General features: G+C 68.9%; 103 protein-coding genes (2 of these 103 running past the window's edge). 50 read left to right on the forward strand and 53 right to left on the reverse strand.

The window, feature by feature from the left end; genetic code table 11:
* The 3 genes from SB751_RS12180 to SB751_RS12190 all read right to left on the reverse strand — a co-directional run.
* On the reverse strand, positions 1-491 hold the 5' portion of the coding sequence (locus SB751_RS12180; RefSeq protein ID WP_211943569.1) for a ferritin-like domain-containing protein. It extends 418 nt beyond the left edge of the window; 491 of the gene's 909 nt are visible here — the first part of the coding sequence; the start codon lies at positions 489-491; its stop codon lies off the left edge, out of view.
* Between the two features lie 256 nt (positions 492-747).
* Complete coding sequence (locus tag SB751_RS12185) at positions 748-1,014, reverse strand: hypothetical protein (protein WP_144196949.1); 267 nt, start codon at positions 1,012-1,014, stop codon at positions 748-750.
* A gap of 175 nt (positions 1,015-1,189) precedes the next feature.
* Entirely contained in the window at positions 1,190-1,459 is a 270-nt protein-coding gene (locus SB751_RS12190; RefSeq protein ID WP_144196950.1) for a hypothetical protein, read from the reverse strand.
* Between the two features lie 198 nt (positions 1,460-1,657).
* Here SB751_RS12190 and SB751_RS12195 point away from each other — a divergent pair, with 198 nt between their 5' ends.
* Positions 1,658-2,770: an AGE family epimerase/isomerase gene (locus SB751_RS12195; RefSeq protein ID WP_144196951.1), complete on the forward strand. Its 1,113-nt coding sequence runs from the start codon at positions 1,658-1,660 to the stop codon at positions 2,768-2,770.
* Between the two features lie 18 nt (positions 2,771-2,788).
* Here SB751_RS12195 and SB751_RS12200 read toward each other — a convergent pair whose 3' ends face one another.
* Positions 2,789-3,646: a LysR family transcriptional regulator gene (locus SB751_RS12200; RefSeq protein ID WP_144196952.1), complete on the reverse strand. Its 858-nt coding sequence runs from the start codon at positions 3,644-3,646 to the stop codon at positions 2,789-2,791.
* 129 nt (positions 3,647-3,775) lie between these two features.
* Here SB751_RS12200 and mdtD point away from each other — a divergent pair, with 129 nt between their 5' ends.
* Positions 3,776-5,182 (forward strand): multidrug transporter subunit MdtD, encoded by a 1,407-nt coding sequence (gene mdtD, locus SB751_RS12205; protein ID WP_244844852.1) that lies wholly within the window; start codon positions 3,776-3,778, stop codon positions 5,180-5,182.
* Between the two features lie 10 nt (positions 5,183-5,192).
* Here the strand turns inward: mdtD and SB751_RS12210 are convergent, their stop codons facing one another.
* The 3 genes from SB751_RS12210 to SB751_RS12220 all read right to left on the reverse strand — a co-directional run bounded on the left by SB751_RS12210 (position 5,193) and on the right by SB751_RS12220 (position 6,662).
* Positions 5,193-5,564 carry a hypothetical protein gene (locus SB751_RS12210; protein ID WP_186296803.1) on the reverse strand — a complete coding sequence of 124 codons (372 nt, stop codon included), beginning with the start codon at positions 5,562-5,564 and terminating at the stop codon, positions 5,193-5,195.
* On the reverse strand, positions 5,561-6,232 hold the full coding sequence (locus SB751_RS12215; protein ID WP_211943555.1) for an alpha/beta hydrolase: 672 nt from the start codon (positions 6,230-6,232) through the stop codon (positions 5,561-5,563). The genes SB751_RS12210 and SB751_RS12215 overlap by 4 nt, the downstream gene beginning before the upstream one ends.
* Before the next feature lie 118 nt (positions 6,233-6,350).
* Positions 6,351-6,662 (reverse strand): hypothetical protein, encoded by a 312-nt coding sequence (locus tag SB751_RS12220; RefSeq protein ID WP_144196954.1) that lies wholly within the window; start codon positions 6,660-6,662, stop codon positions 6,351-6,353.
* Positions 6,663-7,125: 463 nt separating this feature from the next.
* On the opposite strand from SB751_RS12220, the gene SB751_RS12225 reads away from it, so the two are divergent.
* The 6 genes from SB751_RS12225 to SB751_RS12250 all read left to right on the forward strand — a co-directional run bounded on the left by SB751_RS12225 (position 7,126) and on the right by SB751_RS12250 (position 19,242).
* Positions 7,126-11,211: a cobaltochelatase subunit CobN gene (locus SB751_RS12225; RefSeq protein ID WP_410748088.1), complete on the forward strand. Its 4,086-nt coding sequence runs from the start codon at positions 7,126-7,128 to the stop codon at positions 11,209-11,211.
* 44 nt (positions 11,212-11,255) lie between these two features.
* Entirely contained in the window at positions 11,256-12,335 is a 1,080-nt protein-coding gene (gene cobW, locus SB751_RS12230; RefSeq protein ID WP_211942788.1) for a cobalamin biosynthesis protein CobW, read from the forward strand.
* Positions 12,336-12,339: 4 nt separating this feature from the next.
* A complete protein-coding gene (gene cobN / locus SB751_RS12235; protein ID WP_144196958.1) occupies positions 12,340-16,143 on the forward strand; it encodes a cobaltochelatase subunit CobN in 3,804 nt (1,267 codons plus the stop codon).
* 5 nt (positions 16,144-16,148) lie between these two features.
* Positions 16,149-17,186 carry an ATP-binding protein gene (locus tag SB751_RS12240; RefSeq protein WP_410748089.1) on the forward strand — a complete coding sequence of 346 codons (1,038 nt, stop codon included), beginning with the start codon at positions 16,149-16,151 and terminating at the stop codon, positions 17,184-17,186.
* A 74-nt stretch (positions 17,187-17,260) separates the two neighbouring features.
* Complete coding sequence (locus SB751_RS12245) at positions 17,261-17,872, forward strand: vWA domain-containing protein (protein WP_144196960.1); 612 nt, start codon at positions 17,261-17,263, stop codon at positions 17,870-17,872.
* A 137-nt stretch (positions 17,873-18,009) separates the two neighbouring features.
* Positions 18,010-19,242, forward strand: a complete 1,233-nt coding sequence (locus SB751_RS12250; RefSeq protein ID WP_377731563.1) for a methyl-accepting chemotaxis protein — start codon at positions 18,010-18,012, stop codon at positions 19,240-19,242.
* A 7-nt stretch (positions 19,243-19,249) separates the two neighbouring features.
* On the opposite strand, the gene SB751_RS12255 is transcribed toward SB751_RS12250, so the two are convergent.
* The gene (locus SB751_RS12255; RefSeq protein WP_144196961.1) at positions 19,250-20,170 is read right to left on the reverse strand and encodes an alpha/beta hydrolase; all 921 of its coding nucleotides are present in this window, start codon (positions 20,168-20,170) and stop codon (positions 19,250-19,252) included.
* 293 nt (positions 20,171-20,463) lie between these two features.
* Between SB751_RS12255 and SB751_RS12260 the strand changes: the two genes are divergently transcribed.
* From SB751_RS12260 to SB751_RS12275, 4 genes are all read left to right on the forward strand, one after another.
* Positions 20,464-20,814 (forward strand): copper resistance protein CopQ, encoded by a 351-nt coding sequence (locus SB751_RS12260; RefSeq protein WP_250025879.1) that lies wholly within the window; start codon positions 20,464-20,466, stop codon positions 20,812-20,814.
* Between the two features lie 138 nt (positions 20,815-20,952).
* Entirely contained in the window at positions 20,953-21,555 is a 603-nt protein-coding gene (locus SB751_RS12265; protein WP_144196963.1) for a TetR/AcrR family transcriptional regulator, read from the forward strand.
* A gap of 207 nt (positions 21,556-21,762) precedes the next feature.
* Positions 21,763-22,101, forward strand: coding sequence for a type II toxin-antitoxin system RelE/ParE family toxin (locus SB751_RS12270; protein ID WP_144196964.1), 339 nt, complete (start codon positions 21,763-21,765; stop codon positions 22,099-22,101).
* A 2-nt stretch (positions 22,102-22,103) separates the two neighbouring features.
* The gene (locus tag SB751_RS12275; protein ID WP_144196965.1) at positions 22,104-22,436 is read left to right on the forward strand and encodes a helix-turn-helix domain-containing protein; all 333 of its coding nucleotides are present in this window, start codon (positions 22,104-22,106) and stop codon (positions 22,434-22,436) included.
* On the opposite strand, the gene SB751_RS12280 is transcribed toward SB751_RS12275, so the two are convergent.
* From SB751_RS12280 to SB751_RS12300, 5 genes are all read right to left on the reverse strand, one after another.
* A complete protein-coding gene (locus SB751_RS12280; RefSeq protein WP_410748090.1) occupies positions 22,433-23,197 on the reverse strand; it encodes an alpha/beta fold hydrolase in 765 nt (254 codons plus the stop codon). The genes SB751_RS12275 and SB751_RS12280 overlap by 4 nt on opposite strands.
* The gene (locus SB751_RS12285; protein ID WP_144196967.1) at positions 23,194-24,225 is read right to left on the reverse strand and encodes a M14 family zinc carboxypeptidase; all 1,032 of its coding nucleotides are present in this window, start codon (positions 24,223-24,225) and stop codon (positions 23,194-23,196) included. The genes SB751_RS12280 and SB751_RS12285 overlap by 4 nt, the downstream gene beginning before the upstream one ends.
* 54 nt (positions 24,226-24,279) lie before the next feature.
* Positions 24,280-25,194, reverse strand: a complete 915-nt coding sequence (locus tag SB751_RS12290) for a LysR substrate-binding domain-containing protein (protein ID WP_144196968.1) — start codon at positions 25,192-25,194, stop codon at positions 24,280-24,282.
* A 117-nt stretch (positions 25,195-25,311) separates the two neighbouring features.
* Positions 25,312-27,462: a phosphocholine-specific phospholipase C gene (locus SB751_RS12295; RefSeq protein ID WP_144196969.1), complete on the reverse strand. Its 2,151-nt coding sequence runs from the start codon at positions 27,460-27,462 to the stop codon at positions 25,312-25,314.
* A gap of 53 nt (positions 27,463-27,515) precedes the next feature.
* On the reverse strand, positions 27,516-27,728 hold the full coding sequence (locus SB751_RS12300; RefSeq protein WP_144196970.1) for a hypothetical protein: 213 nt from the start codon (positions 27,726-27,728) through the stop codon (positions 27,516-27,518).
* A gap of 451 nt (positions 27,729-28,179) precedes the next feature.
* Here SB751_RS12300 and SB751_RS12305 point away from each other — a divergent pair, with 451 nt between their 5' ends.
* A complete protein-coding gene (locus SB751_RS12305) occupies positions 28,180-28,665 on the forward strand; it encodes a hypothetical protein (RefSeq protein ID WP_144196971.1) in 486 nt (161 codons plus the stop codon).
* A gap of 9 nt (positions 28,666-28,674) precedes the next feature.
* Here the strand turns inward: SB751_RS12305 and SB751_RS12310 are convergent, their stop codons facing one another.
* On the reverse strand, positions 28,675-29,823 hold the full coding sequence (locus SB751_RS12310; protein ID WP_144196972.1) for a DSD1 family PLP-dependent enzyme: 1,149 nt from the start codon (positions 29,821-29,823) through the stop codon (positions 28,675-28,677).
* A 107-nt stretch (positions 29,824-29,930) separates the two neighbouring features.
* Here SB751_RS12310 and SB751_RS12315 point away from each other — a divergent pair, with 107 nt between their 5' ends.
* The 4 genes from SB751_RS12315 to SB751_RS12330 all read left to right on the forward strand — a co-directional run bounded on the left by SB751_RS12315 (position 29,931) and on the right by SB751_RS12330 (position 33,889).
* On the forward strand, positions 29,931-31,283 hold the full coding sequence (locus SB751_RS12315; RefSeq protein ID WP_211942790.1) for a tetratricopeptide repeat protein: 1,353 nt from the start codon (positions 29,931-29,933) through the stop codon (positions 31,281-31,283).
* 43 nt (positions 31,284-31,326) lie between these two features.
* On the forward strand, positions 31,327-31,698 hold the full coding sequence (locus SB751_RS12320) for a DUF6152 family protein (protein ID WP_144196974.1): 372 nt from the start codon (positions 31,327-31,329) through the stop codon (positions 31,696-31,698).
* A gap of 6 nt (positions 31,699-31,704) precedes the next feature.
* Complete coding sequence (locus SB751_RS12325; protein ID WP_144196975.1) at positions 31,705-32,211, forward strand: hypothetical protein; 507 nt, start codon at positions 31,705-31,707, stop codon at positions 32,209-32,211.
* Positions 32,212-32,341: 130 nt separating this feature from the next.
* Positions 32,342-33,889 (forward strand): methyl-accepting chemotaxis protein, encoded by a 1,548-nt coding sequence (locus SB751_RS12330; protein ID WP_144196976.1) that lies wholly within the window; start codon positions 32,342-32,344, stop codon positions 33,887-33,889.
* 22 nt (positions 33,890-33,911) lie between these two features.
* On the opposite strand, the gene SB751_RS12335 is transcribed toward SB751_RS12330, so the two are convergent.
* Both SB751_RS12335 and SB751_RS12340 read right to left on the reverse strand, forming a co-directional pair.
* A complete protein-coding gene (locus SB751_RS12335; RefSeq protein ID WP_144196977.1) occupies positions 33,912-34,505 on the reverse strand; it encodes a 2-hydroxychromene-2-carboxylate isomerase in 594 nt (197 codons plus the stop codon).
* A 56-nt stretch (positions 34,506-34,561) separates the two neighbouring features.
* On the reverse strand, positions 34,562-35,290 hold the full coding sequence (locus SB751_RS12340; protein WP_144196978.1) for an SDR family oxidoreductase: 729 nt from the start codon (positions 35,288-35,290) through the stop codon (positions 34,562-34,564).
* Positions 35,291-35,424: 134 nt separating this feature from the next.
* Between SB751_RS12340 and SB751_RS12345 the strand changes: the two genes are divergently transcribed.
* The 4 genes from SB751_RS12345 (at position 35,425) to alaC (ending at position 38,762) form a co-directional block, all read left to right on the forward strand.
* Positions 35,425-36,114: a PadR family transcriptional regulator gene (locus tag SB751_RS12345; RefSeq protein WP_144196979.1), complete on the forward strand. Its 690-nt coding sequence runs from the start codon at positions 35,425-35,427 to the stop codon at positions 36,112-36,114.
* 20 nt (positions 36,115-36,134) lie between these two features.
* A complete protein-coding gene (locus SB751_RS12350) occupies positions 36,135-36,962 on the forward strand; it encodes a siderophore-interacting protein (RefSeq protein ID WP_144196980.1) in 828 nt (275 codons plus the stop codon).
* Positions 36,963-37,031: 69 nt separating this feature from the next.
* The gene (locus SB751_RS12355; RefSeq protein WP_144196981.1) at positions 37,032-37,421 is read left to right on the forward strand and encodes a hypothetical protein; all 390 of its coding nucleotides are present in this window, start codon (positions 37,032-37,034) and stop codon (positions 37,419-37,421) included.
* 126 nt (positions 37,422-37,547) lie between these two features.
* Positions 37,548-38,762, forward strand: coding sequence for an alanine transaminase (gene alaC / locus SB751_RS12360; protein WP_144196982.1), 1,215 nt, complete (start codon positions 37,548-37,550; stop codon positions 38,760-38,762).
* A 15-nt stretch (positions 38,763-38,777) separates the two neighbouring features.
* On the opposite strand, the gene SB751_RS12365 is transcribed toward alaC, so the two are convergent.
* Positions 38,778-39,746 (reverse strand): Bug family tripartite tricarboxylate transporter substrate binding protein, encoded by a 969-nt coding sequence (locus tag SB751_RS12365; protein WP_144196983.1) that lies wholly within the window; start codon positions 39,744-39,746, stop codon positions 38,778-38,780.
* Between the two features lie 133 nt (positions 39,747-39,879).
* Entirely contained in the window at positions 39,880-40,791 is a 912-nt protein-coding gene (locus SB751_RS12370; RefSeq protein ID WP_144197165.1) for a LysR family transcriptional regulator, read from the reverse strand.
* Positions 40,792-41,046: 255 nt separating this feature from the next.
* Here SB751_RS12370 and SB751_RS12375 point away from each other — a divergent pair, with 255 nt between their 5' ends.
* Genes SB751_RS12375 through SB751_RS12385 form a run of 3 tightly spaced genes read left to right on the forward strand, consistent with a single transcriptional unit; the run spans position 41,047 to position 45,762 of the window.
* Positions 41,047-42,402 carry an MmgE/PrpD family protein gene (locus tag SB751_RS12375; RefSeq protein ID WP_410748091.1) on the forward strand — a complete coding sequence of 452 codons (1,356 nt, stop codon included), beginning with the start codon at positions 41,047-41,049 and terminating at the stop codon, positions 42,400-42,402.
* Between the two features lie 27 nt (positions 42,403-42,429).
* Entirely contained in the window at positions 42,430-44,568 is a 2,139-nt protein-coding gene (locus SB751_RS12380) for an acetate--CoA ligase family protein (RefSeq protein ID WP_211942792.1), read from the forward strand.
* Positions 44,569-44,601: 33 nt separating this feature from the next.
* On the forward strand, positions 44,602-45,762 hold the full coding sequence (locus SB751_RS12385; RefSeq protein ID WP_410748092.1) for an acyl-CoA dehydrogenase family protein: 1,161 nt from the start codon (positions 44,602-44,604) through the stop codon (positions 45,760-45,762).
* A gap of 22 nt (positions 45,763-45,784) precedes the next feature.
* On the opposite strand, the gene SB751_RS12390 is transcribed toward SB751_RS12385, so the two are convergent.
* A complete protein-coding gene (locus tag SB751_RS12390) occupies positions 45,785-46,687 on the reverse strand; it encodes a LysR family transcriptional regulator (RefSeq protein ID WP_144196987.1) in 903 nt (300 codons plus the stop codon).
* 98 nt (positions 46,688-46,785) lie between these two features.
* Between SB751_RS12390 and SB751_RS12395 the strand changes: the two genes are divergently transcribed.
* From SB751_RS12395 to SB751_RS12410, 4 genes are all read left to right on the forward strand, one after another.
* A complete protein-coding gene (locus SB751_RS12395; RefSeq protein WP_144196988.1) occupies positions 46,786-47,805 on the forward strand; it encodes a Bug family tripartite tricarboxylate transporter substrate binding protein in 1,020 nt (339 codons plus the stop codon).
* Positions 47,806-47,829: 24 nt separating this feature from the next.
* Positions 47,830-48,579, forward strand: coding sequence for a PIG-L deacetylase family protein (locus SB751_RS12400; RefSeq protein WP_144196989.1), 750 nt, complete (start codon positions 47,830-47,832; stop codon positions 48,577-48,579).
* Positions 48,576-49,289: a 4-carboxy-4-hydroxy-2-oxoadipate aldolase/oxaloacetate decarboxylase gene (locus SB751_RS12405; protein WP_144196990.1), complete on the forward strand. Its 714-nt coding sequence runs from the start codon at positions 48,576-48,578 to the stop codon at positions 49,287-49,289. Before SB751_RS12400 ends, SB751_RS12405 begins: the two co-directional genes overlap by 4 nt.
* A 114-nt stretch (positions 49,290-49,403) precedes the next feature.
* The gene (locus SB751_RS12410; protein ID WP_144196991.1) at positions 49,404-50,345 is read left to right on the forward strand and encodes a LysR substrate-binding domain-containing protein; all 942 of its coding nucleotides are present in this window, start codon (positions 49,404-49,406) and stop codon (positions 50,343-50,345) included.
* An 8-nt stretch (positions 50,346-50,353) separates the two neighbouring features.
* Here SB751_RS12410 and SB751_RS12415 read toward each other — a convergent pair whose 3' ends face one another.
* Complete coding sequence (locus SB751_RS12415) at positions 50,354-50,752, reverse strand: PIN domain-containing protein (protein ID WP_144196992.1); 399 nt, start codon at positions 50,750-50,752, stop codon at positions 50,354-50,356.
* Complete coding sequence (locus SB751_RS12420; protein WP_092297239.1) at positions 50,749-50,982, reverse strand: hypothetical protein; 234 nt, start codon at positions 50,980-50,982, stop codon at positions 50,749-50,751. The genes SB751_RS12415 and SB751_RS12420 overlap by 4 nt, the downstream gene beginning before the upstream one ends.
* A gap of 274 nt (positions 50,983-51,256) precedes the next feature.
* Here SB751_RS12420 and tcuA point away from each other — a divergent pair, with 274 nt between their 5' ends.
* The 8 genes from tcuA to SB751_RS12460 all read left to right on the forward strand — a co-directional run bounded on the left by tcuA (position 51,257) and on the right by SB751_RS12460 (position 59,353).
* Positions 51,257-52,693 (forward strand): FAD-dependent tricarballylate dehydrogenase TcuA, encoded by a 1,437-nt coding sequence (gene tcuA, locus SB751_RS12425; protein ID WP_144196993.1) that lies wholly within the window; start codon positions 51,257-51,259, stop codon positions 52,691-52,693.
* Positions 52,680-53,852 (forward strand): tricarballylate utilization 4Fe-4S protein TcuB, encoded by a 1,173-nt coding sequence (gene tcuB / locus SB751_RS12430; RefSeq protein WP_410748093.1) that lies wholly within the window; start codon positions 52,680-52,682, stop codon positions 53,850-53,852. The genes tcuA and tcuB overlap by 14 nt, the downstream gene beginning before the upstream one ends.
* A gap of 42 nt (positions 53,853-53,894) precedes the next feature.
* Entirely contained in the window at positions 53,895-54,683 is a 789-nt protein-coding gene (locus tag SB751_RS12435) for a class II aldolase/adducin family protein (protein WP_144196995.1), read from the forward strand.
* Positions 54,684-54,797: 114 nt separating this feature from the next.
* Entirely contained in the window at positions 54,798-55,775 is a 978-nt protein-coding gene (locus SB751_RS12440) for a Bug family tripartite tricarboxylate transporter substrate binding protein (protein WP_144197166.1), read from the forward strand.
* 31 nt (positions 55,776-55,806) lie between these two features.
* The gene (locus tag SB751_RS12445; protein WP_313816238.1) at positions 55,807-56,697 is read left to right on the forward strand and encodes an amidohydrolase family protein; all 891 of its coding nucleotides are present in this window, start codon (positions 55,807-55,809) and stop codon (positions 56,695-56,697) included.
* A 71-nt stretch (positions 56,698-56,768) separates the two neighbouring features.
* Complete coding sequence (locus SB751_RS12450; protein ID WP_410748094.1) at positions 56,769-57,782, forward strand: Bug family tripartite tricarboxylate transporter substrate binding protein; 1,014 nt, start codon at positions 56,769-56,771, stop codon at positions 57,780-57,782.
* Between the two features lie 4 nt (positions 57,783-57,786).
* Positions 57,787-58,827, forward strand: a complete 1,041-nt coding sequence (locus SB751_RS12455) for a D-2-hydroxyacid dehydrogenase (RefSeq protein WP_144196998.1) — start codon at positions 57,787-57,789, stop codon at positions 58,825-58,827.
* Positions 58,828-58,915: 88 nt separating this feature from the next.
* On the forward strand, positions 58,916-59,353 hold the full coding sequence (locus SB751_RS12460; RefSeq protein WP_211942795.1) for a response regulator: 438 nt from the start codon (positions 58,916-58,918) through the stop codon (positions 59,351-59,353).
* A 27-nt stretch (positions 59,354-59,380) separates the two neighbouring features.
* On the opposite strand, the gene SB751_RS12465 is transcribed toward SB751_RS12460, so the two are convergent.
* The gene (locus tag SB751_RS12465) at positions 59,381-60,022 is read right to left on the reverse strand and encodes an HD domain-containing protein (protein ID WP_144197000.1); all 642 of its coding nucleotides are present in this window, start codon (positions 60,020-60,022) and stop codon (positions 59,381-59,383) included.
* Between the two features lie 134 nt (positions 60,023-60,156).
* On the opposite strand from SB751_RS12465, the gene SB751_RS12470 reads away from it, so the two are divergent.
* Positions 60,157-61,143 (forward strand): GlxA family transcriptional regulator, encoded by a 987-nt coding sequence (locus SB751_RS12470; RefSeq protein ID WP_144197001.1) that lies wholly within the window; start codon positions 60,157-60,159, stop codon positions 61,141-61,143.
* A 9-nt stretch (positions 61,144-61,152) separates the two neighbouring features.
* Here SB751_RS12470 and lpdA read toward each other — a convergent pair whose 3' ends face one another.
* The 5 genes from lpdA to SB751_RS12495 all read right to left on the reverse strand — a co-directional run bounded on the left by lpdA (position 61,153) and on the right by SB751_RS12495 (position 66,691).
* Complete coding sequence (gene lpdA, locus SB751_RS12475; protein ID WP_409558900.1) at positions 61,153-62,973, reverse strand: dihydrolipoyl dehydrogenase; 1,821 nt, start codon at positions 62,971-62,973, stop codon at positions 61,153-61,155.
* 103 nt (positions 62,974-63,076) lie between these two features.
* Positions 63,077-63,988: a LysR family transcriptional regulator gene (locus tag SB751_RS12480; RefSeq protein ID WP_144197003.1), complete on the reverse strand. Its 912-nt coding sequence runs from the start codon at positions 63,986-63,988 to the stop codon at positions 63,077-63,079.
* An 18-nt stretch (positions 63,989-64,006) separates the two neighbouring features.
* Positions 64,007-64,873: an alpha/beta fold hydrolase gene (locus tag SB751_RS12485; RefSeq protein WP_144197004.1), complete on the reverse strand. Its 867-nt coding sequence runs from the start codon at positions 64,871-64,873 to the stop codon at positions 64,007-64,009.
* Between the two features lie 138 nt (positions 64,874-65,011).
* Positions 65,012-65,662, reverse strand: a complete 651-nt coding sequence (locus SB751_RS12490; RefSeq protein ID WP_410748095.1) for a CGNR zinc finger domain-containing protein — start codon at positions 65,660-65,662, stop codon at positions 65,012-65,014.
* A 57-nt stretch (positions 65,663-65,719) separates the two neighbouring features.
* A complete protein-coding gene (locus tag SB751_RS12495; RefSeq protein ID WP_250025889.1) occupies positions 65,720-66,691 on the reverse strand; it encodes a LysR substrate-binding domain-containing protein in 972 nt (323 codons plus the stop codon).
* A gap of 91 nt (positions 66,692-66,782) precedes the next feature.
* Here SB751_RS12495 and SB751_RS12500 point away from each other — a divergent pair, with 91 nt between their 5' ends.
* Complete coding sequence (locus SB751_RS12500) at positions 66,783-68,138, forward strand: D-serine ammonia-lyase (protein ID WP_144197007.1); 1,356 nt, start codon at positions 66,783-66,785, stop codon at positions 68,136-68,138.
* Here SB751_RS12500 and SB751_RS12505 read toward each other — a convergent pair.
* The 5 genes from SB751_RS12505 to SB751_RS12525 all read right to left on the reverse strand — a co-directional run bounded on the left by SB751_RS12505 (position 68,110) and on the right by SB751_RS12525 (position 73,980).
* Positions 68,110-69,093 (reverse strand): Bug family tripartite tricarboxylate transporter substrate binding protein, encoded by a 984-nt coding sequence (locus tag SB751_RS12505; RefSeq protein WP_144197008.1) that lies wholly within the window; start codon positions 69,091-69,093, stop codon positions 68,110-68,112. The genes SB751_RS12500 and SB751_RS12505 overlap by 29 nt on opposite strands.
* A 120-nt stretch (positions 69,094-69,213) precedes the next feature.
* Positions 69,214-71,535, reverse strand: a complete 2,322-nt coding sequence (locus SB751_RS12510) for a caspase family protein (protein ID WP_410748096.1) — start codon at positions 71,533-71,535, stop codon at positions 69,214-69,216.
* A gap of 17 nt (positions 71,536-71,552) precedes the next feature.
* Positions 71,553-72,227, reverse strand: coding sequence for a matrixin family metalloprotease (locus SB751_RS12515; protein ID WP_211942800.1), 675 nt, complete (start codon positions 72,225-72,227; stop codon positions 71,553-71,555).
* Between the two features lie 28 nt (positions 72,228-72,255).
* Positions 72,256-73,023, reverse strand: a complete 768-nt coding sequence (locus SB751_RS12520; protein ID WP_410748097.1) for a hypothetical protein — start codon at positions 73,021-73,023, stop codon at positions 72,256-72,258.
* Between the two features lie 12 nt (positions 73,024-73,035).
* Positions 73,036-73,980: a hypothetical protein gene (locus tag SB751_RS12525; RefSeq protein ID WP_410748098.1), complete on the reverse strand. Its 945-nt coding sequence runs from the start codon at positions 73,978-73,980 to the stop codon at positions 73,036-73,038.
* A gap of 234 nt (positions 73,981-74,214) precedes the next feature.
* Here SB751_RS12525 and SB751_RS12530 point away from each other — a divergent pair, with 234 nt between their 5' ends.
* Positions 74,215-74,679 (forward strand): RidA family protein, encoded by a 465-nt coding sequence (locus tag SB751_RS12530; RefSeq protein WP_144197011.1) that lies wholly within the window; start codon positions 74,215-74,217, stop codon positions 74,677-74,679.
* 23 nt (positions 74,680-74,702) lie between these two features.
* Here SB751_RS12530 and SB751_RS12535 read toward each other — a convergent pair whose 3' ends face one another.
* The 5 genes from SB751_RS12535 to SB751_RS12555 all read right to left on the reverse strand — a co-directional run bounded on the left by SB751_RS12535 (position 74,703) and on the right by SB751_RS12555 (position 80,837).
* On the reverse strand, positions 74,703-75,998 hold the full coding sequence (locus SB751_RS12535; RefSeq protein ID WP_250025892.1) for a CaiB/BaiF CoA transferase family protein: 1,296 nt from the start codon (positions 75,996-75,998) through the stop codon (positions 74,703-74,705).
* Positions 75,999-76,003: 5 nt separating this feature from the next.
* The gene (locus tag SB751_RS12540) at positions 76,004-77,161 is read right to left on the reverse strand and encodes an acyl-CoA dehydrogenase family protein (RefSeq protein ID WP_144197013.1); all 1,158 of its coding nucleotides are present in this window, start codon (positions 77,159-77,161) and stop codon (positions 76,004-76,006) included.
* 27 nt (positions 77,162-77,188) lie between these two features.
* On the reverse strand, positions 77,189-78,175 hold the full coding sequence (locus SB751_RS12545; protein ID WP_409558901.1) for a Bug family tripartite tricarboxylate transporter substrate binding protein: 987 nt from the start codon (positions 78,173-78,175) through the stop codon (positions 77,189-77,191).
* A gap of 26 nt (positions 78,176-78,201) precedes the next feature.
* Positions 78,202-79,410, reverse strand: coding sequence for an acetyl-CoA C-acetyltransferase (locus tag SB751_RS12550; RefSeq protein WP_211942802.1), 1,209 nt, complete (start codon positions 79,408-79,410; stop codon positions 78,202-78,204).
* A gap of 95 nt (positions 79,411-79,505) precedes the next feature.
* Entirely contained in the window at positions 79,506-80,837 is a 1,332-nt protein-coding gene (locus SB751_RS12555; RefSeq protein ID WP_144197016.1) for an acetyl-CoA hydrolase/transferase family protein, read from the reverse strand.
* Positions 80,838-81,073: 236 nt separating this feature from the next.
* Here SB751_RS12555 and SB751_RS12560 point away from each other — a divergent pair, with 236 nt between their 5' ends.
* Both SB751_RS12560 and SB751_RS12565 read left to right on the forward strand, forming a co-directional pair.
* Positions 81,074-82,240 (forward strand): acyl-CoA dehydrogenase family protein, encoded by a 1,167-nt coding sequence (locus SB751_RS12560; RefSeq protein WP_144197017.1) that lies wholly within the window; start codon positions 81,074-81,076, stop codon positions 82,238-82,240.
* Positions 82,241-82,339: 99 nt separating this feature from the next.
* The gene (locus tag SB751_RS12565; RefSeq protein WP_410748099.1) at positions 82,340-83,872 is read left to right on the forward strand and encodes a class I adenylate-forming enzyme family protein; all 1,533 of its coding nucleotides are present in this window, start codon (positions 82,340-82,342) and stop codon (positions 83,870-83,872) included.
* 9 nt (positions 83,873-83,881) lie between these two features.
* On the opposite strand, the gene SB751_RS12570 is transcribed toward SB751_RS12565, so the two are convergent.
* Positions 83,882-84,784 (reverse strand): LysR substrate-binding domain-containing protein, encoded by a 903-nt coding sequence (locus SB751_RS12570; protein WP_092297325.1) that lies wholly within the window; start codon positions 84,782-84,784, stop codon positions 83,882-83,884.
* A gap of 396 nt (positions 84,785-85,180) precedes the next feature.
* Here SB751_RS12570 and SB751_RS12575 point away from each other — a divergent pair, with 396 nt between their 5' ends.
* Both SB751_RS12575 and SB751_RS12580 read left to right on the forward strand, forming a co-directional pair.
* Positions 85,181-85,951: an alpha/beta fold hydrolase gene (locus SB751_RS12575; RefSeq protein ID WP_144197019.1), complete on the forward strand. Its 771-nt coding sequence runs from the start codon at positions 85,181-85,183 to the stop codon at positions 85,949-85,951.
* A 58-nt stretch (positions 85,952-86,009) separates the two neighbouring features.
* Entirely contained in the window at positions 86,010-86,912 is a 903-nt protein-coding gene (locus SB751_RS12580) for a ketopantoate reductase family protein (RefSeq protein WP_410748100.1), read from the forward strand.
* 39 nt (positions 86,913-86,951) lie between these two features.
* On the opposite strand, the gene SB751_RS12585 is transcribed toward SB751_RS12580, so the two are convergent.
* The 3 genes from SB751_RS12585 to SB751_RS12595 all read right to left on the reverse strand — a co-directional run bounded on the left by SB751_RS12585 (position 86,952) and on the right by SB751_RS12595 (position 90,167).
* Positions 86,952-88,454 carry a tripartite tricarboxylate transporter permease gene (locus SB751_RS12585; RefSeq protein ID WP_410748101.1) on the reverse strand — a complete coding sequence of 501 codons (1,503 nt, stop codon included), beginning with the start codon at positions 88,452-88,454 and terminating at the stop codon, positions 86,952-86,954.
* Positions 88,455-88,464: 10 nt separating this feature from the next.
* A complete protein-coding gene (locus SB751_RS12590; protein WP_144197168.1) occupies positions 88,465-88,926 on the reverse strand; it encodes a tripartite tricarboxylate transporter TctB family protein in 462 nt (153 codons plus the stop codon).
* A gap of 281 nt (positions 88,927-89,207) precedes the next feature.
* Positions 89,208-90,167, reverse strand: a complete 960-nt coding sequence (locus tag SB751_RS12595; RefSeq protein ID WP_410748102.1) for a Bug family tripartite tricarboxylate transporter substrate binding protein — start codon at positions 90,165-90,167, stop codon at positions 89,208-89,210.
* A gap of 171 nt (positions 90,168-90,338) precedes the next feature.
* Here SB751_RS12595 and yddG point away from each other — a divergent pair, with 171 nt between their 5' ends.
* Positions 90,339-91,259 carry an aromatic amino acid DMT transporter YddG gene (gene yddG / locus SB751_RS12600; protein ID WP_144197023.1) on the forward strand — a complete coding sequence of 307 codons (921 nt, stop codon included), beginning with the start codon at positions 90,339-90,341 and terminating at the stop codon, positions 91,257-91,259.
* Between the two features lie 3 nt (positions 91,260-91,262).
* Here yddG and SB751_RS12605 read toward each other — a convergent pair whose 3' ends face one another.
* The 10 genes from SB751_RS12605 to SB751_RS12650 all read right to left on the reverse strand — a co-directional run bounded on the left by SB751_RS12605 (position 91,263) and on the right by SB751_RS12650 (position 103,762).
* The gene (locus SB751_RS12605) at positions 91,263-92,240 is read right to left on the reverse strand and encodes a Bug family tripartite tricarboxylate transporter substrate binding protein (protein ID WP_144197024.1); all 978 of its coding nucleotides are present in this window, start codon (positions 92,238-92,240) and stop codon (positions 91,263-91,265) included.
* Positions 92,237-93,553: a DUF1254 domain-containing protein gene (locus SB751_RS12610; RefSeq protein WP_144197025.1), complete on the reverse strand. Its 1,317-nt coding sequence runs from the start codon at positions 93,551-93,553 to the stop codon at positions 92,237-92,239. The genes SB751_RS12605 and SB751_RS12610 overlap by 4 nt, the downstream gene beginning before the upstream one ends.
* A 30-nt stretch (positions 93,554-93,583) precedes the next feature.
* A complete protein-coding gene (locus tag SB751_RS12615; protein WP_144197026.1) occupies positions 93,584-94,903 on the reverse strand; it encodes a DUF1254 domain-containing protein in 1,320 nt (439 codons plus the stop codon).
* A gap of 23 nt (positions 94,904-94,926) precedes the next feature.
* A complete protein-coding gene (locus tag SB751_RS12620) occupies positions 94,927-97,080 on the reverse strand; it encodes an acetate--CoA ligase family protein (RefSeq protein WP_410748103.1) in 2,154 nt (717 codons plus the stop codon).
* Positions 97,081-97,179: 99 nt separating this feature from the next.
* Positions 97,180-98,253, reverse strand: a complete 1,074-nt coding sequence (locus SB751_RS12625; protein ID WP_377731544.1) for a porin — start codon at positions 98,251-98,253, stop codon at positions 97,180-97,182.
* Between the two features lie 46 nt (positions 98,254-98,299).
* Positions 98,300-99,307: a Bug family tripartite tricarboxylate transporter substrate binding protein gene (locus tag SB751_RS12630; RefSeq protein WP_211942835.1), complete on the reverse strand. Its 1,008-nt coding sequence runs from the start codon at positions 99,305-99,307 to the stop codon at positions 98,300-98,302.
* Positions 99,308-99,413: 106 nt separating this feature from the next.
* Positions 99,414-100,571: an acyl-CoA dehydrogenase family protein gene (locus SB751_RS12635; RefSeq protein WP_244844516.1), complete on the reverse strand. Its 1,158-nt coding sequence runs from the start codon at positions 100,569-100,571 to the stop codon at positions 99,414-99,416.
* 65 nt (positions 100,572-100,636) lie between these two features.
* The gene (locus tag SB751_RS12640) at positions 100,637-101,833 is read right to left on the reverse strand and encodes an acyl-CoA dehydrogenase family protein (RefSeq protein WP_244844518.1); all 1,197 of its coding nucleotides are present in this window, start codon (positions 101,831-101,833) and stop codon (positions 100,637-100,639) included.
* On the reverse strand, positions 101,826-102,536 hold the full coding sequence (locus SB751_RS12645; RefSeq protein WP_211942807.1) for an enoyl-CoA hydratase/isomerase family protein: 711 nt from the start codon (positions 102,534-102,536) through the stop codon (positions 101,826-101,828). Before SB751_RS12645 ends, SB751_RS12640 begins: the two co-directional genes overlap by 8 nt.
* On the reverse strand, positions 102,533-103,762 hold the full coding sequence (locus tag SB751_RS12650) for a CaiB/BaiF CoA transferase family protein (protein ID WP_211942808.1): 1,230 nt from the start codon (positions 103,760-103,762) through the stop codon (positions 102,533-102,535). The genes SB751_RS12645 and SB751_RS12650 overlap by 4 nt, the downstream gene beginning before the upstream one ends.
* Before the next feature lie 193 nt (positions 103,763-103,955).
* Here SB751_RS12650 and SB751_RS12655 point away from each other — a divergent pair, with 193 nt between their 5' ends.
* The 6 genes from SB751_RS12655 (at position 103,956) to SB751_RS12680 (ending at position 110,545) form a co-directional block, all read left to right on the forward strand.
* Entirely contained in the window at positions 103,956-104,957 is a 1,002-nt protein-coding gene (locus tag SB751_RS12655) for a LysR family transcriptional regulator (protein WP_410748104.1), read from the forward strand.
* Positions 104,958-105,157: 200 nt separating this feature from the next.
* On the forward strand, positions 105,158-106,420 hold the full coding sequence (locus SB751_RS12660) for an alkyl sulfatase dimerization domain-containing protein (protein ID WP_211942809.1): 1,263 nt from the start codon (positions 105,158-105,160) through the stop codon (positions 106,418-106,420).
* Positions 106,421-106,429: 9 nt separating this feature from the next.
* The gene (locus SB751_RS12665) at positions 106,430-107,455 is read left to right on the forward strand and encodes a Bug family tripartite tricarboxylate transporter substrate binding protein (RefSeq protein WP_410748105.1); all 1,026 of its coding nucleotides are present in this window, start codon (positions 106,430-106,432) and stop codon (positions 107,453-107,455) included.
* Positions 107,456-107,515: 60 nt separating this feature from the next.
* On the forward strand, positions 107,516-108,718 hold the full coding sequence (locus SB751_RS12670) for a catalase family peroxidase (protein WP_246118927.1): 1,203 nt from the start codon (positions 107,516-107,518) through the stop codon (positions 108,716-108,718).
* Complete coding sequence (locus tag SB751_RS12675) at positions 108,715-109,257, forward strand: cytochrome b (RefSeq protein WP_144197029.1); 543 nt, start codon at positions 108,715-108,717, stop codon at positions 109,255-109,257. The genes SB751_RS12670 and SB751_RS12675 overlap by 4 nt, the downstream gene beginning before the upstream one ends.
* Positions 109,258-109,264: 7 nt before the next feature.
* Complete coding sequence (locus tag SB751_RS12680) at positions 109,265-110,545, forward strand: chloride channel protein (RefSeq protein ID WP_211942811.1); 1,281 nt, start codon at positions 109,265-109,267, stop codon at positions 110,543-110,545.
* Here SB751_RS12680 and SB751_RS12685 read toward each other — a convergent pair.
* The gene (locus SB751_RS12685; protein WP_144197031.1) at positions 110,529-111,707 is read right to left on the reverse strand and encodes a thiolase family protein; all 1,179 of its coding nucleotides are present in this window, start codon (positions 111,705-111,707) and stop codon (positions 110,529-110,531) included. The genes SB751_RS12680 and SB751_RS12685 overlap by 17 nt on opposite strands.
* A 33-nt stretch (positions 111,708-111,740) precedes the next feature.
* On the reverse strand, positions 111,741-112,910 hold the 3' portion of the coding sequence (locus tag SB751_RS12690; RefSeq protein ID WP_410748106.1) for an AMP-binding protein. Its footprint extends 399 nt past the window's final position; only the last 1,170 of its 1,569 coding nucleotides appear in the window; its start codon lies beyond the right edge, outside the window — the gene reads right to left on this strand; its stop codon occupies positions 111,741-111,743.

Here is a 112,910-nt window from a genome sequence, read left to right on the forward strand (position 1 = left end):
GCAAACAGCCCGAACGCGGCAAAGCTGTCGATGCACTCGCTGTAGCCGGTCACCAGCCAGCCCCATTCGGGGTCGGCGGGCGGCAGGTACTCGGGTTCCGGTGCCAGCGTGATGCCATACGCCTCCACCAGCTTGGCCAGCACCACCTTGTGGCGCGCCTCCTCGTCGGCATCCATCTCCAGCGCGCTGCGCAGCAGCGGGTCGCGCACGGTGCGGGCGTAGCTGTGCACGCGGATGGACGCACGGCCCTCGGTTTGCACGGCGATGTCCCAGATCGGCAGCGAGGTTACGCGGCGCAGCGCATCGGGCGGCAGCACCGGCCAGTCGATCACGGACGGTTTGTAGGGGTTGTGGGTCTGGAGCAGCATGTTGCAGAACATGCGCAGATGCTCGGGAGAGCCGATGCGGAGCCGGTCCGGCAAGGGATCGGTCCAGTGGCGCATGGCGTGGTCGGCCTGCTCCACCGCCGTGCGGGCGATGGTCGCCGCCACGGCGGCGGCGCGCGCTTCAGCGCTGGCGGGGGCAGACGGGCTCGGCGAACTGGCGGTGTCGGCAGGGGCGGATGGCAGGTCCGCGACGCTGCCATCGGCTTCGAAAGCTCTTTTCATTGGCGCTCCGGGCAGGGGATGCGGAGGCCATTGTATCTAGCGCCGGTCAATATCGCAGGCCAGGGCGGCCTGATTTTTTAGGGCGCGCACTGCCGCGAGCGGGTGTTCGGCGGGTGTTCGGCGGATTTTCTTGCCGTTCCTACCGCGCGCGCGATTCGTGTCCGGGGCGGCGATGGGGGTCAGGCGGGAATTCGGGGAAGACATCGCACTCGCCCCGCACGATGTTCTCGATGGTGGCGCAGATGCCCTCGGTGCCGCGCGGCCCCACGCAGACCAGGCTGCGCGGATGGTCGGAATGCTGCGGGATGGCGTAGACATGCATCCCTTCCCGATAGAGGGGATGCCGCGCGAGCCGCTCGTTCATCAGTTCGACAAAGCGGCGGGGGCTGACAGTGGGCTTGTCCATCGCTTTTCTCCGAGGGGCATACGGGAAAAAACGGGACAAAGCGTCCCGTGCCGTGTGCCGCCACACCTTTCAGGCTAGGCCGGCGGCCACAGTGGATCAAGGGGCGAAAATGGGAAAAGAGACTAACCGCCCCTAACAGGAGCCAAACGGATTCTTGATGCGCCTGATGGCGTTATCAATGGCGCATATCTTTTGGATACATGCCGGGCAGTTCACTCGCGGCGCGCTGACCTTCGAGCATGCTGTTGCCGGCCGCCCAGCAGGCCGCTTCCGCCTCGGCCTGCGAGCCATAGTCCGTGGCGGCCTCGATCATGCTGTCGCAGTCGGCACCACCGCATTTCTCCTCCACGACGATACGCCACGTGTAGCGTCCGGGTGGGTCTTCCATCACATGCATCACGAGGGTGCGACGGTGGTCGGCGATTGTCGTGGGATGAGCGGACATGGCGGTTCTCCCGGAGGGCAGGGTTACGACCGGTGGTGGACTTTCAACATAGCACCGCGTGGCCGCTTTGCCAGTGTCATCTGCGGCCGAGCGGCGCGCGCGGCGCACGGCGCCTTCCGCCGCCCTGCCATTTCCAGTATCTTGTGTCGCCTGGGCAGTGGCCGCGCAATGCGGCAGCGCCCGTATTTCGCTCACCCCATGCTCGCCTCCCCGACACTTTCCGAACGGATCGCCTCGCTGATCGCCCATTTCGACACGGCCATCCTGCCCGCCTGGACCGGCCCCGGCTGGCGGGCAGACCTCCGGCTGGCGCACGAGGCTCTCGACGGCGCCACCAGCCAGCCCTTGCCAGACAGGCGTTTCCGGGCGATGGCCTGCGCGCGGCAGCTGTACGTCTTCGCTACCGCCGGCCACCTCGCGCATGCCGATACGCTGTTCACCTCGCTCCAGCACTATTTCGGCGACGGAACGGGCGGCTGGATCTACAGCATCGATGCCGATGGCGCGCCGCGTGATACCACGCGCGACCTCTACACCCACGCGTTCGTGGTTTTCGCCTGCGCCCATTACCATCGCGCCGGCGGCAGCGCGGCGGCGCTCGAGACCCTGCGCCGCACCGTGGATGTGATCGAACATCGATTTGGCGATGGAAACGGTCTCTATCACGCGGCTTTGTCGCCCAATTTCGCGGTCAATGGTGGGGGCGTGTTGCAGAACCCGATCATGCACCTGACCGAGGCCTACCTCGCCGCCAGCGAGGTGACCGGCGACCCCTGGTTCGCCGCCCGCCTGCCGGAGATGGCGGCGGCGGTGGCGCAGCGTTTCGTCGATCCCGCCAATGGCTGCGTGGCCGAGCAGCCGCAGGGCACGCCCGGCAACCGGATCGAGCCCGGGCATCAGTTCGAGTGGTATTCGCTGGTAATGACGGCGCCGGCCCTGTTCGCCGATACCCCGTTGCCGGCCTCGCTGCGCCGCGCGTACGACTTCGCGCGTGCCCATGGTGTGATCAATGACACACTCGGCGTCAGTGCCGCGCTGGATCTGGACGGCACGCTGCAGGACGGCACCCAGCGGATCTGGGCCCAGACCGAATTCGCCCGCGCGCTGGCTGTGAAGGGCACCGTGGAGCAAGACCCGGCGCCGCTGATCGAACTGGAGCAGTGGATCGACCGTTTCCGCAGCCGTTTCCTCCATGCCGATGGCTGGCACGAATGCGTGGCGCCGGATGGCGAGGTGGTGCGCGCCGAAATGCCGTCGACCACGCCCTACCACCTGCTCACGGCCTATCAGGCGCTACGCACGCTCGGCTGAATACGCAGACGAAGCCGATCAATCCGTGCGCGATGCGCGCAGATCACTCTTGCGCAGCAGCGTCAGCAGCGTCTCGGCCGGCTCGGACAACCGGCCGGCCGCCAGCGAGATGAACTCCACCTCCGGCAGCGCCGGCAACTCCTGGCTGTTGACCGGCGGCACCAGCCCGCGCCCCGCCAGGGCCTGCGCCCGGACGGTAATGCCGAGCCCGCCGCGCGCCGCCGCGATGCAGCCCGAATGGCTGCTGCTGGCGCAGACCACCCGCCACGGCCAGCCGGCCTTGGCCAGCGTGGCGAGCACAATCGAGCGCGTGACGCTGGGCTCGTTCACCAGAATCAGCGGCAGCGGCTGGCGCACGTCGATCACCGTGCCCGGCCGCGCCAGCCATTCCAGCGGCCCCCGGAACAGCGAGACGCCGCGCCGGTCGCCTTCGCGCCGCTTGCCGATCATCAGATCCAGCATGCCGGCATCGACCAGTTCATAGAGCTTGCCGGTCATGCCGATGGTGATTTCGAGTTCGACATCGGGATGGGTGTCACGGAACGCCGCCAGCACATTGGGCAGCGGGCCCTGCGCGAGGTCGTCCGAGGTGCCCAGCCGCACACGGCCCTGCAGCCGGGGCGCGCTGAACTGGGATTCGGCGCGCGCCAGCGCCTCCAGGATCAGCCGGGCGTGCACGAGCAGCGCCTCGCCATCGGCGGTCAGGCGCAGGGAGTGGGTGTCGCGGATAAACAGGCGCCGGCCCACGCTGTCTTCGAGCCGGCGGATATGGTCGCTGACCGACGATTGCGAGAGGCCGAGCTGCCGGCCGGCATCGGTGAAACTGCGCGCCGTCGCCACGGTGGCGAAGGTCTGGATCCAGACGGGATTGAGCATCGGCCCATTGTCATCGGATTATTCGATTGCAGTCAATAACGCCAGAGGGGTTCCCGATGGCTATCCCGGTGTTTACCATAGGGTCCATTGTTCCTGGCCACTGCCGACCAGGGATTACAAAGAATTCCCATGACCACCGCTCCAGCCCCCGCCAGCCCAGCCGTCGCCTCGCAGAAGGCCATGCTGTGGATCGTCTTCGCCGGCTTCTTCATGCAGACGCTGGACACCACCATCGTCAACACCGCGCTGCCCTCGATGGCGCACAGCCTTGGCGAGAAGCCGCTGGACCTGAAACCGGTGGTGGTGGCGTACACGCTGACCATGGCGATGCTGACCCCGGCCTCCGGCTGGCTGGCCGACAAGTTCGGCACGCGGCGCGTGTATTTCTGCGCCATCCTGATCTTCGTGCTCGGCTCCGTGTACTGCGCCACGGCCCATACGCTCACGCAACTGGTGATTGCGCGGGTGCTGCAGGGCGTGGGCGGGTCGATGCTGCTGCCGATCGGCCGGCTGGCCGTGCTGCGCAATATCCCGGGCGAGCAGTACATCGCGGCGCTGGCGTTCGTGTCGATTGCCGGGCAGGTGGGGCCGATCTTCGGGCCGGTGCTGGGCGGCTGGCTGGTGCAGAGCGCGTCCTGGCACTGGATCTTCCTGATCAACGTGCCAGTGGGGCTGGTTGGCCTGCTGGCGGTACGCCGCTACCTGCCGGCGGGGGAGGCCGGCGTGGCGCCGCCGTTCGACTGGGTGGGCTGCGGGCTGCTGTCGCTGTGCATGGTGGCGTTCTCGCTGGCGCTGGACGTACCGCACGGCGCCTCCCACGCGCTGCTGTGGAGCCTGGTGCTGGCCGCCGTCAGCATCGTCGCCGCGCTGCTCTATATCCCCCATGCACGGCGGCATGCGACGCCGCTGTTCCGGCTGGCGCTGTTCCGCGAGCCGAACTTCAGCGTGGGGCTGGTGGGCAATCTGGTCTGCCGCATCGGTTCCGGCGCGGTGCCGTTCCTGCTGCCGCTGCTGATGCAGTTGCAGCTGGGCTATTCCCCGTTCCATTCGGGCCTGATGCTGCTGCCGGTGGCGGTGGCCGGGGCGGTGTCCAAGCGCTGGATCGTGCCGCTGGTCAACCGCTACGGCTACGACAACTTCCTGCTGGTGAACACGCTGATCGTGGGGGCCTCGATTGCCTCGTTCGCGGCGATGTCCCCGGGCTGGCCGCTGGCCGTGTCGATCCTGCAACTGGCCACCTTCGGCGCTTCGAATTCGATGCAGTTCGCGGCGATGAACAGCGTGACGCTGAAGGGGCTCTCGCGCGAGGACGCCGGCAGCGGCAACAGCCTGTTCTCGATGGTGCAGATGCTGGCCATCGGCCTGGGGGTGACGATTGGCGGCGGGCTCGTCAGCCTGTTCTCGAACGAACTGGGCGTGGCCGCGCCCGCCTATCGGCTGGCCTTCCTGGCGGTGGGCATCATCACGCTGCTGTCGGCCTTCGTGTTCCGGCGGCTGGACGGCGAGGCGCTCAATCCCGTGCGCCGCGCGGTCTGAGCCATCTCCGTCACTCGGTCACGCCGTTCTCATGGAGCAGCCGTTCGCATTCGTCCAGCATGTCGTGGGCGAAGGCGGACTGGTAGTTCGGGTCGAGCGCTTCCATCATCTCGTGCGCCGCGTACAGGCCGGCCTCGCGCGAGAGCGATTCGGACAACTGGCGCGCGAACTGGTCGCTCAGCTCCGAGAGCAGCCGCCGCTCCGACAGCGCCAGTTGCAGCTTGGAGCGCGACAGCCACATCCCGGCCAGCGTGGCGCCCTGCGCGTCGGTCATCCATTTGCCGTGTTCGTAGAACGCTGCCAGCCGCTCGGCCGTCAGCGCAAACAGCAGCGCCTTGCGGGTGTTGAAGTCGATGCGGGGCGGGGGCGTGGTGGGGATCATGCCAGCCGCTCGCGCAGCCACTGGCCGATATCGGCAATCTCTTCCAGGCAGACCGAGTGCGGCATGCGATACGTGTGCCAGGCCACCGGCTGCTCCCGCGCGGCGAGGAAGTCCCGGGCGCGCGTGCCCAGGCCCAACGGCACCACGTCGTCCTCGGTGCCGTGCGCGGCGAAGACCGGCGTGGCGGCATTGGCGGGCGTGGCCTCGGCCGCGATCAGGTCTGGCGCGGGGATGTAGGTGGAGAGCGCAATCACCCCGGCCAGCGTCTCCGGGTGCGTCAGCGCCGTGGTGTAGGCGATGGCGCCGCCCTGCGAGAACCCGGCCAGCACGATGCGGCTGGTCGGCACGCCGCGCCCGTTCTCACGCGCGATCAGCGCCCGGATGGCCTCGCGCGAGGCACGGATGCCCGCCTCGTCGGCACGCCGGCCGGCTTCGTCGAGCGAATAGATGTCATACCAGGCCGGCATGACATAGCCGTTGTTGCAGGTGACGGGAATCGCCGGGGCGTGCGGGAAGATGAAGCGCACCGCCAGCGTGGCGGGCAAGCCCAGCTCGGGCACGACGGGGACGAAATCGTTGCCATCGGCGCCAAGGCCGTGCATCCAGATCACGCTGTGCGTGGGGTTTGGCGCGGTCTCGAGGTCAATCGCGGGGAGAAGGGTGCTCATGGGCCGGTTCCTTGAAGTCTGGTGCAGACGTGCGCATGCCGCCCCGGTGCGGGGGCGGCATGGCATCGAACGCGGCGAGTATCGCACAGCCGGGCATGCCGGCCGGGCGAAGGATCGGTCAGGCGGCCGAGGGAACGATGGGTACGGTGGTCAGGCCCGGCGCCACGCGCGCGGGCTGCGAGGCCGGCGGCAGGGCGGGCGCCCCGGGTGTCGGCGACATGGCCGCATGGCGACGGTCCGCCACGCCTTCGACACCGGTCGCGCCCACTTCTTCGAGGAACGCGATCATGTTGCGGTAGTAATCGACTTGCATCTGCGCTTCCAGCAGGCGACGCTCTGCCTGAAAAAGCGTCAGCCTCATGTCTTGCAGTTCCTTCTCGGCGATCTTCTCTGGCGTCGGCGGACTGAACAAGTTGGCAAGCGAACGCATGGCAGTTACCTCCAGGGCTGTCTTACGGCTGGGTGATTCGGGATGTGCGCGCCATGGGTCAAATATAGTCGATCCGCCGCGAGGTACACGATGGGTCACCACAATGCATGTGGCGTCGCCCACAAGGATGATTGCCGCCACTTGCACGGATGCGTAGATTGTTCGCCCATTGGCCTCCCGCCCCGGGATTCCGGGCCGTGCAGGCAATATCCGGGGCGATTCGGACGCCATACTTTGTGATTACTACCTGCGGCTTTGTGACGTAATTGCCTGTCGTGGTCAAATTTGCCAACCCGCTTTCAGGCGCCCATCCCACGAAAAAAACAACACCTGCGTGGATGGCGCGCAACAGCGGGTGATCTGCACGCATCAAACATCCGTACGAAAGGCGCGCCGCCGACGCGTCCCCTCCGGGTAAAATGCCGAGCCAGCCGCTTCCGCGATGTGCGGTGTGCTGCCCGCCATGCCATCCTGCCCCCGCCGAGTGATTCCCCATCCTGCCTTCGCCAGTCGCCTGCGTCCATGGCTTGCGCTGCTGTGCTGCCTGATCTGCGCCCTGTGGCTGCTGCCGTCGGCGATGGCCGCCGCGCCGGTGCGCGTGCTCGTCGTCACCTCCAACGCGCACCTGCTGCCTGCCGCCGAGGCCGCGTTCCGCGCCACGCACGGCGAGGCGGTGGCCACCTTCACGTTCCGCACCGATGCACCGGACGCCGCAACGCTCGCGCAGGCCGATGTCATCTATGCACGATTCGCCCCGGCCACGGTGCTGCGCGCGATGGCGCCCGGCGTGCGCCAGGCCGCCGCACGCGGCGTGCTGGTCTTCGGGGCGCCGGCGGAGAGCGTCGAGGCGGCGTGGGGCCCGGGCGCAGCCAAGCGTGATGCCGCCGATGCTGCGCAGCCCTATTGGGAGGCCGGTGGCGTGGACAACCTCGCCGCCTTCCTCGCCCTTGCCGTGGCGGCGCGGCAGCGCATGCAGGGCCTGCCGGCGCAGGACGTGATCGCGGTGCCCGCCGTACGCCCTGCGCCCGCCGCCGGCATCTACCATCCGCGCGCGGCGCAGCCGTTCGCGTCGCTGCAGGATTACCTCAAGTGGTATCGGCAGGCCGGCATCGTTGCCGATGGGGCGCCGCTGGTCGGCATCGCCTTCTACGCCACCCACTACCGCCAGCGCGACCTCGCCCATATCGACGCCCTGATCGCTGCGCTGGAGCGCCAGGGCGTAGGCGCGGTGCCGGTGTTCGGCTGGCCGCTCTCGGGGCTCGATGCGCTGGTCACGCAGGATGGCACCACGCCGCTGCGCGCGCTGCTGGCGTTGAACCTGACCATTCCGCGCACCGAGGACAAGGACTGGCTGGCGCGGCACGGCCTGCACACGATCAACCTGATCGCCACGCGCGACAGCGAAGCCGGCTGGCGTGCCGATGTGCGCGGCATCGCCGGAGAGCGGCTGCCGCTGTTGCTGACCGCGCCCGAGCGCAGCGGGGCGACCGAGCCGATCCTGTTCGCCACGCAGGAAGGCGGGGAGGGGAGCCAGCGCAGCACGGCGGTACCGGAGCGCGTGGCCGCCATCGTGGCGCGCGTGCGCCGCTGGATCGCGCTGCAGGACAAGCCGCCCGCCAGCAAGCACGTGGCGGTGCTCTACTACAACAACCCGCCCGGGCGCGGCAATCTCGGCGCCAGCTATCTGGCCACGCTGCCGTCGCTCACGCAGATCCTGCAGCGGCTGCGCGCGGCGGGTTACCAAACGGGCGATGACCTGCCCGACACGCCCACGCTGACCGCGCTGCTCGAGGCGAACGGGCGCAATATCGAAACGTGGTCGCCCGGCGAGCTGGCGCGCATGGTGCGCGGCGGCCACGTCACGCTGCTGCCGCTGGCGCAGTACCGGCGCTGGTTCGAGACGCTGCCGCCGGCCTTCCGCGCCGCCGTGACGCAAGCGTGGGGACCGCCCGAGCGCAACCCGCTGATGCTGGCGCGCGACGCGCAGGGCGAGCCCGCCTTCGTGATCCCGGGCCTGCGCTTCGGCAATGTCTTCGTCGGCCCCCAGCCGCTGCGCTCGACCTTCGCGCGCGCGATGGACACCTCGCACGACACCATCACGCCGCCGCCGCATTCCTACCTCGCGGCCTATCTCTGGTACCGCCATGCCTTCGGCGCCGATGCCATGGTGCACGTGGGCCGGCACGGCACGCTGGAGTGGCTGCCCGGCAAGCAGGTGGGGCAGGCTGGCGACGATAGCGCCGAAGTGCTGCTCGGCGACCTGCCCAACGCCTACGTCTACATCCAGGACGGCGGCGGCGAGGCGATCCAGGCCAAGCGCCGCAGCGCCGCCGTGCTGGTGAGCCATCTGGCGCCGCTGCTGGCCAGCGCCGGCCAGCCGCCCGTGCTGGCGCAGCTCGACGAAGCCATCGAGCAGGCCGAGGCCACGCGCGACAGCTCGCCCGAGCTATCGGCGCAGTACCGGCAGCAGGCCATCGCCCAGATGCGCGCGCTGAAGCTCGACCAGCAACTGGGTCTCGACGCCAACGCACCGTGGGCGCAGATCGAGCCGATCCTGCACGCCTTCCTGCACAAGGTGGAGGCCGAGCCGATGCCGCTGGGCATCCACGCGCTCGGCGAGATGCCGCCCGAGGCCGATCAGGTGGACGCGCTGGCGCTGCTGCTCTCGTCCCAGCTCCGCAACCCCGCCTATGACGCCCAAGTGCGCGCGTGGGCCGAGGATCTGGTGGCCGGCCGCGCGCCGCCGCTGGCCGGGCTGGCGGACGATCAGGCGCCTACAGTGCGGGCCGCGCTCCAACTCGCCCGGCAATGGCTGGCCGATCTGCGCGCATCGCCCCGGGCCGAACTGGACGGCCTCGTCACCGTGCTGGCGGGCCGCTATCTGCCGACCGGGCCGCTTGGCGACCCGGTGCGCACGCCCGACGGCCTGCCCACGGGCCGCAACCTCCATGCCTTCGATGGCGCGAAGATCCCCACGCCGGCCGCCTGGGCGCTTGGCAAGACCATGGCCGCGCAGACGCTGGCGCGCTATCGGCAGGAAACGGGGCGGCTGCCGGAGTCGGTGTCGATGGTGCTCTGGTACGGCGAAACGGAACGGCATCAGGGCGCGATGGAGGCCGAGGCGCTCTGGCTGATGGGCGTGGCGCCGGTATGGAACGCGCGCGGCGGCGTGGAGGACGTGCGGCTGATTCCCGATGCCGAATTGGGCCGGCCCCGCGTGAACGTGCTGCTGACCATTTCCGGCATCTACCGCGACGGGTTTGGCGACAAGGTGGCGCTGCTCGACAAGGCTGCGCGGCTGGCCGCCGCCGCCGGCGACAACGCCATCAGCCGCCACGACCGCATGGTGGCCGCCGCGCTGGCCGCCCGGGGCACCGACCTGGACACTGCCGGCAAGCTGGCCCGTGCCCGCGTGTTCGCCGCCAAGCCCGGCAACTACGCCATCGGCGTGCAGCAGATGGTGGAGCAGAGCCGCGATGCGCAGGACGGCCCGGATGCCCTCGCGCGGCAGTACCTGCGCTACATGAACTTCGCCTATTCGGCCGAAGGCTGGGGTGCCAGCGCGCCGGACGCGCTGGCGAGCCATCTGGCCTCGAACGAGGCGGTGCTGTTCTCGCGCACCAGCACGCTGTACGGCGCGCTGGACAACGACGACACCTACCAGTACGCCGGCGGCCTGACCGCCGCCACGCGCGCGGTGCGCGGGCAGGCGCCGCGCTTCTGGCTGCACAACCTGCGCCGCGCCGGCGAGACGGACACCGTGGACGTGCGCACGTGGCTGGCCACGGAGTTGAACGCGCGGCAATGGAACCCGAAGTGGATCGGCGCGATGCAGCGCTCGGGCTATGCCGGCGCGCGCGAGATGGTCAAGGAGATCGAGCATCTGTACGGCTTCCAGGCCACCGTGCCGGAGCAGATGCCGGGCGAGTTCTGGCAGCGCACCTATGACGTCTACGTGGCCGACAAGCTCGGTCTCGGCATGGACGCCTTCTTCCGGCAGGCCAATCCCCACGCGCAGCAGGGCATTCTGGCGCGGCTGCTCGAAGTAGACCGGCAGGGCAGCTATCGATTCACGGACGCGGAACGGGCCGAACTGCTGCGCCGCTACGCGGATGCCGTGCGGCGCGATGGGCTCTCCTGCACGGCGAATACCTGCGGCAACCCGGTGCTGATGGCGCATATCGCGCAGGCCGGCCGGGCAGCCCGCGTGGACCCGGCGCTGCTGCGCGCGCTGGGCCGGCAGCTGGCCGATGCGGTGGTGGCGCCGGGGCCGGTGGCGCGGCCGTCGATGACCGCCAGGGCGGCGCCCGCGCCCGCGCCGCAGGCAGCGGTCCCGGCCAACGCCCCGCAGCCGGTGACGGGTCAACACCTCGTCCCGCGTGCCGAACCGACGGCGCCTCCGTCCCCCGCCCGCTCGCACCATGGCCCGCTAGCGATAGCGCTGGCCGTGCTCGCCATCGCGCTGGGCGCCCTCCGGGAATGGCGTCGGGCGCGGCGCGTGGCCTTGCCGGCTGTCGATGGACAGCCACCCCACATCTCTTTATCCTGATCGCCTTCAAGCGACCCGCCCCCGCTCATCCACTGGATTTCCGCATGCAAACCTCCAAGATCCCCGCCACCATCGTCACCGGCTTTCTCGGCAGCGGCAAGACCACCTTGCTGCGCCACATCCTCGACAACGCCAACGGCCGCCGCATCGCGGTGATCGTCAACGAATTCGGGGAGCTGGGCATCGACGGCGAGATCCTGCAGGGCTGCGGCATTGGCTGCGATGACAACGGCGAGCCCACTGGCCAGCTCTACGAACTGGCCAACGGCTGCCTGTGCTGCACGGTACAGGAGGAGTTCTTCCCGGTGATGGAACAGTTGCTGGAGCGGCGCGGGAAGATTGACCACGTGCTGATCGAGACCTCGGGCCTGGCGCTGCCCAAGCCGCTGGTGCAGGCGTTCCACTGGCCGAGCATCCGCAACGCCTTCACGGTAGATGCCGTGGTGACCGTGGTCGATGGCCCGGCCGCCGCCGCCGGCCAGTTCGCCGCCAACCCGGTGGCCGTGGACGCCCAGCGCCGCGCCGACCCGAATCTGGACCACGAATCGCCGCTGCACGAGCTGTTCGAGGACCAGCTGGCCAGTGCCGACCTCGTGATCCTGAACAAGACCGACCTGATGGACCCGGCGCAGATCGCCGCCGTGGAGGCGCTGGTGCGCCCGGAGATCCCGGCGGAGGTCAAGATCGTGCCGGCGCAGGCCGGCAAGCTGGACGTGGCGATGCTGCTGGGCCTGCAACGCGCTTCGGAGGAGACCATCCATCTGCGCGTCGATCATCACGGCAATGCCGAAGACCCCGACCATGCCGACCATCATCACGATGAATTCGATTCCGTGGTGGTGGAAGCGGGCACCGTGGAGCGCGACCAGCTGATCGGCGCCCTCCAGCAACTGGTGGCAGCCAATACGATCTACCGCATCAAGGGCTTTGCCGCGCTGCCGGGCAAGGCGATGCGGCTGGTGCTGCACGGGGTTGGCCAGCGCTTCGACAGCTATTTCGACCGCGCCTGGCGCGCCGCCGAGCCACAGGGTACGCGCGTGGTGCTGATCGGGCAGGATCTCGACCGCGCCGCGCTGCAGGCGTCGCTGGACGCTGCGCTGGACGCTGCACTGCCGGCCCGCTGACCCCATGCACCTGCTGTCCACCCGGCCCGGCGGCTTTGTCGAGGACAGCGCTGTCGTGCTGCGCATCGCGCAGACGCCGGGGGAGATCGTCGTCCTGAGCGCGGCGGACACCACGCTGTCGCTGCTGGCCGGCGCGGTGCCGCGCCTCGGCCCCGGTTACCCGTCCGTGCGGCTGGCCAACCAGATGTACCTGCGCCAGCCGGCCTCGCTCGACCTCTATATCGACGAAGTGCTCCAGCACGCGCGCGTGGTGGTGGTGGACCATCTGGGCGGCGTCAACGACTGGGCCTACGGGCTGGAGCGGCTGCCGGAGCTGGCCCGCGCGCGCGGCCAGCTGCTGGTGATGGGTTCCGGCGACCTGGCCGAGGACGACAACCTCGCCCGGCACGGCAATGCGCCCGCCGCGCTGTCCCACCAGTTGTGGCACTACCTGCGCGAAGGCGGCGCCGGCAACGCCGAGCAGTTCTTCCGCTGCCTGGCGCACCATGCCTTCGGCTGGGGCGCGCCCGCGCTGCCGCCGCAGGTGCTGCCCGAGGCCGCCATCTATCACCCGGAGAGGACGGTCGCCACCGTCGAGGACTGGGCCGCGCGCTGGGCCGCGCACGGGCTGGCCGACCACGCCCCCGTGGTGGCGCTGCTGTTCTACCGCTCGCACCTGCAGGCCGGCAACACGGCCGTCTTCGACGCCATCGCCGATGCCTTGCTCGATGCCGGCCTGTGCCCGCTGCCGCTGGCGGTGACGTCCCTGAAGGCGCCGCTTTGCCGCGAAGTGCTCCAGCGCCTGTGCGATGCGCACGAGGTGGCGCTTGTCCTCAACACCACCGCGTTCGCCGTGGCGTCGCTCGACAGCGAAGGCGGGGAAGGGGATGCCCCGCTCGCCAACGATGCCCCGGTACTCCAGGTGATCCTCAGCGGCGGCAACCGGGAGGACTGGCTGGCCGACAACCAGGGGCTCGGCACGCGTGACGTGGCGATGCACATCGCGCTGCCCGAAGTCGATGGGCGGATCATCACGCGCGCGGTCAGCTTCAAGGGGCTGGCCTACCGCTGCCCGCACACCGAGGCGGACATCGTGCAATACCAGCCGGACGCCGAGCGCGTGCGCTTTGTGGCGGAACTGGCGCGCCGCTGGTGCCGCCTCCGCACGCTGCCCAACGCCGGGAAGCGCGTGGCGCTGGTGCTGGCCAACTATCCGGCCAGCGAAGGGCGCATCGGCAACGGCGTGGGGCTCGATACACCGGCGTCGGTCGTGCGGATCCTGGCCGCCCTCCATGCCGAGGGGTACGCCATCGACGCGCTGCCCGAGAACAGCGATGCGCTGATGCAGGGCCTGACGCGCGGCATCACCAACGACCTGGATCAGCACGCGGTGCGGCCCGCGTTCCAGAGCGTGACGGTGGAGGACTACCGGCGCTGGCTGGCGGCGCTGCCGGCGGCGCTCCAGCAGGCGATTACGGCGCGCTGGGGTGCGCCCGAGGCCGACCCGATGGTGCGGCAGGGCCGCTTCATGATCGCCGGCGTGCGCACCGGGCGGGTGTTCGTCGGCATCCAGCCGGCGCGCGCCTATGGCTTGGACGGCTACGCCAGCTATCACGATGCCGAACTCGTGCCGCCGCACGGCTACCTCGCGTTCTACTTCTGGCTGCGCCACGTGTTCGGCATCGACGCCATCGTGCATGTGGGCAAGCACGGCAACCTCGAATGGCTGCCGGGCAAGAGCGTGGCGCTGTCCGACGCCTGCTGGCCGGACGCCATCCTCGGCCCGCTGCCGCATCTGTACCCGTTTATCGTCAACGACCCGGGCGAGGGCGCGCAGGCCAAGCGCCGCACGCAGGCCGTGATCATCGACCACCTGATGCCGCCGCTCACGCGCGCCGAGAACTACGGGCCGCTGCAGGACCTGGAGCGGCAGGTGGACGAGTACTACGAGGCGCTCACCGTGGACCCGCGCCGCGCCCGGCTGCTGCGCAAGGAGATCCTGGCGTCGATTGTCGGCCAGCAGTTGCACACGGAACTGGGGCTGGCGGCGCCCACCGGCGGCGAGGAGGAAGACGCGCTGCTGAATCGCACCGATGCGTGGCTGTGCGAACTCAAGGAGTCACAGATCCGCGACGGCCTGCACGTGTTCGGCCAGTCCCCGGCTGGCGTGCAGCGCCGGGACACGCTGGCGGCGCTGGCGCGTTTTCCGGTGGGCGATGGCCGGGACGCCCGGGCGGGGCTGCTGACGGCGCTGGCCGCCGACCTGTCATTGGGCGACGACTTCGACCCGCTCGACGCCGACTGGGCCGCGCAATGGCTGGGGCCGCGTCCGACGCTGCTGGCGGACATCGACGCCGGCCCGTGGCGCCACCATGGCGACACGCGCGAGCGGCTGGAAATGCTGGCGCTGCGCTTGCTCGATGGGGGACTGGACGCCGAAGCAATGCTGCCGCACACCGCGCAGGTCCTCGCCCGGCTGCGCCAGGACGTGGCGCCACGGCTGGACGCCTGCGGCGCACAGGAACTGACGCAGCTAATGCGCGGCCTCGCCGGGCGCTTCGTGCCGCCCGGCCCGAGCGGGGCGCCGTCGCGCGGCCGGCCGGACGTGCTGCCCACCGGCCGCAACTTCTATTCGGTGGATACCCGCGCGGTGCCCACGCGCACGGCGTGGACGCTTGGCCTGCGCGCGGCCAACCTGCTGATCGAACGGCATGTGCAGGAGCATGGCGAGTATCCGCGCGCGGTGGGCCTGTCCGTGTGGGGCACGGCGACCATGCGCACCGGCGGTGACGACATCGCCCAGGCCATGGCCCTGCTGGGCGTGCGGCCCAAGTGGGCGCAGGGCAGTCATCGCGTGGTGGACTTCGAGATCCTGCCGATGGCCAACTTCGGCCGCCCGCGCGTGGACGTGACGCTGCGCGTGTCCGGCTTCTTCCGCGATGCCTTCGCCAGCCTCGTGGCGCTGTTCGACGCCGCCGTGCGCGCCGTGGCAGACGTGGACGAGCCGGCGGACGTCAACCCGATCCGCGCGCGCGTGCTGGCAGAGCAGGCGCGGCTGCAAGCCGGGGGCGCCGCGCCGGACGATGCGCGCGAACGTGCTGCCTGGCGCGTCTTCGGCGCCCGGCCCGGCGACTACGGCACCGGCCTCCAGGCCCTGATCGACGGCCGCCAGTGGCAGGACGACGCGGACCTGGCCCACGCCTACCTGCACGCGGGCGGCTACGCCTACGGGCAGCGCGCCGATGGCATCGACGCGCGCGACGCCTTCGCCACCCGGCTGGCCGAGATCGACGCCGTGGTGCAGAACCAGGACAACCACGAGCACGACCTGCTCGACGCCAACGACTACTACCAGTTCCAGGGCGGCATGGTGGCCGCCGTGCGGCATCTGGCAGGCGAGCAGCCGGCGATCTATCACGGCGACCACGCCAACCCGGCCGCGCCGCGCGTGCGCACGCTGGGCGAGGAAATCGCCCGCGTGATCCGGGCGCGGGTGGTCAATCCCAAGTGGATCGACGGCGCGCGCCGGCACGGCTACAAGGGCGCGTTCGAGATGGCCGCCACCGTGGACTACCTGTTCGGCTACGATGCCACGACCCGCGTGGTGGGCGACCACCAGTACGCGCTGGTGGCGGACGCCTACGTCAACGACCCCGCCAATCGCGCATTCCTTGCCCGGCACAATCCGCGCGCGCTGCAAGGCATCTGCGAGCGGCTGCTGGAGGCCATGGAGCGCGGACTCTGGCAACAACCGGGCGCCCAGCGCGGCCGGATCGAACAACATCTGCTCGACAACGAGCAGCGCATCGAAGGTTCTTCCGAAGGTTAATGCTCATGAGCCCCGTCACCGTGGTGCGTCATCCGTTTCCGTTCAGCGCCCTGGTCGGCCAGGCGCGGCTGCAACAGGCGCTGCTGCTGGCTGCCGTCGATCCCGGCATCGGCGGCGTGCTGGTCACCGGGCCGCGCGGCACCGCCAAGTCCACGGCGGCGCGTGCGCTGGCGGAACTGCTGCCGCACGGCCACGTCGTCACGCTGCCGCTAGGCGCCAGCGAGGAGCAGCTGACCGGCACGCTGGACCTGAGCCACGTGCTGCAACAGGGCGAGGTGCGCTTCGCGCCGGGCCTGCTGGCGCGCGCGCACGAGGGCGTGTTGTATGTGGATGAAGTCAACCTGCTGCCGGACCCGCTGGTGGACCAGTTGCTCGACGTGGCGGCCAGCGGTGTGAACGTGGTGGAGCGCGATGGCGTGTCCCACCAGCACGCGGCGCGCTTCGTGCTCGTCGGCACGATGAATCCGGAGGAGGGCGAGCTGCGCCCGCAACTGCTGGACCGCTTCGGCCTTGCGCTGGCGCTCGACAACTACGCCGACCCGGTCACGCGGCAGGCCATCGTGCGCGCCCGGCTGGCCTTCGATACCGACCCGGAGGCGTTCCGCGCCGCCATGGCGACGGCCCAGCAGGCGCTGGCGGCGCAGGTCGTGCAGGCGCGCGGGGCGCTCGGCGGGCTGGATTTCTCCGATGCCGTGCACGCCCATGTCAGCGCGCTGTGCCTGGCGGCGGCGGTGGATGGCGTGCGGGCGGATCTCGTCATGCTGCGCGCCGCGCGCGCGCTGGCCGCGTGGGACGGTGCCCCGGCGGTGACCGTGGCGCATGTGGATGCCGTGGCGGAACTGGTGCTCCATCATCGTCGCCATGCGGGTTCGCCGGCATCCCCCGAGGCTGGCGACGCGGAATCGGCCGGGGAGCGTGCCACGGCGCCCGCGCCGCAGGACAACCCGTGGGGTGCCATGCCGCCGCCGGCTGACACGGTCGCCGGCATCGCCAGCATCAAGCCGCTGCGCGCCTTCGGGAATCGTCCGCCAAAAAAAGCCTGAGCCACCGGCAGGCCGCCGGGCCGGTCCGGCAAGGCGGCAACCGGTGGCAGCCCCCTCGCTCTATGCCACGTTCTATGCCACGTCCGGCCACGCCGGGCGCGGGCGTGCCCGGGGCCCGCATCCACTGGCCGCGCACGCTGGCGGCCAAGCGGCAGGCGCGGCTGGCCGCCGAGCATCTGCGCCACCGGCGTGCCGACGCGCGCGCCGGGGTGCTGCATTGCGTGGCGCTCGATTGTTCCGGCTCGATGACCCAGGGCGAGCAGCTCGCGCTGGCCAAGGGCGTGCTCGTGCGGCTGCTGGAGCGCGCCTACCAGTCCCGTGCGGATGTGGCGCTGGTCTGCTTTGCCGGGCGGCAGGCCGAGATCCGGCTAGCGCCGTCGCGCGCACGCTACTGGAACGCCGACTGGATCCGCCCGATTGCCGGCGGCGGCGGCACCCCGCTGGCGCTGGGCGTGGCGCGCGCCGGCCAGTTGCTGGCGGCGCAGGCCCGCCACCGGCCGATGCAGCGGCGCTGGCTCTGGCTGCTGACCGATGGCCGCAGCAGCGAGCTGCCGCCCCGGCCCGCCTGGGCCGATCACGTGGTGGTGGTGGACGTGGAGCGCCGCGCCGTGGCGCTGGGCCGCTGCCGCACGCTGGCCTTGGCGTGGAGCGCCGACTATCGCGATGCCGCCGCGTTGATCGAGTAAAAGTAACGCCCGCGCCACATCCCCCTTCCGTAGGGCATGTCCGGCCTAAAGTCTCGCGCCTGCCTGACCGTTAGCCCATCGATAGCCCCGGCACGCAGCAACGAAACAGCGGGGCATTACGAGGAGCGGACGGCATCATGGCTTGGGACAACTTGAGTATGCGCACGCGGCTGGGCGCGGCGTTTGGCGTGGTCGTGCTGTTGGTGGCGGTCATGATGACACTGGCGCTCGAGCGTATTGGCGAGCTGGAGCAGCGCGCGGCGGCCGTGCCGGACAAGCCGGCGGCTACCGCCCAGGCTGTACCCCTGACTGGCGACAACACCCGTACCTGGATCTGGGGCCTGGGCGGCGCGGTGCTGCTGGCCAGCGTGGTGTGCTGGTTCCGTCTCACGCGCGCCATCGAGATCCCGCTCAAGGAGGCCGAGTTCATCGCCGAAACCGTGGCGGCGGGCGACCTCAGCAAGGAATTCGAGACCGAGCGGGGCGGCGATTTCGGCCGCCTGCTGGGCGGGCTGGGTGAGATGGAGGACATGCTGACGGACCTGGTCACGCGCATCAAGGCGTCTAGCGATTCGATCTCGTCGGCGTCGCACCAGATTGCCGCTGGCAATACCGACCTGTCCCAGCGCACCGAGGAACAGGCCGCCACGCTTGAGGAAACGGCATCGAGCATGAGCGAGCTGACCGCCATGGTGAAGCAGAACACCGAACGCGCGCGCACCGCCAACGGGCTGGCGGCGTCCGCGTCGGGCGTGGCCGAGCGCGGCGGCGCCATCGTCGGCAATGTCGTGGAGACCATGCAGGCCATCAGCGCCAGCTCCCGCAAGGTGACGGACATCATCGCCGTGATCGAGGGCATCGCCTTCCAGACCAATATCCTGGCGCTGAACGCCGCCGTGGAAGCGGCCCGGGCCGGCGAGCAGGGGCGCGGCTTCGCTGTGGTGGCGGGCGAGGTGCGCACGCTGGCCCAGCGCAGCGCGGCGGCGGCCAAGGAAATCAACGTGCTGATCAACGATTCGGCGCGGCAGGTGGAGTCGGGCTCCTCGCTGGTGGGGCAGGCCGGCCAGACCATGGCGGAAATCGTGCAGTCGGTGCGGCATGTGACCCAGATCCTGGGCGAGATCGCCGAGGCGTCCGAGCACCAGAGCGGCGGCATCGAGCAGGTCAACGAGGCCGTGGCGCAGATGGACGAGGTAACGCAGCAGAACGCCGCGCTGGTGGAAGAGGCCGCCGCGGCATCGGCGGCGCTGGCCGAGCAGGCCCAGCAGCTCCAGCAGGTGGTAGGCGAGTTCAAGCTCGACGACGACGAGCCTGCCCGCCCGGCGGCGCGCCAGTCGCTGGGCTTCCAGGCCAGGCTGGCCCGCGCCTGACTAATATCTAAGCGGGCGGACGGACGATGTCCGGTGCGGCGGCCACGCCCAGGTCGCCGCTCTGGAGATAGGCGATCACCGGCGCCCAGAACGCCTGCGCGTGCGCAGGTTCGATGGCGGCGTTGTGGGGCAGGTCCTCGAAGATCTCGAGCCGGCTCGGCGCGCGGGCCATCCGCGCCAGATACTCGCCATGACTGAACGGGATGGTCTGGTCCTGCCGGCTGTGGATCAGCAGCAGCGGCATGCGCAGCTTGCGGATGCGCGCGGCGTTGTTCCACGGCTCCGGCAGCATCCACGCCAGCCACGCGGGCACCCGCCCCGTGACCACCGCCGCCGCGCGCGCGGAGCGGAAACCGGCGCCAATCACGGCGCCGTCCGGGCTGGGCCGCAGCCGGCCAATCACATCGAGCAGAATCCCACTTCCCAGCGAATAGCCCATCACGTGGCGCCGCGCCGCAGCCGGCGTGGCGGCGATGAACTGGAGATAGCCGGCCAGCGCGTCCTGACGCAGGTTGCGCACCGAGGGCCGCCCGGTACTCGCGCCATAGCCGCTGTAGTCGAACACGAAGGAGCCGATGCCGGCCGCGTGGAGCATGGCTTGCACGGGCGCCCAGTCGGTCAGGCATTCCGAATCGCCATGGAACACGCACAGCGCCGGGCCGGTTGGGTCAGGCGCGGCAACGAATGAGGCATGCAGTGTGCGGTCCCCGCTGGCGAAGGTGTACTGGCGGGACGGCACGCCGAGGTGGTCGGGGGTGACGTCTCCGACCGGGATGGTGACGAAAGCATCACGTTCCATCGCCCGGAAGACCAGCCATCGGCCCAGCCCAGCGGCCACGGCAACGCCAGCAACGCCGGCCGCGCCGGCAAGCCAGCGTTTCAGGGGACGGGAGGCGGCAGCGGGCGGGGTGGACAGCGGAGCGGACATGGCGGGCCGGGGCGCGGGGGATGTGATAAGCCTAGCACCCGATTGGGCAGGGCGCCGGTCGCAAGAGAGTCAGGCTATCGGCCTCATAAATAAGTTTTCGGCGCGATCGGCAGATTCGCCTTGCTTGCCTATCTACCAGTAGATATTATCCAGCCCATGGACTCGCCGCACAAACCGAGCGGTGGTCTGAGCAAGACCTCGAACGGGGCCTTTCAGAGCCAAGATATCTATCTAGTGGTAGATAGCATCGGAAGATAACCCCGGCAAACGCAGCCAATACAAGGAGCTTCACCATGAACGCCAAGACCATCCTCAGTGCCGCCGCTCTCGCCGCCGCCTTCGTGACGGGCGCCGCCCAGGCCGCTCCCGCCAGCAACCAGACCGGTGAAGCCTACGGCTACGGTTACCGCGTGAACGACGCACGCAACCCGTACAGCGACGGTGCCCGCGACGTACATCGCCCCCGCAACCCGTTCGTGGACGGCGCCCGCGTGAATGACGCACGCAGCCCGTTCTCCGATGGCGCCCGCGCCGGCAAGTTCGACCCGTACACCGACGGCGCCCGCACCGTGGCCGGCCGCGACCGCACCGGCGTCTCCGCCGAACCGGGCCGCGCGGATGATTCGGCTGTCGAAACCGCTTAAACCATTTCTACCATCGCTCCGCCGCGGATCGCGGCATGCGGTACCGGCCGGCGCCCCAAAAAGGTGCCGGCCGCCTTTGCGTTGACATCGGGGTAATCCCGGTTGAGTATCTATCTTCGTGTAGATAAACTTTGCCCCATGAAAACCCAACCCGTCCGTGAGCAGCTGCTCGAACACACGCTGGTACTGATTCGCCGCCGTGGTTTCAATGGCTTCAGTTATCGCGATCTGGCCGAGCTGGTGGGGGTCAAGACCTCCAGCATCCACTATTACTTTCCGTCGAAGGACGACCTCGTCCTGGAAGCGGTGAAGGAATACAGCGCGCGCATCGTCGAGCGCCTGCGCAATATCGACCCCGAACTGCCGGTGCTGGAACAGGCCCGCCAGTACCTGGAGCCGCTGCGCGCTACCTGCGGATCTGACCAGATCTGCCTGGCCGGCATGCTCTCTACCGAGGTGCTGTCGCTGCCCGAGCCTGTGCACAACGTGCTCAAGGATTTCTATCACATGAACGAGGCCTGGCTCGCCAAGCTGCTCGAGCGCGGGCAGCAACAACGCGAGACCCTGTACCCCGTGCCGCCCGAAATGCTCGCGCAAGTGCTGTATGGTGCGCTCCAGAACGGCCTGATCGCCGCGCGGCTGTTTGGCACGCAGGAGCGCCTGGAAGCCGCCGCCGAAACCCTGCTCGGCGCCCTGTGCAACAAGCGCGCCGCCGCACTGTTGGGCAAGACCTGCGCCTGACGTAGACGCTGCATAAAAAACCGCCGGATGGCCGCAAGGTCTCCGGCGGTTTTTCTTTGTCAGATTGTTAAATCGGCGTGCGATCTGATGTGGCTCAATTTTGTCGGGAAAAGATCACGTTACATCTGTGCTTCCAGAGGCAGCGGGGCCGTGTGACCGTTGTGCACGGAACTGCCTTGGTATAAAATTTTGTACAGATGGGGCAGCATGGATCGTGAAAGAGAAATCCGTTGGGTAGGGTCAGCCTATGCAGATCTGCTTTTGTTTCCCGACGACGCCAGACGGCAGGCGGGCTTTCAACTCGCCAAGGTGCAGGCGGGGCTGGATCCCACCGACTGGAAACCGTTTGGCGACATCGGGCCCGGCACGCGCGAACTGAGAATTCGTGAGGCGAGTGGGATCTATCGGGTGATGTACGTCGCACGATTCGACGACGCGGTCTACGTACTGCATTGCTTTCAGAAGAAGACCCAGGCCACCAGCCTGGGGGACCGTGCGATTGCACGCGCGCGCTATCGGGCGCTGGATATAGGATGGAAACACTAGTCATGACGATCGATACCAAGATCCGACACGTCACCAAGCCGGGTGCGAACCTGTTTCTCGAGCTGGGATTTGCCCCGGACGAGGCCGAACGGCTCCATGCCGTTTCCCAGAAGGAGATTAACGACACCCGTCTGCTCAAGCAGCAACTGATGCGCGAGATCAGCGGCTGGATCGACGAACACAACCTGCGGCAGGCGGATGCTGCCGAGATCCTGATGGTGTCTCGCCCCCGCGTGTCCGACGTCGTGAATCAGAAAACCGCGAAGTTCACGCTCGACACGCTGGTGGAGATGCTGAGTCGCATCGGCAAGCCGGTGACGATCGCGGTGGGCTAGGCAGTCGCATCCCCTGACGCAAGGCCAGACCCGGCCACCACCCCGCACAACCACCCCCCATCGTCATGCGGCAGGTCATGTCCTGCCCACGGATGGCGCAGGTGCCGCGCCCCCCAGGCCGCTGCGATGCGGACCGAGCAGACCGGGTTGACGAGGCGGTCGGCGTCCGAGGAGAGGATCAGCGTGGGGCAGGGCGGGGCGGAGGGGGCGGCGCGGTAGCGGGCGGCGGCCAGCAGTTGGCGGAGGGCCGCCGCGCGGGTGACCGGGGCGGTTTGGCCGATGGTGACCCACGCCGCCAGGTCGGCGTCGCGGGTGTCCATCCGTTCGCAGGTCAGCCGGTGGACCGTGCGCTCGCAGCGGGCACGGTCGTGCCAATGGTTGGCCATGCCGATGAGCGCCGCCCAGTTCTGGGGGCGCAGCCGCTGCGGCAGGGTGCTGAAGGGGCGCATGCTGGTGTTGATCAGCACCAGTCCGGCCACTTCCCCGGGGTAGCGTTGGGCCCATTCGGTGGCGACCATGGCGCCGAGCGACATCGCCAGGATGCGGTACGGGGCCGTTACCCCGGTGGCGCGGGCCGTGGCGCGCACCGCTTCCATGATGCCGTGCACGTCGACGGGCACCGTCGCGTGGTGGGCCGTGCCGTTGCCGGGCAGGTCGATCAGGGTCGGGCGCCCCAGGCCGCGGGCGGTCCACAGCGCGGGCAGGTCGCCCCAGTGGCGCGACTCGCGGGTCAGGCCGCGCAGGAAGATCCACGGGCTCATGGCGCAGGTTTCCGGTCTTGCCAGTGCGCGCGCGCCTGCGCCAGCAACTGCTGCCGATGGACGCCCTCGGGCAGCCATCGCTCCGGAGCGAAGGCGGTGCGGCCGAGGAAGTCGAACAGGCTCACGTGCCGGCGCAGCACGCGCGCCGTGCGATGGGCCTTGATCGGATTGAAAATGCCCGCGCGCGAGAAGAGCTGGCGCGGATTCTTCTTGATCCACAGCCACGAGCCCAGTTCCAGCGTCATCGGCAGGAACAGCGTGCCCGCCGGCGCGCGGTCGTAGGCGTAGTCCCACAGGTCGCCGTGCAGCAGGTACTGGTGGCTCTGCGGCTCGAAGGCGTAGCCGTGGTGCGGGTGGGCCTGCTCGAACATGGTCTTGAGCAGGTACATCTCCGGCAGGTGCGCCATGGGCGTGTGGGTGCGCGCGTAGGGAAACCAGATGCTGTCGCGCCAGCCATAGCCGGAATGGCAATCGACCGCGAAACTGAGGGGCCGGCCCAGCAGTTCTTCCTCCACCACGCGCAGCAGCGCGGCGGCCTCGGGCTCCATCGGCGCACCGGCGCGGCCGCGATACCACGGCAGCCACGCGCCGAGGCGCTGCCCGCCGGCCAGGAAGGGCACGCGCGCATCGGCGTTCTGCGGCGCGTTGCGCATCAGATCCACGCCCCGGGGGTTGGCGCGCGTGGCCGCATGCATGCCGCCCGGGTTGACGATCGGCATGAAGACCAGCTTCACGGCCTGCAACTCGCGGTGGAGCAGCTCGTCCCATTGCAGGCGGCACAGCAGCGAGCGCATGTAGTCCAGCACCAGCTGGGTGCCGATCCGTTCGAGCCCGTGAATGCCGCCGAAGATGCCGATGGCCGGCGCATCGGGCGCGTCCGTGCCCAGCGCCGCCACATGCACCCCGAACGAGCGGCCGTCCACGGCTACCTCGCACGCCACGCGCGACCGGAACCACGGGGCGCCCAATTCCAGCAGCGCCAGCAGCTGGTCGTACTCGGGAAAGCTGGGGCGGCCCGGGTCGGTCATCGGCGGAGAGGGTCCTTGGGGGCGGTGCGGTGGGGGCGCGAGGCTCAGGTCAACTCAGTTCAATATAGGTGCAGGTTGCGGAACCTCGCAATGCCGCTGCGCGGCGCTGCCCGGCAGCACCAGGCAGTCCAGCAGCGCGCGCACCAGCCGCGTCCCGCTGCGAATCTTGAGGCTGTAGAGATATTCGTGGATGACTGGCGCCTGGCTGGCGAACGGCACCACGCAGAGCGCGGGGTCGCGCGGCACCTCGCCCACGGGCATCACGCTGGCGCCAAGGTTGTGCCGGATCGCCTCGCAGATGGCTTCGCGGCTACCGATCACGGTATGCGGCGGGAGGTCGATGCCCACCGCGCCCAGCGCGGCCTCGGTGGCCTCGCGGGTCATCGACCCCTGTTCGCGCACGATCAGGTGGCAGGTGGCCAGTTCGGCCACCTCCACGCGGGGGCGGCGCGCCAGCGGGTGGAGCGGATGGGCGACCAGCACCATCGGGTCGGCGGCGAGCATGACGCGGGAGAGCCGGTCGTCGTCCACCGCGTGCGACGACACCGCGGCATCGATCCGGTATTCGAACAGCGCGTCGAGCATCTGCCGCGAATTGCCGATCTCGATGCTGACCGCCACGGCCGGGTAGCGTTCCCGGAACGCGGCCACGCTGCGCAGGATGTAGTAGGGGCCGGTGGCGCCAATCCGCAGGCTGCCCAGCCGCAGGTTGCCGGCGTTGCGGAGCAGGAAATCGGCCTCGCCCTCCTGCTGCATCATCTGTTCGGCCAGCGGCATCAGGGCCACGCCGACGTCGCTGAGGTCAAGCCGGCTGGCGCGGCGGTGGAACAGTTCCACGCCGTAGAGCACTTCCAGCTGGCGGATGCGGCCGGTGACAGTGGGCTGGCTGAGCCGCAGTTGCCGGGCCGCGCTCGTGATGCTGCCTTGCCGCGCCACTTCATAGAACGTCATCAGCAGATCGCCAAGCATGGGGCTCCCATCGAATTCAGGACGAACCCGCGAGCGTAGCCTGGCAATGTGACAGTGGTGGGTACGGCGGCGCCCCTCTCCCAAGGGGACAGGGGCGCCGACCGGGCCCAGGCGGGCTTAGCTCCCCATCGCCGGATCGGACACCGTGTGGGTGCCGTTCTCCACGCGGCCGGCAAAGCGCCGCGAGAAGCCGCCCTGCGTGGTGGTCACCGTGAAGTCATACCAGTTGCCCTGCGACTTCACCGGGAAGGGCTGGTCGAGTTCCTTGCCGGCGGGCAACTCGAAGGTCCACGGGCCGTCCGTGCGGTAGGCGTTGGGCACCACCGTGAACGTGCAGGCTGCCTTGCCACGGTTGATCAGCGTCAGCCAGACCTTGGGCTCGTCGGATTCCTCGTAGCACACGCGGATCTCCGGCGCGGCGCCGCCGCCGGCTTCCTGCTGGGCGCTCACGTCGCCGATGAAGGCGCGATGGTAGCCGTTCGGGCCCAGTACCCAGAGGTCGTAGCGGCCGCTGTCGGTGGCGTAGACATCCCAGGTGGCGTCGATGTCCTTGCCCGGCTCCACCGCGTAGCGGCGCGGCACGCTGCCCAGGTGCAGGCGGTCGTAGACATGGAACACCGCCGCCTGGGTGCCGTCATTGCGGAACTTCAGGATCATGGCGCGGTTGACCGGATCTTCCAGGCCGCTGGTGTGCAGCGTGTACGGCAGCGCGCGCGAGGGCCGCGTGCCGCTGGCCTGCGTCGGCATGGTCTGCGCCGCCACGGTCGGGGTGGGAATCTGGGCCAGCGCCTCCTGCTGGGTGCGCTGGGTGTCCGCGCCGGTCTTGTCGATCCCGGCGAAAGAGATCGACGTGGTGCCGTTCGGGTTGACGAAGTCGAACGCAGTCATCATGTCGCCCATCACCGCGCGGCGATAGGGGCTGATGTTGGTCTCCTGCACGCCGAAACGCTGCTCGAGGAAGCGCAGCACCGAGGTGTGGTCGAACACCTGCGAGTTGACCCAGCCGCCACGGCTCCACGGCGATACCACGTACATCGGCACGCGCGGGCCGGGGCCGAACGGCGTCTTGTCCACGCTGTAGTACTCGGCGGCGGCGTCCATCGTGGTGGCGCCGACGGGCTTGCCCGCGCCATCCAGCGCCGGGGCGCAGGGCGGCGGCACGTGGTCGAAGAAGCCGTCGTTTTCGTCGAAATTGATCAGCAGGACGGTCTTGCTCCAGATGTCCGGGTTGGCCGTCAGCGCGTTGAGCACCTCCTGGGTGTACCAGGCGCCCTGCACCGGGCTCGACGGCCCCGGGTGCTCCGAGTACGTGGCCGGGGCCACGATCCACGATACCTGCGGCAGCGTGCCGGCGGCGATGTCGTCGCGCAGTGCCTGCAGGAAGCCGCCATCGGGCATGGTGTTGGCGATGCCCTTGAACAGCGGGTTCACGGCGTCGTTGGCCGGCGTGTAGGCCGGGTAGGGCGCACCGTTGGCCGCGTTGCCGAGCGCGGCGTTGGCGGCGCGGTACTGGGCGAAGCCGGCCAGCGGGTTGTCGGTGAAGTTGTCCGGCATGTTCTGGTAGACCTTCCAGGTCACGCCGGCGGTCTGCAGGCGCTCCGGGTAGGTGGTCCAGGTGTAGTTGATGCCGGTGGCGTCGAGCGAGTCGCCGCTGTTGTCGATCACCGGGCCGCCCTTCTGGCCGAACGGGTCGTTGGTGCCGGTCCAGTGGAACAGGCGGTTGGTGTTGGTGCCGCCGTGGAAGCTGCAGTGGTAGGCGTCGCACAGCGTGAAGGCGTCCGCCAGCGCGAACTGGAATTCCAGCTCCTTCTGCTTGTAGTAACCCATCGACTGGCGCTGCTTGGAGGTCGGCCACGCGCTCATGCGGCCGAGGTCCCAGGCGGCCTGGCCGTCCGGCTGGCTGTGCGGGGTGCCGCTCACGCGCTGGGCGTTGCCGGCGGTGCTGTCCAGGTGGTACGGCAGCACTACGCGATTGGTGTTGCCGCTGGCGTAAGTCTGCTGGAACACGTTGCGGCCGCCCGGCAGCGGGATCGGGAAGCGGTCACCGAAGCCGCGCACACCCTTGAACGTGCCGAAGTAGTTGTCGAACGAGCGGTTTTCCTGCATCAGGATCACCACGTACTGCACGTCCTGGATCGATTTGTTGACGTTGTTGGCCGGAATGGCCAGCGCGCGGCGAATGGCCGGCGGAAACGCGGCGAGCGCGGCGGTTGCGGCGGCGCTGCCGCCTGCCATCTTGAGGAAATTGCGTCGGCTGCTGGAGTTCATGTCGAGTTCTGCCCTGAGCGGTTCTGGATTCGAGGAGGTGGGATCGCGGCGCTTCAGGGCGCGCACTTCAGCTTGGGCGTATCGGTGGGCTGGCCCGGCTGGGTCGGCGTGCCGCCAGGTTGCCCAGTGGTGGGCGGGGTGTCGTCGCCGCCACAGGCGGTCAGCGCCGCGCAGAGCAGCAGGGTGGCGGCCAGCCCGGCCAGGGGGCGCGGGGCTTTGGGCGGCCGCACGTGGGCAAGGCTGGCAAGGGTGCGGATGTCGTGCATGGTCTGGATTCTCTTGCGGAGGGGTGGGGTGGGTGCCGTCAAGCGCCCTATGCGTTGCTCGCGTCGTTCGCGTGGCTCGCGATGCGCTTCGCAGCGTACGGTCCCGCCTTGTCCCGGCGGTGACATATGCCCCAAGAATCCTGATACGGACATTCGCCGATTTGGCCCCGAAGGGCGCTGAATGCACATTGGCTGGCGTCGGTTGCTGCGTCGCACCAAGTCCTGTGCTATGGTGTTTGGAAGGTTTCCTCCAATTTGCCCCCGAATCCCGTTTACCTGTCAGACTGCCGGACTCGGGAAGATCCTTGCCCAGACCGGGTTGCAGGACCGGCGCATCGGATAGCCCCCCATCAATGCATTTTTGTTGCACTTGCAACGTGGCATGACCTTGCTTGTCGGCAAGGCTTTCCGCCCCCATTCTGCAATGCGGAAGGGCTTGCAGGAGCGGTACATGAACACCGAATCACGTTACGTCTGGCATTACACCGTGGGTACGCCGCTGGCCGCGATTGCGCGCTCGGGTCGGCTCAAGCCCGCGATGGCCCATGGCCGGCCCGCGCGTCCTGGCGAGCAGGACATCCTATGGTTTTCGCGCAACCAGCAATGGGACCCATCCGCCACTCAGGACGATGGCCTGAGCGAGGCGCGCCACGCGCTTTCGCGCGCCGCCCTGCATGCGCGCTTTGGGCTCTACCGGTTTGGCATCGCGGCCACTGACCCGCGCCTGCTGCCGTGGCCGACGGTCACGCGCGTGGCCGATATCGAGGTGCCCGATGCCATGGCGATGGTGGCCGCCGGCCTGCGCTGCGGCGCCGCACCCACCGACTGGATCGGCACGCTGAACGAGATTCCGCTGTCCGAGCTGCGCTTCGAGGCGTGGACCGGCCGCGAATGGACCACCGCCGATCTCAACGAGCTGGCCGCCCAGCTCGCCTAGCTCACACGTTCAGCGACTCAGCCCGCGCGCGGCCACCGGCCACACCGCTTCCACCACGCCGCCGCGCACCGCCACCAGTGCATCGTAGAGATTGAGGGTCGGGTCGCAATGGCCCGGCACCAGCAGCACGCGGCTGCCCAGCGCGGGCAGGGCGGCGAGGTTGCCGGCCTGCCGGGGTTTGACGATGCCATGCTCGTCGTTCGCTGCCACGTATTCCAGCGCCCCGGACGCCGCGCCATCGGCCCAGATCCACGGCAACCCTGAATCCACCGCCATCGACTTCAGCCCCGCATCGAGGATGACGCGGTCGCCGGCGGCCACACTCATCACCGTCGTGGCGATAAACAGGCTGTGCTCGAAGCGCAGGGCGCCCGGATAGGCGTTGCTGCCGTAGTCGGCGTCCATGAACACGTACGAGCCCGGCTGGATCTCGGTGTACACGCCGCTGCCCACGTCGAACTCCACGCTGCCGCTGCCGCCGCCCGTTACCACCTCGCATTGCACGCCCGCCACCGCCAGCTTCGCCAGCACGGCGCCGGTGCGTTCGGCGGCTTGCGCTGCGGCGTCGCGGCGGGCCGCCCAGTCGCGCAGATGCTGGATGCCGCCGTGGTACGCCTGCAAGCCGCGCAGGGACAGGCGGGGATGGGCGGCAATCCGTTCTGCCAGGGCGATGGCCGCCGGCGCGTCGGCCACACCGCAGCGGCCCTGGCCGACATCGATCTCGATAAAGACGTCCAGTTGCGTGCCGGCGGCCTCGGTGGCTGCCGCCAGGGTGTCAATTTGTGATGCATCGTCCACACACACGCTGAGGCGCGCATGGCGGGCCAACTCGGCCAGCAGCGCCGCCTTGGTCGGCGACGCAATCTCGTTACTGATATGGATGTCGGTCACGCCGGCCGCCACGAAGGGCACGGCCTCGCTGACCTTCTGGCAGCAGATGCCCACCGCGCCGCGCGCGATCTGCGCCAGCGCAATCTCGGGGCACTTGTGCGCCTTGGCGTGCGGGCGCAGTTTCACGCCGGCGCGGTCGGCGGCGTCCTGCATGCGCGCCACGTTGCGCGTGAAGGGGGCGAGGTCAAGGATCAGGGACGGTGTGTCGATGGCATCGACGGACTGGCCGGGGATGGCGGCGGGCGGCAGATCAAAAGACAGGGGCATGGCGGCAAGGATGTGATGGATGGGGCCGGGGAGCGGAAGCGTAGCACGCGCGATTCCACTACGATGAGGAAGTCCGCGCCGATGCGGACCCAAACCAGGAGGGCGCCATGGCAACCGATGCAAGAGGCCTGGAAGTCACATCCAATCATCCCGCCGCGCTCGCGCACTATGAGACCGGGCTGGCGCTGCTGCATGGCTACTACGGCGACCCGCTGGCGGCGGTGGATGCCGCGCTGGCCGACGACCCCGACTTCGCCATGGGCCACGCACTGCGCGCCGCGCTGATGGTGACCTCGGGCGACGGCACCGCCGTGCCCCTGCTGCGCGAGAGCGTGGAGGCCGGCGAGGCCCTGGGCGACCGCGCCAACCTGCGCGAGCGCCGCCATCTGGCCGCCGCGCGCGCCTGGCTGGACGGGCGATTCGCCGAGTCGGTGCAGGCGTACGGTGACATCGCCATCGACTATCCGCGCGACATCCTCGCCGTGCAGGTGGCCCATCTGGGCGATTTCCTGCTCGGCCAGTCGTCGATGCTGCGCGACCGCGTCGCGCAGGTGCTGCCCCATTGGGACAGGGATGTGCCCGGCTACGGCTACCTGCTCGGCATGCACGCCTTCGGGCTCGAGGAATCCAATCGCTATGAAGACGCCGAGGCGCGTGGCCGCGAGGCCGTGGCGCTGAACCCGCGCGATCCGTGGGCGATCCACGCCGTGGCGCATGTGATGGAGATGCAGGGCCGGCTGGACGACGGCGCGGCATGGCTGCGCGCGCACGTATCGGACTGGTCTGAAGACAACATGCTGGCGGTGCACAACTGGTGGCATCTGGCCCTGTTCCTGCTCGAACAGGAGCGCTACGACGAAGTACTGGCGCTCTACGACGCGCACATCAACCGGCCGGCGCCGGCCATTGCGCTCGATCTGGTCGATGGCGCCGCGCTGCTGTGGCGGCTGCACCTGCGCGGCGTGGATGCAGGCGCGCGCTGGGCCGCGCTGGCCGACGACTGGTACACGCGCGGCGCGGCCGGCTACTACGCCTTCAACGATGTGCACGCCATCATGGCGTGCCTGGGCGCGGGCCGCGACGACGCCGTGGCAGAGATCCGCGCGGCCATGGCGGGCGCGGCGATCGGGCAGGGCACCAACGCGATGATGTCGCGCGACGTGGGCCTGCCCGTGGCCGACGCGATGATCGCCTTCGCGCGCGGCGACTATGCCGCCACGGTGGCGCTGCTGATGCCGGTGCGCATCCTCACCCATCGCTTCGGCGGCAGCCACGCCCAGCGCGACGTCTTCGCGCTGACCCTGATCGAAGCGGCCCTGCGTGGCCGCCACGCCAACCTCGCCGCCGCGCTGGTGGCCGAGCGCGCCGCGCTCAAGCCGATGAACCCAAGCCTCGCCGCGTTAGCCGGCCGCGCACGGCGGACATCGCAGGCCCAGGAAACCCGTTCGACGCTGCACTGATCCATCCCCCTGCATCCACCTTGTCGCCAACCTGGAGGTCACCATGCATCAACCGACGTTCCGCTCGAAGCCCCTGCGTCTCGCCGCCGTCCTGCTGGCGATGGCCAGCCTGCCGGCCATCGCCCACCATGGCTGGTCCACCTATGACCAGACCAAGCCGCTGACCGTGACCGGCAAGGTGGTGGAGAGCCACTACGAGAACCCGCACGCCACGATCCGGGTGGATGCGCAGGGCAAGCGCTGGTTTGCCGTGCTGGCGCCGGTGTCGCGCATGGAGTCCCGCGGCGCCACGCAGGAGAAGGTGGCCGTGGGCAAGCAGGTAACCCTTGTCGGCTACCAGAGCAAGGAAAAGGCCGACGAGATGCGCGTGGAGCGCATCACGGTAGACGGCGGCCAGACCGTGGAACTGCGTTGAGTGTCGATGGAGGCACTTGGCGAGCTGGGCGCCACGCTCGCCGCGTGGCCGTTCTCGGTGGCGCTGCGGGCGTCGTCCTGGGCGTATCCGATCATCGAGATCGTGCATCTGGCCGGCATGGCGCTGCTGTTCGGGTCCATCGTCGTGGTGGACCTGCGGCTGGCCGGGCTGGGGCGGCAGTTGCCGGTCACCACGCTGCTGCGCCATGCGCTGCCGGCCTCGGTGGCGGGCTTCCTCGCCGTGGTGGCCAGCGGGGCGCTGCTGTTCCTGGCGCATGCCGATGAACTGATCGTCAACCGCGCGTTCCTGATCAAGATCGTGCTGATCGGGCTCGGGCTGGCCAACGCGCTCTGGTTCCATCAGGGGCCTTACCGGCAGTTGCATGCCGCGCCAGCCGGCGCCAGCTGGGATATCGGCCAGCCACCGCCCACGGGCGCGCGTGCCTGCGCCATGGTGTCGCTGCTGACGTGGGGGCTGGTGATCTGCGCGGGCCGGCTGATCGCCTATGTCTGAGCCGCTGCAGGGCTGTCTGGACCACGCAATTTGATGTAACGCAAATGGCGTGCAGGCGTTGCTCAAGGTTTAAGGGGGCGGGTCGTTAAGCCTGATCGGTACTCCATCGATCCAACGAACAACCTGCCCCATGAACAACCTCAGTATTCGCCATGGCCTGCTGGCCACCCTGGTGGTCTTCGGACTGATGATCCTGTTTGGCGCCGCCCTGGGCGTGACCGAGCTGCGTGCAGCAAGCGGCGCTTCCGAGCGCATTCACGTGGTGGCCACGCGCGCCATGCTGATCAACGACGCCTACAAGGACATGACGCGCGCGCGCTCGGCCCTGACCCGCGCCTATAGCTCTGCCAAGGAGTCTGGCGCGGTGAACGCGGACGCCATCGCCAGCGCCGAGAAGTCGATGCGCAAGTCCGCCGATGAGCTGAACGCCTTCGAGAAGGCCGCGCCTATCGAAGGCCAGGACGCCGGCACGCGAGAGGAGATCATCGGCGCGGGCCGTGCCCATATGGATGCCGTGCAGCGCGCGCTCGAGGCGCTGCGCAGCAATGACCCGGCGGGTTACGCGGCGATCAACGACAAGGACATCACCGCCTCCGGCGCGAAGTACTCGGCTGGCGTGGAGCGCTTCCAGAAATTCGCCGAGCAGCATAACGACGCGGCCGTGGCCACGGGCCGCAGCCGCTTCCATCGCGTACTGGTGCTGGTGGGGATTGGCCTGGCGGCGTCGGTGCTGCTGATCGTAGCGGTGCACGTGGCACTGCGCCGGCTGGTGGTGGCGCCGCTCAACGCGGCCTGTCAGCTGATCATGCGCGTGGCCGATGGCGACCTGACCATGACCGTGCCGCCGGCGGGCCGCAACGAGATTGGCCAGTTGCTGGACGCGCTGGCCCGCATGCGCGCCGGCCTGACCGAGACCGTGCGCAAGGTGCGCGCGGGTTCCGATGCCGTGACCACCGGCGCGCGCGAGATCGCGGCGGGGAACACGGACCTGTCCTCGCGTACCGAGGAACAGTCGTCGGCGCTGGAGCAGACCGCCGCCAGCATGGAGGAACTGACCTCCACCGTCGGCAACAACGCGGAGAGCGCCAGCCGGGCCAGCGCGCTGGCGCGCGACGCGGCGGACCTCGCCCAGCGCGGCGGCGATGTGGTGCGCGGCGTGGTGCAGACCATGAGCGACATCAACACGAGTTCGCAGAAGATCGTCGACATCATCGGCGTGATCGACGGCATTGCCTTCCAGACCAACATCCTCGCGCTCAACGCCGCCGTGGAAGCCGCGCGCGCGGGCGAGCAGGGCCGGGGCTTTGCCGTGGTGGCGGGCGAGGTGCGCGCGCTGGCGCAGCGCAGTGCCGGGGCGGCCAAGGAGATCAAGGCGCTGATCGATTCGTCGGTGGAACGCGTGGACGCCGGCAGCACCCAGGTGGAGCAGGCCGGCAACACCATCGGCGAGATTGTTGGCGCGGTGCAGCGGCTGGCGGCTACGGTCAACGAGATCTCGGCGGCGTCGCAGGAGCAGTCCAGCGGCATCACGCAGGTCAGCGAGGCGGTGTCCCAGATGGAGCAGGTCAACCAGCAGAACGCCGCGCTGGTGGAGCAGGCCGCCGCAGCGGCCGACTCGCTCGAGGCGCAGGCCAACCAGCTGGCGGCGGCCGTGACGGTATTCCGTCTGGCGGCTTGACCCTTCCACGCATTGGCAGACCTCAGGCCGCCAGCCGTTCCTCCACGAACAGCAGGCGGTCGTTGCCCCAGAACAGTTCCCCATCGACGATAAAGCTGGGCGCGCCGAAAATGCCGCGCGCCACGGCTTCCTCCGTCACGCGCTTGAGTTCGGCCTTGACCTCGGGGTCATCGAGCATGGCCAGCGCCTGCCGGGGGTCCATCCCCGCATCGACCAGCACTTTTCCGATCTCCTGGGGATCGTTGAGGTTGCGGCCGTCCTCCCACATCGCACGGAAGATCGCCTCCACGTAACGCGCGAAGGCGTCCGCGCCCTGGCGCTGGTAGCCGATGGCGCCGCGCATCAGCGCCAGCGTGTTGACCGGGAAATAGGGGTTGTGGCGGAACGGCACGTCGTAGCGGCGCGCCCAGCGCTCGGTGTCTGTCTTCGACCATTGCGACTTGAGCGGGATGTCGGCCGGGCTGTGGTTGCCGGTGGCCTTGAACACGCCGCCCAGCAGCATCGGCCGCCAGACGATGGTGGCGCCGGTGCGCGCCGCCACGCGCGGGAGTTCCTTGTAGGCCAGGTAGGAATAGGGGCTGCCGAAGTCGAAGAAAAACTCCACCTGCTTGGTCATCGCATGTCTCCGTTGTAGTTTGTGACAGTTGTCCGGGGCGGCGGGGCGGGGCGGGGCTACCAGTGCTCGATCCAGGGGCGGATGTCCAGTTCGTGGGTCCAGGCGTCGCGCGGCTGCTGGTGCAGCATCCAGTAGGTATCGGCGATGTGCTCCGGATTGACGATGCCATCGCGCGCCTTGGCCGCGTAGCGGTCTGGAAAGTTCTCGCGGATAAAGGCGGTGTCGATGGCGGCATCGACAATCAGGTGGGCCACGTGAATCCCCTGCGGCCCCAGTTCGCGCGCCATGCTCTGCGCCAGCGCCCGCAGCGCGTGTTTGGCGCCGGCGAACGCCGACATCCCATCGCGCCCGCGCACGCTGGCCGTGGCGCCGGTGAAGAAGATCGAGCCGCGCTGGCGCGGCAGCATCGCGCGTGCCGCCTCGCGGCCCATCAGGAAGCCGCCGAAGCAGGCCATCTCCCACACCTTGAAGTACACGCGCGAGGTGGTTTCCAGGATCGGAAAGTTGACGTTGGCGCCGATGTTGAACACGGCCACTTCCAGCGGGGCGATGTCGCGCTCGATGCGTGCGATCAGCGCCACGGTGTCTTCTTCCTTGCGGGCGTCGCAGGCGAAGGCGTGGGCCTCGCCCCCTTCGGCGCGGATCTGGTCGACCAGATCCGCGAGCTTGTCTGCGCTGCGCCGGGTCACGCAGGCGATATAGCCCTCGCGCGCAAAGCGTCGGGCAATGGCACCGCCTGTGGCGTCTCCGGCACCTACTACCAGGATGGCTTTCTTGTCGGGCATCGCGTCTCCTCCGTGGTTTGCGTCGCATTGTGACAGCAAAGGCAGAATCGCTTCGGGCTTGACTTTGTATCGTACGATATATATCTTACGATACGTCTTACGATAGATTCGTGAACCCGACAACGGAGTGCAGCATGCGACATCTCTTTGGATTTCCCTTCGGTTCCCCCTTCGGTGAGCACCATCATCACCATGCCCACGACGGCTGCGGCCACCGCTTCGGCAAGCACGCCATGTCCCGCCGGGGCGGCGGTTTCTGGTCTCAGGGCGGCGGCCCGGACTTTGAGGGGGGCGATGGCTTCGATGGCGATAGCTGGCGCCGGGGCCGCAAGTTCAGCGCGGAAGACCTGCAGCTGCTGCTGCTGTCGCTGCTCGAGGAAAAGCCGTCGCACGGCTACGAATTGATCAAGGCGCTGGAGGCCCGCACCGGCGGCTTCTACAAGCCGAGCCCGGGCGTGGTCTATCCCGCGCTGACCTTCCTCGAGGACCTCGGCTACGCCACGGTCATCACCGAAGGCAACAAGAAGCGCTACGAACTGGCCGATGCGGGCCGCGCCTACCTGGCCGAGAACCGCGAGCGGCTCGAGCACATGGTCGCCCGGCTGCGCCACGTGGCGCGCAAGATGGACTTCATGCGCCGTGCCATGAGCGGCGAGCCCCAGCGCGAGCCGGAGCAGGGCGGCTGGCTGCCCGAATTCGTCGAGGCGCGCCTGCGCATCAAGCGCGCGCTGACCCAGCGCAGCGAGGCCTCCGCCGACGAACAGCGCCGCATCGCCGCCATCCTGGCCCGCGCCGCCGACGAGATCGAAGCCGGCCAGTCCTGAACCCTAATACAAGGTATTCCATGACGATTTCCCGTGACCTGACGGTCCAGCGCGTGCGCCATCCGCTCAAGATGCGCCTGCTCCAGGTGCTGCGCACCCAACTGGTGTCCCCGCAGCTGCTGCGCGTGACGCTCGGCGGCGACGATCTGGCCGATTTCACCTCAGGCTCCTTCGACGACCATATCAAGGTGTTTTTCCCCGCGCCCGGCGCCGAGCGCCCGGTGCTGCCAGTGGTGGGCCCGGACGGCATCGTGTTCCCCGAGGGCCAGCCGCGCCCGCAGGCGCGCGACTACACGCCGCGCCGCTACGACCCCGTGGCGCGCGAGCTGGACATCGAATTCGTGCTCCATGGCGATGGCCCCGCCTCCACGTGGGCGGCGCAGGCCCGGCCGGGGCAGTACCTGGGCGTGGGCGGGCCGCGCGGCTCGTTCGTGATTCCGACGGCGTTTGACTGGCACCTGCTGATCGGCGACGACACGGCGCTGCCGGCCATCGCCCGCCGCGTGGAGGAACTGGGGCCCGATGCCCAGGTGATCGTGGTGGCCGAGGTGACCAGCGCCAAGGCGCAGATCCCGCTCGCCGTGGGGCCGCGTGCGCAGGTGCATTGGCTCCATCGGGAAGATCAGCCCGAAGTTCGCGTCCCAGAAGGCAGCCTGCTGGCCCCGGCGCTGCAATCGGTGAACCTGCCCGCAGGCGAGGGCTATGTCTGGGCAGCCGGCGAGGGTGCCGCGATGCGCGCCGTGCGCCAGCACCTGGTGGGCGAGCGCGGCGTGGACAAGGCCCGCATCCGCGCATCGGCCTACTGGAAGCGCGGCAACGCGGCGGTGCACGAGACCCTCGACGATTAAGCTCGCCGGGTTTGGACGGGCGGCGGGCGCCGGCTACACTGGCTGGATGCCAACCGCCCGGGATGTGCCATGCCGCTGAAGCGCCTGACCCTGCTGTCGATTGCTGCTGCCGTGGTCATGACCGCCGCCGCCTGTGCCCCGGATGCGGTGCGCAACGTCGAGGCCAAGGGCTTCAACGCCTATCTCGATACGGTCCAGACGGCCTGCGCCAATGCGCGCCTGGGCTCGCACCCGCTGGGCGAGTGGCTGCGCAGCGGCGGCGACGACAGCGACAGCGACTACGTGTTCTGGCTCGACCAGACCTCCCGGCTCTACTACCAGCGCATCAGCGTGCCGCAGTACCGGAGTTCCATCGCCGGGGCCATGGGCGGCGACAAGGCCAACGCCGCCGCGCTCGACTGCATCGTCCGCCACCTGCCGGCGGATCGTCCCACCAAGGTGCCCGGCGGGCTGCTGTAGCGGCTGTAGTAAAAAAGCCCGTTGTGCAAACGGGCAAGGCTGGATAAGATCGATTCCCGGTGGCCGAGACAACGGCCGCCGACGTCGCTCGGACGGTTCCGGGCGCTTACGTAAAGGACTCCCGCCATGACTGCCGATTCCGGCAAGCGCCGCTTTGCGCGCATCGATCGCCTTCCCCCGTACGTCTTCAACATTACTGCCGAGCTCAAGATGGCCGCCCGCCGCCGTGGCGAGGACATCGTCGACATGAGCATGGGCAACCCCGATGGCGCCACGCCGCCCCATATCGTGGCCAAGCTCGTGGATGCCGCGCAGCGGCCGGACACGCACGGCTATTCGGCCTCCAAGGGCATTCCCCGGTTGCGCCGCGCCATCTCGCACTGGTACCGCGAGCGCTACGACGTGGAGATCGATCCGGACAAGGAGGCGATCGTCACCATCGGCTCCAAGGAGGGCCTCGCCCACCTGATGCTGGCCACGCTGGACCGGGGCGACACCGTGCTGGTGCCGGACCCGAGCTACCCGATCCATATCTACGGCGCGGTGATTGCCGGCGCCGACATCCGCTCGGTGCCGCTGACCCCGGGCATCGACTTCTTCGCCGAACTGGAACGCGCCATCCGGGGCAGCTACCCGAAGCCCAAGATGATCGTGCTGGGTTTCCCGTCGAACCCGACGGCGGCCTGCGTGGAGCTGGACTTCTTCGAGCGGGTGATTGCGCTGGCGCGCAAGCACGACATCTTCGTGGTGCACGACCTGGCCTACGCCGATATCGTGTTCGATGGCTGGAAGGCCCCGTCGATCATGCAGGTGCCGGGGGCGAAGGACATCGCGGTGGAGTTCTTCACGCTGTCCAAGAGCTACAACATGGCGGGCTGGCGCATCGGCTTCATGGTCGGCAACCCGGACCTCGTGGCCGCCTTGACGCGCATCAAGAGTTACCACGACTACGGCACTTTCACGCCGCTCCAGGTGGCGGCAATTGCCGCGCTGGAGGGCGACCAGCAATGCGTGAAGGACATCGCCGCCCAATACCAGTCCCGCCGCGACGTGCTGGCCAAGGGCCTGATCGAGGCCGGCTGGCCGGTGGAAATTCCCAAGGCGTCGATGTACATCTGGGCCCGCATCCCCGAACCCTACCGCGCGCTGGGCTCCCTCGAATTCGCCAAGCAGCTGCTGGCGAAGGCCAAGGTGTCGGTCTCGCCGGGCATCGGCTTTGGCGACTACGGCGATGAATACGTGCGCTTCGCCCTGATCGAAAACGAATCCCGCATCCGCCAGGCCGTCAGGGGCATCAAGTCGATGTTCCGGGCGGATGGGTTGGTTGGGGTGGGGGGGTAGCCCCACCCCTACACCTCAATCGATCCGCGCCCCTGACTGGATCACCACGGGCTTCCATTGCTCGTATTCCGCCAGCACGAACTTGCCGAAGGCTTCCGGGGCCAGTTGCATGGCCTCGGCGCCTTGCTGGGACATCTTCGTGCGCACTTCCGGCTTGTTCAGCGCATCGCTGACCGCCTTGTTGAGCGTGGCGACGATGGCCTTCGGGGTGCCCTTGGGGGCGAACAGCCCGAACCACGCGCCGGTAACCAGGTTCGGCACGCCGGCTTCGGCCATGGTGGGGATGTCCGGCAGGGCGGCGGAGCGCTTGCGCGAGGTCACCGCCAGCGGGCGCAGCGCGCCGCCCCGGATGTGCGAGATCACTGACGGAATCGTCGCGAACATGAACTGTACGCGGCCGGCCAGCAGGTCGTTCAGCGCATCGGCGCCCTTGTACGGCACGTGGGTAGTCTTCACGCCGGTGCGCGCGTTGAACAGCACGCCGGAGAGATGCGCCGCGGTACCCACCCCAGTCGAACTGAAATTCAGCGTGTTGGGGTGCGTCTTGGCATAGGCCACCAGTTCCTGCACGGACTTCACCGGCAGCGTGGGGCTCACCACGAGCACGTTCGGCACGTCCGCGATGGGCGCCACGGCGGTGAGGTCCGTCTGCGGATTGACCTTGAGCTTGCTGTAGAGCGTGGGATTGATTGCCACCGGGCCGACCGAGGTGGCCAGCAGCGTGTAGCCGTCCGGGTCGCTGCGGCCGACGTAGTCCGTGCCGATATTGCCGCCGGCGCCGGGCCGGTTCTCCACCACCACGCTCTGGCCGAGCGTCTGGCCAAGCTGCTGGGCGACTTCGCGCGCCAGGATGTCAGTGGTGCCGCCGGCGGTGAAGGCCACCACCATGCGTACCGGCTTGGACGGGTAGGGTTGCTGGGCGCCCGCCGTGGCGGCGCAGCACAGCAGCAGGCCGGCGGCCGTGCGCCGCAGGATCTTGTTCATGGCTGTCTCCGAATCGTGTCGTTATGTCAGCCATGTTAGGAAGCCGCCAGCCGCCAGCTTTGAAAAAAGAGCAACGCAGCGTTCTTTGCGCGCATGGCGGAAAACCCTGAGCCCGCCGCCGGCTGAATGCCGCCTACCTCGGCTTCTGGAAGTGCTGCTCCATCGCCGCGCAGCGGCTCAGGTACTCCAGCAGCCGTCCCACGCCCGCCGGCAGGCAGTCCTTGTCGCGCACACACACGTAGAAATCCCGCACAGCCCAGGCATCGTTCAGCGTCAGCAGGGACAGGCCCATCATCGCCAGATAGTTCCGGGCGATGCCCTCGGGCACCACGGCAATGCCGAGCCCCTCGCGCACCATGCGGCAGCGTGCCTCGAAGTTCGACACCTGGGTCTTCACGGTCAGCGGCCGGGAGATGGTGCCGGACACCAGCGTCAGGAAGGCATCGAAGGTATGGCGCGGAAAGTAGCCGAGGAAGTCGTAGTCGAGCGCCTCTTCCAGCAGCAGCGCGCCCTTGGCCTCCAGCGGATGCCCGCGCGGCACCACCAGCCCCACGCGGTCCTTGCGGTACGGCAGCGAGTACACGCCGGGGCTGGGGCTGCGCGCGTGATAGATGCCGATGTCCACGTCGCCGTTGGAGACCATGCGCGGAATATCCACGCTGAAGGACTCCACCAGGTCGATGCGCGCCTCCGGGTCGTGCTTGAGATAGCCGCTGATGTCGGTGGGCAGGAACTGGAGCACCGTGGAGCGGTTGGAGGCCAGGCGGATCTTGGCGATGCCGTCCGTCGAGTAGGCCGCCAGCGCATCCTGCGCCAGCTGCACGCTGCGCACGATGGCCTTGGCGCGCTGGTAAAGCATGGCGCCGGCCGGCGTGGGCTCCACGCCCCGGCCATGGCGACGCAGCAGGGCGGTGCCGGCGCGGCGCTCCAGTTCGGCAATGCGCTTGCTGGCGGCGGAAGTGACGAGGTTCTCGCGCTCCGCGGCGCGCGAGAGGCTTTTTTCCTCGACGGCGGCGATCAGGATGGCGAGCGAGGGGATATCCATGTCCATGGGCGCGGGCGTTCTCCAGACGGAAAGGGTTCCGGGGGGGCGCTGCCGGGCGGCGGATCTGGCGATGCGGGTTTTCCCGGAATCGCACGGCATCGGCACACGGCGCGCCTGCGGAGTATGCACCGGCCCCGCACGCCCCGGAATACACGGTGCGGCGCGGGAGCGTTCTCCAAATGTCAAAGCTCGCGCCGGCGGCGTCCCTACCATGTGAAGCATTCCCATGAGGAACCCGAACGAGGAGCCGCTGCAATGCTGATAGACGAATTCGCCGCCTATGTGGGCCGTGCCGCCACGGCGGAACTGCCCGGCCCGGTGCTGCATCACGCACGCCGCGCCGTGATCGACTGGTTTGCCGCGCTGCTGGCCGGCGTGCCGATGGCGCCGGGGCAGCCGCTGGTGCGGGCCCATCGCGCGGAGCTGGGCGTGGGGGCGTCCACGGTGATTGGCCACGCCACCACGGCGTTTCCGGCGCTGGCGGCGTGGATCAACGGCAGCGCGTCCCACGCGGCCGAGTTCGACGACATCTTCCGCGATGCCGTCTACCACCCGGGCTGCCCGACCATCGCGGCGGCGCTGGCACTGGCCGAGCAGGCCGACGCCAGCGGCACTGACTTCCTGCGTGCCGTGATTGCCGGCTACGAAGTCTCCACGCGCATCGGCGCCGCGATCCAGCCGGCGCACTATCGCTACTTCCACACCACCGGCACGGTCGGCTGCCTGGGCGCGGCGGCGGCCGGCGCGCTGCTGGCGGCGCCCGGCGATGCGCGCGTGGCCGCCGACGCCATGGCTACGGCCACGACCTTCGCCTCGGGCCTCCAGCAGGCATTCCGCTCCGATGCCATGACCAAGGCGCTCCACGCCGGCCATGCCGCGCAGGTGGGCGTGCAGGCGGCCCAGGCCGCCGCGCACGGCGTGAACGGCGTGCACGACATCCTCGAAGGCGACGCCGGCTTTGGCGCCGCGCTGTGCGGCCAGCCCGACTGGCGCGACGTCACCGCCGGCCTCGGCACCGACTTCAATATCACGCGGATGACCCAGAAGAACCACGGCTGCTGCGGCCACACCTTCGCCGCCATCGACGCCGCGATGCAGATCGTGCGCGACCACGGGCTGGACCCGGCGCGCATTGCCGCCGTGCGCGTGGCGACCTACCAGGTGGCGCTCGACGTCACCGGCAATTTCCAGCCGACCACCGCCTTCGAGGCCCGCTTCAGCCTGCCTTACGTGGTGGCGCACGGCCTGCTGCACGGCGCGGTGCGGCTCGACGCCTTCCAGCCCCAGCGCATGGCCGACCCCGCCATCCGCGCCCTGATGACCCGCATCACGCTGACGGCCGACGCCGACCTGACCGCCGCCTTCCCGCGCCAGCGCGCCGCGCGCGTGGAGATCGAGATGGCCGATGGGAGCCGGCATGCCCACTTCGCCCCGTACCGGCGGGGCGACCCCGAGGCGCCGCTCGATGACGCCATGCTGACCCACAAGTTCATGGAACTCGGCGCGCCCGTGATCGGCGCCGGCCCCGCCGCACGCCTGCTCGACGCGCTCTGGCAACTCGGCGACCGCCCGGTGCGGGCGCTCGGCCTCGGCCAGCTGCGCGCCGGCTGACCCGCAACCCTTCAGACAGATACCGATATGACGAGAGTGGACGAACACGTGGCGCCGGACGCGACGGTGACCGGCAGCGCGCTGGCCCGGGCGCTGTTCACGCCAGCCGCCGTGGCGCTGGTGGGCGCCTCGGCCGACGAGAGCAAGAACACCGCGCGGCCGCTGCGCTTCATGCGCAAGCACGGCTATTCGGGCCGCATCTTCCCGATCAACGCGGGCCGCACCGAGGTGATGGGCCTGCGCGCCTACCCGAGCGTGGCCGCGCTGCCGGAGGCCATCGATCATGCCTTTGTGATGGTGCCGGGCCGCCATGTGCCCGAGGTGCTGGAGCAATGCGCGGCGCGCGGCGCCAGCGTGGTGACGGTGTTTTCCGATGGCTTTGCCGAACTGGGCGAGGCCGGCATGGCCGCCCAGCAGGCGCTGGCCCTGCGTGCCAAGGAACTGGGCGTGCGGTTGCTCGGCCCGAACAGCATCGGCGTGGTGGACGTGCACAGCGGCGCCATCCTCTCCGTGAACGCCGTGCTGGAGACCGACACCCTGCACGCAGGCGGCATCAGCGTGATTTCGCAGAGCGGGTCGATGCTGGGCGCGCTGCTGTCGCGCGGCGCGGCACGCGGGCTGGGCTTCGCCAAGCTGGTGTCGGTGGGCAACGAGGCGGACATCGGCGTGGGCGAACTGGTGGACCTGATGGTCGATGACAGCGCCACCGAGGTGATTCTGCTGTTCCTGGAGACCATCCGCGACGCCGCCGTGCTCGGCCCGGCGCTGCGCCGCGCCCGCGCCGCCGGCAAGCCGGTGCTGGTCTACAAGCTGGGCCGTTCCGCGCAGGGCGAGGCGCTGGCGCAGTCCCACACCGGCGCGCTGGCCGGCAACGACGCCGCCGTGGATGCCTTCCTGCGCAAGCACGGCGCGATGCGCGTGGAGATGCTGGAGACGCTGTTCGAGGCCGCCCCGCTGGCGCGCCGCTACGCCACCGCCATCCCGGCGCTGGACCGCAATCCGCGCATCGCCGTGGTCACCACCACGGGCGGCGGCGCGGCCACGGTGGTGGACCGGCTCGGGCTGGCCGATGTGGAGGCCGTGGCGCCGCCCACGGCCTTCATCGAACACATGGCCGCGCGCGGCCTGAAGATCCGCCAGACGCCGATTCTCGACCTGACGCTGGCCGCCTCGCCGGCCCAGTACCGTGACCTCGTGGAGCAGATGCTGCAGAGCGACTGGTGCGATGCGGTGCTGTGCGTGGCGGGCTCGTCGGCGCAGTTCCACCCGGCGTACGCGGTGCGGCCGATCGTCGAGGCTTCGGCGGTGCAGGGCAAGCCGCTGCTGGCGTTCCTGGCGCCGGAGGCCGGGCAGTCCCTGACGCTGTTGCAGGAAGCCGGCGTGCCGGCGTTCCGCACGCCCGAGTCCTGCGCGGACGCGCTGGCCTGCCTGTTCCGCGCCGCGCGCACGCCGCTGGCCACTGGCACGCCGCCCGAGCCCGTGACCTGGCCGGCCGGCCTGCCGACGCATGGCGACCTGTCCGAATTCGAAGCCGCCGCCGCGTTTGGCGAACTGGGCGTGCCCATCGCCCCGATGGCGCTGGTGCAACCCAACGCGCTGCAACACGCGGTGCCGTACCCGGTGGTTGCCAAGATCTGCTCGCGCGACATCCTGCACAAGACCGAAATCGGCGGCGTGGAGGTGGGCGTGCGTGACAACGAGGAACTGGCCCGCGCGGTGGCGCGGCTGGTCGACAACGCCGGGCGGGGCGCCCCCGCCGCGCGGCTCGACGGCATTCTGGTCCAGCGCATGGAACACCGGCTGCTGGAACTGATGCTCGGCTATCGGCACGACCCGCTGGTCGGCCCGATGGTGATGCTCAGCGCGGGTGGCATCACGGCGGAACTGCACCGGGACGTGAGCCTGCGGCCGGCGCCAGTCAGCCTTGAGGAAGCTCGCGACATGATCGGCGAGGTGCGTTCCACACGCCTGATCCGGGGCTTCCGGGGCCTGCCGCGTGGCGATGTGGATGCGCTGGCGCGCGCCATCGTCGATTTCTCGCGGCTGGCGGTGGTGCAGGGCGTGCGCATCGACGAAGCCGAGATCAACCCCTTGTTCGTGCGCGCCGAGGGCGTGGTCGGTGTCGACTGCGTGCTGAGGCTCAGCGCCACGCCAGATGCGGCGTAATCATCACAAATTTCTAAAATTCGGAGACTGAACATGAATTTCACCCTCACCCCGGAACAGCAGGAGTTTCAGGACGCCGTCAGCCGCTTCGCCGAGAAGGAGTTGCGTCCTGGCGCCCACCAGCGCGCCCACACGGATGCCTACCCCTGGGACGTGGCGAAGAAGATGGCCGCGCAGGGCCTGCTCGGCATCACCATTGCCGAGGCCGACGGCGGGCAGGGCGGCACGCTGATGGACGCCATCATCGCCATCCAGGCCGTGGCGGCGCACTGCCCGCGCAGTGCCGATGTGATCCAGGCCGGTAACTTCGGCGCGATCCGCGTGCTGGCCGAGTACGGCTCGGTGGCGCAGAAGGCCAGGTGGCTGGCCCCGCTGCTGGAAGGTGGCGCGCTGATCTCGGTGGGCATGACCGAGCCGGAGGCCGGCTCCGCCGTGACCGAGCTGAAGACCAGCGCCACGCCGGACGGCGCGGGCTTCCGCATCAACGGCAGCAAGGTCTTCACCACGCACGGCCCCCATGCGGACGTGATCCTGGCCTACGTGCGCTTCGGCCCGGGCGTGGGCGGCATCGGCTCGGTGCTGATCGACACCAAGGCGCAGGGCGTACGCATCGGCCAGCGCTCGAAGTTCATGTCGGGCGAGGAGTGGGCGCAGATCTATTTCGACGACGTGTACGTGGCGCCGGAGGACGTGCTGCTGGGCGAGGGCGGCTTCAAGAAGCAGATTGCCGGCTTCAACGTGGAGCGGATGGGCAACACGGCGCGCTCGCTGGCGCTGGGCCGCTATGCCTACGAGGAAGCGCGCCAGTGGGCCATGCAGCGCAAGCAGTTCGGGCGCCTGCTGTGCGAGTTCCAGGGCCTGCAATGGAAGTTCGCCGAGATGAAGATGAAGCTCGACGCCGGCCAGTTGCTGCTCTACCGTGCCGCCGCCAATGCCGACAGCGGCATCCCGTCCGCCGAGGAAACCGCGATTGCCAAGGCGTTCTGCAACCAGGCTGGCTTCGACATCGCCAACGAGGCCATCCAGGTGATGGGCGGCATGGGCTACAGCCAGGAAGCGCTGGTCGAGTACTGCCAGCGCCGCTGCCGCGGCTGGATGATCGCCGGCGGGTCGATCGAGATCCTCAAGAACCGCATTGCCGAATCGGTGTTCGAGCGGACGTTCTCGCAGCGGCTCGAGCGCGCGCGGGCCTGAGGCCGGCCCCCGGCCCGTCGGATCAGAAATAGCCGACAAACCGCGCCATGATCGGCGACAGGGCGCCGGCGCGGTGGGCCATCAGCACCCGGCTGCCGGCGTCCGGGCCGGCCAGCGGCAGGTAGGCCACGCCGGGAATCCCGGTGCGCGCGTAGATCTCGGGCAGCACCGACACCCCGGCGCCGCTGGCCACCAGCCCGATGATGGTCGTGGCCTCGCGCGCCTCCTGCGCGACGTTGGGCGCGTAGCCGGCCCGGTTGCACAGCGTGGTCACATGGTCGAACAGCCCGCAGCCCAGCCCGCGCGGGAACAGCAGGAAGCGTTCGGCGGAGAGTTCGGCGATGTCGATGCCCGGCGCGCCGCCCTCGTCATGGTTGCCTTCGCGCGCCAGCGCATGGCTGACCGGCAGCACGGCCACGAGACGGTCTGCCAGCACCTCCCGCACCGTAATGCTGGCTGGCGGCCGGAACTGTGGCGACGGCCGCAGGAAGCCAATGTCGATCTCGCCCTGCTCGAGCTGTTGAAGCTGCTGCCCGGTCGACATATGCACCAGTTGCAGCGTGGCATTGCGGTGCGCCTCGCGGAACTGATGCACCGCGCGCGGAAAGACATCGTGCATCGGCACGGATGCCGTGAATCCCACCCGAATCTCCCCGGCATCGCCCGATGCCACCTGCTTCACCACCTCGCGCGCCTGATCCAGCGTAGCCAGCGCATCGCGGGCCTTGTCCAGGAACAGCGCCCCGGCGGGCGTCAGCGCCACGTGATGGCGGGAGCGTTCGAGCAGCGCACTGCCCAATTCCTCCTCCAAAGCCTTGATCTGGATGCTGAGTGGCGGCTGACTCACATGCAGCTTGCGGGCAGCCTCGCTGAAGCTCAACGCCTCGGCGACGGCCACGAAATATCGGAGTTGGCGAAAGTCCATGATTCGAAATCGAAATAACAAGCCATCTGAAAACATATTGGACAGTATCACGACGGCTGCACAGAATGGGCGCACTTAAAAGAAACCTGGAGAAGACAATGCGCGGGTCCGCTCGTCGTCGTGTTTCGCAGGGCGCGCGCCGCCCGTTCTTGATCAATTCGCTCGCCACGCTGCTGGCCGCCACCCTTGGCCTGGCCGTCTCGGCCCCGCAGGCCGCCGAGGCGTATCCGGACAAGCCCATCCGTCTGGTCGTGCCGTACGCCGCCGGCGGCGCGGTGGACATCGTGGCGCGCGCCGTCGGCCAGAAGATGGGCCAGGTACTCAAGCAGCCGATCATCGTTGACAACCGCCCGGGCGCCAGCACCAATATCGGCCTGGACATCGTCGCCAAGTCCCCGGCGGACGGCTACACGATCATGATGGCGTCCAACAGCCTCGCCACCAATTCGGCGCTGTTCGCCAAGCTGTCCTTCAACCCCGCCACCGACTTCGCGCCCGTGGCACGCGTGGGCGAGGCCTCGCTGGTAGTGGTGGTGCCGGCCAAGTCGAAGATCGACTCGCTGAAGACCCTCGTCGCCCAGGCCAAGGCCCAGCCCGGCAAGCTGGCGTACGCGTCCGCCGGCAACGGCAGCTCCGGCCATCTGGCCGGTGAAATGCTCAAGGACACCGCCGGCATCGACGTGCTGCACGTGCCCTACAAGGGCGGCGCCCCGGCCATCACCGACCTGCTCGGCGAACGGATCACCTTCATGCCGATCAACCCGCTCGAGGTCATCACCCATATCCACGCCGGCACGCTGCGCCCGCTGGCCGTGGCCAGTGCCAAGCGTTCGGCCCTGCTGCCGGACGTGCCGACCTCGCGCGAGGAAGGTCTGCCCAACTTCACCGCTTCGGTCTGGTGGGGTCTCGTGGCGCCTGCCAAGACGCCGCCCGCGATCATCAAGCAGCTCAACGCCGCCGCCAACACCGCGCTGGCCGACGCCGACGTGCGCAAGCAGCTCACCCAACTGGGCGTGACCATCCTGCCCGGCACGCCGGAAGCCTTCGGCCAGTTCGTGCGCACCGAAACCACGACCTGGGCGGGCGTTATCCGCAAGGCCGGCATCACGGCCGACTGAGTCTCACCCTGACTGGTATTACGTATGTCCCAAAACACCGCTCCTTCCACGGCCCCCGCGACCCGGCCGTCCATTCTGGTTGTCAGCGCCCACGCGGCTGACTTCGTCTGGCGCGCCGGCGGCGCCATCGCGCTCTACGCGGAGCGCGGCTACCACGTGCGCATCGTCTGCCTGTCGTTCGGCGAGCGCGGCGAATCGGCCAAGATGTGGCGCCAGCCGGGCATGACGATGGACCGCGTGAAGGCCGCCCGTCATGAAGAGGCGCAGCGCGCCGCCGAGATCCTCGGTGGCACGCTGGAGTGCTTCGACCTCGGCGACTATCCCTTGCGCGTGCCCGACGAGGCGCTGCTGCGTCTGGCCGACATCTACCGCGACATCCGTCCCGAACTGGTGATGAGCCACTCGCGCGAGGACATCTACAACTTCGACCATCCGCTCGCCACACATGTGGCGCAAGAGGCGCGTGTGATTGCCCAGGCCCACGGCTACAAGCCCGAGGTGCCGGTGATCGGCGCGCCGCCGGTGTTCCTGTTCGAGCCGCACCAGCCCGAGCAGTGCAACTGGAAGCCGGACGTGCTGCTGGATATCTCCGCCGTCTGGGAGAAGAAGCAGCGCGCGTTCACGACCATGGCCGCGCAGGAGCACCTGTGGGAGTACTACACCCGGGTGGCGCTCCAGCGCGGGGCGCAGGCCACGCGTAATTCCGATCGCAAGGTGCAGTACGGCGAAGGCTACGCACGCGTGTTCCCCCAGGTTTCGGAGGTGCTGGCATGAAGACGATTGCTTACCGCAATATCCTGCGCGCGGCGCCCGCCGCGATCGAGTCGCTCGGCAAGCTGGGCGTGGCCACGGTGCATGAGGCGCAGCGCCGCACCGGCCTGATGAAGCCGTATCTGCGGCCGATCCAGTCCGGCGCGGCCATCGCCGGCAGCGCCGTGACCGCGCTGATGCACCCCGGCGACAACTGGATGATCCACGTGGCCGTGGAGATGATCCAGCCGGGCGACGTGCTGGTCGTGGCCCTGACCAGCGACTGCACGGACGGCCTGTTCGGCGACCTGCTGGCCACGTCCCTGAAGGCGCGCGGTGCGCGCGGCCTGATCATCGACGGCGGCGTGCGCGATGTCAGCACCCTCAACGCGATGGGCTTCCCGGTCTGGTCCCGCGCCGTGCACGCGCAGGGCGCCGTGAAGGAAACCGTGGGCGCCGTGAACGTGCCGGTGGTCTGCGCCGGCGCCACTGTGCGGCCGGGCGACGTGATCGTGGCGGACGACGACGGCGTGGTCGTGGTGGCGCGCCCGCAGGCGCAGGACATCGCGCAAAAGGCGGCCGAGCGCGAGGCGCTGGAGCTGTCCAAGCGCGACAAGCTCGCCTCCGGCGTACTCGGCGTGGACATGTACAACATGCGCCCGGCCCTGGCGGCGAAGGGTCTGGTCTACCTCGACCAGACCGTGGACTGGTACAGCGGCGCCGACGAAGCCTGACGGCGCCCGGGGTGCCCGCGCCACGCGCGGCCCCCGTACATCTGGTATAAGACCCCGGAACAACAGGTCGAATCCCGCCGGCGCGGCAGGGATCCGCGAGAACGGGGGAGACAGATGGAACTGCGCCAGCTTCAGTATTTCGTCCGGGTGGTCGAGCTTGGCAGCATGAGCCGTGCCGCGCTCGAGCTGGACATGGTGCAGTCGGCCGTCAGCCAGCAGATCAGCCGGCTCGAAGGCGAGCTTTCCACCCGGCTGTTGCGCCGAACGCCGCAGGGCGTGACCCCCACCGAGGCCGGCCTGGCCTTTTTCCACGAAGCCCAGCTGACGCTGCGCCACGCCGAGCAGGCGCGGCGCGCGGCCCATCACGCGCGCCTTTCCGGCACCGTGAGTGTGGGGCTGGCGCCGACCACGGCATCGGTGATCGGCGTGCCGCTGATCCGCGCCATGCGGGAGCGTTACCCCGATGTGCGCCTGCATATCGTCGAAAGCCTGTCCGGCCACCTGACCGCCATGCTCAACGCCCGCCAGCTCGACCTCGCGGTGCTGTTCGACACGCATGCCGCCCGGCGCTGGACCGTGCTGCCGCTGCTGGAGGAGACGCTGTTTCTGATCCAGTCCCGCCAGACGCTGCCCCAGGGCAAGGCGGAGCCGCCCACCCAGCTTGGCATGGCGGACCTTGCCGAGGTGCCGCTGATCATGCCGACCGGCGTGCACGGCCTGCGCAGCACGCTGGACGCCGCGTTCGCCCGCGCCAAGGTGGCGCCGCGCGTGATCCAGGAGGTGGACTCGCTGGCGATGCTGATGTCCGCCGTGGACATGGGCTTCGGCGCCACGCTCCAGCCCTGGGCGGCAGTGGGGCGGTACCCGGACGCCGCGACGCGCTTCCACCTTGCCCAGATCGACGACCCGAGCGTGGGCCGGCGCAACCTGCTGTGCAGCCTGTCCGACGACGAACTGTCGCCCGCCGCCCTGGCGCTGCGGGTGGTGCTGGCCGACACCGCCCGCGGACTGGTGAAGTCCGGGGGGTGGAGAGGGGCGCGGTTGATCGAGGGGTGACATGCGCGTCAGTCTGGAACGCGGCGGAAGCCAGGCACGCGTGACGCGCGCCTGTCGAACGTGTAGATGAACCTGCATCTCATGCTCTGGCAGCTTTCCAGAATGACGCAATCGCCGAAGTCGATGCCTGTCTTCCCGTAGCGGACCATGGCACGGCATACGGTTGCGTACGATTCCAGGACGATCCAGTGGGATTCGAGGAAGGCCACCAGCACGCGCGTGATGCGCTTGCGGGTGAAGGCGTAGCGCTTCTTAAGGACCCAGACGAGTTCAACGAGGGCGGCCAGCGGCACAAAACCGCGGCACCCACTGGAAAACGATGCGATCACGCGGCTGGCGTGTCGAGCCTGAGGGGTATCGTCCTGCGTGAAGTGCCGGACTAACACACAAGTGTCGAGTCCTATCATTGGCGCTCCTCCGCAGCATATCTCTGCAACACCTTTTCCAGCCGCGCCTCAATATCCGCGATTTCCTCGGGGCTCAGCGGCCCGTCATCCGGGTCGTCCTCGTACGGCCCATTGAGTTTCCGGAGCACCGATTCGACGATGGCGTCACCGATGGCATCGTCTATCTCCTCAATCGTCAAGGGTTTGGGCGGCTCGGGAAGGGTGGCCGGGTCGGTGGGATGTTCGTTCATGGTCCTGGACTCCAAAAGTTGGGGAAACGAACACCTGCAAGGTGCCGTCAACGCAACTTTCCCTCACCGCAAGCCCCTTGCCTATGAGACAGCTCTGAAATTTCCCCGGACCGGCCCCGGACCGCCCGGACCCCCATCACAAATCGTGATACCCCCATGCCCGTCAAGGGGTTAGCAGCGGTCCGGCGGGCGGATACAGTCCGGCACAGACTCCCGAAGCCATAGAAAAAGTCGTGTCCAACCCCACTCAACCTTCCCGAAAGGGCGCCCGGCCATGATCGACGTCCTTGTGATTGGCGGCGGCAATGCCGCCCTGTGCGCCGCGCTGATGGCCCGCGAGGCCGGCGCCAGCGTGATGCTGCTCGAATCCGCCCCGCGCGAATGGCGCGGCGGCAACTCCCAGCACACCCGTAACCTGCGTTGCATGCATGACGCGCCGCAAGACGTGCTGATCGATGCCTACCCCGAGGAGGAGTACTGGCAGGATCTGCTCAAGGTCACCGGCGGGCTGACTGACGAACGGCTGGCCCGGCTGGCCATCCGCGCCTCGTCCAACTGCCGTGACTGGATGCGCAGCCATGGCGTCCATTTCCAGCCGCCACTCTCGGGCGCGCTGCACGTGGCGCGCACCAACGCCTTCTTCATGGGCGGGGGCAAGGCCCTCGTCAACGCCTACTACCGCAGCGCCGAGCAGCTCGGCGTGCAGATCCGCTACAACGCGCCGGTCGATGCCATCGAGCTGGATGGCGGCCGCTTCGTGGCGGCGCGCATCGGCAGCGAGCGGATCGAGGCGCGCGCCTGCGTGTTGGCCGCCGGCGGCTTCGAGTCGAACCGGGAATGGCTGCGCGAGGCCTGGGGCCAGAACGAGCGCGGCGAATGGCCGGCGGACAACTTCCTGATCCGTGGCACGCGCTTCAACATGGGCGTGCTGCTGAAATACATGATCGAGGCGGGCGCGGATGCCATCGGCGATCCGTCCCAGTCGCACTGCGTGGCTATCGACGCCCGCGCGCCGCTCTATGACGGCGGCATCTGCACGCGGATCGACTGCGTCTCGCTGGGCGTGGTGCTGAACGCCAACGCCGCGCGCTTCTACGACGAAGGCGAGGATTTCTGGCCGAAACGCTATGCGATCTGGGGCCGGCTGGTGGCCCAGCAGCCGCAGCAGATCGGTTACTCGATCATCGACGCCAAGGCCGTAGGCCGCTTCATGCCGCCGGTGTTCCCGGGCGTGAAGGCAGACACGCTGCCCGAACTCGCGCGCAAGCTCGGCCTCGACGAGGCCACCTTCATGCGCACCATCAACGACTACAACGCCGCCTGCCGCGTGGGCAAGTTCGACCACACCGTGCTCGACGACTGCCACACCGAGGGCGTGACACCGGCCAAGACCCACTGGGCCCGCCCGCTGGACACCGCGCCGTTCTACGGCTACGCGCTGCGCCCCGGCATCACCTTCACCTACCTGGGTTTGAAGGTGAACGAGGCGTCGGCCGTGCATTTCGGCGGCCAGCCCAGCGACAACCTGTTCGTGGCCGGCGAGATGATGGCCGGCAATGTGCTGGGCAAGGGCTACACGGCCGGCGTGGGGATGGCCATCGGCACGGCGTTCGGCCGTATCGCCGGCACCCAGGCGGCCAAGGCGGCACTCGCCCCGGCAAAGGGCCAACGCGCCCGCGCATCACAGGAAATCGAACATGCAACATCTTGAAGCGCTGACGCGCGAGGCGGCGGCGCTGGCACAGGGCGTGCTGCCGCTGACCGCCGACGAGGGCGAAGTCGCCCGCACCCTGCAGATCTGCAACGCCTGCCGCTATTGCGAGGGCTTCTGCGCCGTGTTCCCGGCCATGACGCGCCGGCTGGAGTTCCCCAAGGCGGACGTCCACTACCTGGCCAACCTCTGCCACAACTGCGGCGCCTGCTACCACGCCTGCCAGTACGCGCCGCCGCACGAGTTCGCGGTGAACATTCCCCAGGCGATGGCCAAGGTGCGCGTGCAGACCTATGGCGACTACGCGTTTCCGGCTGCGCTGGGCGGGCTGTACCGCCGCGCCGGCCTGACCACCGCGCTGGCGCTGGCCGGCGGGCTGGCGCTGTTCCTGCTGATGGTGCTCGCCATGCGCGGCAGCCTGCTGCACGCGCCGCTGGCCGGCAATTTCTACGCGATCTTCCCGCACAACCTGCTGGCGGCGATGTTCGGCGTGGTGTTCCTGTTTGCGATCGGCGCGCTGGGCGTGGGCGTCACGCGCTTCTGGCGGCAGGTTTCGCCGGGCACGCGGCCGGGCGAGTCGCGTGGGGCGGCCGTTGGCGGCGCCGCGCACGACGCGCTGCGGCTCAAGTATCTGGACGGCGGCCATGGCCAGGGCTGCAACAACGCCGACGACGCCTTCACGCTGGCGCGCCGCCGCTTCCACCATTTCACGTTCTACGGCTTCATGCTGTGCTTCGCCGCCACCACGGTGGCCACGCTGTACCACTATCTGCTGGATTACCACGCGCCGTATCCGGTGACGAGCCTGCCGGTGCTGCTGGGCATCGCGGGCGGCATCGGGCTGCTGGTCGGCCCGGCCGGGCTGCTGTGGCTGAACCTGCGCCGCGACCCCAACACCGGCGATGCCAGCCAGCGCCCGATGGACCGCGGCTTCATCGCGCTGCTGTTTCTGACCAGCGCCAGCGGCCTGGCGCTGCTGGCCTGGCGCGACTCCGCCGCCATGGCCGCGCTGCTGGCCGTGCATCTCGGTATCGTAATGGCGCTGTTCCTGACGCTGCCGTATGGCAAGTTCGCCCACGGCATCTTCCGCAGCGCGGCATTGCTGAAATGGAATATCGAAAAACGCCGGCCCAGTGATCTCGCGCTTGGCGCCGACTGACCCGCTCACACCAGATCCAACCATCCCCAAAGGAGACTCATCATGACAAAGCCCGGTGTGCTGAACATTCCGTCGATGCGCGGCCAGTGCAGCGAGGCGGAGTGGCAGGCCCGCGTGGACCTGGCCGCCTGCTACCGCCTCGTGGAGTTGTATGGCATGGCAGACATGATGGCCAACCATATCTCCGTCCGCGTGCCGGACGAGGAGAACGCCTTCCTGATCAACGCCTACGGCATGATGTACGAGGAGATCACCGCGTCCAGCCTGATCAAGGTGGACCACGACGGCAAGATCCTCGCCAAGCCGGATTTCGGCGCGCTCGACTACGGCATCAACAAGGCCGGCTACGTCATCCACAGCGCCGTGCACCACGCGCGCCCGGAAGTGGCATGCGTCATCCACACCCATAGCTGGGCGTCGATGGCCGTCTCCTCGCTCGACTGCGGGCTGCTGCCGATCACCCAGACCGCCATGCGCTTCCTGAAGATTGGCTACCACGAGTACCAGGGCGTGGTGCTGGACACCGCCGAGCAGGAATCGCTGATTGCCGACCTGGGCAAGGGTGAGGCCCTGATCCTGCGCAACCACGGCGCGATGACGGTGGGCAACACCGTGGGCGAAGCCTTCAACTGGATGCACCGCCTGGAGCTGGCCTGCCGCTCGCAGGTGGCGGCGATGTCGTGCAGCACGCCGCTGCGCGATGTGCCGGCGGAGGTCCTCCAGGAAACCTGGAACAACTACCAGCCCGGCACGCGCCGTCCGTACGGCGTGATGGAGTGGCCGGCGCTGCTGCGCAAGCTCGATCGCCTGGACCCCAGCTACCGCGACTAAGACGGAACAAGACGGCAGCGGAGTCCCCCAGGGGCCGCATGGAACGGGATTGCAGGGCGGCCTCGCCTTGAACGATGAATCAGGTCAGAAGAAAGCCCTGAACGGAGTGAGATGATGAAACGCAGAACCCTGCTGGCGCAAATGCTTGCGCTCGGCGTCGCCCCCTATGTCATGTCGGCCCGCGCGCAAGGCGGCCTGCCCAACAAGCCGATCACGCTGGTCGTGCCGTTCGCCCCGGGCGGCAACCTGGACGTGGTGGCGCGCGCCATCGCCCCGGCGCTGGAGCAGAGCCTCGGCCGCAACGTCATCGTCGATAACCGGCCCGGCGCCGGCGGTGTGATCGGCGCCACGGCGGTTTCCCGCGCCGAGCCGGACGGCAGCACGCTGCTGGTGACTACCCCCAACGCCATCGTGGTGCTGCCGAAGATGACGCGCACCAGCTACAAGCTGGCCAGCTTCAGCCCGGTGGGGCTGGTGTCCACCACGGCGCTGGTGATCGTGGTGAAGGGCAACGACACGCGTTTCAAGGACATCGGCGCGCTGCTGGCCCATGCGCGCGCCAACCCGGGCAAGACCACCACCGGCCATGCCGGCCCCGGCACCACCAACCACATGGCCACGCTCCAGCTCGAGGACGCCGCCAAAATCCAGCTGAACGAGGTGCCCTACAAGGGCTCCGCGCCGGCGCTGATCGACCTCATGGGCGGCCAGATCGACATGGTGGTGGACCAGCTCACCAGCTCGGCGCCGCATATCCAGTCCGGCGCGCTGCGCGCGCTGGCCGTGATGTCGCGCGAGCGCGATGCCGCGCTGCCGAAGGTGCCCACGCTGCGCGAATCCGGGCTGGCCAACTTCGAGGCGACCACGGCCACGGGCCTGCTGGCCCCGGCTGGCACGCCGGCGGCGGTGGTCGAGACGCTGAACAGCGCGCTGCGCAAGGTGCTGGCCGAAGGCGCCGTCAAGAGCCGCCTGCTGACCGTGGGCAGCGTGGCGCAGGCTTCGTCGCCACAGGAACTGCTGGCCTCGCTGCAACGCGAGGACGCCCGCGCGCAGACGCTGGCCGCCGCCGGGCGCCTGAAGGCCCCGGAATAACGCCGAACGTATCGACCGGACGCCATCGACCATGACCCGCCCCTGCCTGCCCCCGCTCCAGACCCTCACCGCACCGGTGTTCCGCGCGCCCGCCGGCGCCTGTGACAGCCATGCCCACGTGTTCGGCCCGTTCGCGCGCTATCCGCTCGCGATGGACCGCAGCTACACGCCGGCCGAGCATCCCGCCGACGCCTTTATCGCCCATCTCGATGCACTCGGGCTCACGCGCGGCGTGCTCGTCACGGCCAGCGCCAGCGGCACCGACAACAGCGTGGTGACCGACGCCCTGCGCCAGTACCCCACGCGCCTGCGCGGCATCGTGGTGCCGTCGCCGGACACCACGGATGCCGAGCTGGACGCCTGGCACGCCGCCGGCGTGCGCGGCGTGCGCATCAACCTGTATCAGGTGGATGGCCACGCGGTGTACCGCAACGGCGTGGGCATCGAGGTGCTCGAGGCGCTGGCCCCGCGTCTGGCCGCGCGCGGCTGGCACGCGCAGATCTGGATCCACGCCCCGGACCTCGTCACGCTGGGCCCGCGCCTCAAGGCGCTCGGCCTGCCGCTGGTGATCGACCACATGGGCCGCATGGCCACCTCGCGCGGCGTGGCGGACCCCGGCTTCCAGGCGCTCTGCGCGCTGCTGGCGGAAGGGGTGGCCTGGACCAAGATCTCGGGCGCTGACCGGCTCCAGCCGGCCGGCGCGCCCTACGAGCAGGTCGATCCTTTCGTCGCGGCACTGATGCGCGCCAACCCGGAGCAGGTGGTGTGGGGCTCCGACTGGCCCCACATCAACTATTTCGAGTCCGCCCAGATGCCCGACGACGGCGTGCTGTTCAACCTGCTGGCGCGCTGGCTGCCGGACGCCGCCAGCCGCGAGCGCGTGCTGGTGCACAACCCGGCACGGCTGTACGACTTCGGCTGAGCACCGCCTCCCCCATCCATAACCACGACGGCGGCCGCGAAGACGGCTGCCGCATCAACAGGAGAACCACCATGCCTCGATTCGCCCCCGGTCGATGGTTGACCCCCCATCTGAGCGCGGCACTGGCTGCCGCTACGGCCCTGATCGCGCTGGCCGCCCTGGCCACCCTGTCCGCCCCCGCGCGCGCCGCCGACGAATACCCGGCCAAGCCCGTGCGCGTCGTAGTGGCCTTCACCGCCGGCGGCACCACCGACATGCTGGCCCGCAGCGTCAGCCAGCACTTGGGCCAGCGCTTCAAGCAATCGTTCGTGGTGGAGAACCGCCCCGGCGCGGGCGGCAATATCGGCACCGAGTACGTGGTGCGCGCCCCGGCGGACGGCTACACGCTGCTGGTGGACTCGGTCGGCCCGATCTCGATCAACCAGACGCTCTACAAGAAGCTGAACTACGACCCGCTGACGGACCTGGTGCCGGTGGTGCAGATCGCCGACGTGCCGAACGTGCTGGTGGTGCATCCGTCGGTGCCGGCCAAGACCTTCGAGGAGTTCGTCGCCTATATCAAGGCCAACCCGGGCAAGCTGAACTATGGCTCGACGGGCGTGGGTACCTCGTCGCACCTGTCCGGCTTCATGCTGTCCGAGCGTATCGGCGCACCGGCCACGCACGTGCCGTACAAGGGCGCCGATGCGCTGAACGACCTGCTGTCCGGCCGCATCCAGTTCATGTTCGCGACGATTCCGTCGGTGATCTCGCACATCCAGGCCGGCAAGCTGCGCGCGCTGGCGGTGACCAGCGCCAAGCGCTCGCGCTCGCTGCCGGAGGTGCCGGCGGTGGCGGAGAAGGGCTTCCCGGGATTCGAGGCCGGCTCGTGGTTCGGCATCTTCGCGCCCAAGGGCACGCCGAAGACCGTCATCACGCAGGTCAACCAGGCCGTGAACGAGGCGCTGCCGTCGCTGCAGGCGCAGATGATCCGCGAGGGCGCCGACCCGGTGGGTGGCACGCCCGAGCAGTTCGGCAAGTTCACGCGCAAGGAGTATGACAAGTGGAAGGTGGTCGTTAAGGCCTCGGGAGCGACGGTAGACTGACGCCATGACTGCATCCGCTGCCTCCTCCGCCTCCGCCTCCACTGCGCCCGTGCGCATCCTGCTCTCCGAAGCGGCGCTGCGCGCCCATGGCGGCGCCATCACCGCCACCATCGCCGCCGCCATGGCGGGCCGGGACTGGGTGCCCGTGGCCCCGCCGGCCGTGGACGACGCCCGGCCCATCGACGCCGACATCGCCTTTGTCTCGCGCGATGTGACCGGGCGCTCGACCAAGCACGAAGTACAACCGGCCACGCGGCGCTTCTACACCGCGATGCTGGAGGCGCCCTCGCTGCGCTGGACCCACACGCACTCGGCCGGCGCCGACCGCCCGGTGTTCGGCCAGCTGCGCCAGCAGGGGGTGACGGTGACGACCTCGTCGGGCGCCAATGCCAGCGTGGTGGCGCAGACGGCGCTGGCCGGACTGCTGGCGCTGGCGCGGCACCTGCCGCAGATGCTGGCCACCCAGCGCGAGCGCCGCTGGGCCCCGCTGATGGGCGCCGACATGCCGCGCGACCTGCACGGCCAGACGGCGACCATCGTCGGCTGGGGGCCGATCGGCCAGCAGATCGGCACGGTGCTGCGCCTGTTCGGGATGTCGGTGGTGGTGGTGCGCCAGCGCGCCACGCCGGCGGGGGAGGGCTTCGAGACCGTCACCTTCGCCGATGTGCCGGCGGTGCTGCCGCGCACGGACTGGCTGGTGCTGGCCTGCCCGCTGACGGACGAAACGCGCGGGTTGCTGAGCGCCGCCGCGCTGGACAGCCTGCCGAAGGGCGCGCGGCTGGTCAACGTGTCGCGCGGCGAGGTGGTGGACGAGCCGGCGCTGATTGCCGCACTGCAAGGCGGCCAGCTGGCGGGTGCCTACCTCGACGTCTTCGCCCACGAGCCGCTGCCGGCAGATTCGCCGCTCTGGACCCTGCCCAACGTTATCGCCACGCCGCACAGCGCGGGCTTTTCCGATGGCAACGCCGCGCGCGTGGTCGAGATCTTCCTGGACAACCTGGGCCGCTGGATCACGCAGGCGCCGCTCCGCAACGCCGTGCCGTAACAAATCGGACACCATCTTCGGAAATTTCCGCAGCCATTTGCAGAAATTTCCGCAACTCTGCGGCGACTTCCGCAGGCAGGATGACAGCATGTTCTGCCACCTGCCTGCCGCCGTGCCTGCCCCCTCCGTTTCTTCCCAGCCACTGGTTCCCCGCATCGTCGTTGCCGAGGACCATCCGGTCAGCCTGCTGGTGCTGGAGGACCAGCTCGCCGGCATCGGCGGCTGCGTGGCCCAACCCTGCCGCTCCGGCGAGGAAGCGTGGGCCGCCGTGCAGCAGGACCCGCGGCCCGCCTTGCTGCTGACGGACCTGGGCCTGCCCGGGCTGGACGGGCTGGAACTCGCCCGCCGGATCCGGGCGGCGGAGGGCGGCCAGCGCGCCGGGCGGCTGCCCATCGTCGCCATCACGGCCACGGCCGGCCCGGAGGAGCGGCTGGCCTGCCTCCAGGCCGGCATTGACACCGTGCTGTCCAAGCCGGTCAGCTTCCAGACCCTCCGCGCCGTGGTGCGCCGCTATCTCTCTATATAGATATAGAGCGCGGGGCGCGCGCCGGCCTCAGCCGTGCCAGTGCGAGCAGCGGATCACGCTGCAGAAATTGCCGCGATGGAAGTGCGGGTCCTTGTCGGCCAGCACATCCGCCTTCACGTTGCCGAACGTGGTGTCCGGCTTGTGGCGGATGCCATCGTAAAACGCTTGAATAATGTCTTCCTTGAACTGCGGGGTGCGCGGATACGCCTGCACCACGCGCTCGCGGTCCTCATCGGCAAACGTCTCGTAGCGGATGCCCAGCACGTCCATCTCCACGCCAGCCGTCACCAGCGCCACCACCGGGTCCATGAACTCGGGAATGCCGGGCGTGGTGTGCAGGGCGATGCCGGTCCAGACCTTGTCGATATCCGCCTGCGCGATGCCACGGCTGCGCAGGAAGTCAGCCGCCGCGTTGGCGCCATCCACCTCGAAGCGCTTGTCCGGGCTGCTGTGCGCCGGCGTCAGGCCCATGTCGTGGAACATCGTGCCCGCGTAGAGCAGTTCCGGGTCGACCTTCAGGCCGCGCTGCTTGCCGGCCAGCGCCGCGAAGTAGTACACGCGGCTCGAGTGGTTGAACAGCAGCGTGGATTCGGTATCGCGGACCAGTTGCGTGATGTCGCGGGCCAACTGGCTGTCGGGAATGGCGATGTCGCCCAGGGTGAATTGCATGGCTGACTCCTTTCGGTTTGGGGTTGAAACGAGTGTAGGAGCGGGAGTACCATGTCTTCAATCGTCGCAGTACGACGATTTGGGCCAAATCGGACAGATCGCGACGCGACAGCATGACTCAGGGATTTTTCACCATGACTACCCCACGCACCATCGTGCTGCTGGCCATCGAAGGCGTTCAGTTGCTGGATGTCTCCGGGCCCCTCGACGTCTTCGCCGAAGCCAATGCCCAGGCCGGCAGGCAGGTCTATGCACTCCAGGTGGTGGGCGTGCGGCGCGGGCCGATCCGGGCCTCATCGGGCGTCCGGCTGCTGCCTGATCTGCTGGTGGAGGATGACCCGCTCGGGGCGCAGTTGCCCCGTCCTCATACCGTGCTGGTGGCCGGTGCGCCACATGCGGGCGATAGCCCGACCGAACCGATGGTGCTGGACTGGATTCGCGCCGTGGCGCCCCGCGCGCGCCGCTATGGCTCGGTGTGCAGCGGTGCCTTTTTGCTGGCCGATGCCGGCCTGCTGGAGGGCCGGCGCGTGACCACGCACTGGGCCGGCGCGGACCGGCTGGCGGCGCGCTTCCCGGGTGTGACCGTGGATGCCGATGCCATCCACGTGCGCGACGGCAAGCTGCGCACGGCGGCCGGCGTCACGGCGGGGCTGGACCTCGCGCTGGCGCTGGTCGAGGAAGACCTCGGGCGAGAGCTGGCGCTACGCGTGGCCAGCCAGCTGGTGATGTTCTTCAAGCGGCCCGGCGGGCAGGCCCAGTTCAGCCGCAGTGCTGCCCCGGCGCTGGCCAACCGTTCGGCCTTGCAGGAGCTGCAGCGCTGGGTGGCCGCGCATCCGGCCGATTCCCACGATGTGCCCAGCCTTGCCGCGCGCGTCGGCGTGAGTCCGCGCCACCTGACGCGCCTGTTCCGCGAGGAAGTGGGCATCACGCCCGCCAGCTGGGTGGAAGCAGCGCGCGTGACCGCCGCGCGGCAACTGCTGGAGGTCGGCCACCTCGCGCCCAAGCAGGTAGCGGCCGAATGCGGGTTCTCGAGTGTCGATACGCTGCGCCGCGCGTTCATGCGCGTGGTGGGGGTCACGCCTGCGGACTATCGCAAGCGTCACGCCTCGGCGCCCGATTGAGGGAGGGCGCTACATGTTCAGCGCGCGCTTCTGCACCGCCAGCGCGGCCTCGCGCATGACCTCGGACAGCGACGGATGCGGATGGCTGATCATGCCGATGTCCTCGGACGCCGCCTTGAACTCCATCGCCACCACACCCTCCGCGATCAGGTCGGAGGCATTGGCGGCGATGATATGCACCCCCAGCAGCTCGTCCGTCTTCGCGTCGGCAATCATCTTGATAAAGCCGTCCGGCCGGCCCATGCCCAGCGCGCGCCCGTTGGCCGACATCGGGAACTGGCCGGTGCGGATCTCGCGGCCCTCGGCCTTGAGCTGCGCCTCCGACTTGCCCACCCAGGCGATTTCCGGCTCGGTGTAGATCACCCACGGAATGCAGTTGTAGTCGATATGCGGCTTCTGGCCGTCGATCACCTCGGCCACCATCACGCCTTCGTCCTCGGCCTTGTGGGCCAGCATCGGGCCGCGCACCACGTCGCCAATCGCGTAGATGCCGGCCACCGGCGTGCGGCAAAGATCGTCCACGGGGACGAAGCCGCGCGCGTCGGCGGCCAGCCCCACGGCCTCCAGCCCGAGGTTGTCCGTGTTCGGCACCCGGCCGATGGAGACGATCAGCCGGTCCGCGTCCAGCGTCTGCGCTTTGCCGTCCTGGTCGGTGTAGGCGATGCTCACGCCCTTGCCGCTGCGCTTGATCTCGCCGATCTTCACGCCAAGGTGGATGGCCAGCCCCTGCTTCTTGAACTGCTTGGCGGCTTCCCGGGCGATGGCTTCGTCCACGGTGCCGAGGAAGGTCGGCAGCGCCTCCAGGATGGTCACTTCCGCGCCCAGGCGGCGCCACACCGAGCCCAGTTCCAGCCCGATCACGCCGGCGCCGATCACGGCGAGCTTCCTGGGCACCGAATCGAAGGACAGCGCGCCCTCGTTGTCGGAGACGATGACGTTGTCTACCGGCACGTTGGGCAAGTGGCGCGCCCGGGAGCCGGTGGCGATGATCACGTTGCGCGCGGTGTAGGTCTTGGCCTTGGCCGCCCCCTCGCCCCCGCCCCCATCTTCACTGGCTTCCACGGTGACCACGCCGTTGTCCGCGCGGCCCAGGAACTTGCCGTGGCCCTTGATCCAGGTCACCTTGTTCTTGCGGAACAGGAACTCCACGCCGCCCGTGAACTTGTCCACGATGGCGGCCTTGCGCGCGATCATCGTGCCCAGGTCCAGCGTCACGCCCTTGACCTGTACGCCGTGCTCGGCCAGCCCGTGCTGGGCCTGCTCGAAGTGCTCGGACGAAGCCAGCAGCGCCTTCGACGGAATGCAGCCCACGTTCAGGCAGGTGCCGCCCAGCCGGGGCTTGCCGGCCGGGTCCTTCCATTCCTCGATGCAGGCCACGGTCTTGCCGAGCTGCGCGGCGCGGATGGCGGCGATATAGCCGCCGGGGCCGGAGCCGATCACGATCACGTCGAAGTCAGCGGTGGCGGAAGCGGCAGCACCGGCGCCGCCGCCCTGCACGGCCGGGGCGGAGGCCGCAGCGGGGGCGGGAGCGGGTGCGGCCTTGGGCGGCGCTGCGGCGGTAGCCGGGGCCGAAGTCACCCCCGGCTTGCCTTCCGTATCGATGGTCGCAATCACCTCGTCGGCGTGCACGGTGGCGCCGTCCGGCTGGACGATGCTGGCCAGCACGCCACTGGCGGGCGCGGGCACCTCCAGCGTGACCTTGTCCGTCTCCAGTTCCACGAGGATCTCGTCGCGGGTCACGGCCTCGCCGGCCTGCTTTTTCCACTGGATCAGCGTGGCTTCGGAAACGGATTCGGAGAGCTGCGGCACCTTCACTTCGATCGCGGCCATGGTCTTCCTTTTCTAGGGGGAGTGACAAAGACCTTCAGTCTAGGAGAGGCCCGAGACAGACATGGCGCGGACACGGCTGCCGATGATAGGGGTTTACCCTCGATCAGGCCGAGAACTTGTCCACCAGGAAGTCGACGAGGGCCCGCACCCGGCGCGAGACATGCCGCGCGTGCGGGTAGAGCAGCAGGAAGGGCCGCGTGCAGCCGCCATAGGCTTGCAGCACCTCCACCAGCGTGCCGTCGCGCAGGTCCTGCTCCACCACGAAGCGGTAGGTCTGGAACAGGCCGGCGCCGGCGCGGGCCAGCGTGGCACCGCCCAGCGCGTCTTCGGCCGTGCCATAGGCGCCGGTCGTCACCATTTCCAGGGTCTCGCCCTCGTGCCGGAAGATCCACGGCAGGCGCCGGCCGCTGCTCGGCACATCGAACTGGATGCATTCGTGCGCCGGCAGGTCGTCCGGCGTGGCGGGGGTGCCGTGCTTGCGCAGGTAGGCGGGCGTGGCCACCACCACCATCTCGGCGTCTTCCAGCTTGCGGGCGATCAGCGTGGAGTCGTCGGGCGCCCGGCCGCGCACGGACAGGTCGTAGGTATCGTCGGCAAAGTCCACGTTGCGGTTGCTGATGTGGACGTCGAGTTCCACCTCGGGAAACCGCTCCCGGAAGGCCGGCAGCACGGGCAGCACGCGGTAGTGGGCGTAGGGCGTGGGCAGGCTGATGCGCAGCCGCCCGGCCGGCGTGCCGTGCTGGCCGCTGATCTGGCGTTCGGCGTCCACCAGCTGCGCCAGCGCCGGCCGGCTTTGCTCGAAATAGATCCGGCCCTCATCCGTCAGCCGGATCTGCCGGGTGGTCCGCACGAACAGCCGCACCCCCAGGCGCTCCTCCAGCCGCGACACACTGCGGCTCACCGCCGCTGGCGTGACCCCCGCCGCCACCGCCGCCGCGGTAAAACTGCCGAGTTCCGCGGCGAGGCAGAACAGTTCGATGCTGCCGAGCTGGAGGTCGTCGAATTGGCGCTTCATGGGGCGAGGGGCAGGTGGTTAGCGGGCGATGACGTCGAGAATCCGTTGGCCGATGTACGGGCCGTGGGTCTCCAGTGCGAAGTGGCCGGTGTCCAGCAATTCCACCACGGCACCGGGGTTGTCGCGGCGGAACGCCTCGGCACCGGGCGGGATGAAGAACGGATCGTTCCGGCCCCAGATTACCAGTGTAGGCACCTGCGCCTGGCGGAAGAACGCCTGGAAATCCGGGTAGCGCTTGAGGTTGTTGGCGTAGTCGAGGAACAGGTCGAGCTGGATGTCCTTGTTGCCGGGGCGTTCCAGCAGCGCCGCGTCCAGCGTGTAGGACTCGGGCTCCACGCTGTCCGGGTCGGCCACGCCGTGCAGATACTGCCACTTCGTGCCTTCCAGGTGGAGCATGGCGTCGTGCAGCACCTGCCGGTTGGCCGCGCTGGGCTCGGCCCAGTACTGGCGCGTCGGCGCCCACGCGTCGCCCAGGCCATCGAGATAGGCGTTGCCGTTCTGCGAGACGAGTCCCGTCACGCGCTCCGGATGGGCCACGGCCAGCCGCAAGCCGGTGGGCGCGCCGTAGTCGAACACGTACATCGCATAGCGTTCCAGCCCGAGCGCATCGACAAAGGCGCCAAGCGTGGTGGCGAGGTTGTCGAAGGTGTAGGTGTACTGGCGCGCGGCCGGGACTTCGGTGAAGCCGAAGCCGGGCAGGTCTGGGGCGATCACCCGGAAGTGGCCGGCGAGTTGCGGAATCAGGTGGCGGAACTGGTGCGAAGACGTTGGAAAGCCGTGCAGCAGCAGCATGACGGGCGCCTGGGGGTCGCCGGCTTCACGATAGAACACGCGCACGCCATCGGCGTCGGCAAAGCGGGTGGAAACCTTGGGGCTGGCAGTCATGGCAATTCTCCGGAGGCGAAAGCGGGAACGAGGGCCGTCATCGGCTTGGTTCCGAAGTGTATGCGAATTTAGTAACCCGTAATAGTTAATTTTAACGGTTACATTGGGGTGTCCGATGGCGTACCGGATGGCTCGGCCTCATGCGGCGCCCTCGTCGGCAGCCGCCTCGCGCTTGCGAAAGGCCGCTACCTTGTGGCGATTGCCGCAGAGCGCCATGCTGCACCAGCGGCGCCGGTGTGACTTGGTCCGGTCATAGAACCAGAGTGTGCATTCGTCGCTCTCGCATTGGCGCACCCGCCTGAAATCGCCATGGGCGAGCAGGTCGGCGGCGGCTTCCGCCAGCGGCACCAGGCATTGCGCGGCGTTGGCGGCGGCGTGGATGCGGGCGATGCGGACGCCGCCCTCGGGCAGCGGATGCACGGCCAGATGGCTGCCACCGGCCGCCAGCGCGTCGTTCAGCGGCGCCAGGTCCGGCTTGGCGCCGGCCTTTCCGGCAGCCTTGTGGGCCACGATCAGCCGCACGGCCTCGCGCAGCGCGCGTGCCGCCGTGGCCAGCCCCTTGGGCGGCGCGGCGCGATCATCGCCGGGCCAGAGCGCCACCTGTTTCAGCCAGGCGAGTACATCGGCATCGGTCTGCCAGTGGTCGTGCGGCGTGGTATCGGCCCGTTCGATGGTATTGAGCAGGTCCAGTGCGACGTGATCGGCCAGCAGGCGGGGACCGGTTTCCGGGGTGGCCGCAGGATTGGCAGGATTGGCAGGATTGGGGGGAGCGGTGTTAGAGGCGGGCATGGCGTTCTCCTGTGCCGATCCAATGTAACCGATTAAATGTCGGTGTCCAAGTTACGGTCATTTGGGGGCGGAACCGTCCAGCGCCAGCAGGCGCCGCCTTGCCGTGTCGAAGGCGGCACCTTCGGCCAGCAGCCAGGTTTCGACCTCCGCCACCTGCGGCGAGGGGGTGGGCGTGGGGGCGCGCACAAGGTGGTAGGCCGCCTCGCTGCGCACGTGCAGGCCCCACAGATCCACCAGCCGGCCCGCGGCCAGTTCGTCCAGGACCAGCGCCGTGCGGCCCATTGCCACGCCCTGGCCGGCCAGCGCGGCGCCGATGGCCAGTTGGGACAGGTTGAAGTGCTGGCCCCCGGCCATGTCTGGCAGCGCCACGCCCGCATGCCGCAGCCAGACCTGCCATTCGTGGCTCTCGCCGGCGCCTTCCCACGGGCTGGCATCGTGCAGCAGCATCGAGGCGCGCAGGCCGTCCGGCGAACGGAGTGCCGGGTGGGCCGCCAGATAGGCCGGGCTGGCTACCGGCAGCAGCCATTCGTCGAGGAAGGGCGTGGCGCAGAGGTCGGGGTAGTGGCCGGGGTCGAAGCGCACGGCGGCGTCGATGCCCTCGCGCAGCATCCGCGAACGGTCCAGCGCGTGGAACTCGCCATGCACGCGCAGGCCGATGTCCGGATGCTGGCGGAAGAAGTCGCCCAGACGCGGCGTGAGCCAGACCATGGCGAAGGAGGGCGAGCAGGACAGCGCCACCGGCGGGCGATGCCCGGGCTTGCGCAGTTGCGCCAGCGTGCTCTCCAGCGCCTGGAACGACTCGCGCGCCACACCGCGCAGGCGCTCGCCCTCGGGCGTCAGCACCAGCGCGCGCGGCGTGCGCACGAACAGCGGTCGTTCGAGCCACTGTTCCAGCTTGTTCACCTGCTGGCTGACCGCGCCCTGCGTCACGCACAGCTCGCGGGCGGCCAGCGTGAAGCTGCCATGGCGCGCCGCCGCCTCGAAGCAGCGCAGCCAGCTCAGGACGGAGGCGTTGAGGGTGTTTGTCATCAACAAAACTAATGCATCGATCAGTACAAATGGTTTGTCGGGCGGGGCGGTGGGGTCAACAATGAGCGGTCTTCCTTCCCCTCCATGCGCCATGACGCTCCACCTGTCCTCGATTTCGGCTGCATTGCTGGCCGACCTGCAAGCCGCCCGCCCGCTGATGTGGACGAATCCGCACCGCAGCGCGGAGGCCGACGTCCAGACCGTGGTGGATGGGCGGCGCATTAGTCTAGCTGATATGCGTGCGGCGCAGGCGCGGTTCGCCCGCTTCGCGCCGCTGCTGGCGCGGCTGTTCCCGGAACTGGAAGCCAGCGCGGGGCGGATCGAATCGGACCTGCTGGGCGCGCCGGGCATGCAGCAGGCGCTCGGGCTGCCCACGCGGCACGGCTCGTTGTGGATCAAGGCCGATCACAGCCTGCCCATCGCCGGGTCGATCAAGGCGCGCGGCGGCATCCACGAGGTGCTCGAATTCGCCGAAGCGCTGGCGCTGCGCCACGGGCTGGTCGATGTCGATGGCGACTACCGCGTGCTGGCCGACGCCCCGGCGCGCGCGCTGTTCGGCCGCTATCAGGTGGCGGTGGGCTCCACCGGCAACCTGGGCCTGAGCATCGGCGTGATGGCCTCGGCGCTGGGCTTCCGGGCGGCGGTGCATATGTCCGCCGACGCCAAGGCATGGAAAAAGACGCGTCTGCGCGCGCGGGGGGTGGAAGTGGTGGAGCACACGGGCGATTACGCGGCGGCGGTGGCCGCTGGCCGGCGCGAGGCGGAGGGCGATCCGTACAGCTATTTCGTCGATGACGAGCGCTCGCTCTCGCTGCTGCTCGGCTACAGCGCTGCGGCGCTGCATCTGCACGATCAGTTCGAAGCGGCCGGCCTGCGCGTGGACGCGGACCATCCGCTGTTCGTCTACCTGCCGTGCGGCGTGGGCGGCGCGCCGGCTGGCATCGCTTTCGGGCTCTGGCAGCTGTACGGCCCGCACGTGCATGCGTGCTTTGTCGAGCCGACCCAGTCGCCGTGTTTTCTGGTGGAGATGCTGGCGCCCGGCGCCTCGGTCTATGACGTGGGCCTGACCAATCGCACCGAGGCCGATGGGCTGGCGGTGCCGCGCGCCTCCGAACTGGCCGCCGAGGCCATGGGGCCGCTGCTGGCCGGGGTGTGCACGGTGCCGGATGAACGGCTGTTCCTGGACCTGCACCGGGTGCGCGAGTCGGAAGGGCTGCGCATCGAGCCCTCCGCCGCCGCCGGTTTCAGTGGGCCGCGCATGCTGACGGACAGCGCCGCCGGCCGCGCCTACCTCGCCCGGCACGGCCTGGATGCGGTGATGCCGCAGGCCACCCATCTGGTGTGGACTACCGGCGGCCTGTTCGTGCCGCCGGACGAGTACGCGCGATTCGCCGAACGCGGGGCAGCCTTGACTTCGCCTACTCCGGCTGAATCCCCGCCAGCTTGATCATGCGCTGCCAGTTGGCCTGGTCCTCCACGATGGCCTTGGCCAGTTGCGCGCCCGACGCCGGGTAGGGGTTGGTGCCGCGTTGGGTGTGATGGGCGGCGGCTTCCGGCGAGTTCACGAATTCGAGGGTCCAGGCCTGCAGCTTGTCCACCACCTCGGGCGGCGTGCCCTTGGGCGCGAACAGGCCGGTCCAGCTCACCACGGAGATGGCCGGCAAGCCGGCTTCGGCCATGGTCGGCACATCGGCCATGGCCGGCACGCGGCGGTCGCTCATCACTGCCAGCGCGCGCATCTTGCGCGATTCGATCATCGGCACGGCGGCGGAGATCTCCAGCACGGTGAAGTCCAGCGTGCCGCCGAGCAGGTCGGGCAGCAGGTTGGCCATGGCCTTGTAGGGCACGTCCTGGGTGCGGATGCCGGCGGCGTCGTTGAAGGCGGCCAGCATCACCCGGTAGCCGGCGCTGCTGGTGCCGTAGTTGAGCGCGCCCGGCCTGGCGCGCGCGGCGGCGGTCAGGTCGGCCACGTTGCGGTAGGGCGAGTTTGCCGACACCACCAGCGCCACGGGCACGGTGGAGAGGCGCGCCACGGGCACGAAGTCGCGCGGGCTATAGGGAATCGACTTGAACAGGAAGGGGTTGGCCGCCATGGTGGAGGCCGACGCGAACAGCAGCGTGTAGCCGTCCGGCGCCGACTTGGCGACGTAGTCCGCCGCGATCATGGTGTTGGCGCCGGGCTTGTTCTCGACGATGAAGCTGCGCCCGGCCTTCTTGTGCAGGTATTTGGCGAGCAGGCGGGTGTAGTCGTCGATGCCGGTGCCGGCGCTGGTTACGGACACGATCTTGACCGGCCGGTCGGGGTAAGCCTCGGCATGGGCGGGGGTGGGCGCCGTGACGGGCAGCGCACCCAGCAGGATGGCAGCGGCCAGCCACCGCGTCAGGAAGGTATTGCGTAGCATTCCGGTCTCCGTGTCAGCGCAGTCGAGCGATGCGCGATCATGGCGCCGGATGCCAGCTTCATGCCTCCCCGAGGCGGGGGGGCAGGGTCTGCCCTGTGGTGTCGGCGCCCTCCCTCCCGTTCAGGCCGTCAGCACCCGCAGGCCGGCAGGCGGTACGCTCGCGCGGAGTGACCGGGCCGGCACGGCGCGCAGGCTCTCGGTGGCGGTCTGGCGCAGGCTGTCGTCGGCGGCCCAGACCATCAGCGGCGGCAGGGCAGTCTGCGCCACCACGCGCCGCCACATCGCCTCGGGAATCCAGTCCTCGCGCCGCTGGGCCGCCGCCACCAGCAGCTTCCAGCTGCGCTGGAACATCGGCGGGCCGGTCAGGGGGGCGAAGCGCCGCAGGCTCGCCGTCGCGCATTGCTGGCCGAGCGCGGCCACATCGGGATGGCTATCGCCCACCAGCTTGCGCAGGCGCGTCACCACCACGTCGAGCAGGGAGATGTCACGGCCGGGGTCGCGTTCGCGCTCCACCAGCAGCAGATGGCCGCCGATCAGGCCGCCAATCGGGTTGGTGCAGTTGCGCAGCAGGATGTCCTCCAGTTCCGCGCTCAGGATGCGCCGCTCGTCGGCCAGCGCCAGCCGGGCGGTCTCGATGATCTTCTCCAGCGCGGCATCCGGCTGCTGGTCTGGCCGCCGCATCATCAGCGACACCCGGGGGCGCGCGCTGGGCGCGTGCTCGCCGGGTTGCGTGCGGCGCAGCACGTAGGCTTCCAGCCCCCATGACTCGCAGGCGATCAGGCTCTGTTCGATGACCGGGCCGTTGTCCACCTTCTGCCGCAGGTAGTAGACGCCGGGCGGCACTGCCTGCACGGCGCAGGCGTGGGAGTCCGCATCGGTGTGGCGCGCGCTGCCGCGCTCCATGCTGATGACGAGGTTGTCGTCGGCATCCACCACCTGCACGTCCCGCCAGGGCGCGATATTCCGCTGCGGCACCTCGGTGCTGCTCGCGGCGCGCGCCATCACCATCAGCGTGGCCTGCTTGCCGTCGCCCTCGCGCAGCAGGCGCAGTGCGGTGGCCAGCGCCGTCTGCCGGTCGCGCTCCTGGGCGCCGTCCTCGGGCAGGCCCACCGGCGGCAGCACCGACGAGGCGGGTTTGGCGATCTGCGCGGCGGGCAGCGGTGGCCGGTCACTGTCGAGCAGGATCACGTGCTGCGCCAGGCTGCGCCCGATCCGGGTCTTGATCTTGAAGAGGCCGAAGGGCAGCGGCGTGGAGAGCTTCGACATGCCGTTATCCACCAGCGAGAAGCGGCTGTCGATGACGAAGATCTCGGCGGCGGGGTCGGCCGGGTCGATGTCGAGCGGGAACATCGTGCCGTCGGGGGCCGGCGTAACGGGCGGGCCGGTGGCCGTGATGGCAATCGACACATTGTTGGTGACCTCGAACCCCTGCCGGAGGCCGGCCTCGGGCACTTCCACCACGTACAGGCCGGGCGTCAGCGGCAAGGTCATGGCGGGCTGTGCCGTCATCGCCTCCGCGCGGGGCGGTATGCCGGACCACAGCCGCAGCGGCTTGCCGGCGGCCTCGGGCGGCAGGGTGAGCGTGACCGTGTAGCGCGGCGGCGGCACCCCGCGCGCGAAAATCAGCCCGGCATCTTCCTGCACGATCTCCGGCTCCTTGGCCACGTCGCCATCGCGCAGGTGCGCTGGCGTCATGCGGGCGCAGAGGGCGTTGCGCAGCCAGTCCGCCAGGCTGCGCCCGGTGACGCGCCCGTTGGCGTCGGACGCCGCCCCGCGCAGCCCTTGCAGCAGCGCCCAGGTAAAGGCGCCGTGGATCTTGTCGCCGTCTTCGGGAATGCCGATCTCGATGGCCTTGAGCGGGCGCTGCGCCGCAAAGGCGACGAAGGTGGCCGCCGGCGGGTCCGTGGCCTGCACCGGAGACAGTTGCGGGTCGCGCGGCTGCAGGAAGGAGACCCGGTTCATGCAGCAGTCCATCCACAGCACGAACTCGCGGAAGTAGCCGGCGTCCTGCAGCCAGTTCAGCCAGCCCGTGGCGTGCACGTTGAAGGTGCCGAGCGTGGCGCTGGCATTGGCCGCGAACAGGCAGCCGCGTTCGCGCCCCGGCGAGAAGCCGTGGCCGGAGACGAAGATGTACAGCCGGCGGCCCACCCGCAGCCCGCGCCGCTGGGCCTGGTTCTGCCGGGCGATGGCGTTGAGCCGGCCAAAGGCGGTCTCGATCTCGTCAGTGGTGGGCAGCGCGGTGTCGCCCGCCTCGGTCAGGCGGGACTTGATCACCTGGATCTGGTCTTCGCTGGCGAAGGCGCCGCCGTTGGGGTCCATCAGCCACGCCTTCACGGCATCGACATCGTTGGCGGGCCCCTGGAGATTCGCGTCCGCGCCCGGCTCGCCCAGCTGCGGGTAATGATTGATCCCGATCAGGATGGCGCGGTCGTCGGCATTCATGGCGCGGCAGGCAGGCCTTACTGCGGATAGGCCTGGCGGATGAAGTCCTTGTCCGACTCGGACAAGGCCGAATTCATACCCGCCGTCACGCCGTTCAACGTCCACGTGGCCGGGATCGGGTACATCATGATTGAGGTCGGGTCCACCGCCGTGCCGGCCACGTCATCGGGATTGAACGCCGCGAACATATTGTTCTCGATGGTGGTCTTGTCCCAGTTGTTCGGCGGCCCGGACAGGTCGCGGATCACCTGCTCGCGGTTCCACTGGATGGCGTTGAGCGGATTCTGGTGCTCGTGAATCAACCCGATGGCGTGGCCGAACTCGTGCAGGGTCACGCGCAGGATCTCGTCTTCCTCGGTGTCTTCGGTGAACCAGCCGTAGTTCATGGTTGGCTGCGGCGGCTGGATCAGCCGGGCGTCGGTGCCGATGAACGACCACGAACCCTTGCCCTCCAGGAAGTCGATGCGGATGTCGGTGGGGCCGCTGTCCCGCACATCGAACTGGAGGTTGGCGAACTGCAGCCAGAGATTGGCGGCGTTCATCACGCGGTCCTGCAGCGTGCGGGAGCCGGACAGGAAGCTGATGGTGAGTACCGTGCCCGGCTGCCACCGTTTGCCGGTCAACATGGCTATCTTGCCGGGTACGCCGTTCGTCATCGGGAAGCCCGCGCAGAAACGCTTGTCGTTGCTCATGGTGCATGCTCCATTTGTGATGACCGGCCTACGCGAGCAAGCCGGTGATAACGCCCACCGCCTTGGTGGCACGATCGATCAGTTGCGACGCCTTGGTCAGCACGTCAGTGGCCTGGCGCATCTCCTGCGCCGTGCGCGTGATGTCGCCGGTGATGGCCGCGAGTTGCGCCAGGCTGGCGCGCACGGCATCTGACTCCAGGATGTCTCGCAGCCGCAGTTGCGCCAGGGCGTCGAGCTGGTCGGTGATATCGGCCAGACTGGCCTGGAGGGGGTTGCGCTCGGTATCCGTGGACGCGAGGCCGATGCGGCGCAGCAGCTCGCGCTGGGCCTCGGTCAGCGCGGTCAGCGTCTGGTCGCGGGCGGCGTTCAGGCGCGCGCGGGGGGAATCCTCGATGGGCTGGGGGGCACCGAAGGCCACCGGCGCGGCCGGGGCGGCGGGGCGCTGGGGCGCCATGGGGGCGGTCGTCGCGCGCACTTCCCCCGGGATGGTCCAGCCATCGGGCAGGGCCTTGCGGCGCCCGTCGAGAAACCAGGTGGCGTCGAACTGGTCCGACCGCGCCACCATCAGCACCAGCACCAGGAAGTAGGCGAAGAAGCCCACCGCGAGGCCTACGCCGTAGTAGCCGAACAGGGTGCCGCTGGCGCCGCCGAACAGCGCCGTCACGGCCGCGCCGCCAATCACGCCCAGCAGGGCGATGAGGTCGCTGAACTGCACGTCCCCCTTGCGGTAGCGATTGGTGAAGTACACGAACCAGCCCAGCACCACCCCAAACGCGAAGGCTCCACATTCGGCCATGTCTGTCTCCGATCAGCTCGCAAAGGCTTCCTGAACCGCGCGGGCTTTCTCGCGGAAGGTCTTCAGGGCGGTGACCACGGCGGCCACCTGCCGGGTGTCGTCGTTGAGCGCCTGCGCCAGCGCGGCATGCGCCTTGACCATGTCGTCAGCCGCCGCGCGCGCGTTGGTGCGTCTCAGCGTTTCGATGGCGTCCGTCTTCGCCTGCAAGGTGGTCAGCGCAGCCGTGTAGTCGTCCGGGCTCATGCTGGCGTTGATCTGGCCGGCCATGGTCGTGCCCGCCAGCAGCAGCCCGTCGGCACGCGCCTTGCGCAGGGTGTCCAGCGCCTGCCCCATGGCATCGCCGAGCACGGCTACGGGCTCGTTGGCGGCGGTCACGCCGCGCTTGAGCATGTCGAAGCGCCGCTGGTTGAGCGTGGCCACGCCCACGCTGAAGGCCAGCCCGGCAATCGCGCCGAACTCGTTCGGCAGGCCCACCTTGGCCGTGCTGGCCAGCCCGGCGAGCGAGCCGGTCAGCTTGGAATTCGCGGCCTCCAGCGCTTCCTGGTCCTGGGCATTGGTGATGGCGGCGAGGGCATCGGCGTAGTCGCGCAGCGCGTGGATCAGCGGCGCGGCGGAGGTGGACTCGCGCGGGGCCGACTGGCGCGGCGCCATCGCGGGGTCGGCCGGCTGCAGGGCGCAGGGCAGCGTGTTGTCCGCCGCTGGGGCGGCCGAGACCGTGGCCGGCAGCGCGCATCCGGGGCTCAGCGCCACGCGCGTGCGCGTTGGCGTCAGTTGGGTCTGCTGGATGACAGCCCGTTCCGCCGCCACACCCTTCGTGCCGGACTGGTAGGCCGTGGCGAGGTCATTGACCCCGGCGCGGAAGCTCTCGACTTCGGACTTGTAGAGGTAAGGCGAGCAGGCGGCGAGGCCGGCGCACAGGCAGGCGGCCAGCATGCCGAGCGGCGTGAATCTGCGCATGCTGGCTCCTTTGGCCGGGAATCTCATCAGGGATAGATGATAAAAATGCCAAAGGAAACATTTCTGTGTTCGGTGGCGAACGGAAGCAAATCAGCATGTGCGCCTTGCTAGGCCGGCCGGGCGGACTTGTTCCGCCGTGTATCAAATCAAGTTCTGCCCAGCGGGTTTATCGGCACATGGCGCGCTCCTATAGTGGCTTCCAAGGAACCGCTGTATCTATATAGGAGCTTGATCATGACCGTCGAATCCAGACTCGCCGCACGCGGCCTGACGTTGCCGCCGCCCCCGCAGCCGCTGGGCAGCTATACCGCCGTCAGCCGGGCCGGCGACCTGTTGTTTATCTCCGGCCAGCTACCGTTGCAGGACGGCAAGGTGGTCTGGCAGGGCCAGGTCGGCAAGGACCTGACCGTGGCGCAGGGCCGGCAGGCGGCCGAGCTGGCCGCGCTGAACGTGCTGGCGCAGATCCACGCCCATCTGGGCGGCTTCGAGCGGCTCGACCACATCGTCCGGCTGGAAGGCCATGTGACCAGCGCGCCGGGGTCGTTCGATCAGCCGGCGGTGCTCGACGGCGCGTCCGACCTCTTCGCCGAGGTGCTGGGTGACAAGGCCGGCCATGCCCGCGCCGCCTATTCCCAGACCCAGCAGCCGGGGAATGCGGCGGTGATCCTGGTGGTGATCGCGCAGGTCAAGGGCGCCTGACCGGGGATTTTGTCGGCGTGCCGCTACACCACGCCCTTGGCCCGCAGCGCGGCCACGTCCTGCGGGGCGAGTTTCAGGTAGTCGCGCAGGACCTCTTCCGTATGCTGGCCGAGCGCCGGCGGCGCGTAGCGCAGCGTGGTGGGCGTGTCCGAGAGCCGCAGCGGGCTGGCGGTGGTGCGCACGCGGCTGACCGGGTCGCCGGCACGGGGTTCGTCGGCGCGGTAGCGCGCCTGCTCGATTTGCAGCCCACGGTGCTGCACGTGCGGGTCGGCGAACGCCTGCTCGACGTTGTTGATGGGGCCGCAGGGCACGGACCTGGCTTCCAGCAGGCGGATCCAGTCGTTCGTGGGCTTGCCGCGCGTGACGGCGACCATCATCGGAATCAGGGTCTTGCGGTGGACCACGCGGGCGCTGTTGGTGGCAAAGCGCGCGTCCGTCGCCCAGTCGACCTCGGCGGCCTCGCAGAAGCGGGCGAACTGGCCGTCGTTGCCGATGGCGAGCAGCATGTTGCCATCCGCCGTCGGGAAGTCCTGATAGGGCACCACGCTGGGATGCACATTGCCCTGCCGCGTGGGCACGTTGCCCGCGTTCAGGAAGCCGGCGCCCTGGTTGGCCAGCACTGCCATGGCCACGTCCAGCAGCGCCACGTCGATGCACTGGCCGCGCCCGGTGTGGTGGCGGGCTTCCAGCGCGCCGAGGATGGCCGTGGTGGCGTACATGCCGGTGAACAGGTCGATCACGGCCACGCCCACCTTCATCGGGCCGCCGCCGGGCTCGCCGTCCGCATGGCCGGTGATGCTCATCAGCCCGCTCATGGCCTGCACCAGCAGGTCGTAGCCGGGGCGGGCCGCGTACGGGCCGGTCTGGCCGAAGCCGGTGATCGAGCAGTAGATCAGGCGCGGGTTCAGCACGCTCAGGGTCTCGTAGTCGAGCCCGTAGCGCTTGAGGCCGCCGGTCTTGAAGTTCTCGACCACCACGTCGCTCTGCTTGGCCAGCTCGCGGATCATGGCCTGGCCCTCGGGCGTGGACATGTCCACGGTCACCGAGCGCTTGTTGCGGTTGCACGCCGCGAAGTAGCTGGCCTGCGCGGTCGGGCCGTCATCGCCGGCGAGGTAGGGCGGGCCCCAGAGGCGGGTGTCGTCGCCTTCGGCTGGCTTCTCGATCTTGATGACGTCGGCGCCCATGTCCGCCAGGTTCTGGGTGCACCAGGGGCCGGCGAGCACGCGCGAGAGGTCCAGCACGCGCAGGTGGCTGAGGGCGCCGGTCTGCGGGGACGGGCGGGGCAGGTCGGGGTGGGTTTGGGCTTGGGGTGTGGTCATGGGGCTCAGCCGTTGCGCGCGTCGCGGATCATGTTGCGGGCGATGATGACCTGCTGGATCTGCGTGGTGCCTTCGTAGAGGCGGAACAGGCGCACGTCGCGGTAGAAGCGCTCGATGCCGTACTCGGCGATATAGCCCGCGCCGCCCAGGATCTGCACCGCGCGGTCTGCCACGCGGCCCACCATCTCGGTGGCGAACAGCTTGCAGCAGGAGGCTTCGGTGGAGACGTTGCGGCCTTCGTCGCGGCGGCGTGCGGCGTCGATCACCATGCACTCGGCGGCGTAGAGTTCGGCCTGGCTGTCTGCCAGCATGGCCTGGATCAGCTGGAAGTCGCAGATCGGCTGGCCGAACTGCTGGCGCTCGACGGCGTAGTTGAGCGCATCCCGCAGCACGCGCTTTGCCACGCCCACGCTGACGGCCGAGATATGCAGGCGGCCCTTGTCCAGCACCTTCATGGCGGTCTTGAAGCCCTGGCCTTCCTTGAGCCCGATCAGGTTGGCGGCCGGCACGCGCACGTTCTCGAAGATCACGTCGCAGGTGTGGGCGCCTTTCTGGCCCATCTTCACGTCGCGCTTGCCGAAGCTGATGCCCGGCGTCTTCGCATCGACAATAAAGGCCGAGACGCCGGCCGAGCCCTTGATCGACGGATCGGTGCGCGCCATCAGCGTGAACATGCCGGCCTGCGGCGCGTTGGTGATGAAGCGCTTGGTGCCGTTGACCACGTAGTCGTCGCCATCCCGCACGGCGGTGGTGCGCAGCGAGCCGGCGTCCGAGCCGGCGTCCGGCTCGGTCAGCGCGAAGGAGGCGAGGATCTCGCCCGTGGCCAGCCGGGGCAGCCACGCGGCCTGCTGCTCGGGGGTGCCATCCATCAGGATGCCCTGCGAGCCGATGCCAACCGTGGTGCCCAGCAGCGAGCGAAAGGCCGGTGCGGTCTGGCACAGCTCCATCACCACGCGGGCCTCTTCCTCCATGGTCAGCTCCAGGCCGCCGAAGCGTTCGGGGATGGTCATGCCGAACAGGCCCATCTCGCGCATGTCCTGCACGATGTCCTGGGGGATTTCGTCGGTTTCGGCCACGAGCGCCTCGGCCGGGACCAGCCGCTCGCGCACAAAGCGGCGCACGCTGTCTAGCAGGGCTTCGAGGGTGTCGTTATCGCGGATCATGGTTGGTCGTCCTTTGCTTCGTCTCGGTCAGTCAAGTGTCACGCCCTGCAGCACGCTGGCCCATTGGGTGCGCTCGCGTGCGGCGGTGCTGACGAGATCCTCGGTGGTGCCGTTCCACTGCTCGTACCCCAGTTCGGCGTAGCGCTTGCGCAGGTCCGGGTCGGCCACGGCGTGCTTCACGGCGGCGGTCAGCTTCTGGGCGACCTCGGGCGTCAGGGCCTTGGGCGCGTAGATGCCGTACCAGCCGCCGGCCTCGTAGTCCTTCAGGCCGGCAATGCCGGATTCGCGGAAGGTGGGCACGTTGGGCAGCGCCGTGCTGCGGTTGGGCGAGCCCACGGCGATGGCGCGGACCTTGCCGCCGTGCACGTAGCCGCTGGCGGTGCTGATGATGTCGAACAGCATGTCGATCTGGCCGCCGATGGTGTCCGTCATGGCCGGCGCATTGCCCTTGTACGGGATGTGGTTCAGCTCGACGTTGGCCTGCCGGGCGAACAGCGCGGCGGCCACGTGGTTGGAGCTGCCCACGCCTGACGAGCCATAGCTGAGCTTGCCCGGATGCGCCTTGGCGTAGCTGACCAGCTCCTTGGTGGAGGTGAACGGCTCGCTGTTGTTGACCACCAGCATGTTGTAGTAGCGCGCCACCGGCGCGATCGGCGTGAGGTCCCTGGCCGGGTCGAACGGCATGCGCTTCATGATGTTGGGCGCCACCGTGATGGCGGCGCTGGCCGCGAACCACAGCGTGGTGCCGTCGGGCTTGGCGCGCACGACCTCGTTGCCCGCCAGCGTGGCGTTGGCGCCGGGCTTGTTGTCCACCACCACCGTGGCGTTGAGGGACTTGCCGAGCGCGGCGGCGAACAGCCGCGCGCCCTGGTCAGCCGGGCCGCCGGCCGCGTAGCCCACCACCAGGCGGACCGGCGGGTTGGACTGGGCCATGGCGGCGCCCGCGCCCAGCACGGCGGCGCCAAGGATCAGGCCCGAAAGCAAGGTCCGTCGAAGTCGAAATGATGTGTGCATGGTTGTCTCCTTCATCCTTCTTGTTGTCAGTAGCGCTCGAAAACGGCCGCAATGCCCTGGCCGCCGCCGATGCACATGGTTTCCAGGCCGTAGCGGCCGCCCCGGCGTTGCAGTTCGTGCAGCAGCGTGGTCAGGATGCGTACGCCCGTGGCGCCAATCGGATGGCCGAGCGAGATGCCCGAGCCGTTGACGTTGAGCTTGCTGTCGATCTCGCCCTGGTCCTGCCAGTCCCAGCCCTTCAGCACGGCCAGCACCTGGCAGGCGAAGGCTTCGTTGAGTTCGACCAGATCCATCTGGTCCAGCCGCAGGTTCAGGCGGGCCAGCAGCTTCTTCACCGCCGGCACCGGGCCGATGCCCATGTGCGAGGGCTCGCAGCCGGCGGCGGCCCAGCCGACCAGCGTGGCCATCGGCGTCAGGCCCAGTTCGGCCAGCTTGTCTTCGGCCACGATCAGGCAGGCGGCGGAGGCGTCGTTCTGCTGGCTGGCATTGCCAGCGGTCACGGTGCCGCCCGGCATCAGCGCGCGCAGCTTGCCGAGGGATTCGGTGGTGGATTCGGGGCGATAGCCCTCGTCACGCGCGAAGCGCAGGGCTTCGCCCTTGCGCTGCGGCACGGAGACGGGAACGATCTCGGCGTCGAAGCGGCCGGCTTCCCACGCGGCGGCGGCGCGCTGGTGGCTGCGCAGCGCGAAGGCGTCCGCGGCTTCGCGGCTGATGCCGTAGTCACGCGCCAGGTTCTCGGCGGTTTCGATCATCCCCGAGATCTCGCCGAAGCGCGACACCGGCTGGGAGCGCTCGCGGCCCCGGTCGAGCCGGTCATAGAAGCGGACGTTGCCCGAGCGCGCGCCCCAGCGCATATCGGTGGTGTAGTACTCGATATTGCTCATGCTCTCCACGCCGCCCGCAATGACCACGTCGGCGGCGCCGCTCTGCACCATCATCGCCGCCGTGACCACGGCCTGGAGCCCGCCACCGCAGCGGCGGTCCAGCTGCATGCCCGGCACTTCCACCGGCAGGCCGGCCTGCAATGCGGCCCAGCGGCCCACGCAGGGGACTTCGCTGTTGGCGTAGGACTGGGCAAACACCACATCGTCGATGCGCGCGGGGTCGATGCCGCTGCGCTCCACCACGGCACGCACGGTGGTGGCGGCCAGTTCCTCGACGGGCACCGGGCGCAGGCTGCCGCCGAAGGTGCCAACCGGGGTGCGGACGGGGGTAACGATTGCGGCTCTGCGCATGGGGAGTCTCCTGTGAATCTGGTCTGGGATGGAAATCGGTGGGAATCGATAGCAATCGATAGCAATCGATAGCAATCGATAGCAATCGATAGCAATCAGGCGGCGGCCGGCACGGTGACGAAAGCGGCGCCGCACTGGCGCAGCAGGGCGTGGGCCTGGCGGTCCAGCGCCTCGCGGTGTTCCGGTGCGGCGATGTCGATCATGCGGCGCACGCGGCGCGACAGGGGCAGCCCGCGCAGGTCGGCCACGCCGTATTCGGTGACGATCAGCCCGGCGTCCGATCTGGCCGTGCTGACCGGGCCGGACAACTGCGCGACGATGCGGCTGGCGCCCTTGGTGGTGGCGCCCATGGTGGTGGCTCCTTTCGCGGTGGCCGGCAGCGCGATGATCGGCAGGCCGCCGTGGCTGCGCGCGGCACCGCGCAGGAAGTCCGCGGCGCCGCCCACGGCGCCCATGTAGACGCCGCCGGCCACCTCGGCATTGATCTGGCCGGTCAGGTCCACCTCGATGGCGCCGTTGATGGCCGCCAGCTTGTGCTGGCGCGCCAGCACCTCGGGGTCGTGGGTGTAGGTGGTTTCGCGCAGCTGCAACAGCGGGTTGCGATGCGCCCAGCGGCGCAGGCGCGCGCTGCCCATCAGGATGCCGCCGATGCCGATGCCGGTATCGACGGTCTTGCGTGCGTGCGTCAGCGCGCCGGACTCGGCCAGCGCCACCATGCCGTCGCCCACGGCGCCGCTGTGCAGCCCCAGGTCACGGTGGCCGTGCAGCGCCGCCAGCACCGCTTCGGGCAGGTTGCCGATGCCCATCTGCAGGGTGGCGCCGTCCTCGATCCGGCCGGCGATGTGGCGGGCAATCGCCAGTTCCACTTCCGAGGGGGCGCCGCGTTCGAGGTCGATCGGGCCAAATTGCGCATCGACGGTCAGGGCGATGTCAGCGGCGGTCAGGTAGTGGCTGCCATGGGTCCACGGGATGTCCGGGTTGACCTCGGCGATGATCACGCGCGCCCGGTCCAGCACGGCGGGGAGATATTCGTGCACCAGCCCGAGGCTATGGCGGCCCTCGGCGTCAGCCGGGGAGACCTGCACCAGCGCCACGTCCACCGGCAGCGTGCCGGCCCGGATCAGCCCGGGCAGGTGCGAGTAATGGCTCGGCACGATGTCCAGCAGGCCGGCGCGCGCCAGCTGGCGGTGCGGGCCGCTGGCGGCGTAGCCGAAGAAGTCGATCACATCGGACTGGTCCGGCTGCAGTGTGTCTGACTGGCCGATGCCGACAAAGACACCCAGCCGCCCGCCCTGGGCGATGGCGTGGCGATGGGCGACCAGCGCCCGCGTGAGCGTAAGCGGCTCGGCGGTGGCCTGGCCCCACCAGATGCGGTCGCCGGGGCGGATCAGGGCGCGCAGCGCGGCGGCCAGCGAGTGGGCATCCATGTCCGGCGTGTCTCCTGTTTGTCATTTTTGGGTATGGGCTGGAGCATGTTGGCATTTGCGCGTCGGCGCTATTTGAGAATGCCAATGGTGGACTTCGCCTGTTGCGAAATCAGCCTCCCGGCGCGGCCTGGCGGGCTGTCTTCTGCTCCGGCAAAGGCCCGGTTCCGCAAACGTTGATTGCGCCACACGGCAAACCTGGCGAGCATGGCAACGCCAACAAAAGCGGGAGACGCGCCATGATCGAACAGACCCAATCGAATAACTTCCAGGAAATCCGGGACGCCGTGCGCAGCCTCTGTGCGGCGTTTCCCGACGAGTACTTCCGCAAGATCGACGAGCAGCGGGGCTACCCGGAAGCCTTCGTCAATGCGCTGACCGACGCCGGCTGGCTGGCGGCGCTGATTCCGCAGGAGTACGGCGGCTCGGGGCTCGGCCTGACGGAAGCTTCGGTGATTATGGAGGAGATCAACCGCTGCGGCGGCAACTCGGGTGCCTGCCACGGCCAGATGTACAACATGGGCACGCTGCTGCGCCATGGCTCGGACGCGCAGAAGCAGAAATACCTGCCGAAGATCGCCTCGGGCGAGTGGCGCCTGCAGTCCATGGGCGTGACCGAGCCGACCACCGGCACGGATACCACCAAGATCAAGACCCGGGCCATCAAGAAGGACGGCCGCTACGTGGTCAACGGCCAGAAGGTGTGGATCAGCCGCGTGCAGCACAGCGACTTCATGATCCTGCTGGCCCGCACCACGCCGCTGGACGAGGTGAAGAAGAAGAGCGAGGGCATGTCGATCTTCCTGGTGGACCTGCACGAGGCCCAGAAGAAGGGCATGGTGGTGCGCCCGATCCCGAACATGGTCAACCACGAGACCAACGAGCTGTTCTTCGAGGATCTGGAGATTCCCGAGGAAAACCTGATTGGCGAGGAAGGCAAGGGCTTCAAGTACATCCTCGACGGCCTGAACGCCGAGCGCACGCTGATCGCCGCCGAGTGCATCGGCGACGGCTACTGGTTCATGGACCGCGTGACCAAGTACGTGACCGAGCGCCAGGTCTTCGACCGGCCCATCGGCCGCAATCAGGGCGTGCAGTTCCCGATTGCCGAGTCGTTCATCGAACTGGAAGCCGCCAACCTGATGCGCTGGAAGGCGTGCGAGCTGTACGACGCGCACGCGGCGATGGGCGCGCAGGCCAATATGGCCAAGTACCTCGCCGCCAAGGCGAGCTGGGAGGCAGCCAATGTCTGCCTGCAGTTCCACGGCGGCTTCGGCTTCGCCTGCGAGTACGACATCGAGCGCAAGTTCCGCGAGACGCGCCTCTATCAGGTGGCGCCGATCTCCACGAACCTGATCTACTCCTATGTGGCGGAGCACATCCTGGGCCTGCCGCGCTCGTTCTGAGCGGCAATCGACCTTGTCCGTTGCACGCCAGATGCACCGCCCCTACACTGGCGGCACTCAAGCCAAAGCCAGCCTTCATTGATCGAGGAAGACCCAGACATGTGTTCGGACCGAACCCCCGCCCAACGCATCAGCGACATCCCCCGTCACTGGGCGCTCGCCACGCCTGACCGCCCGGCGGTGGTGGAGGAAGGGCGCGCCGTGTCTTATGGCGAACTCTGGGCCGATATCGAGGCCGCGCAGCAGTACCTGCGCACGCAGGGCGTGGCCGGCGGCGACCGGGTGATGATCGTCGCCGAGAACTCGCTGTCCGTGGTGACGCTGCTGTTCGCGCTGTCGGAGATCGGCGCGTGGCCGGTGGTGGTCAATGCGCGGCTGTCCGAGCGGGAGGTGGAGGTCATCCGCGCGCATTGCCGGCCCCGGCTGATGCTGTTCACGCACGGCGCCTCGCCCGATGCCCTGCGGCACGGCGTGACCTACCGCGCCCGGGAAACCGCGCCGCCGGGCCTGGGCCCGCTGATGGCCGGCGCGGTGGACCCGACCAGCGAGCGCGTGCCTGAGGCACTGGCGCAGGAAGTGGCGGCGCTGATCTACACCTCGGGCACCACCGGTCAGCCGAAGGGGGTGATGGTGTCGCATCGCGGCCTGCTGCACTTCGCGCGGGTCACCGTGGCGTCGCGGCGCATGGTGCCGGACGACTGCGCCTACGCGGTCATGCCGATGTCGCACATCTTCGGCATGGGCACGGTGCTGCTCGCCACCTTCCAGGCGGGCGCCAGCCTGAACCTGTCGTCCCGCTTCAATGCGGCGGATGTGACGCAGGCCATCGAAGCCGGCGCGATTTCCATCCTGCAGGGCGTGCCGACGATGTTCCACCGCATCCTCGCCCATCTGCGGGCGGCCGGCGTGCAGCGGCTGGCCTCCACCCGGCTGCGCTATTTGTACACGGGTGGCGGTCCACTCGACCCGACGCTCAAGCAGGAAGTGGAGGGCATGTTCGGCCAGCCGCTGCATCACGGCTATGGCATGACCGAGTACGCCGGTTCGCTGTTCGTCACGCATATGGATCGCCCGCGCACCGATTGCGCGGCGGGGGAGATCGTGGAAGGGGCCGAAGTGCGGCTGATCGGCGCGGATGGCCAGCCGGTGGAGACGGGCACGCCGGGCGAAATCTGGGTCCGGGGGCCGGGTGTCATGCTTGGCTACTATCTCGCGCCGGAACTGACCAGGCAGGTCATCAGCGAGGACGGCTGGCTCAATACCGGCGATATCGGCCGGCTCGGGCCGGACGGCGCGCTATACATCGTCGGCCGGACCAAGGACCTGATCATCCGCTCGGGCTTCAATGTCTACCCGATCGAGGTGGAGTCGGTGCTCAACGCCCATCCGGCGGTGCTGGTGTCGGCGGTGGTTGGCGTGCCGACGTCGGACGGCAACGAGGAAGTGGTGGCCTTCGTCGAGATCAAGGAGGGGGAGAGCTTCGACGCGGACGCGCTGCGTGCCTTCGTGATGGACCGGCTGTCGCCCTACAAGCGGCCGGAGCGCTACCTGCGGCTGGGGGCGATTCCGAAGACGGCCAGCGGCAAGCTGCTCAAGCACCAGCTGCGGGAAATGCTGGCCGGGCAGGGGTAACTTCTTCGCCTAGTCCTGGCGGCCCTGGCCGTCCTCGACCAGCAGATCCACCAGCTTGCGGGCGAATAGCGGCAGCGCCGCCAGATCCGCCACGCAGATCTGGAGGCGGCGCTCCGCCCAGTCGTCCTCAAGCTGGACGATGCTCAGCGCCATCGACTTGGCGTGCCGGACGGCCGTGCTCTCCGGCAGCACGCCGATGCCCACGTTCGCCTCGATCATCCGGCAGGCCGTCTCGAAATTGCTGACCTGCACCCGCCAGCGCAGCGAGCGCTGGAGGTCAGCGGCGGCGCCTTGCAGGAAGGTGTGGATGGCGCTGGCCTCGGGCAGGCCGATGATGTCGTACTTCAACGCCTCGATGAACCCCACGCGCTTGCGCTGCGCCAGCGGGTGGCTGAGTGCCACCGCCAGCACGAGGCGGTCATTCCGGTAGGGCATCATCTCCACCCCTTCGGCACGGAGATTCCCCGCGACGATGCCGATATCGACGGCGCCTTCCTGCACCGCACGCAGAATGTGCGGGCTCAGGCGCTCCTGCATGTCGATCGTCACGTCCGGATGATTCACCAGATAGGTCCGCAGCACGGCCGGCAGGTACTCGCTCATCGCCGTGGTATTGGCGAACACCCGCACGTGGCCTTTCACGCCGGATGCGTATTCCTGAAGGTCGCCACTGAGCTGTTCCAGCTGGCGGATCACGCGCCGTGCATGGGCCAGCAGCGTTTCCCCCGCGCCGGTGACCTTCACGCCATGACTGCTCCGGCTGAGCAGCTTCACGCCCACGTGTTCCTCCAGATTCTTGATCCGGGTGCTGGCAGCCGCGAGCGAGAGATGAGAACGTTCGGCGCCGCGAGTGAGGCTGCTGGCCTCCGCGATATGCGTGAAGAGTTTCAGGTCGACGAGATCAAAGCGCACGAGTGGGTTCGCGGAGGCGGGAAGCGCCCGGGAATGAAAAGATGAATTGGGGGGATTTTGCGCTTGCAGCCGGCCTATTGCAAAGGCATGGAAGGCTTGTTCTGCCTTGCAGTATGGCGCAGCAGGTCAGGCACCTTTTGCGGGATGCCGGCTGCGGGAGGGGCTTCAGCGCATCGCGCGGCGGATTCCGGTAGCATCCGGCTCGCTGTAGATCGGGACTGGCCCCCGGCGCCTTTGTATCGGTTTGTATCCGGGGTGGGCGCCGATACATGGGCATACCGATCCACGCATTCATCACATCGGGGCGATACATGGCGGCGCTTCAATCCATGCAGGGCAGGCGGCCGTCACGCACAGCCCGTCTCCTGTGTCCCATCACCCATTGAAAGGATCGACATGTTGAATCGCACGCTTGCATCGCTGGCCGTCGCGGCCCTCGCTTTCTCGGCCGGCTCGGCCGCCTACGCAGCAGAGAAGGCCCCCACCTCGGTCGTGATCGTGCACGGCGCGTTTGCCGATGGCTCGGACTGGGCCAAGGTGATTCCGCTGTTGCAGGCAAAGGGCATCAAGGTGCAGGCCGTGCAGAACGGGCTCAATTCGCTGGGCGATGACGTGGCGGCCACGCGCCGCGCCATCAACAACCAGCCGGGCAAGGTCGTGCTGGTGGGCCATTCGTGGGGCGGCACGGTGATTACCGAGGCGGGCGCCGCCGACAAGGTCTCCGCGCTCGTCTACGTGGCCGCCTTCGCACCGGATGCGGGGCAGTCCACGGAGGAAGTGGGCAAGGCTCACCCGCCGGCGCCGGGTATCGGCAAGCTCGTGGCCGATGCGGAGGGCTACCTGTCGTTGCCGCCCGACGCGCTGGCCAGCGATTTCGCGCAGGACGTGCCGGCCGCCCAGGCACGGGTCATGGCCGCCACGCAGGGCCCGATCCAGGCGAAGGCGTTTGGCGAGAAGACCACCGTTGCGGCATGGAAGACGCGGCCCTCCTGGTACATCGTCAGCCAGAACGACCGGATGATCCCCCCGGCGCTGGAGCGCGAGATGGCCAGCAAGATCGGCGCGAAGGTGACCACGCTGCCGACCAGCCACGTGCCGCAGCAGTCGCGGCCGGCCGAGGTGGCGAAGGTCATTCTTGACGCCGTGCAGACGGTGCAGCGGCAGTAAGGCGCGCGGCAAGGCACTCCGCCGCGCAGGCAATTCCAAGCAATGCGAGGAACATCAAATGAAAATCGCGGTGATTGGCGCAGGTGCGGTGGGCTGCTTCTATGGCGGGATGCTGGCGCGGGCCGGTCAGGACGTGGTGCTGATCGGCAGGCCGCGGCATGTCGATGCCATCCAGGCGCGCGGCCTTCGATTCGAGTCGCTACAGTTCGATGAACAGGTGAGCGTCGCGGCAAGCCCCCATGCGGCGGCCGTGGAGGACGCCGATATCGTGCTGGTCTGCGTGAAATCCGTTGACACGGAGCAGGTTGCCGACGAGATCCGCGGCCACCTCAAGCGCGAAGCGCTGATTGTGTCCCTGCAGAACGGCATCGACAATGCGGATCGGCTGGAGGCGGCGTTGGCACGCCCCGTGATTCCTGCCGCCGTCTACGTCGCCAGCGAGATGGCCGGCGATGGGCACCTCCGGCATCACGGCCGGGGTGACCTGGTGATCGGGCCGGAGCAGGGCAGCGAGCTGGTGGCGCGCCTGTTCCACGACGCCGGCGTGCCAACGATTGTCTCGGCCAATGTGGCCAGCGCGCTCTGGGAAAAGCTGATCCTGAACTGCGCGTACAACGCCTTGTCCGCGATCGTCAATCTGCCTTACGGCGAGATTCGCGGCGTGGCGTCCGCCGAGGAAGCGATGCGCAACCTCATCGCGGAGTGCCTCGCCGTGGCGCGCGCCGAAGGCGTCGATATCGACCTCGATGCGGCCAGCCAGCTCGAACGGATTCGCCGCACCATCCCTCTTGGCCAGTACTCGTCGATGGCGCAGGACTTCGCCCGGGGCCGCGCCAGCGAGATCACGGCCCTCAATGGCGCCATCGTCCGTCGTGGCAACGCGCGGGGCGTGCCAACGCCGGCCAACCAGCTGATCGTCGCGCTGGTGGAGCTGCTGGAAAACCAGTACCGCCAGAAATAACCAGCGCGGCGGCGCCCGATGGCGCCGCCGCGCTTGGCCTCACTCCTCCTGGAATGCCTCCTCGCGCTTGGCCTTGATCGCGGGCAGCGCCACCACGGCCACCAGCGCCGCGGCCGCCATCAGCAGGCCAAGCGACAGCGGACGCGTCGTGAACACCGTGTAGTCACCGCGCGACAGCAGCAAGGTGCGCCGGAAATTCTCCTCCATCATCGGCCCGAGCACGAAGCCGAGCAGCAGCGGCGCCGGCTCGCACTTCAGCTTATGGAACACATAGCCGATGAGGCCGCAAGCGGCTGCCGCGAAGACATCGAACACCGTGTTGTTGACCGAGTAGACCCCGATGCTGCAGAACACGAGAATGGCCGGATAAAGGAAGCGATACGGCACCGTCAGGAGCTTGACCCAGACGCCGATCAGCGGCAGGTTCAGCACCACCAGCATCAGGTTGCCGATCCACATGGAGGCAATCAGGCCCCAGAACAGCGCCGGGTTACTGGTCATCACCTGCGGGCCGGGCTGGATGTTGTGGATGGTCATCGCGCCCACCATCAGCGCCATCACGGCGTTGGGCGGAATACCCAGCGTCAGCAGCGGGATGAAGGACGTCTGCGCCGCAGCGTTGTTGGCCGATTCCGGACCCGCCACGCCTTCGATGGCGCCCTTGCCAAACTCATGGGCGTATTTCGACGTCTTCTTCTCCAGCGAGTACGCCGCGAACGAGGCCAGCGAGGCACCGCCGCCCGGCAGGATGCCTAGCGCCGAGCCGAGCATGGTGCCGCGCAGCACCGCCGGGATCATGCGCCGGAGGTCCTCCCGGCTCGGGAAGAGTCCGGTGACGCGGTCCGTGAAGGTCTCGCGGTGTTCCTTCTGCTCCAGGTTGGCGATGATTTCGGCAAAGCCGAACAGGCCCATTGCCAGCGCAGTAATGCTGATGCCGTCGGTCAGTTCCGGCACATCGAACGAAAACCGCGCGGCGCCGGAGTTGACGTCCGTGCCAACCAGGCCGAGCAGCAGGCCAAGGACGATCATGGCCACTGCCTTGACGAGCGATCCCGACGCCAACACCACGGCGCCGATCAGACCGAGCACCATCAGCGAGAAGTACTCCGCCGGCCCGAACTTGAACGCCAGCTCGGAGAGCGGCGTGGCAAACGCGGCCAGGATCAGCGTGGCGACGCTACCCGCGAAGAAAGAGCCGAGCCCGGCGGTGGCCAGCGCCACGCCGGCACGGCCACGGCGCGCCATCTGGTAACCGTCCAGCGTGGTCACCACGGCTGACGATTCGCCCGGCAGGTTGACCAGGATAGCGGTGGTGGAACCGCCGTACTGCGCGCCGTAGTAGATGCCGGCCAGCATGATCAGCGCGGCCACTGGCGGGAGCGTGTAGGTGATGGGCAGCAGCATGGCGATGGTCGCCAGCGGCCCCAGGCCGGGCAGCACGCCGATCAGCGTTCCCAGCACACAGCCCAGGAAGGCATAGGCCACGTTCTGTAGCGAGAGCGCCGTGGAAAATCCGAGCGCGAGATGACTGAGCAACTCCATTCCATCACTCCTAGTTGGTCAGGAACGCCGGCCACACCGGCATCTGCAGGTTGATGCCGTAGACAAACGCCACGGTACTGATCGCCACGAGGACCACCGCATTGAGCGCGGCACCCCTCCAAGTGAACTCATGGCTGGCCATCGACGAGACAAGCACCAGCGCCAGCACGGACAGCACCATGCCGAGCGGCTTCAGCAGCAGGCCGAACAGGACCACGGAACCCAGGATCCACAGCAGCGTCTTGATGTCCCAGCGCGCCATGCTATCCGCTTCGCCTTCGCGAGACATGGACCCGGCTGCCACCACGGCGCCGAGCAGCGCCAGCACGATGCCGAGCCAGAACGGGAAGTAGCCCGGCCCCATCTTGGCGGCCGTGCCCATGGAATAGCCACGGGCAACGAAGGAAAAGCTGAGTCCGACGACGACGAACATCAGCCCTGAAAGTAGATCTGTCTGCTTGCGTATGCGTATGCGTATGCGCATGCGAGGTCTCCTTGGGGGCGCGCGGATCGGACGGCGCGCAAGGCGCCGACACAACCGACTCTGTTTTTGGAGTTCCGAAAGATACATCATGGTGTGATGTATTTTGATGAAGACAAGGGTTATCCCCTAGAAATCCGTGGAGGGCAGCGATGGGGGCAGTATTCGTTGCGGTGGCCGGCGCGCCACAATGAAAATCGCCCGGCAGCCTTGATGACTGCCGGGCGATTGCCTGGATTTGGGAGGGGGGCGCCGTCAGCCGGCGACGGCCTTCAGTCCGCCGTGGCCCCCGACCGCTTCACCACCGTCGACCACTTCTTGATCTCGCTGTCGATGAACTTGCCGGTTTCGGCCGGGGTCATCGGCATTGGCTCGGAGCCACGGTCGGTGATGAACTTGCGCAGTTCCGGCGATTGCAGCGCCTTCACCGTCTCCGCGTTGAGCTGGTTGACGATGGCCGGCGGCGTGCCCGCCGGCGCCATCATCACCGCCCACCCCAGCGCTTCGAAGCCCGGCACGCCTTCTTCGCGCACGGTTGGCACCTGCTGCAGCTGGGGCACGCGCTTCGCCGTGGTCACGGCCAGCGCCACGGCCTTGCCGGACTGGATCAGTGGCATGGCGGCGGTCACGGAATCCACCATCAGCGGGATCTGGTTGCCCAGGAAGTCCGCCTGCGCCGGGCCGCTGCCCTTGTACGGAATATGCACGATGAACACGCCGGTCTGCGCCTTGAGCATTTCTGCGGACAGGTGCTGCGTGCCGCCGATGCCGGCGCTGGCATAGCTGTACTTGCCCGGTGCCGCCTTGGCCTTGGCAATCAGCGCATGCAAGGACTGGAAGCCCGATTGCGGCGTGGCCAGGAAGACCAGCGGCACCGAGAACACCCCGGAGACCGGCGCGAAGTCCTGGCGCGGATCGTAGTTGATCTTCTTGTAGAGCGTCTGGTTGATGGCCATCGCGCTGCCGCCCATGACCAGTGTGTAGCCATCGGCCGGGGCCTTCGCGGCGACTTCCATGCCGATATTGCCGCCGGCGCCGGCACGGTTTTCCACCACGATGGACTGGCCGAGCTGCTTGCCGAGCTTCTCGGCCAGGGCGCGCGCGAAGATGTCGGTGGCCTGTCCGGGCGGGAAGGGCACGATCAACTTGATGGGACGGTCCGGATAGGCGGCGTGGGCGGTGCTGGCGATGCCCAGCAGCAGGGCCACAAGGGTGGTGCGCGACGGCTTCAACGGAATCTCCTCAAACAATGGGCAATGACGTGACGTCTCTCGATGGCGTCTACGGGCGAGATTCTACGCCCCATGCCCCCACGTCCCCAGCCAGTCGGCCAAATTCGGCAGGCCCTGGCCCGGGCCGATTAGAATGCCGCTCCTACCGTCCACATTGTCGTATCCGAGCACATGGCAGTCACGCATAGCAGAAAGCAGGCCACGCTGATCGGGCTGGTCGCGATCCTCCTCTGGAGTTCGATCGTCGGCCTGATCCGGGGCGTCAGCCAGAGCTTTGGCGCCACCGGCGGGGCGGCGCTGATCTACACGGTGGCCTCGGGGCTGCTGTGGCTCTCCGTCGGCGCCGTCAGCATCCGCGCGCTGCCGCGTGCCTACCTGATCTGGGGCAGCCTGCTGTTCGTGTCGTACGAGCTGTGCCTGTCGCTGTCCATCGGCTATGCCAACAGCGGCAGGCAGGCCATCGAGGTCGGCATGGTCAACTATCTCTGGCCAAGCTTCACGATGCTGGCCGCCATCCTCTTCAACCGTCAGCGCGCCAACTGGCTGATCGTGCCGGGCTTCCTGATGGCGATCCTGGGCATTGCGTCGGTGCTCGGCGGCGAGCAGGGCTGGGATCTGGGCGGCATGGCGCGCAACGTGCAGGACAACCCGCTCAGCTATGGCCTGGCGTTCGCCGGCGCCGTGATCTGGGCCGGCTATTGCACGGTGACCAGCCGCATCGCGCAAGGCAAGAACGCCATCACGCTGTTTTTCATGCTGACGGCGCTCACCCTGTGGGGCAAGTACCTGTTCACACACGGCGAGACCATGGTGTTCAGCTATGCCGGCTGCATCTACCTGGCGCTGGCGGCCTGCGCGATGGGCTTTGGCTATGCGGCGTGGAACGTCGGCATCCTGCATGGCAATGTGACGGTGCTGGCCGGCGCCTCGTACTTCATTCCGGTGCTCTCGGCCGCGCTGGCTGCGGCACTGCTGCAAACGCCGCTTTCCTTCTCGTTCTGGCAGGGCGCGTCGATGGTCTGCGGCGGCTCTGTCCTATGCTGGCTGGCTACGCGCGGGCGGCACACGCCCCGCGCGCCCCAGCAGGAGTAAGCGTTACTCCAGCACAATCCCCCGTGCCTTCACCAACGCGCCCCACTTGGCCACTTCGCTGTCGATGAATCCGGCAAAATCAGTGCTGGTGCCGGGCACCGGTTGCAGGCCGAGCGCCAGCAGCCGCTTGACGATCTCCGGTTCGCCCAGTGCCTGCGTCGCATCCCGATTCACCTGCTGGACGATGCCGACCGGTGTGCGCGCCGGGGCGACGATCCCGAACCAGCCGTGCCCCACCACGCCGGGCACGCCCTGCTCGGCAAACGTCGGCGCGTCACGATAGACCGGCGTGCGGGCTTCTGCCGCCACGGCAATCACGCGCAGCTTGCCTGTCTGGATGAACGGCAGCGCCGTGGTGATCGCGGTCAGCGTGGCATCCACGCGGCCGGCCAGCAGCTCCGTGTAGGCGGTGGCGTCGCCGCGATAGTGCACGTTCAGCGCCTTGAACCTGGCCTGCTGCGCGAACAGTTCGGCCGTCAGGTGCGGGCCGGAGCCGATACCGGGCGAGGCGAACGTCACGCCATCGGGCTTCTTCTGGGCCATCTTGACGAAGTCCGCCACCGTCTTGACCGGCGAATTCGCGTTGACGATCAGGAAGATCGGCCCAAGCACGCGCGGCCCCACGGCGACGAAATCCTTGTGGATGTCGAACCGCTGCGCCAGTCCCGCGCCCGTGTTGATGGCGAACGGCGCGGCGGCCCAGAGCAGGGTATAGCCGTCAGGCGCGGCATGGGCCACCGTCTCGCTGGCCAGCCGCGTGCCGGCGCCGGGCTTGTTTTCCACCACCACCTGCTGGCCGTACTTGCGGCTCAACGCCTCGGCCAGCACGCGGGCCGAGGTGTCGTTGGACCCGCCGGCCCCGTAGGGCGAGATCAGCCGCACCGGCCTGGCGGGGTAGGTCTCCGCGAACGCGGCCGGCGCCACGCCCGCCAGGGCCATGGCGCCAAGCAGGCGGCGGCGTATGCGTTGTTGCGGCGTCATGCGGCACCTCCCGTGCGCTGGATGACCGGATACCGGTAGGTCCTGTCGAGGTGGGCGGCCTGCGGCACGTAGAGCCGCAACGCCACGTAGAACGGCCCCGGCGGCGCCGGCAGCCAGTTTCCGTGCAATGCCGGATCGGCCGGAGGCTGCGCGGAAAGCCAGAGCGTGAGGCTGCCATCGGCACCACGCTGGAGCGACGCCGAGCGGTCGCCCAGCGAATAGCGGTCAATCGCGTTCGGTACGAGCATGCAGTCCTGCTTGTCGTACATCGTGAGGGACCAGAAGGCGCCCACCTGTGGCGGATTGTCGGCGGGGAAGTCGAGCCGGTATCCGTGCCGGCCGTCGAGCGGCTCGCCATCGCCGCTGCGGTCCGCAATCACGTACATCGCCTCCTGCACGCCCAATGCGCCGATATAGTTGCGCGCCACGTGCGCACGCTGAGCGAAGTTCCCGCCATAGGATTCGCGGACCTCGACGGACATCGCCCAGCCGCCGCCCATGTCGGACGACTGGGGCACTGCCAGCGCCTCTAACACGTCGTGCAGCGCCGCGCCCAGGATTTCGCGCTGGCTGGCGCTGGGCACGACATCCGGACCGAGGCCGACGCTGGCGAAGCTGCCCACCCGCCCAGCTTCGGCGGCGGGCGGTGGGTTCTCGCGCAGCGCCCGGGCGACCACCTCGGCAAAGCGCTGTGGATCGCCGAGTTGCTCGCCCGGATGCATGCCGGTGTCGAACGGCCGCGCAGCGTCGGCGCCATCGAGCGTGGTCAGGTGGATGGCGTCCTGCAGCGCGTGCACCACCGGGAGGTCCGCATCACCATCCACCAGCAGGCGGCCGATCATCCAGACCGCATCGGTCGGGCAAGGCACGGCGTGCATGTCCGCCGGCATTTCGCCACGCCACGATGGCCCGTGCAGCAGGAAACGCCCCGCCGCCGTGCCCGTGGTGCGGCTGCCGATATAGCCGAACGGGTTCGTGTAGAAGTCGAGCAGGCCCAGCACGTAATAGCGCCCGTTGAAGTCCGGCACATGCAGCACGACCGGCCCCTGCGACAGATCGAGCCACGCGTTGGTGTAGAGCGTGTCGTTGTTCGGCGTGACGACCTGACGGTGCTGCGGGCCCAGCAGCGCGCGCGTGTGGATCAGGTGGTTGATCCAGCGTAGCGTGGACGCGGGGCCGTCTCCGGCGAAGTTGCCTGCGCGGTTGCGTCGCGGGCACGTGGCCGCGCGCATGCGCGCCATCTCGTACAGCGGCAGCGTGTAGATCACGGCATCGCGCGCCAGCGCGGGTGTACCGGCTTTCTCTTGGGGCATGGTGTCTCCTGTCTTGTTCTGACGAGCTGCTCAGCCGGCGCGGCGCACGGCGGGGATGGTGTATTGGCCGTCCATGAACGCCTTGCCTGGGTGATAGAGCCGCAGGATCAGGTAGAACGGGCCTGCCGGCGCAGGCAGCCAGTTGTCATCCTGCGCGGGACGCGCGTGGCTCACGGGGATGACCAGCGTGCCATCGGCCTCCATGCGCAGGCCCGGCGTGCGGTCGCCCACGGCATAGCGGCCGATGGCATTGGCGGTGAAGAAGCGGTCCTCGCCATAGAGGGACACCGACCAGAACGCATCGGCCGGCGGCAGCATGCCCGGCGCGAAGCGCAGTTCGTAGGTGTTGCGGCCATCGAGCCGCTCGCCGTCGGCGTCGAAATCGGCCATGGCATAGACCGCCTCGTCCGCGCGCAGCGCGCCCAGCCCCTTCATGGCCGTGCAGGCGCGCAACAGCCAGTCGTCGCCATAGGTGCCAAGCCGCATGCTGTAGCCCCACGCCTTGTGGCCCTGGCTGCGGGTGTGCGCCTCGATGATGGCCAGGCCTTGCTGGTAGGCGCTGCGCAGGCCGGCCACGACCGGCGCCCGCAGGGAGGCGAAGTCAATCTCCTCCCCGAGCCGCAGCCCCGCCTTGCGCAGCAGCGTGAACAGCCCCTGCTCGGCAGTTGCGGGCGGGAAATCGCCCATCGCGCGGTACAGGTTCTGGAAGAAGTCGATGGCCGCATCGCCGGTTTCCTGCCAGTGCGCCACACTGGCGGGGCGTGCCGGCCCCGCGCTGCGCACGATCTCGAAGCCCTGTTCGAAGGCATACGCGCGCGGCAGGTCGTCGGGGCCCTGCACCAGCACGCGGCCGATCAGCCAGACCAGCGAGGTCGGCGCGCGGACGACCTGCGCGTGTGCCCCGGAAGGCTGCTGCCCGGGCCCGAGCAGTTCCACGTCCGCACCGGCGAGCGGCACATTGCGTGGCCCGAGGTTCGTGAAGTTGTTGGTGTGGGCATCGAGCAGTTCGATGACGTAGTAGCGGTCGGCGTCGGGCAGCGGCGGCACCCGCAGCGTGACCGGCCCATCGGCCAGATTCAGCCAGCCGCAGAAGTAGAGCAGGTCATTGGCCGGCGTCACGATGTCGCGGTCTTCGTGCGTCCACTGCCGTGCGCTGGCGGAGAGCGTGTTCATCGGCGCGCGGCCATAGCGCGTGGGCGCATCGACCGAGGTTTGCAGGCGGCAGGTGCGCAGTGTTTCGATCAGCGGATAGCCGTAGATCACGAGCGGCAGCGCGGCGGCGGCGACCAGGGCCTCCTGCGGGCTGGCATGGACGGGCGCGGCGAAGACAGGCGGTGCGGGATGGTTCATGTCGTTGGGCAAGGGGGTGGGGGTCAGCCGGGGTGGCGGAGCGTGATGACGGCGTCGGCGGCGCACAGGCCATCGGCGCCGACGATGAATGGGTTGATCTCGAGGGTATCGAGCCGGTCGCCGAGGGCGGCAGCGGCGCGCGAGACCTTGACGAGCACGTCGGCCACCGCGTCCAGATCAAGGGCCGGGCGGCCGCGATGCCCGGTGCAGAGGGCCTCCGCACGGCTCTGCGCGAGCATGGCGCGGGCGCGTGCCCGACTCAGCGGGGCGAGGCCGAACGCCATCTGCCGGAAAACCTCGACGGCGGTGCCGCCGATGCCGGCCAGCGCGACGAGGCCGAACACCGGGTCGCGCCGCACACCGACCATGATCTCGCCCCAGCCGCGCACCATGCGCGCGACGATGGCGCCTTCGAAGTGCGCGGGCTGGCCATCGGCATCACGCGTCTGCCGCACGGCGGCTTGCACGCGGGCGAAGGCGTTGCGCACGGCCGCCGCGTCCTTGAGATGCAGCACCACGCCGCCAATATCGCTCTTGTGCAAGATGGTGCGCGAGCACAGTTTCACGGCCACGGGGTAACCGAGCGATTCGGCGATGCGCACGGCCTCATCGGCGTCGTGCGCTACGCCGTGCGCCGCCACGGGCACGCCGGCTTCAGCCAGCCACGCCATCGCCTCGGCTTCCGACAGCGCGGTGGCGTGCCCGGGAAAATCCGGCGGGGCGATGGCAGCGGGCGGGGCGTGCGCCTCGGCCGGGGCGCTGGCCAATGCCTCCATGGCCGCCGCTTTCGCGAGCGCGGCCACGGCTTCCATCGTGTGGGCCGGTTCGCGGAACACCAGACATCCGCGTGATTCGAGCCAGGCGCGCTTCTCGTCGTCCATCACGCCCGATACCAGCAGCGGGGCGGATTCCGGCTCCGTGGCCAGTGTCGCCACGGTCTGCTGCAATTCGGTCCACAGGCGCGGGGCGTTGGCGCCGCCGGCCAGGAACGCGGCTACGCTGCCGTACTCGCCACAGCGGGCCACGCCGGCCAGCGCATCGAGAAAGACCTTCGGCTGCGCCACGACCTGCCCGGTCACGTCGATGGGATTGTTGGTGCTGGCGAAGGGGATGGCGGTGCGCAAGGCGTGGGCGGCTGCGTCGGGCATGGGCGGCAGCGGCAGTCCCAGCGACTCGGCACTGTCGGCCATCATGATGCCGACGCCGCCGGAGACCGTGACGATGGCTACCGGCGCCACCGCATCGGCCGGCAAGCCGCCGCGCGCATGCCAGCGCGTGGGCCGGCGCCCTCGCGCCAGCGTGTAGCCCAGGCGGAAGAAGGCTTCGAGCGTCGGGGCGCGATGCACGCCGTACTCGTCGAATACAGCCTGATAGACCGCATCTTCCCCCGCCAGGCTGGCGGTGTGGGATTGTGCGGCGCTGGCGCCGGCCGCCGTGGTGCCGACCTTGGTCATCACCACCGGTTTGCCGGCGTCACGCGCGGCAGCCAGCGCGCGGCGCAGCCGTGCGCCGTCCCGGGCGCCTTCCATATAGGTCAGGATCACGCGGGTATCGGGGTCGTGCGCCAGCCACTCGATCACATCGGCCACCTGCACGCCGGCTTCGTTGCCGGTGGTCACCCAGTGGCTCAGGCCGAGCCCGGCCTCGCGTGCCAGGGCAAACGCGTACGCCCCAAACGCGCCGCTCTGGCTGACCAGACCGACTTCGCCCACGGGCGGCACGCCAGTCAGCGGGATGGGCGAGAACGTGGCGAACATGCGCGCGCGCAGGTTCATCGCCCCGAGGCAGTTGGGGCCAAGGAGTTGCACGCCGTGCGCCTGCGCATTCGCGGCCAGCGTTTGCTGCAGGGCCGCGCTGCCGGCGACTTCCGCAAAGCCGGAGGTGAAGACCACGGCGGCGCGGGTGCCGGCGCGGCCAAGCTGGGTCATCACGTCCGGCGCGCTGGCTGCGGGCACGGCCACGATGGCCAGGTCCACCGGCTCGCCGATGGCGTCGATGGTGGGATAGGCGCGCAGCCCCTGCACCGTGTCCGCGCCGGGATTCACCGGGTAGACGCGGCCGGCATAGCCGAGTTCGCCGAGCAGGCGGATGGGCATGCCGCCCACCTTCTCGGGCTGTGTGGAGGCGCCGATGACCGCTATCGAGCGTGGACGCAGCAAGGGTTCCAGATCCAGCATGTTGTCTCCGTTTGGCGCGGCGTGGGGCACCGCTGTTGCAGAAATATAGACCGATCGCCGGCGTTCCGATACCGGCCGCCCGGGGTGTCTGCCGCGTGGTCAGAAGCGGTGCCGCAGGCCCACGCTGATCGAGCGCGCGTCATCGCCGCTGCCAGGATCAATCGCGATGCTGTTGTTGGAGACGCTGCCGCCCGGGCTGTTGTGCACATAGACCGCGCGCAGGTAGGCGGTGGTGCGCTTGCTCAGGTCATGGTCCCAGCCAATGGTCATCGACCATGGCCGTTCGTCGCCGCCCAACACCTGCCGCTTGAGCGCGGCGGCCTTGAAGGTGTCACGCGCAGTGACGTTCCAGCTGAACGTGACACCGTAATGGCGCGCCACGCGCGTATTGGGCAGCCGGCTGTTTGCCGTGCTGAACAGCAGGCCCACCTCCACCGGCTTGAAGCGGTACGAGCCGCCGACGAAGTGGTTGGACGTCAGCGCCGTCTCCACCTGCGGCGTGGCCGCGCCGGTGTACATGCCCTGGTAGCTGTAGAACGCGTAGGCGTTGCCGGCTTCGTAGGCGACGTTCATGCCGAAGTTGGTGCCAGAGCGTGGGGCCCCGGGCACTTCTCCCGGTGCCACGGCGGCGCCGAACGAGAAGCCGCCCCAATTCGGCGAGAAGTACTGCAGGGCATTGTCGAAGCGCGCGCCGTAAGCCACCTGGCCCGTGCCCTGTGACGCCGTGACGCTAAGCAGGTTGAACGGCGACACCATGCCGTTGAGCAGGAACGGGTCCAGCCGCAGCAGCGCGTAGAACGACGGCGTGTATTGGCGGCCCAACCGGACCTCGCCCCACGACTCGTTCGACAGCCCCATCCACGACTGGCGGCCGAACAGGCGGCCATTGCCGAAGAACTCGGCGCCGGTGTCGATATTGAAGCCCGATTCGACCAGGAAGTTGGCCTTGGTGCCGCCACCCAGATCCTCGATGCCGCGCAGCCCCCAGCGCGACGCGGCCTGCTGGCCCTCACGCATGCGCACCACGCTCTCCGATCCCCTGGCGTACTCGATCGACGCATCGACCACGCCGAACAACTGCACCGTCACGGCCGATGCGCTCCCGCATCCCACGGCGAGGCCCATGCTGATGGCACGTTGCAGGTTTCGCCAGCGGCTCGACTTCTCTCTCATTGCTGTCTCCCGTTCTTTGTTTTGGATGTTGTGTTGATACGTCTGGTTACTGCGGCGTCACGCCGGCGGTCTTCACCACCTCGCCCCACGCGCCGAGGTCGGCGCGCACCAGATCGCCGAGTTCGCCGGCCGTGGAGGGCTTGCCCGGCTTCAGGTACATCGCGGCAAAGCGCTGCTGTTCCTCGGGCGACTGGAGGATGCGGTTTACCTCGGCGTTGAGGCGATTGACGATCGGCGCAGGCAGGTTCTTCGGCCCGAACAGCGCAAGCCAGCTGGCCTGGTTGAAGGGGATACCCTGCTCGCCCATGGTGGGCACGTCCTGCGCGGTCAGCATCCGCTCCGGGCCGGACGCGGCCACGCCACGGATGCGGCCCGATTTCAGGTGCGGCACGACGGAGAGCGCATCGGTGAAGGCAATCGTCACGTGGCCGGCCGCCAGGTCGTTGGTGCACTGCACGGCGCTCTTGTAGGGCACGTGCCGCAGGCGCATGCCGGTCTTGGCCTTCAGGTACTCCATGGTGAGATGGCCGCCCGAGCCCACGCCCCAGGAGCAGTACGCCAGCTCCGTGGGACTGGCCTTGACGTAGGCGATCAGTTCCTTGAGGTTGTGCACGGGCACGGTGGAGGTGACGACGAGCAGATTGCCGCCGGGGGCGCTGGGCCGGGCGATGGGCGTGAAGTCCTTCAGCGGGTCGTAGGGCAGGTTGGCCGTGATCCACGGGTTCACGGTCAGCGTGGCCGAGTAGGTGAACAGCAGCGTGTAGCCATCGGGCTCCGCGCGGGACACCATCTCGCTGGCGATGATGCCGTTGGCGCCCGGGCGGTTGTCCACCACCACGGGCTTCTTCAGCGCGATCGACAATCGCTCCGCCACGAGGCGCGCGGTCTGGTCGGTCACGCTGCCTGCGGCGGACGGCAGGATCATGCGAATGGGCCGATTGGGGTAGGGCGCCGTTTCGGCATGGCCCAACGCGGGGCCCAGGCCGGACAACGTGGCGAGCGTTGCGGCAAGGGTCGGTAACACCCCGCGGATGCCAGTGTGCTGGCTTTCCATCATGCTGTCTCCGTAGCGGCGCATTGGCCGCGCAAGCCGGTACGTTGCCGGCGTGTCGTGGATGGGCGCACCTTGCGTCGGTGCGGCGCGCCCGGGTGAATGCCGCTCAGGCGGATGCCTGGGCGGCGGATTCGAGTGCATCCAGCCGGGCGAGATGCCAGTCGGCATCGCCGAACAGGTTCGCATGCGCGGCCAGCCGCTTGTAGCAATGGCCGACCTCCATCTCGTCGGTCATGCCCACGGCGCCATGCAGTTGCACGGCGTCTTCACCGAGCGCACGCCCGGCTGTGGAAACGAACGCCTTCGCGCAGGACACCGCGCGCATGCGCGTGACGTCATCGGCCTGCAACGCGGCCGCGGCGGCCTCCGTGATGGCGCGGGCCTGCTCGATGCTGACGAACAGATCGACCAGCCGGTGCCGGATCACCTGATTGGCGCTGAGCGGGCGGCCGAACTGCTGGCGCGTCATCACGTACTCCCGCGTCAGGGCGAAAGCCCGCGTCATGGCGCCAACCGCTTCGGCGCAGGCCATGACCGTGGCGCGGTCGATGGCGGCCTGCACCATCGGCCAGGCCGTGCCGGGCGGGCCGATACGGGTGTCGTCCGGCACAGTTACGCGCCGCAGCGTGACCGTGGCGGTCTGGCGGCCGTCGTAGGTGGGTAACGCCTGTACGCTGACGCCGCGCGCACCGGCGGGCACGGCGAACAGGGTCAGCCCATGGCGATCGCGGCGGGCGCCTGCGGTGCGGGCCAGCACCAGCAGCACATCGGCACATCCGCCGCCGAGCACAAGTGTCTTGCTGCCATCGAGCACCCATTGCGCGGTGCCACGCTGTTCCGCCTGCGTGGCGACGTCGAAGGCATCGTGGCGGCCTTGCGCCTCGAAGGCGGCCAAGGCGGCGAAGCTTTCCCCGGCGGCGATGGCCTCGGCCATGGCGAGATACGCCGTGTTGCCAGCGTTCGCCAGCAACGGCGCACACAGGGCCACGTTGGCCAGCCACGGCTCCGCCGGCATGGCTTGCCCCAGCGCCTCGGCCAGCAGGGCCTGATCCATGTCGTCACCGAGTCCGCCGCAGGCTTCCGGCAGGCCGAGCGCCAGCCAGCCCATCTCGGCGAACGTGCGCCAATGCCTGCGCGAGAACCCATCGGACTCTGCCAGCGCGGTCCGGCGCTGTGCGAAGTCATAGCCGCGCGCCACAAAGCGCTCCACGCTGGCCTGCAGCATGCGGCGCTCTTCGATGCGCGCGTCGTCGCGGTCTTCCATGCTTGAGTGTCCTGTCATGTGGTGTGGGTTGCCGGCCGGTTGAATCCGCAGCCGGTTGCCGTCCTTCAGAGTCCGAGTACCTGCTTGGCGAGCAGTTCGTGCTGGATTTCGCTCGACCCGCCGGCGATGGTGTAGCCGCGTGTCACGAAGCGGCGCGCCGAGGCGGCGGGTGTGTACGGCGAGCGATCCGGCTGCGTGGCGGGTGGCTCGAAGTGCGCGGCGCGGTCGTAGGCCAGCGTGTCCGGGCCCAGCGCATCCACCGCAAGGTTCTCGATGTCCTGGATCAACCGGCTGCCGATCAGCTTGAGCATGCCGGTCTCCGGCCCGAGCGCGCCGCCGGCCCGTTCGAGCCGCCGGAAGCGCAGCACCGTGGCCGCCAGTGTTTCCAGCCGCACCTCAAATTCCCGCAGGCGCCGCGCGAACCAGGGGCGGCGCAGCAGCGGTTCGCCGGCTTCCTCTACCTCGGCGCCAATCGCCCGTACCTTGGCCAGCCGCCGGCGGTTCTCGGCCACACGCGCCAGATTCAGCCGCTCGTGTTCCAGCAGTGACTTGGCGATGGACCAGCCCGCGTTCTCCTCGCCGACGCGCATGTCCACCGGCACTTCCACGTCATCGAGAAAGACCTGGTTGAACAGATGCCAGCCGTGAATGCCGATCAGCGGCCGTACGCTGACGCCGGGGCTGCGCATGTCGATCAGCAGGAAGCTGATGCCTTGCTGCGCGCGTGCCTCGGTATCGGTGCGCACCAGGCAGAACATCCAGTCCGCGTACTGCGCGTAGGACGTCCAGATCTTGCTGCCGTTGACCACGTAGACCTCGGTGCCGTCCGGGCGCGTCCGGCGCACCGCGCGGGTGCCCAGCGACGCCAGGTCCGACCCGGCATTCGGCTCGGAGTAGCCCTGGCACCACCAGTGTTCGAGATTGAGGATGCGCGGCAGGAAGTACTGCTGCTGGGCGGGCGTGCCGTAGCGGATCAGGATCGGGCCGATCATCTCGATCGATATGCCGCCGGTCTCGGGGGCGTGGGCCAGCACCAGCTCTTCCTGCAGCACGGCGCGCTGCGCGGCACTCCAGTCGGCCCCTTGCCAGGCGGCTGGCCAGTGCGGCGCGAGCCAGCCACGCGCGGCCAGCCGGCGCTGCCAGTCGATCATTTCGTCCTTGCTGACTTCGAGCCCGAGGCGCACTTTCTCGCGCACGGTTGGGGGCAGGGCCTCCGCCAAGAAGGCGCGGACCTCGCTACGCAGCGCTTCGAACTCAGCCATGACGGATCTCCTTGTCGGCGCAGGCATCGAACCAGTCGGCCGGCGGCAGGCGCGTGCTGGCGGCGCGCAGGCTGCCCTTGATGGTGGCCACCGCGTCGGCGGGGAAGCCCGCAATCGTCGCGGCCAGCGCCTGCGCACGGGCCACGACGTCCGCGTCGGCAATGACCTCCGTCGCGATGCCAAGCCGCAGGAGTTCGCTGGCCGGCACGCGCTCGCCCAGCAGGCACAGCCGCGCCGCCACGGCCTCGCCGTGCCGCAGGGCCAGCCAGGCGATATTGCGTGGCGCATTCATGCCGATGCGCACTTCCGCGATCTGCAGGAACGCCTGCGCCCCGCAGACCAGCAGGTCGCCGGCCAGCGCCAGCGCGGCGCCGCCGTTCACCGCGTGACGTTCGAGCGCGACGATCCACGCCTTGCGGCTGCGCATCAGGCCGCCATGCACGCGATCCCAGCGCGCCGCGAAGCCGCTCATGCCATCGGGATGCGCCTGCAGTGCTTTCAGATCGAGGCCGGAGCAGAACGCGCCGTTGGCGCCGCGCAGCACCACTGCGCGCAAGGCGGGCTCGCGTTCGAGCGATTCGATGGCCTCGCCGAGCGTTTCGGCGGTGGCCATGTCGATGGCATTGCGGGTTTCCGGCCGGTTCAGGGTGATCTCGGCCCAGCCGTCATGCCGGTCGAGCAGGATGGGGGTATCGCGTGTCATGCGCCGGCCTCCGTCATGTCGAGGGATTCGACGGCGATGGCGCGTGCCTGCGCCATCGTGCGAATCGTTGCGTTGTCATAGCCAAGTTCGCGCAGCACCGCGGCGGTGTGCTCGCCCAGCCTGGGCACGGAGGGCATGGCGGTGGGCGGCAGGCCGGCCATCGTGAAAGGCAGGCCCGGGAGGGCAAGCTCGCCACCCAGGCCGTCGCCGACGCGCATCAGGAGGCCGCTTGCCAGCACGTCGGCGCTGCGTTCCACCTGCCGGTAGTCGCGCACCACGCCCACCACCACCTGATGGCGCTCCAGCAGCGCGCGCGCCTGCTCCCCGGTGTATCCACGCAGGGCGGCGTGCAGCACGTCCAGCAGGGCCGGGCGGTGTTGCACGCGCAGCGGGTTGCTCGCGAAGCGCGGGTCCTGTGCCAGCGCGGGTTGGCCGATGGCCTCGCACAGCCGCACCCAGTGCTCGTCGAGGTAGGCCGACAGCACGATATGGCCATCGGCCACGGCGATGACATCCGCCGCCGGCGCGGCTTTCGGCTGGCTGTTGCCGCTGCGCACCGGCAGGGCGCCCGAGCACTGGTATTCGGACCAGAGTTGCGCCTGGAGCTGGATACCCACGGTCAGCAGCGAGGTCTCGATGGTCTCGCCCCGGCCGGTGCGCAGGCGCCGGAACAGCGCGGCGAGGATGGCGTTGGCGGTGGCCAGCGCCGTGGCCGCGTCGATCAGGGCGAAGCCGGCCTTCAAGGGCTGGCCGCCCGCTTCGCCGGTCACGGACATCATGCCGCTTTCGGCTTGCGCGGCGATGTCGAGCCCCGGCCGCAGGCGCGACGGGCCGCGCGTGCCAAAGCCGGTGACGGACGCGTGGATCAGCGCCGGTTTGGCGGCGCGCAGCGAGGCGGCGTCGAGGCCCATCGACTCCATCGTTCCCGGCCGGGCGTTGTGGAGCACCACGTCGCACGACAGGGCGAGCCGGCGGGCGGCCTCGGCGCCAGACGGCTGGCGCAGGTCCAGCGCCATGCCGCGCTTGCCACGGTTGTAGGCCAGGAACATCGGGCTTTGCGTGCTGGTGCCGTCGAAGCGCCGTGCGCTGTCGCCGCGCAGCGGCTCCACCTTGATCACGTCGGCGCCCAGGTCGGCCAGCATCATCGCGGCGCCGGGCGCGGCAATGAACTGGCCGAACTCGGCCACGCGGATGCCTGCCAGCGGCAGGTCTTCTGGAGTTGCCATCGATCTCTCGTTTCGTGACGATGCGTGGCATCAATGGAAGGGGATGATGGGGCACGCCTGGCACAGCCGGCAGCCTCCGCAAAAAGGGGTGCGATAACCCACGGTTAGCACCCCGGGTTATCACTGATGCCGGCAAATCCCGCTATGCTCGCAGGCAGGGCGTTACCACGCGGTCTTTGGGGGGAGGCGAGTCATGCGTCTGAGCCAGTTGCAGGATTTCATTGCCGTGGCGGAAAGCGGCAGCATTCGCGCCGGGGCCAAGGCGCGCGATGTATCGGCGCCGGCCATCACCAAGAGCATCCGCCAGCTCGAGGAAGAGCTGCACGTGCCACTTCTGACCCGCACCACGCGCGGCGTGGTGCTGTCGCGCTTCGGCGAGGCGTTCCTGCGCCGGGCGCGCCTGATCGCCACCGAGGCGCGCAAGGCCACGGAAGAGATGACCCAGATGCTGGGCACGCGCAACGGCGTGGTGCGCATCGGCGCCACGGGTGGGCCGGCTAACCTGCTGCTGCCGGCGGTGCTGAAGCGCTTCCGCACCCAGCATCCGGACGTGCAGGTCTGTATCGACAGCGGCGTCTATCCCGAACATCTGGCCGACCTGCGCGCGGGCGTGATGGACATGGCGGTGAGCCCGATTCCCGATGAGGGCATCGAACGCGAGTTTGTCTGCGAGCCGCTGTACAACAACGATTCGGTGGTGGTGGCGCATCAGGAGCATCCGCTGCGCCATGCGCGTACGCTGCGTGAACTGGTCAGCTCCGACTGGGTGCTGACCGGCCGGCGCATGCAGGGCCCGGGCGCGGCGATCCTCGACGCCTTCCGCGCGCAGGACCTGCCGCTGCCCCGCGTGGCGGTGCGCTGCGACACCATCGGCATGATCCAGACCCTGTTGCAGGACCGTTCGCTGCTGTGCCTGCTGCCGCGCCAGCTGGTGCCGGGGCGCCTGGCCACGGCCGGTCTGGTGGCGCTGCCGATCGAAGACCCGCTGCCGAGCCACGCGGTGAGCCTGATCTACCGTGCCGATTCGCCGATGACGCCGGTGGCGGAGCAGTTCGCCACGCTGCTGCGCCGTGAGGTGCATTACCTCAGCAAGATGCCGGACAGCCCGCTGCGGCGCCAGGTGCCGAACCCGGCACCTGCGGCCCGCGCAACCCCGATCCCGATCGCCCCGATCGCCCCGATGGTGGCTGGCTAGCGCAGCAGGCGCGCGCCGGGAATTCCCTGCGCCGCGCAGGTGATAACCGGCGGTTCACAGCGAAAATTTCGTACCCCCCGCCAGGGCGCGCCGGTGCTGGCGCCGCAGGCCGCGCGCCGTGCCGCCCGGGGACTTTCCCCACTGACGATAGTGCGCGGTCTGCGCGTGAAATGTCCCTTCGCCAAACTGGAAGGGATGCCATGAACGAGATCGAGGATCGTCCGGCCGCACTGATCACCGGCAAGGGGATCGACCGCATTGCCGAGGGTGTCTGGTTGCTGCACGGACAGGGCCAGACCTTCGTCGCCGACGTCGGCAACGGCCTGCTGGTGGTGGACAGCGGCCCCGGCGGGTCCGTAACGGCCGGCATGATCGAGGTGCTGCGCACGCAGACCCCGCTGCCGGTGATCGCACTCTGCTACAGCCACGGCCATCTCGGCTACAACGCGGGCGTGCAGCAGTGGATCGACCACGCCACGCAGCGCGGCGAGCCGGCGCCGCGTGTGCTGGCCCATGTGAACGTGCTGGCGCGCCAGAGCCGCTACCGCGAAACGCAGCGCCTGCAGGAGCGCATGGCCGAGATCCAGTTCCGGCATCGCGCCGGGGCGCTGGCCGGCAAGCTGCGGCAGACCACGCCGACCGAGACCTTCCGCGACGGCATGACCGTGGGGCACGGCGAGCGGCGCGCGGAAATTCTCTGGGCGCCCTCGGAGACCGACGATGCCGTGGCGGTCTGGCTGCCCGGCCGGCGGCTGCTCTATGGCGGCCCGGCCATCATCGATTCCATTCCCAATATCGGCACCCCGTTCCGCACCCTGCGCGACACCGTGCGCTGGGCCGAGACGCTGGAGCGGCTGGCCGGCCTGCGCCCGCAGACCGTGGTGCGCGAGTTCGGTGCCACGCTGGAAGGGGAGGACACCTGCCAGCACGTGCTGCTGCACACCGCGCGGGCCCTGCGCTGGATGCGCGAGGAGGTGGTCCGCCTGATGAATGCCGGCTGCAACGAGCGCGAGATGCTGGCGGCGCTGCGGCCGCCGCCGGACCTGTTCGAGCAGCCATGGATGCGGCCGACCTACGGCGACCCAAGCTACATCGCCCGTGACATCTACCGCTCCGAAAACGGCTGGTGGGACCGCAACGCCACCACGCTGCATCCGGCGGCGCCGCAGCAGGTGGCCAGCGAGATGGCGGCGGCCATCGACAACCACGGCGCGGTATTGCGGCACGCCCAGGCCCTGGCCGCGCGGGGCGACCTCCAGCTGGCGCTGCATGTGATCGACCTGCTGGCCCTGGTGCCCGGCGATGCACCACACGTGACCGAGGCGCGCCAGCTCAAGGCCGAATGGCTGCGCGCACGGGCCAAACAGGTACAGAGCTATGTGTCGCGCAGCCTGTACGTGGCGGCCGCCATGGTGCTGGAGGCGGGTTCGGCGGGTGTGGAAGACAACTTCGGCATTCACTGAGGCATGGCGATGACACGACGCTTCCCCCTTCCTGATGATGACGAGACCGACGCCGGACGCCGCACGCTGCTGAAGTCGATGGCGATGGCGATGCTAGGGCTGGCTGCTGCCGTAAAGCCGGCCGGCGCCGCCAGCCCATGGCCGTCCCGCCCGGTGCGGCTTGTGGTGCCGGGGTCCGCCGGCAGCGGCCCCGACCTGTTCGCCCGGCCCATCGCGGACCAGCTGGGCAAGGTCTTCGGGCAGTCCTTTGTGATCGACAACAAGCCCGGCGCCACCGGCATCATCGGCAATGACATCGTGGCCAAGGCCGCGCCGGACGGCCACACGCTGCTGTTCACCTACGCCGCCACGGTGGTCATCAACCAGACCCTCCAGCCGAAGATGCCGTACGATGGGCTGCGCGACCTGATTCCCGTGGTGCAGGTGGGGGCGGGCGGCAACTTCCTGGCGGTGGTGCCGGACTTTCCGGCGCGCGACCTGAAGTCCTTTGTGGAGCATGTACGCACGCGGCCGGACGCCTATGACTATGCGTCGTGGGGCATCGGGTCTGGCGGCCACCTGACCATGGAGGCCCTGAAGATGCAGACAGGCATCCGCATCCGGCACGTGCCGTACAAGACGGTGCCGCAGATCCTGAACGACATGCAGGGTGGCATCGTACGGGTGGCTTTTGTCGATACCTCCTCGTCGGTGCCGCTGATCCGCGCCGGCAAGCTGCGCGCGCTGGCCATCAGCGGCACCCGGCGCGCGCCGGCCACGCCCGAGGTGCTGACCATGACCGAACAGGGCTATCCGTTCGAGACCAACAGCTGGTACGGCATGTTCGCGCCGGCGGGCACCAGCGCCGCCATCGTGCAGCGGCTAAACGCCGAGGTGAACCGGATACTGACCAGCGCGGCTATGCGCGAGCGCTTCCTGCTGCTGAACATGGCAATGCCGCAGGTCAAGACCCCCGAGCAGTTCGCGCAGACTGTGCGCGACGACGTCTCGGCCTGGGGCCACGTCATCCGTACCAATCACATTTCCGTGGACTGAACAGGGGGGGGCGCGGCGGCGGGGTTATCGGGCGGGTCGCGCAGGTCGTGCAGGTCGCGCATGGCGGTGTGCGAATCGGACAAAGCGTTGCCTGTTCCAAACGCGCGCGCCGTGGAAATCGACAAGTATTGGTCTTCGGTACCCAAGGATCCTGTTCAACAAGGAGCGAACATGGACGAAGACCCCCGCAAACTCAGTCGCAATGCCGTTGCGATCCGGCTGGGCGCCATTGGCGCCGCCGTCGTCTGCATGGCGTGTGGCTTCGCCTATGTTGGCGGCTGGTTCACGCCTGGGCGGCTGACCCAGGGCAAGGTGATCGACGGCTTCGAGGCCGTCAACGGCAAGCACGTGGGCTTTCGGCGCAACCACGCCAAGGGACTGTGCGCGACCGGGTGGTTCGACAGCAACGGCGCGGGCGTGCCGTTCAGCAAGGCCGATGTGCTGGCGCCCGGGCGTGTGCCTGTCACTGCACGCTTTGCCTTCGCAGGCGGCATGCCGTTCATCCCGGACGCCCCGAATCTGGTGCGCAGCCTGGCGATGCAGTTGAAGCCGCCCGGCGGAGAAGAATGGCGGACCGCGATGATCGACATCCCGGTGTTTCCGTTCGACAACGTGCAGGCCTTCTACGCGCAGATGATCGCGTCGGTACCCGATCAGAAGACGGGCAAGCCCGACCCCGAGAAGATGAAGGCGTTTGCCGCCGCGCATCCGGCGTTCGTGTCGGCCGTCGGCATCGTGGGCAAGCGGGCGGTGTCTTCGGGTTTCGCAAACAGCACCTACAACGGGCTCGACACGTTCGTCTTTGTCAACCAGGCGGGCGCCTCCGTGCCGGTGCGCTGGTCCGCCGTGCCGGTTCAGCCGTTCGCGCCGGTGGGCCCGCAGGCGGCTGGCGATCCAAACTACCTGTTCAATGCCCTGATTGCCGACGCCGCACGTCAGCCATTGCAGTGGAAGATGGTGGTGACGATTGGCCACGCCGGCGATCCGGTCAGCCCGAACCTTCCCTGGCCCGACGACCGCACACACGTGGAGGTGGGTACCGTGACGCTCGACAAGCTGACGGCGGAAGACGCCGGAACCTGTACCGACATCAATTTCGATCCCACCGTGCTGCCGGCCGGCATGACGACGTCCGCGGATGGCATCCCGAGCGCCCGGTCGGCTGCCTATGCGCGGTCTTTCACCCTGCGGGAGCGAGAGCGCGCGGCCAAGCCGCCCGGTGCCGTCACCGAAGCCGAAGTGCAGGCAGGAGGTCGATCATGAGAACGACTGGCCGAGGCTTCTCGCTGCCTTCCCGACTGCTTCACTGGGCGATGGCCGTCCTCATCCTGGCCATGCTGTGTATCGGCGTCGGCATGGTGGCGACGGTCTCTCCGCGATATCTCGCGCTGCTGTCGCTGCACAAGACAATTGGTGTCGCCATCCTGTTGCTGGTGCTGGTCCGGATCATCAATCGCTTCATCCACCGTCCGCCGCCGTTGCCGCGGTCGATGCCTCGCGCACAACACCTTGCGGCGATTGCGTCGCACGTGCTGCTGTACGGCTTGATGCTGGCCATGCCGCTGATCGGTTGGGGCATGCTCTCGGCAGGGGGGTATCCGGTGGTGCTGGCCGGTGCGGTGCAGCTCCCGCCCATCTTGCCGCATCACGCCCAACTCTATGCGTGCTTGCGGCAGGCCCATGCGGTTGGGGCGTACCTGCTGCTGGGCGTCGTGCTGCTGCACATCGCGGCTGCGCTGTACCACGGCATGATCCGGCGCGATGGCGTGCTGGAATCGATGACGACGGGTACCCCACGCTAGGGGCAGGATGCGATCCGCGCACGGCACCCAGGCCGCCGCGACGGGGCGCCTGCTCCTTGCCGCCACGCTGACGGCAGTGGGCGCCGGCCTGGGCGGCATGGCCCTGGCACTGCTGCTCCATGCCATCCAGCACCTGGCCTATCACTACAGCCTCGCTCACGTGGTGAGCCATCAGAGCTTCCTGTCGGGCGTGGAGCGTGCCACGCCGCTACGGCGGCTGATGGTGGCGCTCTGCGCCGGCGTGGTGGCGGGGGTTGGCTGGTTCGCCGTCTATCGCTTCGGGCGGCCGCTCGTCAGCATCAAGCGGGCTGTGGATGAAGGCGCGCCGATGCCACCCGGGGCGACCCTCGCCCACGCGCTCCTGCAGATAGTCACCGTGGCACTGGGGTCTCCGCTGGGCCGTGAAGTGGCGCCACGCGAGATTGGCGCGCTGGTCGGCGGACGCTTGTCTTTGCTATTCGCGCTACCTGTGGCGCAACGGAGATGGATTGTGGCGGCCGGTGCGGGCGCGGGGCTTGCCGCGGTCTACGGCGTACCGCTGGCCGGTGCTGTCTTCACGCTCGAAGTCCTGCTCGGCACGTTTCACCCGGCTGCTGCGGCTCTGGCGTTGTTCATGTCGACGCTGGCCGCGCAAACGGCGTCGCTTGGACTCGGCACGAACGTGCAGTATGCCGTGCCAACGCTGGCGCCCGGCCACTGGCTCAGCGTGTGGGCCGTGTTGTTCGGCCCGATCTTCGGCATGGCCGGCGCTGCATTCAGCCGGGCGACTGCCGCTGCCCGCTCCCGCGCGCCGCGTGGCGCGTGGCTCCTGTGGCTTTGCCTGCTGAACTTTGCCGTGCTCGGCCTGCTGAGCATCCGCTTTCCCGAACTGCTTGGCAACGGCAAGGGCCCTGTCCAGCTCGGGTTCGAGGGTGAGCTGACGCCCGCTCTGGCATGCGCGTTGCTGGCGCTCAAAATGGGCGTCATCTGCGCATCGCTGCGCGCCGGTGCGGCGGGTGGCTTGCTGACCCCCGGACTGGCCTGCGGGGCCTTGCTGGCCGTCGCCGGCGGCGCCCTTTGGAACATCGCCTTGCCCGGCATCTCGCCGGGCGCCTGCGCCATCGTGGGCGGGGCGGCCTTCCTCGCCGCATCGATGCGCATGCCCCTGACCGCCATCGTCCTGGTTGCCGAATTCACGCATCTGCCCTATGCACTGGCGCCGCCGCTCTTGCTTGCGGTGGCGGGGGCGGTGTGGGCGCAAAAGCTCTGCGCCGACCACGCCCGCGCACCGCTCAGAGCCGCTCGATGATCGTCGCGTTGGCCATGCCGCCGGCTTCGCAGATCGCCTGGAGGCCGTAGCGGCCCTTGTTGTCTTCCAGCGCGTGCAGCAGGGTGGTCATGATGCGCGCCCCGGAGGCGCCCAGCGGGTGGCCCAGGGAGATCGCGCCCCCGCGCGGGTTGAGCCGTGCGGGATCGGCGCCGAGTTCGCGCTGCCAGATCATCGGCACGGGCGCGAACGCCTCATTGACTTCGCAATGCGACATGTCTGCCATCGTCAGGCCGCTCTTCCTGAGGACGCGCTGGCTGGCGGGGATGGGGGCGGTCAGCATCAGCATCGGGCTATCGCCGCAGACGTCGAAGCCGGCGAAGCGGGCGCGTGCGTTGCAACCGAGCCGGGATGCCATGCGCTCGCTCATCAGCAGCAGCGCCGAGGCGCCGTCCGTCATCTGGGAGGAATTCCCGGCCGTGATGTGCCAGCCGACTTCGGGGAAGCGCGCGGCCAGTTCATCGGTGCGGAAGGCCGGCTTCAAGGTGGCGAGACTGGCGGGCGAGGTGTCCGGCCGGATGGTTTCATCGACTTCCACCACGCCACGCGGGGTGACGATCGGCAGGATCTCGCGCCGGAATGCGCCCTGTTCCCGGGCCAACTGGGCGCGGCGGTGGGACTCCGCCGAATAGGCATCGAGTGCCTCCCGCGAGAGCGCGCCCCGGCTGGCCATCAGTTCCGCCGCCACGCCTTGCGACACCAGACCGGGCGCGTAGCGCTTGGCAAACGAGGGGCCGTAAGGGTCTTGCCCCATGCGCGCCGTGCCCATCGGCACGCGGCTCATCGACTCCACGCCGCAGGCGATCACGATGTCGTAGACCCCCGCCATGATCCCCTGCGCGGCGAAATGGATGGCCTGCTGGCTGGAGCCGCACTTGCGGTCGATGGTGGTCGAGGGCACGTGCTCCGGGAAGCCGGCGGCCAGCCAGGCCACGCGGCCGGGCGTGGCGGACTGCTCGCCCACCTGGCTGACGCAGCCGGTAATGACGTCGTCGACCATGCCCGGGTCCAGCCGGTTACGCTCGACCAGCCCTTTCAGGAGCTGCGCCAGCAGTTCGGCGGGGTGGACTTCGGCAAAGGCGGCGCCGGGTTTGGCGCGGCCCATGGGCGTGCGGATGGCGTCGATGATGAAAGCTTGCTGCATGCGGGTCTCCAGAGGGTCTGTTGTCTGTGTCGATTAACTGACCTGACGGTCCTGCCCGCCCCAGTAACGGGCCCGCAGGGATTTCTTGTCGAGTTTGCCGAGCGAGGTGAGCGGCAGCGCCGTCTCGAACGAGACGGACTTTGGCGCGCACACCACGCCCTTGTGCGCGGTGACGAAGTCGATCAGCGCCTGCTCGGTGACCGATGCATCCGGCTTGAGCACGACCAGCGCGGTCACGGCTTCGCCCCACTTGGCGTGCGGCACGCCAATCACCGCCGACATGGCGACGGCGGGGTGCGCGGCCAGGCAGTTCTCCACCTCGCTCGAGTAGACGTTGAAGCCGCCGGAGATGATCATGTCCTTGGCCCGGTCGACCAGATACAGGTAGCCGGCGGCGTCGCGGCGCGCCATGTCGCCCGTATGGAGCCAGTCCCCGGCCAGCGTCTTCGCGGTTTCCTCCGGCCGGTTCAGGTAGCCCGACATCACCAGCGGGCCGCGTACGCACAGTTCGCCGATCTCGCCCGGTGGCACTTCCCGTAGCTGCGTATCCAGCAGGCGCACGTCGTTGCCCGGAATCGGGCGTCCGCAGGAGCCCATCAGATGGGGGCGGGCGGGGTCGTGCTCGTCCGCGCGCAGGTAGGTCACCGTCATCGGCGCCTCGGCCTGGCCGTAGATCTGACCGAAAATCCGGCCGATCCGCCCGATCGCCTCGGCCAGCCGGGCCGGCGCGATGGGCGCGGCGCCGTACCAGATGCGGTGCAGGCTGGACAGGTCATGGCCCGCCAGCCCCGGGAAGTCGAGCAGCCCGTAGATCTGGCTCGGCACCAGGAAGGTACAGGTGATGCGGTGGCGCGCAACGGCTTCGAGGAAGGCCAGCGGATCGTATTTGTCCATGAAAACCACCGTGCCGCCCTGCAGGAAGGTGGGCAGGATGGCGGCGCCCGCCGCGTGGGAGATGGGCGTCGTGGCGAGGAACCGCGCCTCGTCGGGCCACTCCCAGCAGGCCAGCTGCTGCAGCGTCATCGTCACGGCGGTCCGGTGAGACTGGACCACACCCTTGGACTTGCCCGTGGTGCCACCGGTGTAGCCGATCTTGAAGACATCGCCGGCTTGCACGTCGAGCGGGAAGTCGCCGGCGTCCATGGTCGCGGCGGCCGCCACCAGGTCGGTGCCGAACGGCGCCGGGCCCAGCGTCAGCACATG

Source organism: Cupriavidus sp. SIMBA_020 (assembly GCF_046535395.1).
Taxonomy (GTDB): domain Bacteria; phylum Pseudomonadota; class Gammaproteobacteria; order Burkholderiales; family Burkholderiaceae; genus Cupriavidus; species Cupriavidus campinensis.

Coding starts and splice junctions, on each gene's coding strand:
- SB751_RS12185 (WP_144196949.1), bottom strand. CDS start 1,014: ATGGACAAGCCCACTGTCAGCCCCCGCCGCTTTGTCGAACTGATGAAC.
- SB751_RS12190 (WP_144196950.1), bottom strand. CDS start 1,459: ATGTCCGCTCATCCCACGACAATCGCCGACCACCGTCGCACCCTCGTG.
- SB751_RS12195 (WP_144196951.1), top strand. CDS start 1,658: ATGCTCGCCTCCCCGACACTTTCCGAACGGATCGCCTCGCTGATCGCC.
- SB751_RS12200 (WP_144196952.1), bottom strand. CDS start 3,646: ATGCTCAATCCCGTCTGGATCCAGACCTTCGCCACCGTGGCGACGGCG.
- mdtD (WP_244844852.1), top strand. CDS start 3,776: ATGACCACCGCTCCAGCCCCCGCCAGCCCAGCCGTCGCCTCGCAGAAG.
- SB751_RS12210 (WP_186296803.1), bottom strand. CDS start 5,564: ATGATCCCCACCACGCCCCCGCCCCGCATCGACTTCAACACCCGCAAG.
- SB751_RS12215 (WP_211943555.1), bottom strand. CDS start 6,232: ATGAGCACCCTTCTCCCCGCGATTGACCTCGAGACCGCGCCAAACCCC.
- SB751_RS12220 (WP_144196954.1), bottom strand. CDS start 6,662: ATGCGTTCGCTTGCCAACTTGTTCAGTCCGCCGACGCCAGAGAAGATC.
- SB751_RS12225 (WP_410748088.1), top strand. CDS start 7,126: ATGCCATCCTGCCCCCGCCGAGTGATTCCCCATCCTGCCTTCGCCAGT.
- cobW (WP_211942788.1), top strand. CDS start 11,256: ATGCAAACCTCCAAGATCCCCGCCACCATCGTCACCGGCTTTCTCGGC.
- cobN (WP_144196958.1), top strand. CDS start 12,340: ATGCACCTGCTGTCCACCCGGCCCGGCGGCTTTGTCGAGGACAGCGCT.
- SB751_RS12240 (WP_410748089.1), top strand. CDS start 16,149: ATGAGCCCCGTCACCGTGGTGCGTCATCCGTTTCCGTTCAGCGCCCTG.
- SB751_RS12245 (WP_144196960.1), top strand. CDS start 17,261: ATGCCACGTCCGGCCACGCCGGGCGCGGGCGTGCCCGGGGCCCGCATC.
- SB751_RS12250 (WP_377731563.1), top strand. CDS start 18,010: ATGGCTTGGGACAACTTGAGTATGCGCACGCGGCTGGGCGCGGCGTTT.
- SB751_RS12255 (WP_144196961.1), bottom strand. CDS start 20,170: ATGTCCGCTCCGCTGTCCACCCCGCCCGCTGCCGCCTCCCGTCCCCTG.
- SB751_RS12260 (WP_250025879.1), top strand. CDS start 20,464: ATGAACGCCAAGACCATCCTCAGTGCCGCCGCTCTCGCCGCCGCCTTC.
- SB751_RS12265 (WP_144196963.1), top strand. CDS start 20,953: ATGAAAACCCAACCCGTCCGTGAGCAGCTGCTCGAACACACGCTGGTA.
- SB751_RS12270 (WP_144196964.1), top strand. CDS start 21,763: ATGGATCGTGAAAGAGAAATCCGTTGGGTAGGGTCAGCCTATGCAGAT.
- SB751_RS12275 (WP_144196965.1), top strand. CDS start 22,104: ATGACGATCGATACCAAGATCCGACACGTCACCAAGCCGGGTGCGAAC.
- SB751_RS12280 (WP_410748090.1), bottom strand. CDS start 23,197: ATGAGCCCGTGGATCTTCCTGCGCGGCCTGACCCGCGAGTCGCGCCAC.
- SB751_RS12285 (WP_144196967.1), bottom strand. CDS start 24,225: ATGACCGACCCGGGCCGCCCCAGCTTTCCCGAGTACGACCAGCTGCTG.
- SB751_RS12290 (WP_144196968.1), bottom strand. CDS start 25,194: ATGCTTGGCGATCTGCTGATGACGTTCTATGAAGTGGCGCGGCAAGGC.
- SB751_RS12295 (WP_144196969.1), bottom strand. CDS start 27,462: ATGAACTCCAGCAGCCGACGCAATTTCCTCAAGATGGCAGGCGGCAGC.
- SB751_RS12300 (WP_144196970.1), bottom strand. CDS start 27,728: ATGCACGACATCCGCACCCTTGCCAGCCTTGCCCACGTGCGGCCGCCC.
- SB751_RS12305 (WP_144196971.1), top strand. CDS start 28,180: ATGAACACCGAATCACGTTACGTCTGGCATTACACCGTGGGTACGCCG.
- SB751_RS12310 (WP_144196972.1), bottom strand. CDS start 29,823: ATGCCCCTGTCTTTTGATCTGCCGCCCGCCGCCATCCCCGGCCAGTCC.
- SB751_RS12315 (WP_211942790.1), top strand. CDS start 29,931: ATGGCAACCGATGCAAGAGGCCTGGAAGTCACATCCAATCATCCCGCC.
- SB751_RS12320 (WP_144196974.1), top strand. CDS start 31,327: ATGCATCAACCGACGTTCCGCTCGAAGCCCCTGCGTCTCGCCGCCGTC.
- SB751_RS12325 (WP_144196975.1), top strand. CDS start 31,705: ATGGAGGCACTTGGCGAGCTGGGCGCCACGCTCGCCGCGTGGCCGTTC.
- SB751_RS12330 (WP_144196976.1), top strand. CDS start 32,342: ATGAACAACCTCAGTATTCGCCATGGCCTGCTGGCCACCCTGGTGGTC.
- SB751_RS12335 (WP_144196977.1), bottom strand. CDS start 34,505: ATGACCAAGCAGGTGGAGTTTTTCTTCGACTTCGGCAGCCCCTATTCC.
- SB751_RS12340 (WP_144196978.1), bottom strand. CDS start 35,290: ATGCCCGACAAGAAAGCCATCCTGGTAGTAGGTGCCGGAGACGCCACA.
- SB751_RS12345 (WP_144196979.1), top strand. CDS start 35,425: ATGCGACATCTCTTTGGATTTCCCTTCGGTTCCCCCTTCGGTGAGCAC.
- SB751_RS12350 (WP_144196980.1), top strand. CDS start 36,135: ATGACGATTTCCCGTGACCTGACGGTCCAGCGCGTGCGCCATCCGCTC.
- SB751_RS12355 (WP_144196981.1), top strand. CDS start 37,032: ATGCCGCTGAAGCGCCTGACCCTGCTGTCGATTGCTGCTGCCGTGGTC.
- alaC (WP_144196982.1), top strand. CDS start 37,548: ATGACTGCCGATTCCGGCAAGCGCCGCTTTGCGCGCATCGATCGCCTT.
- SB751_RS12365 (WP_144196983.1), bottom strand. CDS start 39,746: ATGAACAAGATCCTGCGGCGCACGGCCGCCGGCCTGCTGCTGTGCTGC.
- SB751_RS12370 (WP_144197165.1), bottom strand. CDS start 40,791: ATGGATATCCCCTCGCTCGCCATCCTGATCGCCGCCGTCGAGGAAAAA.
- SB751_RS12375 (WP_410748091.1), top strand. CDS start 41,047: ATGCTGATAGACGAATTCGCCGCCTATGTGGGCCGTGCCGCCACGGCG.
- SB751_RS12380 (WP_211942792.1), top strand. CDS start 42,430: ATGACGAGAGTGGACGAACACGTGGCGCCGGACGCGACGGTGACCGGC.
- SB751_RS12385 (WP_410748092.1), top strand. CDS start 44,602: ATGAATTTCACCCTCACCCCGGAACAGCAGGAGTTTCAGGACGCCGTC.
- SB751_RS12390 (WP_144196987.1), bottom strand. CDS start 46,687: ATGGACTTTCGCCAACTCCGATATTTCGTGGCCGTCGCCGAGGCGTTG.
- SB751_RS12395 (WP_144196988.1), top strand. CDS start 46,786: ATGCGCGGGTCCGCTCGTCGTCGTGTTTCGCAGGGCGCGCGCCGCCCG.
- SB751_RS12400 (WP_144196989.1), top strand. CDS start 47,830: ATGTCCCAAAACACCGCTCCTTCCACGGCCCCCGCGACCCGGCCGTCC.
- SB751_RS12405 (WP_144196990.1), top strand. CDS start 48,576: ATGAAGACGATTGCTTACCGCAATATCCTGCGCGCGGCGCCCGCCGCG.
- SB751_RS12410 (WP_144196991.1), top strand. CDS start 49,404: ATGGAACTGCGCCAGCTTCAGTATTTCGTCCGGGTGGTCGAGCTTGGC.
- SB751_RS12415 (WP_144196992.1), bottom strand. CDS start 50,752: ATGATAGGACTCGACACTTGTGTGTTAGTCCGGCACTTCACGCAGGAC.
- SB751_RS12420 (WP_092297239.1), bottom strand. CDS start 50,982: ATGAACGAACATCCCACCGACCCGGCCACCCTTCCCGAGCCGCCCAAA.
- tcuA (WP_144196993.1), top strand. CDS start 51,257: ATGATCGACGTCCTTGTGATTGGCGGCGGCAATGCCGCCCTGTGCGCC.
- tcuB (WP_410748093.1), top strand. CDS start 52,680: ATGCAACATCTTGAAGCGCTGACGCGCGAGGCGGCGGCGCTGGCACAG.
- SB751_RS12435 (WP_144196995.1), top strand. CDS start 53,895: ATGACAAAGCCCGGTGTGCTGAACATTCCGTCGATGCGCGGCCAGTGC.
- SB751_RS12440 (WP_144197166.1), top strand. CDS start 54,798: ATGAAACGCAGAACCCTGCTGGCGCAAATGCTTGCGCTCGGCGTCGCC.
- SB751_RS12445 (WP_313816238.1), top strand. CDS start 55,807: ATGACCCGCCCCTGCCTGCCCCCGCTCCAGACCCTCACCGCACCGGTG.
- SB751_RS12450 (WP_410748094.1), top strand. CDS start 56,769: ATGCCTCGATTCGCCCCCGGTCGATGGTTGACCCCCCATCTGAGCGCG.
- SB751_RS12455 (WP_144196998.1), top strand. CDS start 57,787: ATGACTGCATCCGCTGCCTCCTCCGCCTCCGCCTCCACTGCGCCCGTG.
- SB751_RS12460 (WP_211942795.1), top strand. CDS start 58,916: ATGTTCTGCCACCTGCCTGCCGCCGTGCCTGCCCCCTCCGTTTCTTCC.
- SB751_RS12465 (WP_144197000.1), bottom strand. CDS start 60,022: ATGCAATTCACCCTGGGCGACATCGCCATTCCCGACAGCCAGTTGGCC.
- SB751_RS12470 (WP_144197001.1), top strand. CDS start 60,157: ATGACTACCCCACGCACCATCGTGCTGCTGGCCATCGAAGGCGTTCAG.
- lpdA (WP_409558900.1), bottom strand. CDS start 62,973: ATGGCCGCGATCGAAGTGAAGGTGCCGCAGCTCTCCGAATCCGTTTCC.
- SB751_RS12480 (WP_144197003.1), bottom strand. CDS start 63,988: ATGAAGCGCCAATTCGACGACCTCCAGCTCGGCAGCATCGAACTGTTC.
- SB751_RS12485 (WP_144197004.1), bottom strand. CDS start 64,873: ATGACTGCCAGCCCCAAGGTTTCCACCCGCTTTGCCGACGCCGATGGC.
- SB751_RS12490 (WP_410748095.1), bottom strand. CDS start 65,662: ATGCCCGCCTCTAACACCGCTCCCCCCAATCCTGCCAATCCTGCCAAT.
- SB751_RS12495 (WP_250025889.1), bottom strand. CDS start 66,691: ATGACAAACACCCTCAACGCCTCCGTCCTGAGCTGGCTGCGCTGCTTC.
- SB751_RS12500 (WP_144197007.1), top strand. CDS start 66,783: ATGACGCTCCACCTGTCCTCGATTTCGGCTGCATTGCTGGCCGACCTG.
- SB751_RS12505 (WP_144197008.1), bottom strand. CDS start 69,093: ATGCTACGCAATACCTTCCTGACGCGGTGGCTGGCCGCTGCCATCCTG.
- SB751_RS12510 (WP_410748096.1), bottom strand. CDS start 71,535: ATGAATGCCGACGACCGCGCCATCCTGATCGGGATCAATCATTACCCG.
- SB751_RS12515 (WP_211942800.1), bottom strand. CDS start 72,227: ATGAGCAACGACAAGCGTTTCTGCGCGGGCTTCCCGATGACGAACGGC.
- SB751_RS12520 (WP_410748097.1), bottom strand. CDS start 73,023: ATGGCCGAATGTGGAGCCTTCGCGTTTGGGGTGGTGCTGGGCTGGTTC.
- SB751_RS12525 (WP_410748098.1), bottom strand. CDS start 73,980: ATGCGCAGATTCACGCCGCTCGGCATGCTGGCCGCCTGCCTGTGCGCC.
- SB751_RS12530 (WP_144197011.1), top strand. CDS start 74,215: ATGACCGTCGAATCCAGACTCGCCGCACGCGGCCTGACGTTGCCGCCG.
- SB751_RS12535 (WP_250025892.1), bottom strand. CDS start 75,998: ATGACCACACCCCAAGCCCAAACCCACCCCGACCTGCCCCGCCCGTCC.
- SB751_RS12540 (WP_144197013.1), bottom strand. CDS start 77,161: ATGATCCGCGATAACGACACCCTCGAAGCCCTGCTAGACAGCGTGCGC.
- SB751_RS12545 (WP_409558901.1), bottom strand. CDS start 78,175: ATGCACACATCATTTCGACTTCGACGGACCTTGCTTTCGGGCCTGATC.
- SB751_RS12550 (WP_211942802.1), bottom strand. CDS start 79,410: ATGCGCAGAGCCGCAATCGTTACCCCCGTCCGCACCCCGGTTGGCACC.
- SB751_RS12555 (WP_144197016.1), bottom strand. CDS start 80,837: ATGGATGCCCACTCGCTGGCCGCCGCGCTGCGCGCCCTGATCCGCCCC.
- SB751_RS12560 (WP_144197017.1), top strand. CDS start 81,074: ATGATCGAACAGACCCAATCGAATAACTTCCAGGAAATCCGGGACGCC.
- SB751_RS12565 (WP_410748099.1), top strand. CDS start 82,340: ATGTGTTCGGACCGAACCCCCGCCCAACGCATCAGCGACATCCCCCGT.
- SB751_RS12575 (WP_144197019.1), top strand. CDS start 85,181: ATGTTGAATCGCACGCTTGCATCGCTGGCCGTCGCGGCCCTCGCTTTC.
- SB751_RS12580 (WP_410748100.1), top strand. CDS start 86,010: ATGAAAATCGCGGTGATTGGCGCAGGTGCGGTGGGCTGCTTCTATGGC.
- SB751_RS12585 (WP_410748101.1), bottom strand. CDS start 88,454: ATGGAGTTGCTCAGTCATCTCGCGCTCGGATTTTCCACGGCGCTCTCG.
- yddG (WP_144197023.1), top strand. CDS start 90,339: ATGGCAGTCACGCATAGCAGAAAGCAGGCCACGCTGATCGGGCTGGTC.
- SB751_RS12605 (WP_144197024.1), bottom strand. CDS start 92,240: ATGACGCCGCAACAACGCATACGCCGCCGCCTGCTTGGCGCCATGGCC.
- SB751_RS12610 (WP_144197025.1), bottom strand. CDS start 93,553: ATGCCCCAAGAGAAAGCCGGTACACCCGCGCTGGCGCGCGATGCCGTG.
- SB751_RS12615 (WP_144197026.1), bottom strand. CDS start 94,903: ATGAACCATCCCGCACCGCCTGTCTTCGCCGCGCCCGTCCATGCCAGC.
- SB751_RS12620 (WP_410748103.1), bottom strand. CDS start 97,080: ATGCTGGATCTGGAACCCTTGCTGCGTCCACGCTCGATAGCGGTCATC.
- SB751_RS12625 (WP_377731544.1), bottom strand. CDS start 98,253: ATGAGAGAGAAGTCGAGCCGCTGGCGAAACCTGCAACGTGCCATCAGC.
- SB751_RS12630 (WP_211942835.1), bottom strand. CDS start 99,307: ATGGAAAGCCAGCACACTGGCATCCGCGGGGTGTTACCGACCCTTGCC.
- SB751_RS12635 (WP_244844516.1), bottom strand. CDS start 100,571: ATGGAAGACCGCGACGACGCGCGCATCGAAGAGCGCCGCATGCTGCAG.
- SB751_RS12640 (WP_244844518.1), bottom strand. CDS start 101,833: ATGGCTGAGTTCGAAGCGCTGCGTAGCGAGGTCCGCGCCTTCTTGGCG.
- SB751_RS12645 (WP_211942807.1), bottom strand. CDS start 102,536: ATGACACGCGATACCCCCATCCTGCTCGACCGGCATGACGGCTGGGCC.
- SB751_RS12650 (WP_211942808.1), bottom strand. CDS start 103,762: ATGGCAACTCCAGAAGACCTGCCGCTGGCAGGCATCCGCGTGGCCGAG.
- SB751_RS12655 (WP_410748104.1), top strand. CDS start 103,956: ATGCGTCTGAGCCAGTTGCAGGATTTCATTGCCGTGGCGGAAAGCGGC.
- SB751_RS12660 (WP_211942809.1), top strand. CDS start 105,158: ATGAACGAGATCGAGGATCGTCCGGCCGCACTGATCACCGGCAAGGGG.
- SB751_RS12665 (WP_410748105.1), top strand. CDS start 106,430: ATGACACGACGCTTCCCCCTTCCTGATGATGACGAGACCGACGCCGGA.
- SB751_RS12670 (WP_246118927.1), top strand. CDS start 107,516: ATGGCGGTGTGCGAATCGGACAAAGCGTTGCCTGTTCCAAACGCGCGC.
- SB751_RS12675 (WP_144197029.1), top strand. CDS start 108,715: ATGAGAACGACTGGCCGAGGCTTCTCGCTGCCTTCCCGACTGCTTCAC.
- SB751_RS12680 (WP_211942811.1), top strand. CDS start 109,265: ATGCGATCCGCGCACGGCACCCAGGCCGCCGCGACGGGGCGCCTGCTC.
- SB751_RS12685 (WP_144197031.1), bottom strand. CDS start 111,707: ATGCAGCAAGCTTTCATCATCGACGCCATCCGCACGCCCATGGGCCGC.